General features: G+C 75.0%; 104 protein-coding genes and 1 riboswitch (2 of these 105 running past the window's edge). Of the genes, 42 read left to right on the top strand and 62 right to left on the bottom strand.

The genetic code is table 11. From position 1 onward, the window contains the following. From NHH00_RS10265 to NHH00_RS10230, 9 genes are all read left to right on the top strand, one after another. Positions 1-745, top strand: the 3' portion of a protein-coding gene (locus NHH00_RS10265) for an MFS transporter (RefSeq protein WP_253051762.1). Its footprint begins 491 nt before the window's first position; only the last 745 of its 1236 coding nucleotides appear in the window; the start codon falls outside the window, past its left edge; its stop codon occupies positions 743-745. Between the two features lie 67 nt (positions 746-812). Further along, complete coding sequence (locus NHH00_RS10260; RefSeq protein ID WP_253051760.1) at positions 813-1946, top strand: RDD family protein; 1134 nt, start codon at positions 813-815, stop codon at positions 1944-1946. 263 nt (positions 1947-2209) lie between these two features. Beyond that, on the top strand, positions 2210-2497 hold the full coding sequence (locus tag NHH00_RS10255; protein ID WP_253051759.1) for a hypothetical protein: 288 nt from the start codon (positions 2210-2212) through the stop codon (positions 2495-2497). A gap of 379 nt (positions 2498-2876) precedes the next feature. Then, positions 2877-2999: a hypothetical protein gene (locus tag NHH00_RS20635; protein WP_290445145.1), complete on the top strand. Its 123-nt coding sequence runs from the start codon at positions 2877-2879 to the stop codon at positions 2997-2999. A 507-nt stretch (positions 3000-3506) separates the two neighbouring features. Next, a complete protein-coding gene (locus NHH00_RS10250; protein ID WP_253051757.1) occupies positions 3507-4046 on the top strand; it encodes a hypothetical protein in 540 nt (179 codons plus the stop codon). After that, on the top strand, positions 4043-5140 hold the full coding sequence (locus tag NHH00_RS10245) for a peptidoglycan-binding domain-containing protein (RefSeq protein WP_253051756.1): 1098 nt from the start codon (positions 4043-4045) through the stop codon (positions 5138-5140). Before NHH00_RS10250 ends, NHH00_RS10245 begins: the two co-directional genes overlap by 4 nt. 4 nt (positions 5141-5144) lie before the next feature. Continuing rightward, the gene (locus NHH00_RS10240) at positions 5145-5780 is read left to right on the top strand and encodes an ATP-binding cassette domain-containing protein (RefSeq protein WP_253051754.1); all 636 of its coding nucleotides are present in this window, start codon (positions 5145-5147) and stop codon (positions 5778-5780) included. Continuing rightward, a complete protein-coding gene (locus NHH00_RS10235; protein WP_253051752.1) occupies positions 5773-6810 on the top strand; it encodes a hypothetical protein in 1038 nt (345 codons plus the stop codon). Before NHH00_RS10240 ends, NHH00_RS10235 begins: the two co-directional genes overlap by 8 nt. A gap of 48 nt (positions 6811-6858) precedes the next feature. Continuing rightward, positions 6859-7641: a deoxyribonuclease IV gene (locus tag NHH00_RS10230; RefSeq protein ID WP_253051750.1), complete on the top strand. Its 783-nt coding sequence runs from the start codon at positions 6859-6861 to the stop codon at positions 7639-7641. A gap of 105 nt (positions 7642-7746) precedes the next feature. Here the strand turns inward: NHH00_RS10230 and NHH00_RS10225 are convergent, their stop codons facing one another. Then, the gene (locus NHH00_RS10225; RefSeq protein ID WP_253051748.1) at positions 7747-8325 is read right to left on the bottom strand and encodes a COG4315 family predicted lipoprotein; all 579 of its coding nucleotides are present in this window, start codon (positions 8323-8325) and stop codon (positions 7747-7749) included. A gap of 173 nt (positions 8326-8498) precedes the next feature. Between NHH00_RS10225 and NHH00_RS10220 the strand changes: the two genes are divergently transcribed. Genes NHH00_RS10220 through NHH00_RS10210 form a run of 3 tightly spaced genes read left to right on the top strand, consistent with a single transcriptional unit; the run spans position 8499 to position 10440 of the window. Further along, positions 8499-9185: a YceI family protein gene (locus NHH00_RS10220; protein WP_253051746.1), complete on the top strand. Its 687-nt coding sequence runs from the start codon at positions 8499-8501 to the stop codon at positions 9183-9185. Between the two features lie 20 nt (positions 9186-9205). Further along, positions 9206-9712, top strand: a complete 507-nt coding sequence (locus NHH00_RS10215) for a sigma-70 family RNA polymerase sigma factor (RefSeq protein ID WP_269467723.1) — start codon at positions 9206-9208, stop codon at positions 9710-9712. Beyond that, positions 9709-10440, top strand: coding sequence for an anti-sigma factor family protein (locus NHH00_RS10210; RefSeq protein WP_253051744.1), 732 nt, complete (start codon positions 9709-9711; stop codon positions 10438-10440). Before NHH00_RS10215 ends, NHH00_RS10210 begins: the two co-directional genes overlap by 4 nt. A gap of 13 nt (positions 10441-10453) precedes the next feature. On the opposite strand, the gene NHH00_RS10205 is transcribed toward NHH00_RS10210, so the two are convergent. Continuing rightward, a complete protein-coding gene (locus NHH00_RS10205; RefSeq protein WP_253051742.1) occupies positions 10454-11254 on the bottom strand; it encodes a MerR family transcriptional regulator in 801 nt (266 codons plus the stop codon). Positions 11255-11318: 64 nt separating this feature from the next. Further along, entirely contained in the window at positions 11319-13178 is a 1860-nt protein-coding gene (locus NHH00_RS10200; protein WP_253051741.1) for a cation:proton antiporter, read from the bottom strand. 246 nt (positions 13179-13424) lie between these two features. Between NHH00_RS10200 and NHH00_RS10195 the strand changes: the two genes are divergently transcribed. Both NHH00_RS10195 and NHH00_RS10190 read left to right on the top strand, forming a co-directional pair. After that, positions 13425-14813 (top strand): sensor histidine kinase, encoded by a 1389-nt coding sequence (locus NHH00_RS10195; protein WP_253051740.1) that lies wholly within the window; start codon positions 13425-13427, stop codon positions 14811-14813. 86 nt (positions 14814-14899) lie between these two features. Next, positions 14900-15538 carry a response regulator gene (locus NHH00_RS10190; protein ID WP_253051738.1) on the top strand — a complete coding sequence of 213 codons (639 nt, stop codon included), beginning with the start codon at positions 14900-14902 and terminating at the stop codon, positions 15536-15538. On the opposite strand, the gene NHH00_RS10185 is transcribed toward NHH00_RS10190, so the two are convergent. Continuing rightward, complete coding sequence (locus NHH00_RS10185; RefSeq protein WP_253051736.1) at positions 15514-16275, bottom strand: DUF2306 domain-containing protein; 762 nt, start codon at positions 16273-16275, stop codon at positions 15514-15516. The genes NHH00_RS10190 and NHH00_RS10185 overlap by 25 nt on opposite strands. Before the next feature lie 255 nt (positions 16276-16530). On the opposite strand from NHH00_RS10185, the gene NHH00_RS10180 reads away from it, so the two are divergent. Then, entirely contained in the window at positions 16531-17046 is a 516-nt protein-coding gene (locus NHH00_RS10180; RefSeq protein WP_253051734.1) for a mycothiol transferase, read from the top strand. A gap of 39 nt (positions 17047-17085) precedes the next feature. Here NHH00_RS10180 and NHH00_RS10175 read toward each other — a convergent pair whose 3' ends face one another. The 8 genes from NHH00_RS10175 to NHH00_RS10140 form a co-directional block, all read right to left on the bottom strand. Next, a complete protein-coding gene (locus NHH00_RS10175; protein WP_253051732.1) occupies positions 17086-17613 on the bottom strand; it encodes a DUF1016 N-terminal domain-containing protein in 528 nt (175 codons plus the stop codon). 97 nt (positions 17614-17710) lie between these two features. After that, the gene (locus NHH00_RS10170; protein WP_253051731.1) at positions 17711-18427 is read right to left on the bottom strand and encodes an N-acetylmannosamine-6-phosphate 2-epimerase; all 717 of its coding nucleotides are present in this window, start codon (positions 18425-18427) and stop codon (positions 17711-17713) included. After that, positions 18424-19491, bottom strand: coding sequence for an ROK family protein (locus NHH00_RS10165; protein ID WP_253051730.1), 1068 nt, complete (start codon positions 19489-19491; stop codon positions 18424-18426). Before NHH00_RS10165 ends, NHH00_RS10170 begins: the two co-directional genes overlap by 4 nt. Further along, positions 19484-20410: a dihydrodipicolinate synthase family protein gene (locus tag NHH00_RS10160; RefSeq protein WP_253051729.1), complete on the bottom strand. Its 927-nt coding sequence runs from the start codon at positions 20408-20410 to the stop codon at positions 19484-19486. Before NHH00_RS10160 ends, NHH00_RS10165 begins: the two co-directional genes overlap by 8 nt. A gap of 71 nt (positions 20411-20481) precedes the next feature. Further along, a complete protein-coding gene (locus NHH00_RS10155; RefSeq protein WP_253051728.1) occupies positions 20482-21324 on the bottom strand; it encodes an ABC transporter ATP-binding protein in 843 nt (280 codons plus the stop codon). Next, positions 21321-23420 carry a dipeptide/oligopeptide/nickel ABC transporter permease/ATP-binding protein gene (locus NHH00_RS10150; RefSeq protein ID WP_253051727.1) on the bottom strand — a complete coding sequence of 700 codons (2100 nt, stop codon included), beginning with the start codon at positions 23418-23420 and terminating at the stop codon, positions 21321-21323. Before NHH00_RS10150 ends, NHH00_RS10155 begins: the two co-directional genes overlap by 4 nt. A gap of 1 nt (position 23421) precedes the next feature. Beyond that, positions 23422-24378, bottom strand: a complete 957-nt coding sequence (locus NHH00_RS10145; protein ID WP_064316380.1) for an ABC transporter permease — start codon at positions 24376-24378, stop codon at positions 23422-23424. Positions 24379-24528: 150 nt separating this feature from the next. After that, positions 24529-26130, bottom strand: coding sequence for an ABC transporter substrate-binding protein (locus NHH00_RS10140; protein ID WP_253051726.1), 1602 nt, complete (start codon positions 26128-26130; stop codon positions 24529-24531). 100 nt (positions 26131-26230) lie between these two features. Here NHH00_RS10140 and NHH00_RS10135 point away from each other — a divergent pair, with 100 nt between their 5' ends. From NHH00_RS10135 to NHH00_RS10110, 6 genes are all read left to right on the top strand, one after another. Continuing rightward, the gene (locus tag NHH00_RS10135) at positions 26231-26986 is read left to right on the top strand and encodes a FadR/GntR family transcriptional regulator (protein WP_253051725.1); all 756 of its coding nucleotides are present in this window, start codon (positions 26231-26233) and stop codon (positions 26984-26986) included. Then, a complete protein-coding gene (locus tag NHH00_RS10130) occupies positions 26983-28044 on the top strand; it encodes a Gfo/Idh/MocA family protein (protein ID WP_253051724.1) in 1062 nt (353 codons plus the stop codon). Before NHH00_RS10135 ends, NHH00_RS10130 begins: the two co-directional genes overlap by 4 nt. Further along, the gene (locus NHH00_RS10125) at positions 28041-29123 is read left to right on the top strand and encodes a Gfo/Idh/MocA family protein (protein ID WP_253051723.1); all 1083 of its coding nucleotides are present in this window, start codon (positions 28041-28043) and stop codon (positions 29121-29123) included. Before NHH00_RS10130 ends, NHH00_RS10125 begins: the two co-directional genes overlap by 4 nt. Beyond that, a complete protein-coding gene (gene nagB, locus NHH00_RS10120) occupies positions 29123-29905 on the top strand; it encodes a glucosamine-6-phosphate deaminase (RefSeq protein WP_253051722.1) in 783 nt (260 codons plus the stop codon). The genes NHH00_RS10125 and nagB overlap by 1 nt, the downstream gene beginning before the upstream one ends. Before the next feature lie 339 nt (positions 29906-30244). Continuing rightward, a complete protein-coding gene (locus tag NHH00_RS10115) occupies positions 30245-30916 on the top strand; it encodes a peptidase (RefSeq protein ID WP_253051721.1) in 672 nt (223 codons plus the stop codon). 216 nt (positions 30917-31132) lie between these two features. Then, positions 31133-33346 carry a sialidase family protein gene (locus NHH00_RS10110; protein ID WP_253051720.1) on the top strand — a complete coding sequence of 738 codons (2214 nt, stop codon included), beginning with the start codon at positions 31133-31135 and terminating at the stop codon, positions 33344-33346. A gap of 46 nt (positions 33347-33392) precedes the next feature. Here NHH00_RS10110 and NHH00_RS10105 read toward each other — a convergent pair whose 3' ends face one another. The 6 genes from NHH00_RS10105 to NHH00_RS10080 all read right to left on the bottom strand — a co-directional run bounded on the left by NHH00_RS10105 (position 33393) and on the right by NHH00_RS10080 (position 39203). Then, on the bottom strand, positions 33393-34046 hold the full coding sequence (locus NHH00_RS10105) for a YrhK family protein (protein ID WP_253051719.1): 654 nt from the start codon (positions 34044-34046) through the stop codon (positions 33393-33395). A gap of 5 nt (positions 34047-34051) precedes the next feature. Then, positions 34052-35422 carry a glutamate decarboxylase gene (locus NHH00_RS10100; protein WP_253051718.1) on the bottom strand — a complete coding sequence of 457 codons (1371 nt, stop codon included), beginning with the start codon at positions 35420-35422 and terminating at the stop codon, positions 34052-34054. Positions 35423-35480: 58 nt separating this feature from the next. Further along, on the bottom strand, positions 35481-35858 hold the full coding sequence (locus tag NHH00_RS10095) for an SHOCT domain-containing protein (RefSeq protein ID WP_253051717.1): 378 nt from the start codon (positions 35856-35858) through the stop codon (positions 35481-35483). A 32-nt stretch (positions 35859-35890) separates the two neighbouring features. Further along, positions 35891-36211 carry an SHOCT domain-containing protein gene (locus NHH00_RS10090; RefSeq protein WP_253051716.1) on the bottom strand — a complete coding sequence of 107 codons (321 nt, stop codon included), beginning with the start codon at positions 36209-36211 and terminating at the stop codon, positions 35891-35893. Between the two features lie 24 nt (positions 36212-36235). Continuing rightward, on the bottom strand, positions 36236-36712 hold the full coding sequence (locus NHH00_RS10085; RefSeq protein ID WP_253051715.1) for a DUF6325 family protein: 477 nt from the start codon (positions 36710-36712) through the stop codon (positions 36236-36238). 124 nt (positions 36713-36836) lie between these two features. Continuing rightward, a complete protein-coding gene (locus NHH00_RS10080; RefSeq protein WP_253051714.1) occupies positions 36837-39203 on the bottom strand; it encodes an arylsulfatase in 2367 nt (788 codons plus the stop codon). A gap of 129 nt (positions 39204-39332) precedes the next feature. Here NHH00_RS10080 and NHH00_RS10075 point away from each other — a divergent pair, with 129 nt between their 5' ends. Continuing rightward, positions 39333-40505 carry an epoxide hydrolase family protein gene (locus NHH00_RS10075; protein WP_253051713.1) on the top strand — a complete coding sequence of 391 codons (1173 nt, stop codon included), beginning with the start codon at positions 39333-39335 and terminating at the stop codon, positions 40503-40505. Positions 40506-40512: 7 nt separating this feature from the next. On the opposite strand, the gene NHH00_RS10070 is transcribed toward NHH00_RS10075, so the two are convergent. From NHH00_RS10070 to NHH00_RS10045, 6 genes are all read right to left on the bottom strand, one after another. Further along, positions 40513-42435: a heavy metal translocating P-type ATPase gene (locus NHH00_RS10070; protein WP_253051712.1), complete on the bottom strand. Its 1923-nt coding sequence runs from the start codon at positions 42433-42435 to the stop codon at positions 40513-40515. Positions 42436-42584: 149 nt separating this feature from the next. Further along, positions 42585-44819 carry an AAA family ATPase gene (locus NHH00_RS10065; protein ID WP_253051711.1) on the bottom strand — a complete coding sequence of 745 codons (2235 nt, stop codon included), beginning with the start codon at positions 44817-44819 and terminating at the stop codon, positions 42585-42587. Between the two features lie 50 nt (positions 44820-44869). Next, positions 44870-45241: a carboxymuconolactone decarboxylase family protein gene (locus NHH00_RS10060; RefSeq protein WP_253051710.1), complete on the bottom strand. Its 372-nt coding sequence runs from the start codon at positions 45239-45241 to the stop codon at positions 44870-44872. Positions 45242-45444: 203 nt separating this feature from the next. Further along, on the bottom strand, positions 45445-48036 hold the full coding sequence (locus NHH00_RS10055) for a glycoside hydrolase family 31 protein (RefSeq protein WP_253051709.1): 2592 nt from the start codon (positions 48034-48036) through the stop codon (positions 45445-45447). Positions 48037-48094: 58 nt separating this feature from the next. Then, entirely contained in the window at positions 48095-51103 is a 3009-nt protein-coding gene (locus tag NHH00_RS10050; protein WP_253051708.1) for a CBM35 domain-containing protein, read from the bottom strand. A 269-nt stretch (positions 51104-51372) separates the two neighbouring features. Then, on the bottom strand, positions 51373-52752 hold the full coding sequence (locus NHH00_RS10045; RefSeq protein ID WP_253051707.1) for an ABC transporter substrate-binding protein: 1380 nt from the start codon (positions 52750-52752) through the stop codon (positions 51373-51375). Between the two features lie 278 nt (positions 52753-53030). Between NHH00_RS10045 and NHH00_RS10040 the strand changes: the two genes are divergently transcribed. Next, the gene (locus NHH00_RS10040) at positions 53031-54182 is read left to right on the top strand and encodes a LacI family DNA-binding transcriptional regulator (protein ID WP_253051706.1); all 1152 of its coding nucleotides are present in this window, start codon (positions 53031-53033) and stop codon (positions 54180-54182) included. A gap of 352 nt (positions 54183-54534) precedes the next feature. Next, the gene (locus tag NHH00_RS10035; RefSeq protein ID WP_253051705.1) at positions 54535-55710 is read left to right on the top strand and encodes a YihY/virulence factor BrkB family protein; all 1176 of its coding nucleotides are present in this window, start codon (positions 54535-54537) and stop codon (positions 55708-55710) included. Between the two features lie 4 nt (positions 55711-55714). On the opposite strand, the gene NHH00_RS10030 is transcribed toward NHH00_RS10035, so the two are convergent. The 5 genes from NHH00_RS10030 to NHH00_RS10010 form a co-directional block, all read right to left on the bottom strand. Then, positions 55715-57355: an MFS transporter gene (locus tag NHH00_RS10030; RefSeq protein WP_253051704.1), complete on the bottom strand. Its 1641-nt coding sequence runs from the start codon at positions 57353-57355 to the stop codon at positions 55715-55717. Further along, positions 57352-58389, bottom strand: coding sequence for a glutaminase A (gene glsA, locus NHH00_RS10025; RefSeq protein ID WP_253051703.1), 1038 nt, complete (start codon positions 58387-58389; stop codon positions 57352-57354). The genes NHH00_RS10030 and glsA overlap by 4 nt, the downstream gene beginning before the upstream one ends. Positions 58390-58524: 135 nt before the next feature. Then, positions 58525-59025 (bottom strand): hypothetical protein, encoded by a 501-nt coding sequence (locus NHH00_RS10020; protein WP_253051702.1) that lies wholly within the window; start codon positions 59023-59025, stop codon positions 58525-58527. Between the two features lie 112 nt (positions 59026-59137). Then, positions 59138-60112, bottom strand: a complete 975-nt coding sequence (locus NHH00_RS10015) for a LacI family DNA-binding transcriptional regulator (protein ID WP_253051701.1) — start codon at positions 60110-60112, stop codon at positions 59138-59140. Between the two features lie 136 nt (positions 60113-60248). Next, a complete protein-coding gene (locus NHH00_RS10010) occupies positions 60249-60767 on the bottom strand; it encodes a VanZ family protein (RefSeq protein ID WP_253051700.1) in 519 nt (172 codons plus the stop codon). Positions 60768-60867: 100 nt separating this feature from the next. Here NHH00_RS10010 and NHH00_RS10005 point away from each other — a divergent pair, with 100 nt between their 5' ends. The 3 genes from NHH00_RS10005 (at position 60868) to NHH00_RS09995 (ending at position 63070) form a co-directional block, all read left to right on the top strand. After that, entirely contained in the window at positions 60868-61737 is an 870-nt protein-coding gene (locus NHH00_RS10005; protein ID WP_253051699.1) for an MBL fold metallo-hydrolase, read from the top strand. Between the two features lie 141 nt (positions 61738-61878). Next, positions 61879-62646, top strand: a complete 768-nt coding sequence (locus tag NHH00_RS10000) for a methyltransferase domain-containing protein (protein WP_253051698.1) — start codon at positions 61879-61881, stop codon at positions 62644-62646. Between the two features lie 43 nt (positions 62647-62689). Further along, on the top strand, positions 62690-63070 hold the full coding sequence (locus tag NHH00_RS09995) for a VOC family protein (protein ID WP_253051697.1): 381 nt from the start codon (positions 62690-62692) through the stop codon (positions 63068-63070). Between the two features lie 12 nt (positions 63071-63082). On the opposite strand, the gene NHH00_RS09990 is transcribed toward NHH00_RS09995, so the two are convergent. Next, complete coding sequence (locus NHH00_RS09990) at positions 63083-63742, bottom strand: LysE/ArgO family amino acid transporter (RefSeq protein ID WP_253051696.1); 660 nt, start codon at positions 63740-63742, stop codon at positions 63083-63085. A 70-nt stretch (positions 63743-63812) separates the two neighbouring features. Between NHH00_RS09990 and NHH00_RS09985 the strand changes: the two genes are divergently transcribed. Further along, complete coding sequence (locus NHH00_RS09985) at positions 63813-64766, top strand: ArgP/LysG family DNA-binding transcriptional regulator (protein WP_253051695.1); 954 nt, start codon at positions 63813-63815, stop codon at positions 64764-64766. A 23-nt stretch (positions 64767-64789) separates the two neighbouring features. Here NHH00_RS09985 and NHH00_RS09980 read toward each other — a convergent pair whose 3' ends face one another. Further along, positions 64790-65809, bottom strand: coding sequence for an NAD(P)H-dependent flavin oxidoreductase (locus tag NHH00_RS09980; protein WP_253051694.1), 1020 nt, complete (start codon positions 65807-65809; stop codon positions 64790-64792). Between the two features lie 162 nt (positions 65810-65971). On the opposite strand from NHH00_RS09980, the gene NHH00_RS09975 reads away from it, so the two are divergent. Then, the gene (locus NHH00_RS09975; protein WP_253051693.1) at positions 65972-66769 is read left to right on the top strand and encodes a thioesterase family protein; all 798 of its coding nucleotides are present in this window, start codon (positions 65972-65974) and stop codon (positions 66767-66769) included. Here the strand turns inward: NHH00_RS09975 and NHH00_RS09970 are convergent. The 14 genes from NHH00_RS09970 to NHH00_RS09905 all read right to left on the bottom strand — a co-directional run bounded on the left by NHH00_RS09970 (position 66756) and on the right by NHH00_RS09905 (position 82689). After that, positions 66756-68069, bottom strand: a complete 1314-nt coding sequence (locus NHH00_RS09970; RefSeq protein WP_253051692.1) for a condensation domain-containing protein — start codon at positions 68067-68069, stop codon at positions 66756-66758. The two genes, NHH00_RS09975 and NHH00_RS09970, sit on opposite strands and share 14 nt — an antisense overlap. Positions 68070-68089: 20 nt before the next feature. Beyond that, positions 68090-68857, bottom strand: coding sequence for a 4'-phosphopantetheinyl transferase family protein (locus NHH00_RS09965; RefSeq protein ID WP_253051691.1), 768 nt, complete (start codon positions 68855-68857; stop codon positions 68090-68092). Continuing rightward, positions 68854-69606, bottom strand: a complete 753-nt coding sequence (locus tag NHH00_RS09960; RefSeq protein WP_253051690.1) for an HAD-IA family hydrolase — start codon at positions 69604-69606, stop codon at positions 68854-68856. The genes NHH00_RS09965 and NHH00_RS09960 overlap by 4 nt, the downstream gene beginning before the upstream one ends. After that, positions 69603-71759, bottom strand: coding sequence for a hypothetical protein (locus NHH00_RS09955; RefSeq protein ID WP_253051689.1), 2157 nt, complete (start codon positions 71757-71759; stop codon positions 69603-69605). The genes NHH00_RS09960 and NHH00_RS09955 overlap by 4 nt, the downstream gene beginning before the upstream one ends. Then, positions 71756-73564, bottom strand: coding sequence for an MATE family efflux transporter (locus NHH00_RS09950; protein ID WP_253051688.1), 1809 nt, complete (start codon positions 73562-73564; stop codon positions 71756-71758). The genes NHH00_RS09955 and NHH00_RS09950 overlap by 4 nt, the downstream gene beginning before the upstream one ends. Then, positions 73548-74705, bottom strand: coding sequence for an acyl-CoA dehydrogenase family protein (locus NHH00_RS09945; protein WP_253051687.1), 1158 nt, complete (start codon positions 74703-74705; stop codon positions 73548-73550). Before NHH00_RS09945 ends, NHH00_RS09950 begins: the two co-directional genes overlap by 17 nt. Further along, positions 74702-75505: an acyl-CoA dehydrogenase family protein gene (locus NHH00_RS09940; RefSeq protein WP_253051686.1), complete on the bottom strand. Its 804-nt coding sequence runs from the start codon at positions 75503-75505 to the stop codon at positions 74702-74704. The genes NHH00_RS09945 and NHH00_RS09940 overlap by 4 nt, the downstream gene beginning before the upstream one ends. Beyond that, positions 75502-76467, bottom strand: coding sequence for a hypothetical protein (locus tag NHH00_RS09935; protein ID WP_253051685.1), 966 nt, complete (start codon positions 76465-76467; stop codon positions 75502-75504). Before NHH00_RS09935 ends, NHH00_RS09940 begins: the two co-directional genes overlap by 4 nt. Position 76468: 1 nt before the next feature. Then, entirely contained in the window at positions 76469-76759 is a 291-nt protein-coding gene (locus NHH00_RS09930; RefSeq protein ID WP_253051684.1) for an acyl carrier protein, read from the bottom strand. Between the two features lie 72 nt (positions 76760-76831). Continuing rightward, positions 76832-78151 carry a type III PLP-dependent enzyme gene (locus NHH00_RS09925; RefSeq protein ID WP_253051683.1) on the bottom strand — a complete coding sequence of 440 codons (1320 nt, stop codon included), beginning with the start codon at positions 78149-78151 and terminating at the stop codon, positions 76832-76834. Beyond that, complete coding sequence (locus NHH00_RS09920; RefSeq protein WP_253051682.1) at positions 78148-79632, bottom strand: preATP grasp domain-containing protein; 1485 nt, start codon at positions 79630-79632, stop codon at positions 78148-78150. The genes NHH00_RS09925 and NHH00_RS09920 overlap by 4 nt, the downstream gene beginning before the upstream one ends. Next, a complete protein-coding gene (locus NHH00_RS09915; protein ID WP_253051681.1) occupies positions 79629-80603 on the bottom strand; it encodes a 3-oxoacyl-[acyl-carrier-protein] synthase III C-terminal domain-containing protein in 975 nt (324 codons plus the stop codon). Before NHH00_RS09915 ends, NHH00_RS09920 begins: the two co-directional genes overlap by 4 nt. After that, a complete protein-coding gene (locus tag NHH00_RS09910; protein ID WP_253051680.1) occupies positions 80600-80866 on the bottom strand; it encodes an acyl carrier protein in 267 nt (88 codons plus the stop codon). The genes NHH00_RS09915 and NHH00_RS09910 overlap by 4 nt, the downstream gene beginning before the upstream one ends. After that, positions 80863-82689, bottom strand: coding sequence for a fatty acyl-AMP ligase (locus tag NHH00_RS09905; protein WP_253051679.1), 1827 nt, complete (start codon positions 82687-82689; stop codon positions 80863-80865). The genes NHH00_RS09910 and NHH00_RS09905 overlap by 4 nt, the downstream gene beginning before the upstream one ends. Before the next feature lie 231 nt (positions 82690-82920). Here NHH00_RS09905 and NHH00_RS09900 point away from each other — a divergent pair, with 231 nt between their 5' ends. Continuing rightward, positions 82921-83637, top strand: a complete 717-nt coding sequence (locus NHH00_RS09900; protein ID WP_253051678.1) for a helix-turn-helix transcriptional regulator — start codon at positions 82921-82923, stop codon at positions 83635-83637. Here NHH00_RS09900 and NHH00_RS09895 read toward each other — a convergent pair. Continuing rightward, positions 83634-84053, bottom strand: coding sequence for a VOC family protein (locus tag NHH00_RS09895; RefSeq protein ID WP_205201125.1), 420 nt, complete (start codon positions 84051-84053; stop codon positions 83634-83636). The genes NHH00_RS09900 and NHH00_RS09895 overlap by 4 nt on opposite strands. A 62-nt stretch (positions 84054-84115) precedes the next feature. Here NHH00_RS09895 and NHH00_RS09890 point away from each other — a divergent pair, with 62 nt between their 5' ends. Then, the gene (locus tag NHH00_RS09890) at positions 84116-84745 is read left to right on the top strand and encodes a putative glycolipid-binding domain-containing protein (RefSeq protein WP_253051677.1); all 630 of its coding nucleotides are present in this window, start codon (positions 84116-84118) and stop codon (positions 84743-84745) included. 95 nt (positions 84746-84840) lie between these two features. Here the strand turns inward: NHH00_RS09890 and arfB are convergent, their stop codons facing one another. Beyond that, complete coding sequence (arfB, locus tag NHH00_RS09885) at positions 84841-85278, bottom strand: alternative ribosome rescue aminoacyl-tRNA hydrolase ArfB (protein ID WP_253051676.1); 438 nt, start codon at positions 85276-85278, stop codon at positions 84841-84843. Positions 85279-85380: 102 nt separating this feature from the next. Further along, entirely contained in the window at positions 85381-85737 is a 357-nt protein-coding gene (locus NHH00_RS09880; protein ID WP_253051675.1) for an iron chaperone, read from the bottom strand. A 147-nt stretch (positions 85738-85884) separates the two neighbouring features. Here NHH00_RS09880 and NHH00_RS09875 point away from each other — a divergent pair, with 147 nt between their 5' ends. Next, on the top strand, positions 85885-86511 hold the full coding sequence (locus NHH00_RS09875; protein ID WP_053369073.1) for a superoxide dismutase: 627 nt from the start codon (positions 85885-85887) through the stop codon (positions 86509-86511). Positions 86512-86636: 125 nt separating this feature from the next. On the opposite strand, the gene NHH00_RS09870 is transcribed toward NHH00_RS09875, so the two are convergent. Further along, a complete protein-coding gene (locus NHH00_RS09870) occupies positions 86637-87347 on the bottom strand; it encodes a metal-dependent transcriptional regulator (RefSeq protein WP_253051674.1) in 711 nt (236 codons plus the stop codon). A 118-nt stretch (positions 87348-87465) separates the two neighbouring features. Between NHH00_RS09870 and NHH00_RS09865 the strand changes: the two genes are divergently transcribed. The 4 genes from NHH00_RS09865 (at position 87466) to clpX (ending at position 91422) form a co-directional block, all read left to right on the top strand. After that, positions 87466-87810 carry a PadR family transcriptional regulator gene (locus NHH00_RS09865; RefSeq protein WP_205201118.1) on the top strand — a complete coding sequence of 115 codons (345 nt, stop codon included), beginning with the start codon at positions 87466-87468 and terminating at the stop codon, positions 87808-87810. Then, positions 87807-88751, top strand: coding sequence for a permease prefix domain 1-containing protein (locus NHH00_RS09860; RefSeq protein ID WP_253051673.1), 945 nt, complete (start codon positions 87807-87809; stop codon positions 88749-88751). Before NHH00_RS09865 ends, NHH00_RS09860 begins: the two co-directional genes overlap by 4 nt. Positions 88752-88760: 9 nt before the next feature. Then, positions 88761-89984: a cell division protein ZapE gene (gene zapE, locus NHH00_RS09855; protein WP_253051672.1), complete on the top strand. Its 1224-nt coding sequence runs from the start codon at positions 88761-88763 to the stop codon at positions 89982-89984. 88 nt (positions 89985-90072) lie between these two features. After that, entirely contained in the window at positions 90073-91422 is a 1350-nt protein-coding gene (gene clpX, locus NHH00_RS09850; RefSeq protein ID WP_253051671.1) for an ATP-dependent Clp protease ATP-binding subunit ClpX, read from the top strand. A 78-nt stretch (positions 91423-91500) separates the two neighbouring features. Here clpX and NHH00_RS09845 read toward each other — a convergent pair whose 3' ends face one another. The 5 genes from NHH00_RS09845 to NHH00_RS09825 all read right to left on the bottom strand — a co-directional run bounded on the left by NHH00_RS09845 (position 91501) and on the right by NHH00_RS09825 (position 96735). Continuing rightward, positions 91501-92931 carry an MFS transporter gene (locus tag NHH00_RS09845; protein WP_253051670.1) on the bottom strand — a complete coding sequence of 477 codons (1431 nt, stop codon included), beginning with the start codon at positions 92929-92931 and terminating at the stop codon, positions 91501-91503. 154 nt (positions 92932-93085) lie between these two features. Continuing rightward, complete coding sequence (locus NHH00_RS09840; protein WP_253051669.1) at positions 93086-93508, bottom strand: VOC family protein; 423 nt, start codon at positions 93506-93508, stop codon at positions 93086-93088. Positions 93509-93566: 58 nt separating this feature from the next. Next, on the bottom strand, positions 93567-95459 hold the full coding sequence (locus NHH00_RS09835) for a hypothetical protein (RefSeq protein ID WP_253051668.1): 1893 nt from the start codon (positions 95457-95459) through the stop codon (positions 93567-93569). After that, complete coding sequence (locus tag NHH00_RS09830; protein WP_253051667.1) at positions 95456-96151, bottom strand: ABC transporter ATP-binding protein; 696 nt, start codon at positions 96149-96151, stop codon at positions 95456-95458. The genes NHH00_RS09835 and NHH00_RS09830 overlap by 4 nt, the downstream gene beginning before the upstream one ends. Further along, on the bottom strand, positions 96148-96735 hold the full coding sequence (locus NHH00_RS09825; RefSeq protein ID WP_253051666.1) for a PadR family transcriptional regulator: 588 nt from the start codon (positions 96733-96735) through the stop codon (positions 96148-96150). Before NHH00_RS09825 ends, NHH00_RS09830 begins: the two co-directional genes overlap by 4 nt. A gap of 137 nt (positions 96736-96872) precedes the next feature. On the opposite strand from NHH00_RS09825, the gene NHH00_RS09820 reads away from it, so the two are divergent. From NHH00_RS09820 to NHH00_RS09810, 3 genes are read left to right on the top strand one after another with little or no spacing between them, the layout of a single operon-like run. Next, a complete protein-coding gene (locus NHH00_RS09820; RefSeq protein WP_253051665.1) occupies positions 96873-97262 on the top strand; it encodes a hypothetical protein in 390 nt (129 codons plus the stop codon). Positions 97263-97282: 20 nt separating this feature from the next. Beyond that, positions 97283-98209, top strand: a complete 927-nt coding sequence (locus tag NHH00_RS09815; RefSeq protein ID WP_253051664.1) for an NAD-dependent epimerase/dehydratase family protein — start codon at positions 97283-97285, stop codon at positions 98207-98209. Then, positions 98206-99495: an enolase C-terminal domain-like protein gene (locus tag NHH00_RS09810; protein WP_253051663.1), complete on the top strand. Its 1290-nt coding sequence runs from the start codon at positions 98206-98208 to the stop codon at positions 99493-99495. The genes NHH00_RS09815 and NHH00_RS09810 overlap by 4 nt, the downstream gene beginning before the upstream one ends. A 7-nt stretch (positions 99496-99502) precedes the next feature. Here NHH00_RS09810 and NHH00_RS09805 read toward each other — a convergent pair whose 3' ends face one another. The 3 genes from NHH00_RS09805 to NHH00_RS09795 all read right to left on the bottom strand — a co-directional run bounded on the left by NHH00_RS09805 (position 99503) and on the right by NHH00_RS09795 (position 102118). Further along, the gene (locus NHH00_RS09805; protein WP_253051662.1) at positions 99503-101371 is read right to left on the bottom strand and encodes a lipase family protein; all 1869 of its coding nucleotides are present in this window, start codon (positions 101369-101371) and stop codon (positions 99503-99505) included. A 70-nt stretch (positions 101372-101441) separates the two neighbouring features. Continuing rightward, entirely contained in the window at positions 101442-101852 is a 411-nt protein-coding gene (locus NHH00_RS09800) for a type II toxin-antitoxin system VapC family toxin (RefSeq protein ID WP_253051661.1), read from the bottom strand. After that, positions 101849-102118 carry a type II toxin-antitoxin system VapB family antitoxin gene (locus NHH00_RS09795; protein ID WP_253051660.1) on the bottom strand — a complete coding sequence of 90 codons (270 nt, stop codon included), beginning with the start codon at positions 102116-102118 and terminating at the stop codon, positions 101849-101851. The genes NHH00_RS09800 and NHH00_RS09795 overlap by 4 nt, the downstream gene beginning before the upstream one ends. 284 nt (positions 102119-102402) lie before the next feature. Between NHH00_RS09795 and NHH00_RS09790 the strand changes: the two genes are divergently transcribed. Continuing rightward, entirely contained in the window at positions 102403-104493 is a 2091-nt protein-coding gene (locus NHH00_RS09790; RefSeq protein WP_253051659.1) for a glycosyl hydrolase family 28-related protein, read from the top strand. 133 nt (positions 104494-104626) lie between these two features. Here the strand turns inward: NHH00_RS09790 and NHH00_RS09785 are convergent, their stop codons facing one another. The 5 genes from NHH00_RS09785 to gcvPB all read right to left on the bottom strand — a co-directional run bounded on the left by NHH00_RS09785 (position 104627) and on the right by gcvPB (position 110460). Continuing rightward, positions 104627-105055 carry a (deoxy)nucleoside triphosphate pyrophosphohydrolase gene (locus NHH00_RS09785; protein WP_253051658.1) on the bottom strand — a complete coding sequence of 143 codons (429 nt, stop codon included), beginning with the start codon at positions 105053-105055 and terminating at the stop codon, positions 104627-104629. Positions 105056-105134: 79 nt separating this feature from the next. Further along, a complete protein-coding gene (locus tag NHH00_RS09780) occupies positions 105135-105344 on the bottom strand; it encodes a helix-turn-helix domain-containing protein (RefSeq protein ID WP_253052488.1) in 210 nt (69 codons plus the stop codon). A 331-nt stretch (positions 105345-105675) separates the two neighbouring features. Then, entirely contained in the window at positions 105676-106053 is a 378-nt protein-coding gene (gene gcvH, locus NHH00_RS09775) for a glycine cleavage system protein GcvH (RefSeq protein ID WP_253051657.1), read from the bottom strand. A gap of 37 nt (positions 106054-106090) precedes the next feature. Further along, on the bottom strand, positions 106091-107350 hold the full coding sequence (gene gcvT, locus NHH00_RS09770; RefSeq protein WP_253051656.1) for a glycine cleavage system aminomethyltransferase GcvT: 1260 nt from the start codon (positions 107348-107350) through the stop codon (positions 106091-106093). Then, complete coding sequence (gcvPB, locus tag NHH00_RS09765; RefSeq protein WP_253051655.1) at positions 107347-110460, bottom strand: aminomethyl-transferring glycine dehydrogenase subunit GcvPB; 3114 nt, start codon at positions 110458-110460, stop codon at positions 107347-107349. Before gcvPB ends, gcvT begins: the two co-directional genes overlap by 4 nt. 131 nt (positions 110461-110591) lie before the next feature. Further along, positions 110592-110699, bottom strand: a riboswitch (glycine riboswitch). Positions 110700-110867: 168 nt separating this feature from the next. Between gcvPB and NHH00_RS09760 the strand changes: the two genes are divergently transcribed. Beyond that, the gene (locus tag NHH00_RS09760; RefSeq protein ID WP_253051654.1) at positions 110868-112829 is read left to right on the top strand and encodes an ATP-binding cassette domain-containing protein; all 1962 of its coding nucleotides are present in this window, start codon (positions 110868-110870) and stop codon (positions 112827-112829) included. Then, a protein-coding gene (locus NHH00_RS09755) for an ABC transporter ATP-binding protein (RefSeq protein ID WP_253051653.1) crosses the window boundary here: on the top strand, positions 112826-113156 show its start. 1511 nt of this gene lie beyond the right edge of the window; only the first 331 of its 1842 coding nucleotides appear in the window; it begins with the start codon at positions 112826-112828; the stop codon falls past the right edge of the window. Before NHH00_RS09760 ends, NHH00_RS09755 begins: the two co-directional genes overlap by 4 nt.

The following is a 113156-nucleotide window of genomic DNA, read 5'->3' as shown; positions in this document are numbered from 1 at the left end:
GATCGCCATGGCCGGCGGCCCGCTCGCCCTCACGCTCGGCGTGCCCGCGGGCGCGGTGCTGGGCGCCGCCGTCGGATGGCGGTGGACCTTCGGCGTGCTGTCGGTCCTCGGCCTCGGCCTGCTCGCCTGGGTCCGGCTCGGCGTGCCCGACGCCGCGGGCACCCCGCGCGGCGCGCAGCTCGCGATCCGCGCGGTGCTCCCCCGCCCCGGCCTGCGGCCGGTGCTGCTGGTCACCGGGCTCAACGTGCTCGCCAACACGTCGCTGTACACGTACGTCGCGGTCCACCTCGCGCACCTCGGCCAGGGCCCTCGGACCAGCGCGCTGCTGCTCGTGCTCGGCGCCGCGTCCGCCGGCGCCCTCGTCCTCGTCGGGGCGCTCATCGACCGGCGGCTGCGCGCCCTCACCCTGGGGTCGGTCGTGGTCTTCGCACTCGCCATGCTCGTGCTCGGCCTCGCGCCGACGTCGACGGTCGTCGTGGTGCTCGCCGTCGCCGCGTGGGGCGCCGCGTTCGGCGGGGCCGGCACCCTCTACACGACCGCCGCCGCACGAGCCGCGGGCGACGGGGCCGACGTCGCGCAGTCCGCGCTCGTCACCGTGTGGAACACGTCCGTCGCGCTCGGCGGCGCGGTCGGCGGCGCGGCGCTCGCCGTCACCGGCCCGGCCGGGCTGCCCTGGGTCTCGCTCGCCCTCATGGTCCCGGTCCTGGCGACCGTCGTCGCAGGCCGGCGCCACTCCTTCCGCTGACCCGCAACCGCTGCTCGGCGGGAGGCTCGGGCTTCCCGCCCGGCGGGGGCTCTGCCAGGATCGGCGCGTGGCCATCGACGCCCCGACCGGCAGGGGGCCGACGCACGACGTCGGAGCCGGAGACCTCGAGCCCGCCCTTCCGGGACTCGGCCCGGAGCCGACGCGCGAAGAGTACGCGAGCTGGTCCCGCCGCGTCGTCGCGTCGCTGCTCGACACGGCGATCGTCGCGACGGTGCTGTTCCTCGCGGTCGGGCCCGCCTACGAGGTGGCCTGGCTCCCGGGGTTCAGCGTCGGCGTGACGACGAGCACCGTCGTCCCCGGCGGGACCTGGTGGGCTCTCGGCACCTCGGCCGCGCTCTTCGCCCTCCAGGGGTGGACCGGAGCGACGCCCGGCAAGCGGACGGTGGGGATCGTCGTCGTGCACGACACGACCGGCCGGCCCGCCGGGCTGATCCGCACTGCCCTGCGCCACCTGGCCCACCTCCTCGACGCGATCCTGTACATCGGCTTCCTGCGACCGCTGTGGCACGCGCAGCGCCGGACGTTCGCCGACTCGCTGTGCAGCACGGTCGTGCTGCGGCGGGTCCGCCCGCCCGTGCCGTTCCTCGGTCCGGGGACCGGGCTGGGCGGCCCGGCGCCGTCGCGCGCCGTCACCGCGGCGGCGACCGTCCTCTCGGTGGGGAGCGCCGTCTTCGTCCTCGGTCCGGCGTCGTACACCGGCGGCGACGTGTGGACGGCGAGGTGCACCCCGGAGGTGTCGGACGAGTCCCCGCTGACCGTCGGCGACGTGCAGGTCGTCAGCTGGTCGACCCCGGGCACCGAGAGCCGGTGGGGCGTGACCCGGACGAGCCCGCTCCCCGACGAGGCCGGCGACGAGACGGGCCTCGACGCGTCGTTCGCGGTCGACCTCGACCCGGACGCCACGCCCGACGGACCGTTGGACGCCGCCCTCGTCCTGCGCCTCGAGACGTGGCAGGGCGACCCTCTGGGCGAGTTCCGGTCGCCGTTCCGGGTCGAGCAGCGCGCCGACGGAAGCGGCGAGTGGGACGTCGTCCCGCCCACGGCCGCCGGCGCAGGGCTGTACACGGTCCACGTCCCGGCGGCGACGGTCGCAGCGCTCCCGACGGCGTGGAACTGGGAGGCCTCCGTCGTCGTCGAGGACGAGACGGTCGCCTCGTGCGGAGGCCGCGGCCCGTCCTGAGCGCCCCCGAGCACGACCTCACCCGCTGTCGAGCACGACATGGGGGTCGCTATCCGCCGGATAACGACCCCCATGTCGTGCTCGACGCCGGGGGCGGGCCGTCTCAGGGAGCGGCGGACTTGCTGCAACACTGCCGAAACGCCTCGGACGACCGGGTGAAACGTCGCGGTCGCACGATGGAGGTGCGCCGGGCCACGAGCCCGGCGCACCAGCATCCGTCCCGACCCGCGGCCGCCCTCGCGGCCGTCCCCGAGGAGGCTCCCGTGCCGGACAACCGCCCGCTCTTCTCCGCCCCGTCGATCCCCGGCCGCGCCGACGCTCCGTCGACGCGAGCGTCCGCCGGCGATCGTGCGACGGACCACCGGACCGCCGCACGCCGGACCACCGACCTCGGGATGTCGCTGGACCTGCGCCCCCGCGAGGAGCCGCAGCGTCGCGCCAACCCGGGCGACGAGCTCACCGTGGACCCGGCCGACCGCCGCCGCCGTGCCCGCGCGGCGCTGCTGGACCTGCGGCGCGACGTCATCCGCCGCAGCGCCACCGGCTGGTGAGGCGCGTCAGAGCCGGACGAGGTCGAACGTCTCCCACGGCCCGACGGCGGTCCGGTCCGCCACGAGCGGCTGCGCACCCCCGCCCTCGGCGCACACGTAGCGGCCGTTGACCTCGGCGCGCAGCCCGACCGCCCCGCCGCCGAGGTCCTCCAGCCGGAACGCCCACGCGCACGCTCGTCGCCGTGTGCGAGTTGTTCGGGGTGCGCTCCGCGCCGCACGGGCCGGGCGACGTCACGCCCGTCGGGATGGCGGCCAACATGGCGCTCACCATCTCCTCCCCCGCGTTCGGCGTCGCGAAAGGCCGCGACCTTTCGCGACGCGACGCTCGAGGTCTTCCCCGGCGCCCCCGTGCCGACCGACGGCCACCTGCTCGCCCCCGATGCCCCGGCCCGGCGTCGACTTCGACGAGGCCGCGGCCCGGAAGTACCCCGTCGGCGCCCCGCTCGAGCACGACCGCTGGGCGCTCCTGCGCGCCACCGACGGCAGCGCCCACCGCGCCTGACGGCACAGCAAAGGCCGCAGCCGCACGAGCCCTGGCCTGCAGATTCGCGCCCAGGGACGTCGATCCTGATAGTTTGTTTCGCGGGGTTGCGCAATAGCCTGCCGACCCCTACGTTAAGCACCACCGTTCGATGTTCGATGACGAAGATTGAGGGGAAACAGTGATGCGCAAGGGAACGAAGGGGGCCTCTGCGCTCCTTGCGGTGATGGTCTCGGTGGGGCTGATGGTGTCGACGGCGGCGCCCGCTTCAGCGGGGACCGCGTCACGGACATGCAGCACGGGCGCCATGGTCTACGGGGCGTCGAACTCCACCGCAGTGCAGTCTGTCGCAGCCGGAAACTGCGGCACTGTGGGCGTGCGGGGCTACTACACGCACGTCGGTGGGGCCTCTTGGACCATGTGGACCACGAAGACCGGATCCGACGTCACCGCCCGACGCACCGGCACCAACTTTACGCAGGCACAGCATTACGGGCAGGGCACCGGCACTTTCACGACGAACGTGTGATGAAACGTCTGTCACGCCGCCGCGGGGTACTCCTCGGGGTCTCGCTGGCGGCGCTGCTCGTGGCAGGGTGCTCGGGCGGGGGTGCAGGCTCGAGTGCGGACGGGCTTCCGCACTTCGACGCGATCAACGACGACGAGGACCTCTCTCTTGCTGGTCCGGAGCAGCGCGAGGCGCTGTCGGACGGTGAGGTGACCCAGGACGAGTACATGGCAGGGTTCGAGCGGTTTCGAGCGTGTCTGCGCGCTGAGGGCTACGAGCTGCGGGACGTCGAGCTCGTCGGGGTGGTGTGGCAGGGGGGCATCCCCGCGGAGGCTGTCGACTCCGGCGTCGAGAAGACCTGCTACGACCGCGACTTCAAGTTCGTCGACGTCGTCTGGCAGACCTCGAACCAGGACGAGTCGTCGTTGCTGGACGCGCTGAGGTACTGCCTGCAGGAGCGCGGGCTAGGCGTCCCGTCGACGCTCGCGGAGGCGCAGCGCGCCGTGGCCGGCGCCGGGCTGGACGAGGCGTCGTGCGTCGCGGAGTACGACGCCCTGTGAGGAGCGACCGGTCCCGTGGCTGGGTGCGCCTGGTGCCGTTGGTGGCGCTGTGGGCCGTGCCCGTGGTCGCGGTCGTCGTGGCGTTCCCGCTCGTCGACGCGGCGGAGGAGCGGAGCGTCGCGGTGCCGGCGCCGACGGTCGTCGAGGTCGGCGCCCGTTCCGACGACGGACGGACCGCGGTCGAGGTCGCGACGGTGCGCGCCGTGGCTCCCGAGGTCCGTGCTCCCGCGGGGGGAGTCGTCACCGCGCTCACCGAGGCGGGTCCCGTCGTGGCCGGGCAGGCGCTGTTCGCCGTCGACGGCGTCGACGTGCTCGCGTACCGCGGCGACCCGCTGTGGCGCGACCTGCGCCCGGGTGACCGTGGTGCGGACGTGCGCGCGCTCGGGGACTACCTCGTGTCGCTCGGGTACCTGGACGCGGTCGGCGTCGACGACCGGTTCGGCCCGGCGACGCGCGAGGCGGTCCGGGCGCTCCAGGAGCGCCTCGGGGTTCCCCGGGACGGGGAGTTCCGCCTCTCGTACGTCGTGCGGGTCGACGACGCCGTGCCGGCGGTCACCGGTCCCCTCGTCGGCCTGGGGGACCGGGTCGAGGCGGGCGACGCGGTGCTGGAGGGCTCGCAGCCCGTGGAGGCGCTGACCGTGGCCCCGATCGCCGAGGGCGGCGGTCTCGGCCGGCTCGCCCGAGAGCCGGTCGTGCTGCGCCTGGGCGAGGTCGAGGTACCGATGTCGAGCGCGGCGCCCCAGGGCGCCGAGCTGGACGGCGTCGTGGCGGCGCTCGAGGAGGCCGCGGCCGCGGGCACGCTCGAGCGGATCGCGGACGAGTCGACGTCGACGGTGCGCTACCGGGGCGCGATCCTCGCGCTCCAGGACCCGGCGGAGCGCGGTGCCGTCCCCTCGACGGCCGTGCGCGTGGATCACGACGGCACGACGTGCGTCCTGCTGAGCGACGGCTCCACGACCGCGGCGCAGCCCCGCCGGCTCGAGGTCGCGGAACCCGGGAACGAGCTCGCGACGGTGCTCGTCGACGCCGACCTCGTCGGCTCCCGCGTGCTGCGCGACGCGACGCAGGCCACCGGTACGTCAGGGTGCGGGTAGCGGCGTGCGCGTGGACGTGATCGACGCCGCCATCGCGTTCGGGCCCGTCCCGGTGTTCGCCGGGCTGACCGCGACGTTCGAGCCCGCGCGCGTCACCGCGCTCGTCGGACCGTCGGGGAGCGGCAAGTCGTCGCTCCTCGCCGCCGTCGCGGGGTACCAGCCGCTCGCGACCGGACGGATCGAGCTCCTCGGGATCGACGGAGCGCCCCGACCGCCCTCGCCCGGCGTCGTCGCCTGGGTCCCCCAGGGGTCCAACGCGCTGGGGCGCCGCTCCGTCCTCGACAACGTCCTCGTCGCGCCGCTCGCGGCGGGCCGCCCCGGACGAGAGGCCCGGGACACCGCGCGCGCCGCGCTCGACCAGGTCGGGCTCGCGGACCGGGCCGACGAGCAGGCCCGGCGCCTGTCCGGCGGCGAGCTCCAACGGGTCGCGCTCGCGCGCGCCCTCGCGTCGGGCAAGGAGCTCATCCTCGCCGACGAGCCGTCGGCGAACCTCGACGCCGCCAACACCGAGCTCGTCGCCCGGATCCTCGCCGGGCTCGTGTCGCACGCGACGATCGTCGTCGCGACCCACGACCCGGTGCTCGTCGCCGCAGCCGACGCGACCGTCCCGCTCCGGCGGGAGGCGGTCGTCCGTGCGTGACGGTTGGCGCGTCGCCGACCTCGCGCGCGAAGCCCTGCGCAACACCGTCGGCCGCTCCGCACGGCTGCTTCCCGCGGTTGCGCTCGCCGTCGTGCTCGGGTCGGGCACCGCCGCCTTCGTCGCGCTCGAGACCGCGTCGCTCCAGGACGAGCTGGACGACCTCGCCGAGCGCGGGCGCGGCGTCGTCAGCTACATGCAGGCGAACCCCGACCAGCCCGCCCTCATCTCACGTGCGTCGTGCGAGGCGCTCGCCGGAGCGCCGGGGGTCGAGGCCGCAGGCGCCGTCGTGCCGGGCGGCAGCACGGAGGTCGTACCGGTCGGCCCGGACGTCCCCGTGCAGCGTGCGTCGACCACCCTCGTCCCCGGGCTCGCCGACGTCGACGCGCTCGTCGACGCCGGCCTGCTCGACCGCGCCGGACCCTCGGACCAGCGCGTGCTCGTCGGCGCCGAGGCGCTCGGCTCGGCGCGGACCCCGGGCCTGCGCGAGGGTGTCGGGGCGGGGCGTTCTCTGACGGTGCCGCTCCGGCCCGACGACGCCCTGGTCGAGCGCTGCGTCGTCGTGCTCGATCCCCTGGTGGCCGTCGACGACGTCGCCGCGACCCAGATCGCCTCGCTGCACGTGAGCGGCAACGCCGTGGTCGGCACCGAGGCGCTGCGCGCGACGAGCGACCCGGTCCAGGCGTTCCTCGACCGGCCGAGCCGCTTCCTGCCCGTGCTCCTGGGGCTGCTGGGCGCCGTCACGACCGCCGTCACGTACCGGCTGCGGGCGAGCGAGCTCGCGGTGTACCGCCTCTCGGGCACCTCGGCACGCTCGTTGCTCGTCCTCGTCGCGCTCGAGACGCTCCTCGTCGCGGGGGTCGCCGCGACGGCGACGACGCTCGCCGTCGTCGCGCTCCACGCCCGGTACCTCGATCCGACGACGCCCGTCCTGTGGGGACTGGTCCTCGCCGGGACCTGGGCCGTCGTCGCGCTGGCCGCGACGGCGGACCTCGCGGTCCGGCGCCCGACGGACCTCGCGAAGGACCGCTGATCCGCGCGCGAGCCCCCGTCGTGGGCGGCGACGCGTAGGTTGGTCCCCATGCGGATCGGAGCCCACCTCGACCAGTCGGACGTCATCGCGCAGGCAGCGAGCATCGGCGCGGACGTCGCCCAGATCTTCCTCGGCGACCCCCAGTCTTGGAAGGGACCGGAGTTCACCTTTCCCGGCGGCGCGGAGGCGCTGAAGGCCACGGCCGCGGCGGCGGACCTCGAGCTCGTCGTGCACGCGCCGTACGTCATCAACGTCGCGAGCCCCAACAACCGCATCCGCATCCCGAGCCGCAAGCTGCTCCAGCAGATCGTCGACGGCGCCGCGGCGGTCGGCGCGACGGGCGTCGTGGTCCACGGCGGGCACGTCACCGCGAAGGAGGACCCGGAGAAGGGGTTCGACAACTGGCGCAAGGCGATCGACGCGCTCCAGACGGACGTCACCGTGTACATCGAGAACACCGCCGGGGGCGACTTCTCGATGGCCCGCCGCCTCGACCGGATCGAGGGCCTGTGGGCGGCCGTGCAGCAGGCCGACGGCGCCGAGAACGTCGGGTTCTGCCTCGACACGTGCCACGCGTGGGCAGGCGGCATCGACCTCACGACGGCGGTCGCCGACGTGCGCGCGATCACCGGCCGCGTCGACCTCGTGCACCTCAACAACAGCCGCGACACCGCCGGGTCGGGCGCCGACCGCCACGCCGGCCTCACGGCGGGCACGATCGACCCGGAGCTCCTGCTCGGCGTCGTCCGGGCGGCCGGGACGTCGGTCGTCTGCGAGACGCACGCCGACGTCCCGACCGACGTCGCGTGGCTGCGCGAGCAGGTCGGCTGACCACGGCGGACCCGGACGGCCACCCGTTCTGCCTGAGCTCGCCGCCGCTCGACCACGCGTGACCGGGCCGGCGCGGGGCCCGTCCGGGCCGGGACCGGGCGTCGGTCAGTAGCCCGACCCCGCTGCGGGGGCCGCGTCCATGATCTCGGTGCCGTCCGGCGCGACGACGTGCCAGACGCCGTTGACCCCCTGACCCGACACGTCTCCCGCGGCGTGGTCGGCCGCGTACGTGTAGACGGGGCGGCCGTCGACCGTGACCTGGAGCTCGCCGTCGACGCCGGTGATCGTGCCGACCTCCGCCGTGACGCCCTCGACCTCGGGCTCCGCGCTCGCCGCGTGGACCGCGGGCCACGCGGCGGCGCACTCGCCCTCGCACGCGCTCGTCCCGGAGCCCTTCGTGTCCTTGTCGTAGTAGTAGACGGTCATCCCCTGTCCGTCGACCACGATGGTGCCGAGCGAGGAGTCTGCCGTCCCGAGGGCCGGCCCGGACCCCGTGCCGTCGCCGGTCGCGCCGTCGCTCGTCGTGCCGGAGTCCGTGGACGGGCTGCTCCCGCCTCCGCCGTAGAGGCCGCCTCCCCCGCCGGAGCACCCACCGAGCACGCCGACCAGCGCGGCGACGAGCACGACGGCGGGGGCGGCGCGGGCGGTCCGGGCCGGGGCGGTGATGGTCAGGGTGCGTCGCATGTCGACTCCTCGAGAGGACGGTCGGGGTCGCGAGCACGGCCCCTACTGTCACGACGACGCGGCTCGCCGTGCGGTTCATCCGATCGCACGGCGAGACTCGACTGAACCGATCGGGCGGCTGCCTCGTCTCCCTGGGTGACGGGGTCGACGGAGGATGATCGGGAGGAGCGGACGTGCGCAGGAGGACGAAGGTGCTCGTGGGGGTCGGGGTCGGTGTCGTGGTGCTGGGCGGTGCCGCGGTCGTGGTCGGCCCCGGCCTGTACGCGGACTGGTCCAACCGGGCCGCGGCCGAGGAGCCGACGCTCGACGCGCCGTCGGGCGACGCGGGCGCGCTCGACCCGGCGAGCCTCGCGGGCGACTGGACCGTGGCCGACGGCTCCTACGCCGGGTACCGCGTCCACGAGGTGCTCCAGGGCGAGGACGTCACGGTCACCGGCAGGACCGACGAGGTCACGGGGTCGTTCACCGTCGCCGACGGCGCGCTCACCGCGGCGACGGTCGAGGTCGACATGGCGAGCGTCGCGACGGACGAGCCGCCGCGGGACGCCTACTTCCGCGGCTCCGCGCTCGACGTCGGGACGTTCCCCACCGCGACGTTCGCCCTGACCGAGCCCGCCGACCTCCCCACGGGCACCGCCGACGTCGAGCTCACGGGCGACCTGACGATCCACGGCGTGACGCGGCCCGTCACGGTCGAGGCCCAGGTCGGCACCACCGCCGACGGCGTCCAGGTGGTCGGGAGCGTGCCGATCACGTTCTCCGACTTCGACGTCCAGGCACCGAGCCTCGGGTTCGTCACGGTCGACGACGCGGGCAGCGTCGAGTTCGGCCTCGACCTCGTGCGGTCGGCCGGGTCGTGACGGACGGGGAGGTGCCGCGCGTGCGCGCCGACGCCGACGACCTGCTGCGGGCGGTCCACGCCGCGCACGGTCCCGCGCTGGAGCGCTACGTCGCGCGCCTCACCGACGACCCGGCGCAGGCGCAGGACGTGGTCCAGGAGACGCTGCTGCGCGCGTGGCGCCACCCCGAGGTGCTCGAACGGCCGGAGGGATCGGTGCGCGCGTGGCTCTTCACGGTCGCACGCAACCTCGTCGTGGACGAGCTGCGCAGCGCGCACCACCGCCGCGAGCTCGCGAGCGCCGACGTGCCCGACCGCGGCGAGGCGGACGCGACGCAGGCCGTCCTCGACGCGTGGCTCGTCGCGGACGCGCTCGTGTCGCTCTCCCCCGAGCACCGGGCCGTCGTCGTCGACGCGTACTACCACGGGCGTTCCGTGGCCGAGATGGCGTCGGCGCACGGCGTCCCGCCCGGGACCGTCAAGTCCCGCATGCACTACGCGCTCCGCGCGCTGAGGCTCGCGCTGCAGGAGAAGGGAGTCTCGTCATGACCGCCACCCCTCCCCCGGACCCGTACCGCGAGTGGGACGCGGCCTACGTGCTGGGCGCGCTGAGCCCGCACGACCGCCGCGCGTTCGAGCAGCACCTGTCCACGTGCGCCGCGTGCCGCGAGGCCGTCGGCGAGCTCGCCGGCATGCCCGGGATCCTCGGCATGCTCACCGCGGAGCACGCCGACGCGCTCGTGGACGGCACGGGCGACGCGGGCGTCCGGAGCGGCACGGGGAACGGGTCCGACGACGGCGTCGTCGTCCCGCTCGCCGTCGTCGCGGCCGGTGCGCGGCGTCGTCAGGTCCGACGCCGGGCGCTGCTCGGGGCGGCCGCCGTCGGGCTGGTCGTGGCGGGCGTCGCGGGCGGCGTGGCCGTCACCCGCCCGGACGACGCACCGCCGCCGGTCGCGGCCGGGACGACGGAGGTCGCGCTGGAGCCGGTCGGCGCGGCGGACGTGCACGCCGACCTCACGCTCACCCCGGCCGCGTGGGGGACCCGCCTCGACTGGTCGTGCTCGTACCCCGTCGGGGAGTGGGAGGACGGCGCGACGTACCAGCTCGTCCTCGTGGACGACGCCGGCACCCGGGAGGTCGTCGCCACGTGGTCGTCCACGGAGGCGGGGAGCTCCGACGGGCTCGGGGCGTCGTCCGCCGTCCCGGTCGACGGGATCGCGCGCCTCGAGCTCGGCGTCGTGGGGGTCGACGGCGCGCTGGCCGCCGCCGACGTCTGAACCCGAGACCGGGTCAGGCCACGGGCACCGCAACCTCGACGACAGGGCCGGGACCGCGCGTCGCCCACGTGGGCAGGTAGATCTCGCGGTTGTCGCCCGCGGGTGCGCCGTCGGCGAGGGCGCGCCCCGACGACAGGTGGTCGTGGACCAGGACGAGCCCGGCCTGGTCTTCCACCTCCGCGGCGGTCAGCGCGACGTACGCCTCGTCGTGGGGGCCGTCCGTGGTGAGGACGAACCCCTGCGGTGGCCGCACGGCCTCGGCCACGGGGACCTGCACGGTGACGCGCGCGGCGAACCCCTCGGTCGCGCGCTCGTGGTACTCGACGTACGGGTGCCCGGCGAGCGGCACGCCGGCCGTGCGCAGGACGTCGAACACGGCCGCGGTCGCCTCCGGGAGCACGCGCGGGAGCTCCTCAAGGGTCGCGCGGCGCACGGTCCCGAGCACGAGCCGTTCCGCCACCGCGCGCCGGCGCACCTCCACGTCGAGGCGTGGCGCCCCGGCGAGCACGGACCGGACGTACTCCCCGGCCGCGAGCGACCCCGGGAGCGAGGACCGCCGCGCGCCCCACACCGTGTCGAAGGCCGCGACGGCGTCCGGTGCGCCGAGCACCTCCCCGACGTCGGCGAGCGACAGCTCGACGCCCCGCAGGAGCCGCACCAGCCGCGCCCGCGCCACCTGGCCGTCGTCGAACAGGCGCGGCCCGTCGTCGGTGGCCCGCCGGGCGGCGAGCAGCCCCCGGTCCGCGTACAGGCGGACCGCCTTCTCGCTCAGCCCCGTCGCCCGGGCCACCTGCCCCGTCGTGTGCTCGTCCATGCCCGCGACGCTAGGTCCTTCCCCTGGGGAAGGCGCAAGCACCGGGCGGCCGCGGCCCGGCCGGTCAGTCGTCGTCGCCCGGGACGTAGGGTCCGCGGCGCAGCTCGAGGTCGATCTGCTCGGCGTCCAGCAGGTCGAGCGCGTGCCGCAGGGCCTGCGAGCTGTACGCGCCGGAGGTCCGTGCGTCGAGCAGCGCCACCCGCTGCGCGGCGATGGCGCGCAGGCGCAGCTCCTTGTACTGGGCGAAGAGGTCGGCCGACGTCGCGGCGTCGGTGTCGCGGTTCTCCAGCTCCCGCACGACGTCGCGCCGCACGCGGGCGACGACGTCGCCGTCGTACGTGGTGCCGTCGTCGCGGCGCAGGTCGGGCGCGTCGATGACGGCCACGGCGGCGGCGTCGAGCTCGGCGCGGACGGCGCCGCGGTCCTCGTCGGCGCGGGTCGACCCGCCCGCCAGCCCCAAGCGGCGCACGACCCACGGCAGCGTCCCGCCCTGGACGACGAGCGTGCCCGCGGCGACGCCGAACGCGACGAGCACGAGGAACGAGCGCTGCGGCGTGTCGGTGGGCAGGGTCTGTGCCGCGGCCAGCGTCACCACGCCGCGCATGCCGGCCCAGACGAGGAGCGTGCCCTCGCGCCACCCGAGCGGCTCGGCCGTGAGGTAGTCGATGTCGGCCGCGCGGCGGCGCAACGACGTGCGGATGCGCCCGACGCGCGCCTGCGGGACCTCCTTCGGTCCACCCGTCCGGGGGGCGCCGCCGCGGTGGCGCCCCGAGGGCTCGTACGTCTCGACGGGCGACTCGGCCGGACCGAACCGTGCGTCGATCTTCTCCTGCATGCCCTGGATCACGCCGCGCAGCGACTCTCCTCGGCGTGCCCTGCGCGCGAGGGACCGCAGGAGCGTCGCGACGTACGCCGACCGCACGACGAGGATGACGACCGCCGCGAGCGCCGCGATGCCGACGGCCCGCCACAGGCTCCCGTGCGCCTCCTGCACGTCGGTGACGAGGGCGAACAGCTCCAGGCCCATGAGGAGGAAGACCGTGCCCTCGAGGAGCAGCTCGACGGTGCGCCAGTTCGACTCCTCGGCGAGGCGGTGCTGCGGCCGCAGGTACTTGGCGGCGCCGTTGCCCGTGACGAGCCCGGCCGTCACGACCGCGACGAGGCCCGACGCGCCGAGCTCCTCGGTGGGCAGGTAGGCGATGAACGGCACGACGAACGAGACGGCCGTGCTCAGCGCCGGGTTGGCGAGCCGGCGCCGGACGGTGAGGCCGAGGAAGCCGACGAGGAACCCCACGATCACGGCGACGACGACGGCGAACACGAAGTCGCCCGCGACCGCCCACAGCGAGAACGCGGGGGCGACCCCGTCGCTGGCCACCGTGAGCGCGATGGCGGCGATCGCCGACCGCAGGAGCACGAGCGCGGAGGCGTCGTTGAGCAGGCTCTCGCCCTCGAGCAGCGTGACGACGCGTGGCGACGCCCCGAGCCGTTTGACGATCGACGTCGCGACGGCGTCCGTCGGGCTCACGATCGCGCCGAGCGCGAACCCGGCGGCGAGCGGGATGCCGGGGATCAGCCAGGTGAAGAGGTACCCGAGCAGCACCGTGCTGAGCAGGACGAGGACCACGGAGAGCCCGCTGATCGCCGTGAAGTCCCGCCGGAAGTCCATCGTCGGCAGCCCGACCGCCGCGGAGTACAGGAGCGGCGGCAGGATGCCCGCGAGGATCCACTCGGGCTCGAACTCGATCTCCGGCACCGCGGGGACGAAGCTCACCGCGACGCCCACCGCGACGAGCACCAGCGGCGCCGCCACCCCCGCCTTGGGCGCGAGGATGTTCACGCCGACGATCGCGACGACCGCGAGCGTGCCCACGACGATGAGCGAGAGGATCTGCTCCTCGGTGAGGCTGAACGGGAACTCCATCGGCACCTCCGGCTACCACGGCGCCACGCCCGGGTCGGCGCGCGCGGGGGACGGGACAACGCTAACCGCCGGACCGCCGTCGGGCCGTGCGCCCGACGTCACCCCACTCCGTCGAACCCGGGGTCGCTCCTCACGGCGGGCCGATCGTGGGGAGGGATCCAGGGTTCGGCACCCTGCGTATGGTCGACGGCGGGTCCTTCTCAGGACGGTGGCCGCCGCCGGGTCGGGCGCGCGAGGATCGGCGGCATGAACGTCGTCGCCGCTCGGCCGCAGGACGCTCCCGCCACGGCCGCCACGCCCGCCCCGTCGGACCGGTGGGTCCGGCTCCAGCCCTGGGCGCTGCCGGGGTTCCTCGCGCTCGTCGTGGGGCTGTTCCTCCTCGCGACGCCCACGTGGGGCCGGTCCGGGGCTGCCGGGCTGTGGGAGTCCCCGGTCCTCACGGAGGACCTCCTGCTCGGCGCCGGCCTCGTGCTGCCGCTGCTCGACCTGTGCGTCGTCGCCGGGGTGCTCGTCGCTCGCCGCTCCCCCGTCCTCGGCACCGCCCTCACGGCGCTCCCGTTCGTCACCGTCGTGGTCACGGGCGCGTTCGTGTGGGGCTGGTGGCTCGGGCTCCTGGCCGTCGCGGTCGTGGCCGCTGTCGACGGGTGGCACCGGGCCGTCGTCCCCGGCCTCGTCGCGATCGTGCTCGCGGGGCTGTACGCGTGGCTGCCGATCGTCGCCCTGCTGCCGATCGGGCCGGTGTGGGCGGTGTCGAGCAATGACCCACGATGGACCGAGATCACAGAGTCCGGCACGACGAGCGAGATCTCCTCCGCGCCCGGCGAGCACCTGGTCATCTGGGCGCTGTACTGCTTCTGGGTCGTCGCCGTGATCGCCGTCGCCGCGTCGCTCGGCGCGGTCGCGCGCTCCCGGTCGGCCGCACGCGCGGCCGCTGCGGCGACGCGGCGCGCCGCCGAGGCGCAGGCGGTCACCGCGGAGCGGGCGCGCGTGGCGCACGACCTGCACGACGTCGTCGCGCACCACGTCTCGCTCGTCGCCGTGCGCGCGGAGTCGGCGCCGTACGTGCACCCGGACCTCGACGACACCGCGCGCGCCGTGCTCGCCGACATCGCGACGGACGCGCGCGAGGCGCTCGGCGAGCTGCGCCAGGTGCTCGCGGTGCTCCAGCGCAGCGAGGACGCCGCGCCCGACCTGGCGCCCCAGCCGGGGGCGGGGGACGTCGTCGGGCTGGTCGAGGCGGCGCGGGCGGCAGGCCAGGACGTGACGCTCACGGGCGGGTTCGAGGCCGTGCCCGCCGCCCCGGGCTACGCGCTCTACCGCGCGGCGCAGGAGGCGCTGACCAACGCGCGACGCCACGCGCCGGGGAAGCCGGTCGTGGTCGACGCGCGCGTCGTCGGCCGGGACGGGCACCGGACGGCGGTGCTGCGGGTGAGCAACCCGGTCGAGGGCGCGGCGCCGGGCGGGGTGGGCGGCACGGGGCGCGGCCTCGCCGGGATGCGCGAGCGGGTCGAGGCCCTGGGCGGGACGCTCTCGACCGGCGTGGGCGACGACGGTGCGACGTTCGTGGTCGAGGCCCGCATCCTGCTCGTCGGGGTCGCGAGCCCCGCGGCGTCCGCGCCGGTGGCGAGCGCGTGAGCCCGCATGCGGGCCGGGCGGCCGGCGCAGGGTCCGCAGACGCCGCAGACGCCGCGGCCCCTGCGTCCCGACCGCTCCACGCCCCGGTGCGCGTCGTCGTCGCGGACGACCAGCCCGTCGTCCGGCACGGGTTCGCCGCGATCCTCGACGCGGCGGACGGGCTGGAGGTCGTCGGGTCCGCGGGCGACGGGTACGAGCTCCTCGAGGTCGTCGCGCGGGTCGAGCCCCACGTCGCCGTCGTGGACGTGCGCATGCCCCGGCTCGACGGTCTCGGCGCGACGCGGGAGCTCGTGGCGCGGCACCCGGGCACGCGCGTCCTCGTGCTCACGACGTTCGACCTCGACGAGTACGTCTACGACGCGTTGCGCGCCGGGGCGAGCGGGTTCCTGCTCAAGGACGTGCCGGCGCCGCGCCTCGTGGAGGGGGTGCGGCTCGTCGCCGACGGCTCGATGCTGCTCGGACCGAACGTCACGCGCCGCCTCGTCGGTGACTTCGCGGCACGCGCCGCGACCCGCCCGTTCCCCGGCGTGGACGACCTCACGGCGCGCGAGCGGGAGGTCGTGCTCGCCGTGGCGCGGGGGCTGTCCAACGCCGAGATCGGGGCGGAGCTGTTCATCTCCGAGACGACGGTGAAGTCCCACGTCTCGGAGTCGCTGCGCAAGACCGGCTGCCGGGACCGCGTCCAGCTCGTCGTCGCGGCCTACGAGTCGGGGCTCGTGCGCTGAGCGGCCCGGACCGCCGACCTGACCGCCGTCGGGCCCCGGCGGGCGCGTCGCCGTCGGACGAGCAGCTCGGCGACGACGAGGTTGGGCACCCAGGAGAGGAACGGTGCGAGCGCGTACGCGCGATCGAACGCGACGTCGGGGTCGACCGCGTCGCCGAGGGCGAGCGTCTGGACGACGACGAGCGCCGTCGTCCACAGCCGCAGCGTCACGCCGGCGTAGGTGAGCGCGAAGCTGCGCGTCATCCAGTCCTGGTGCGCGGCGACGTCGCCGCTGCGGACGGCGCGGAGGCCGCGCCACGTCGTCCACAGCCACAGGACGGCGAGCGCCCCGAAGCCGAGCGTCCCGACGACCCCGGCCTGGTTGACGGGCACGAGGACGAGCCCGGCCACACCGCCGACCGCGACGGCCGCGACGTAGACCCGACCCGTCCAGCGGTGCGCGCCCGGGTGCCGGCGACGCAGCCCGGCCCAGAGCTGGAACGGGGCGCACACGAGCGCGACCCCGCCCGCGACGACGTGGGCGTAGAACGCGCCGAGCACGAACCCGGGTGCCCCGGCGTACGCGGCGGCGAGCCCGACGTCGTCGCGGGCCAGCGCGGGGAGGGAGGCCGTGAGGTACGGCAGGACGGCGAAGGCGGCGATCGCGAGCGACGTGAGCGTCAGCGTCGCGACGGCGGTGCGCGCGCCCCGGGCGCGGGGGGCGACGGTCGCGGGGCGGACGAGCCGGGTGGCGGTCATGACGGCACCGAACCACGTCGGCCCGCCCCGGCGGATCCGGGAACGCCCTGGTCGTGGCCCTGACCCCTCCCTGAGCGGCACGCCGGAGCACCGCGGGCCCCGCCCGACCGGATCACGGACGCGCGCCGGCACGTCGAGCAGGGCGTACGGCGGGGACGGTCGTCGGCACCTCGATCGAGGTGCCGTTCGGGTCGCGACCGGACGCGGGTCGTCGGAGGCTGCTGGGGACGGTGCCCGGCGAGGAGAGGGAGAGACGTGGACGCGCGCACGGTGCTGGAGGACCTGTTCGGCCGGATCGGACCGACGACGACCCGCGCCGTCGACGGGCTCGGGGAGGACGCGCTGACCGCGCGCGTCGACCCCGGCGCGAACACGGTCGCCTGGCTGGCGTGGCACCTCGCCCGCGGCCAGGACGCGCAGGTCGCCGCCGCCGTCGGGCGGGAGCAGGTGTGGACGCGCGACGGCTGGGCACTCCGGTTCGACCTGCCGTTCGACGACCGCGCGACGGGGTACGGGCAGTCCGCCGCCGACGTCGGCCATGTGCGGGCGAGCGACGACCTCCTGCTCGGCTACGTGCACGCCGTCCAGGTCGAGTCCCACGACGTGCTCGCCGCGCTGACCGACGACGACCTCGACCGCGTCGTCGACGAGGCGTGGGACCCGCCCGTCACGCTCGGCGTCCGGCTCGTGAGCATCGCCGTGGACAGCCTCCAGCACGCGGGCCAGGCCGCGTATGTGCGCGGCGTCCTCGAGCGCACGGGTCGCGCCTGACGACACGCCCTGGTCCGCGCACGCCCGCGCGGGTCCCGTTCACGAGCGCTCCGAGTCCGCCGCGTCGAGCGCACCCGCGAAGTTCGTCGGCGCGGCGCCGAGAGCACGGCGCAGGTCCAGCTTGATGTGGTACTCGAGCATCCCGCGCGACCAGCCCTCGACCGCGGAGCGCTCGGCGTACCAGTCGCGGTCGTCGGTGGTCTTCAGACGACTCAGGAGCACCGTGACGTGGCCCCACGGAAGTTGTGCAACAGGCTGTTGCACAAATCCCGCGTCCGGCCACGTGAGCGCGAAAGTACGCATGTAGAGCAGGTTGCGACGCGACCAGCCGCGCTGGTCAGGGAACTCGCGCTGCAGGTCTGAAGCAAGTCGGTCGACGACCTTCGACCCCCAGCCCGCGGTGCGCTGGCGTTCGAGGATGTCGTGGCCGATCGACCAGTACAGCCGTAGCACCTCGGTGTTCGCGGCACGTGCGGCGCGGAACTGCGTCGCGCGCACGCGCGCCTTGAGGTCGGTCAGCAGCTCGGCGTACCCCGCCGGCTCGAGGTCGTCGTGCGGTGATGCCATGTCGTGTCCCCCTGACGGCTCGGCGCGCCCGCCCGGCGCGTCGCGCCCGAACGTAGGGCATCGCGACTTTGCGCTGTCAAGGGGTCGTGCGGACGACTCAGTGGCGCGTCGGGATCGCCTCCGCGAACCAGGACGTGATCGTCGTGGGGTGGGTGATCGCCGTGCCGACGCACACGCTGAACGCACCCCGCGCCATCGCCTCGGCGGCCTGCGCAGGGCTGTGGACACGACCCTCGACGACGACGGGCAGCGAGCACGCCGCGACCACCTCGTCGACGAGCTCGAGGTCCGGTCCGGAGGTCTTCGGCCGCTCGCCGGTGTACCCGGCGAGCGTCGTGCCGAGCAGGTCCACGCCTGCGTCCTGCGCGGCGAGCGCGTCGTCGAGCGATCCGCAGTCCGCCATGACGAGCACGTCGGCCGTCTCCCGCAGGCCCGCCACGGTCTCGGCGAGCGTGAGCCCGTCGGGCCGGGGCCGGCGCGTGCCGTCGAGCGCGACGACGTGCGCCCCCGCGTCGGCCACGGCGCGGGCGTGCCGCAGCGTCGGGGTGATGAAGACGCCGCCGTCGCCGTCCTTCCACAGCCCGACGACGGGCACGTCCACCGCGGCGACGACCGCCGCGACGTCGTCCAGACCCTGCGCGCGCACCGCGGCCGCTCCCCCGGCGACGACGGCGCGCGCCATCTGGGCGGTCGTGCGCGGGTCGCGCAGAGGTTCGCCGGGGTAGGCCTGGCACGAGACGGTGAGTCGTCCACGCATCGCGCCGAGGACGCGCTCGCGCGTCCAGCGCGTCCGCGCCTCGTGGGGTCCGGTCATGCCGTCGTCCTCTCTCGGTGGATCGTCTCGGGCAGCCCGCCGGGTCCCGCCCCGTGCTCGTCGTCGGACGGGCCGACGAGGCTCCACGCTCCGCGCGCCGCCCCGACGATCGCCGCCGCGTTGCCGAGCGTCGCGGGCCGCAACGGGAGGTCGGCGAGCACGTCGACGACCTCGGCGCGCAGCGCGTCCTCCAGCGCCGACCACCACAGGTCGCCCGCGCCCGCCAGACCGCCGCCGACCACGACGACCTCCGGGTCGAGCACGGTCACGACCCCGGCGACCGCACGGCCCACGGCCCGCGCCGCGTCCCGCACCACCGACGCGGCGAGCTCGTCGCCGGCCTCCGCGCGCGCGACGACGTCGCGCGTGTCCGGGCTCGCCGTGTCGCCGCCGAGCGCGAGGTAGCGGCGGTGGATCGCCGGTCCCGCGCCGATCGCCTCGAGGTGGCCGGCCCGGCCGCACGGGCAGCGCAGGAGCTCCGCGCCGGGGACCGGCACGTGGCCCAGCTCCCCGGCGACGTGGTGCGCCCCGCGCAGGGGACGCCCGTCGAGCACGACGGCGCCCCCGACGCCCGTCCCGACCGCGACGAGCAGCGCGCTGCGCGCCCCGGCCGCCGCGCCGAGCCAGACCTCGCCGGCCGCGTGCGCGTCGACGTCGTTCTCGACGAACACCGGTACCACGGGCGCGGACGGCCCGTCGGGCGTGACCCCTGCGAGGTCGGCGAGCCGACGGCGCAGGCCGCCCGCGACGTCGGTCCCGGGCCACCCGGGCAGGGTGTCGGTGGCCGAGACGATCACACCGCGACCGACGTCCACCACTCCGGCCGTGCCGACCCCGAGCGCGCGGAGGCGCGCCGCGCCCGGCAGCGCGGCGACGACCTCGCGCACGACCCCGGCGACGGCGTCGAGCACCGCGTCGGGGCCGGCCGCGGCCGGGGTCGGCACGGCGAGCACGGGACCGAGGGTCCCGTCGGCCGCGACGGTCGCCGCGGCCGTCTTGGTGCCGCCGAGGTCGACGCCGACGACGACCGTCGGCGCTGCGGCGTCCGGGGAGGCGTCAGCCACGCAGGAGCCCCGCGGCGCGCGTGATCTCCTCGACGCGGTCGGCGACCTCGCCGTCCAGCGCCTCGACCGGGAACGCCATGGTGGCGGTGTCGATGAGGCCCTGGCGCTGCGCGGCGACCTTGAACGCCCCGACGCCCGCGGCGTCGCCCGAGCGGCCGCGCGCCTGGAACACGATCTCGAACAGCGCGGCGATACGGTCCTGCTCCACCCGGGCATCGTCCCACTTCCCGGCCTGGGCGAGGTCCCACAGGCGCACGTAGCCGCCCGCGTCGACGTTCGCGAGACCGGGGACCACGCCGTCGGCGCCGAGGAGCAGCATCCCGTCGACGACGACCTCGTGCCCCGTGAACAGGGCGAGGGGCGAGCCGGCCGCCGCGTTGGCGGCGACGAGCCGGCGGAACGCGACGTCGTCCCCGGACGAGTCCTTCACGCCCGCGAGGACGCCCTCGGAGCCGAGGCGCACGAGCAGGTCGGCCGGGAGCTTGGTGCGCACGCGCACGGGGATGTCGTAGGCGAACACGGGGACGTCCACGGCGGCCGCGACGGCCCGCAGGTGGCGCTCGATCTCGTCGAGGTCGTTGAGCGCGTAGACGGGCGCGGTCGCGACGACCGCGTCCGCCCCGGCGGCCGCGAGCGCCTTCGCCTGCTCGACGACGCGCGGCGTCGTGAGGTCGATCGCGCCGCCCATGACGGGGACCCGGCCGGCGGCGGCGCGGACCACCGTGCGGACCGCGAGGTCGCGCTGCGCGTCGGTGAGGTAGGCGACCTCGCCGGTCGACCCGAGCACGAAGACGCCGTGCACGCCCTCGGTGACGAGGTGGTCCACGAGACGCTCGAGCGACGCGACGTCGACCTCCCCGTCGGTCGTGAGGGGGGTGAGGACGGGCGGGACGATCCCGTGGAAGGTGGGGGTGGTCACGAGGAGCTCCGGTTCTGGGTTCAGCGGTGTTGCGGTCTGGGTGGTGCCCGGCGCGGGGCGCTCGGCAGCGCTCACAGGAGCGCCGGCGCCGCGGCGAGCAGGGTGCGGGTGTAGTCGTCCTGGGGGTCGTCGAGCACGCGTGCGGCGGGGCCGGACTCGACGATGCGGCCGCCCTGCATGACGACGATCTCGTCGGAGACGTGGCGCACCGTCTGGATGTCGTGCGAGATGAAGACCATCCCCAGGTCGAGCTCGGCCTTGAGGTCGGCGAGCAGGTTGAGGATCTGGGCACGCACGGACACGTCGAGCGCGGAGGTGGGCTCGTCGGCGACGATCACGTCCGGCGCGAGCGCGAGGGCGCGCGCGATGGCGACGCGCTGGCGCTGCCCGCCCGAGAGCTGGCCGGGCAGCGCGTCGAGCGCCGACTCGGGCAGCCCGACGAGGTGCACGAGCTCGCGGACGCGCGCCTCGCGCGACGCCGCGTCGCCCACGCGGTGCACGTCGAGCGGGTCGCGCAGCGCGTCCCGCACGCGCATGCGGGCGTTGAGCGCGGTGGCCGGGTCCTGGAAGACGACGGACACGACCCGGCCGACGTCGCGCCGCACGCTCGTCGTGTACGTGTCGACCGGCTGCCCGCGGAAGCGGATCTCGCCGGACGTCGGCGCCTGCAGCCCGACGAGCACCTTCGCCATGGTCGACTTGCCCGAGCCGGACTCGCCCACGATCCCGAGCGTGCTGCCGCGGCGGACCGCGACGCTGACGTCGTTCACGGCGTGCACCCGGTGGGCCTGGAAGAGCGTGCCCGTACGGGCCTTGAAGACGACGTGCACGCCGCGCAGCTCGACGACGGGGGTGTCGTGGTCGGTCGCGGACCCCCGCTCCGCGGCGGTCGGGGTCTGGTCGGTGGCGCTCATCGCGTCCCTCCGGTGGTGATCGGGGCGGGGCCACCGCCCGCGACGGCGCCGACCGGCTCGTCCGGCGGCGTCGCGACGAGGTGCTGCCCGTCGGCGTCCACGGCGCGCAGCACGGGCCGCACGTCGAGACCGCGGTCGGGACGCGACGAGCGCGGTGCGAACCGGTCACCCGTCGGGAAGTCGCGCGGCGACGGGACGGTGCCGGGGATCTGGTGCAGGCGCGTGGAGCGCTGCTCGATCGAGAGCACCGCGCCGAGCAAGCCCTGCGTGTACTCGTGGCGGGGGTCGGTGAGCAGCTCGCTCGTCGGCGCCTGCTCGACGACCTGGCCCGCGTACATGACCGTGATGCGGTGCGCGATCTGCGCGACGAGCGCGAGGTCGTGGCTGACGAACACCATCGCGAACCCGAGCTTGTGGCGCAGCTCGTCGAGCAGCGCGACGACCTGGGCCTGGACGGTGACGTCGAGCGCCGTCGTCGGCTCGTCCGCGATGACCAGCTTCGGGTCGCGCGTGAGCGCCATGGCGATGAGCACGCGCTGGCGCTGCCCGCCGGAGAGCTCGTGCGGGTAGCTCTTGAGCGTGCGCTGCGGGTCGAGGCCCACGAGCTCGAGGAGCTCCTCGGCCGTGCGCGTGCCACCGCGGCGCGTGAGCTGCTTCATCTGCGACCGGATGAGCATCGACGGGTTGAGCGAGCTCAGCGCGTCCTGGTAGATCATCGCGATCTCGGTGCCGCGCAGCGACGCACGCTCGCGGTTGCCCATCGCGAGCAGGTCCTTGCCCCCGTAGCGGATCTCGCCGCTGACCTGCGCCGACGGGTCCAGCAGGCCCATGACGGCGAGCGACGTGATCGACTTGCCGCAGCCGGACTCGCCGACCAGCGCCATCGTCTCGCCGGGCCGCACGGAGAACGACACGTCGTCGACGACCGCGACGTCCCCGTGGCGCGGGAAGCGGATGGACAGGTTGCGCACCTCGAGCAGGGGCTCGGCGTCGCCGTCGTACACGGGGCGGTCGGTCCGCGCCACCTCGGCCGCGCGGAGCGTCGCGAGGCGTGCGGCGAGCGGGACCTCGCGGCCGACGTGCCGGACCTCCGGCTCGACGTCCTGCACGACCGGCTCCGACTCGGCGAGGCGGTCCTCGTCCGCGGTCTCGACCGGCTCGTCGGCGTCCATGGCCGTGAGCTCCGCGGCCACCGCGGCGTCGTCCGAGTCGGTCGCGACGGCCTTCGCCGGGGTGGCGCGGGTCGCGCGGGGGGCGGCGACCATCGCGTCGGTCATGCCCTCGGACAGGATGTTGAGGCACAGGACGGTGAGCATGATCGCCAGGCCGGGGAAGAACGTCGCCCACCAGTACCCGCCCATGACGAGGTCGCGCCCGGCGGCGATGATGTTGCCCCACGACGGCTCCGGGTCGGGCACGCCCGCCTGGATGAAGGACAACGACGCCTCGAAGACGATCGCGTCGGCGACGAGCACGGTGGTGAACACGAGCACGGGCGCCGCGCAGTTGCGCGCGACGTGCTTGGCGAGGATCCAGGCCGTACGCGCGCCCATGACCCGGGTCGCCGCGACGTAGTCCTCGCCGTACTGGTCGAGGATGTTGGCCCGGACGACGCGCGTGAGCTGCGGCGTGTAGAGGAACGCGATCGTCAGCACGAGCACGGGCAGCGACCGGCCGAAGACGGAGACGAACACGGCCGCGAGCGCGATGCCGGGGAACGACATGATGATGTCGAGGACGCGCATGAGGGTCTCGGAGACGCTCTTGCGCGCGGTCGCCGCGACCGAGCCGAGCACGGCCGCCGCGGCGAGCGCGATGGCCGTCGCCCCGAGGCCGATGACGAGCGAGTACCGCGCGCCGTAGACGACGCGGGAGAAGATGTCGCGGCCCTGGCGGTCGGTGCCGAACCAGTTCTCCGCGCTGGGCGGCTGGACGGGCGTGCCGGTGGCGAGCGGGTCGTGGCTCGTGACGAGCGGCGCGAGGACGGCCGCGAGCGCCACGAGGAGCACGAACGCGAGGGAGATCGTGGACCCGAGGGGCAGCGCGCGCAGGCGCATCCCGGGGGTCGAGAGCCGTTCGGTGAGCTGTCGGCGCACGTCACACCGTCCTGATCCGCGGGTTGACGAGCACGTAGAGCATGTCGACCACGATGTTGATGAGCACGAAGGCGAGCGCCACGGTGAGGGTCACGCCCTGCACGAGGTTGGGCTCGTTGTTGGTGACGCCGTTGAGGATGAGCGTGCCCATGCCGGGCAGCGCGAAGATGATCTCGATGACGACGGCGCCGCCGATGAGGTAGCCGACGCGCAGGCCGAGCACCGTGATCGGCGTGATGAGCGCGTTGCGCAGCACGTTGCGCCCGACGACGACGTGCCGCGGGATGCCCGCGCCGATCGCGGTGCGGACGTAGTCCTTGTCGAGCTCCTCCACGACCGACGTGCGCACGACGCGCGTGAGCTGGCCGACGACGGGGATCGCGAGCGCGATCGCGGGCAGAGCCATGCGGGCGAGGTAGCCGCCGAGGTCCTCGGACGGGTCCGGCAACGGTCCGCTCGCGGGGAGCCACCCGGCCCCGAGCGTGACGACCTGGATGAGCAGCACGGCGAGCCAGAACGACGGCGTCGCGAGCGACGCGACGGACACGACGCGGATCGCCTTGTCCGGCCAGCGGTCGCGGTAGAGCGCCGCGAGGATGCCCATGACGAGGGCGAGCACCACGGCGATGACGAGGCCCATGAGCGTGAGCTGGAGCGTGATGGGCAGGGCGCGCGCGACCTCGTCGGCGACGGGCACCTGGCGTGCGCTGAACGTGCCGAGGTCGCCGTGCAGCAGGCCGCCGAGGAACGCGACGTACCGGACGAGGAGCGGGTCGTTCAGGCCGTTGGCCTCGCGGTACGCCTCGCGCGCCTCGACGGACGCGCCCTCGCCGAGGGCCTGGATCGCCGGGTCGACCTGCGAGAACGACATCACGAGGAACACGAGGAACGTGATGCCGAGGATCATGATCGGCAGCTGCAGGAGGCGGCGTCCGACGAGTCGCAGCAGTGCGCTCACGGTCGGCCTCCCGGTGCGTCGGGGGTGCGGTGCATGGTCTGTCCGTTCTGGGTGCCGGGCGGGTACCGGTCCCCTCGCCCCGAGGGGGACGGGCGAGGGGACCGGCGAGACGGCCGGAGCCGGTCGGCGCCGAGGGCTACGGGCCCGCGGCTACTTGACGAGGCCGGCGTCGAGGAACGACAGGCCGGTGATCGGCAGGGGCGAGAACCCGGAGAGCGTGGAGCCGTCCCACGCGGTCGGGAGCTGGCGGTGCAGCAGCGGGTAGAGCGGCACCTCGTCGGAGATCAGGTCGAACGCCTGGTTCCACAGCTCCTGCTGCTCGTCGCCGGACGTGCGCACGGCGGCGTCGAGGATCGACTGGAGCTCGGCGAACTTCGGGTCGTCGTTCCAGCGGTAGCGCGACTGCGACCACACGTTGTCGCCGTACCACCAGCGCATGAGCAGGTCGGGGTCGTTGCCGAACACCGACGGGTCGCCCGGCGCGACCATGACCTGCAGGTCGCCGTTGTCGACCTTGGTGTACTGGCCGCCGGACTGGCCGATGTCGAGCGTCGTGTCGACGCCGATCGCGTCGAGGTTCTCCTTGATGAGCGGGGCGATGTCCGCGACCCAGCCGGTGTCGGTCGTCATGAGGGTGATCGACAGGTCGCTCACCCCGGCCTCGGCGAGCAGCGCCTTGGCCTTGTCCGGGTCGTAGGAGTAGACCGTGGACGCCTCGTGGAAGTTGGGGTGGCTCTGCGGGAGGAAGCTCGTGGCCGCCGCGCCGTTGCCGAGCAGGCCGTTGTCGATGATCTTGTCCATGTCGAGCGCGTAGAAGAACGCCTGGCGCACGCGGACGTCGTCGAACGGGGGCAGGTCCGTGTTGAACATCATGAAGAGCGTGCCGAACGACTGGACGGACTCGACGTCCACGGTGCCCTCGAGCGTCGGGACGTCGATGTAGGGGACGTCCTCGATCGCGCTGACGGTGCCGGAGCTCATCGCGGTGACGCGTGCGGCGGGGTCGGAGAGCAGGTTCCACACGAGGCCGGCCGCCAGCGCGGGGCGGGTGCCCGTGTAGCCGTCGAAGCGCTCGAACGTGATCTTGTCGTCGGGCGTGGCCTGGGTCATCTTGAACGGTCCGGTGCCGACGGGCAGCGCGTTGAACGCCTCGTAGTCGGACTCGACGAGGGCCTTCGGGACGATCTTGACGACCGAGAGGCGCTCGGGCACGAGGCTGAAGGGGTACTTGAGGTTGATCGAGACCGTGTCGTCGTCGACGGGGGTGACGGACTCGAGGAAGTCGATGAAGCCGGCGTAGAGCGACTCGTTGGCCGGGTCGAGCACGCGGTCGAAGCTGTAGACGACGTCGTCGACGGTGACGGGCGTGCCGTCGTGGAAGACCGCGCCCTCGCGGAGGTCCACCTCGTAGTGCGTCTCGTCGACCGGGGCGGGGAGGTCGGTGCCGAGCGCGGGGTAGACCTCGCGCGTCGCGGGGTCGAGCTCGGTGAGTCCCTCGAACACGTGCCAGTTGGCCGCTACTGTCACGGCACCGGTGGTGATCATCGGGTCGAAGCCACCGGAGAGGGAGTACGAGATGCCCGCCTCGATCACGGCGTCGGGGTCGATCTCGCCCTGGGCGGCGCTGCCCTCGGTCGGGTCGTCCTGCGCAGCGCCCCCACCGGAGCACGCCGCGAGGCCGAGCGCGAGCACGACGCCCGCGGCGACCGCAGCGACTCCCCTGCGGGGAGGTGAGCTGACGTGAAGCTTCATTGGTTCTCCTGACATGAGACCGACATCGTTCCGGAGAGAAGATGTCTGATGTCTGACGTTGTGTAGCATGACACTAGGACCAGAAACCGAAGGGGTCAAGATGGCGACACCACGGCGCAGGAGCTTCAGCACGCTCGACGCGTCCCGCGACGGCGGACCCGGCGCGACCGCTCCCCGGCGCACCACCACCGCCGACCGGATCAAGGACTTCATCCTCGGCGAGGGGCTGCGCCCCGGGGACCCGCTGCCGACCGAGGCGGAGCTCTGCGAGCACCTGGGCGTGTCCCGGTCGAGCGTGCGCGAGGCGATCCGCACCCTGTCGACGCTCGACATCGTCGAGGTCCGGCACGGGCACGGCACGTTCGTCGGCAACATGTCCCTGGACGCGCTCGTCGAGGCGCTCGTGTTCCGCGGGGTGCTCTCCCCCGGCGACGACCTGCGGGCGCTGCGCGACGTCGTCGAGATCCGCCAGGCGCTCGACCTCGCCATGGCGGACGTCATCGTCGCCAGCCTGGCCGGGACCTCGAACCCCGAGCTGCACGCCCTCGTGGACGAGATGGTGGCCGCCGCGGCCGACGGGCTGAGCTTCCCCAAACAGGACCGCGCGTTCCACACGGGCCTGCTCGCGCGCCTCGACAACTCGCTCGTCGGCCAGCTCGTCGCCGCGTTCTGGGACGTCCACACCGCCGTGGTGCCCAAGCTCGGCATCTCCGTCGCGGCCGACCTCGACCAGACCGCCCGCGCGCACGGCGAGATGCTCGACGCCGCCGAGGCCGGCGACGTCGAGGCGTTCCGCGCCGCGGTCGTCTCGCACTACGAGCCGATCGACCGCGCGCTCGGGGTGACCACGGCGTGAGACCCGCACCCGCCCGTGCCCAGGCGCCCGCACGCCCGCCCGTCGGCGTCGCCGTCGTCGGCATCGGCGCGTTCGCGCGCGAGCACGTCGCCGCGCTCGCCGGGCTGCCCCGCGCGGACGTGCGGTGGGTCGTGGGGCACGACCTCGCGCGGGCCCGGGCGCTCGCCGCGCTCGTGCCCGGCGCCCGCGCCACGACGTCCCTCGACGAGGCGCTCGACGACGACGCCGTCCACGCGGTCGACGTCGTCACCGCGACACCCGCCCACGCGCGCGACACGGTCGCGGCCGGCGAGGCGGGCAAGCACGTCCAGGTCGAGAAGCCGGCGGCGCTGTCGCTGCCCGACCTCGACGCCATGGTCGCGGCGACCGAGGGCCGGGGCACGACGCTCGTCGTCGGGCAGACCGTGCGCTTCCAGCCTGCCGTGACGGCGCTCGCCGCCGCGGCCCACCGGGGCGAGATCGGCACCCCGCGGCTCGCGCACGTCTCCTGGTACACGGGGCACGCGTGGCCCGCCGGGTGGCGCGGCTGGCAGCTCGACCCCGAGCTGTCGGGCGGTCACCCCGTGCACAACGGCACCCACATCATGGACCTCGCGACGTGGCTGCTCGACGACGAGCCGGTCGAGGTCTTCGCGCGCGGCTTCCGCACGTTCTCGCCCGAGATGGAGTCGCCCGACTCGTTCCACGTGCAGCTCCGCACGGCGTCGGGCGCGCTCGCCACGCTCGAGCTCTGCTACGCGCTGCGCCGCCGCGGCGAGCTCGTGCGCCGGGTCGTGCTCGTGGGGACCGAGGGGACGCTCGCGCACTCGACCACCGAAGAGGACGGCCTGCACTCCGACGCCACGACCGCCCCGCCCGTCTCCGTCGAGGGCGCGCTGGGGATCCAGCTCGCGCACTGGCTCGACGTGGTGCACGGCGACGCGGCGCCCGTCGTCACGACGCCGCAGGTGCGGGCCGCGCTCGCGACCGCGCTCGCCGCGCAGCGCTCGCTCGTCTCCGGGCGGCGCGAGCGCGTCGCCGACGTGCCCGGCTACGCGACCACGGGGGTGGCCGCATGAGCACGACCCTGCGCGTCGCGTTCGCGTCGGCCGTGCGCCACGCGGCCGACTACCTGCGCATCCTCGCCGCCGACGACCGCGTCGAGATCGTCGGCGTCGTCGAGGAGGCGGACGCGCCCGGCTGGGTGCGCGACGACTCGCGCGCCGTCGCCGAGCGCGCCGGGGTGCCGTACGCCGAGGTCGCCGACGTGGCGGCGGTCGCGGAGGCCCTGGGCAGCGCGGTCGACCTCGTCGTCGTGTGCGCCGAGCCGACCCGGCACGCGCGCCTCGCCGCCGCGCTGCTGGAGGCGGGCCTCGACGTGCTCGTCGACAAGCCCGTCGCGACGACGCTCGCCGACGCCGACCGCCTCGTCGCCGTCGCCGCCCGCACGGGGCGCACGTGCGCCGTCGTGAACCGCACGCACGCGCCCGCGCTGCGCCGTCTGCGCGCGTGGGTCGACGCCGGCCACGTGGGCCTGCCGCGCCACCTGGACCTCGAGTTCCTCGCCTCCGGCGCGCACTTCGCGACGTCGGTCGAGCGCCCGGGCCTCGTCGTGGACCGCGCGCTGTCCGGGGGCGGCGAGCTGCTGAACTTCCTCGGCTACTGCGCCGACGCGGCGCACCACCTCACCGGGCTCCGCACGGTCGAGGTGCACGCCTTCGCGGGGTCGCTCTTCCTGGAGCCGCACCGCGAGGCCGGGGTCGAGGACACGGCGGTCGTCACGCTCGAGCTGGAGCGCGGCGTGACCGCGACGATCACCCTCGGGCGCGTCCCGTTCGCGCCCGGCGGGACGCCCACCACGTCGTCGGTGCGGCTGCTCGGGTCGCACGGCCACGCCGTCGCGGACGACGACGCCCCCGCCGTCGCGCGGTTCGGCGCGGACGGGCGCACGACGGTCGCCGCCGACGCGGGCCAGGTCGCCGCGGCGGCGTACCTGCGGCACGTGGTCGGCGCGGTCCTCGCCGGGGAGCGGCCCGACTACGGGATCGAGGAGGCGCGCGCGTCGCTCGCCGTGATCGACGCGGCGTACCGCTCGGTCGAGACGGGCGACGTGGTCGCGGTGGAGCACCGGACGGTGCCCGAGGAGGCGAGGGTCTGATGGAGGTCGTGATCGCTCCGGCGGAGCGGTTGGCGGTGCTGGCTGCGGACGCGATCGAGAAGGTGGTGCGGTCGCGGCCGGAGTCGGTGCTGGGGCTGGCGACGGGTTCGTCGCCGCTGAAGGTGTACGACGAGCTGGCGCGGCGCCATCGTGAGGGCGGGTTGTCGTTCGCGGGTGTCAAGGCGTTCATGCTGGACGAGTACGTGGGCCTGCCGGTGGAGCATCCGGAGCGGTACCGGAACGTGATCGAGACGGAGATCGCCTCGCGGGTGGACTTCGCCCCGGGCGCGGTCCAGGGTCCGGACGGCAACGCCGAGGACCTGGTCGCGGCGTGCGCGGCGTACGAGGAGGCGATCGCGGGGGCCGGGGGCGTGGACCTGCAGATCCTGGGGATCGGGACGGACGGGCACATCGCGTTCAACGAGCCGGGGTCGTCGCTGGCGTCGCGGACGCGGATCAAGACGTTGACGGCGCAGACGCGCGAGGACAACGCGCGGTTCTTCGGGGACGACGTGGAGCGGGTGCCGCGGCACTGTCTGACGCAGGGGCTGGCGACGATCATGTCGGCGCGGCACCTGGTGCTGCTGGCGTCGGGCAAGGGCAAGGCGGAGGCGGTGCACCAGCTCGTGGAGGGCCCGATCTCGGCGTTGTGGCCCGCGACGATCATGCAGATGCACCCGCACGCGACGGTCCTGGTCGACGACGCGGCGGCCTCGCGCCTGCAGCTCGGGGACTACTACCGCCAGACGTACGCGTCCAAGCCGGACTGGCAGGGCCTGTAGACCCTCCGCCGGGCGCCGAGAACGACGCCGCTCGCCGTCGAGCACGACGTTGCTGTCGCTTTCGCCCTGATAACGACACCAGTGTCGTTCTCGGCACCGGACATTCACCCGGCATCGAACTGGACGTCTGTCCAGTTGCCTGTCTAGCGTGGGGGACAGCCGGTGCCCGTACGCTCAGCCCCCTGCCAGTGCGGGCACCGGCGATCACGGCGGTGCCGCCTCACGCGTCCGACACGCCCGCGCCCTTGCCACCCCGAACCGCCGGTCCGGCGGTGGCACGGTCGCGCCCCAGGACGGTACCCGTCGCGCTCGACCGACCACGACCCGACGGGAACCACCATGAGCACCACGACCGGACGCCGCACCCTGGTGCGGGCCACCACCGCCGCCCTCGCCGCCTCCGCCGCGCTCCTCGCCGGCCCGGCCGCCCACGCCGCGGAGGGCGACACCTACGTGCCGTCCCAGCCGTCGATGCGCCTCACGACCCTCGTCTCGGCGTGCGAGGACGACGCCGCGTACCTCGACTACGCGATCGAGGTCGAGGGCACCGACCACGACACCGTCACGGTCACCTGGATCAACCCCGACGGCGAGAGCGTCGTCACGTCCGGGCTGCCGCTCCAGGGCCGCCTGCTGTGGCCGGGCTCCGTCGTCGATGACCAGGGCAAGGGCGTCGACTGGCCGGGGTGGCGCCTCGAGGACGGCGAGTGGGTCGAGGGCGACGAGTACGACTGGGTGCGCCCCGCCGTCGACGTGAGCTTCGAGGTCAACCCGCACGTCCTGGTGACCACGGTCTACCCGCCCTCGTCGCCCGACTGCGCGACGAACCCGCCCGGGCACGACGACCCGGTCGAGGTCGTCCCCGTCTCGAACGAGGTGAGCGCGTCCGCGTCGAACCCGAGCCTGGCGGAGACCGGCGCGACGGTGGGGCTGTACGCGGCCCTCGCCGCCGGCCTCGCCGCGGTGGGCGCCGCCATCGTGCTCCTGTCGCGCCGCGCGCGCCGAGGCTGAGACCCCCGCACCACCACCCCGCGACGCCCGCCGGACGCAGACCCCTGCGACCGGCGGGCGTCGTGCTGCGTCACGACCCCTCCCCTTGACCCGCGCGCCCCCTCGGGCTACCTTCCTGACGTCAGACATCTGACGTCATCTGTTCAAGCGTCCTCGGCAGCGTCGCCGCGTTCCACGTCGTCCCCGTCGCGCCGAGCACCGACCGGAAGGAACGGCATGATCGGACACCTCCGCAGACCCGCGCGCCGCGCGCTGACCCTCGCCACCGCGCTCGCGCTGGGCGTGGGCGGTGCCGTCGTCCCCGTCACGACGGCGGCCGCGCACCACGCCACCCTCGCGCCGGACCACGACCTCGCTCCCGCGACGGGCGGCCCGGGCACGTACACCGAGCAGCAGCTCGCGACGAACGGCCAGGGCGGCTTCCCCAACTACCGGATCCCGGCGCTCACCGTCGCACCCAACGGCGACGTCCTCGCCTCCTACGACGGCCGCCCCACCGCGGCCGACTCCCCCGGGCCGAACTCGATCCTCCAGCGCCGGTCCACCGACGCGGGCGTCACGTGGGGCCCGCAGGAGGTCGTCGCGGCCGGGAAGACCACCGCGCCGATCGAGGGCTACTCGGACCCGAGCTACGTCGTCGACCGCGAGACCGGGACCGTCTTCAACTTCCACGTGAAGTCGTACGACCAGGGCTTCGGCGGCTCCCAGCCGGGGGTCGACCCGAGCGCCCGCGACGTCATCCACGCGAACGTGTCCGCCTCGACCGACGACGGTCGCACGTGGACCCACCGCACCATCACGGCCGACGTCACGGCCGACCTGGGCTGGCGCTCGCGCTTCGCCGCCTCGGGCCAGGGCATCCAGCTCCGCTACGGCGAGCACGCGGGGCGCCTGCTCCAGCAGTACACGATCATCAACGGCTCGGGGCAGTTCCAGGCCGTGTCCGTGTACTCCGACGACCACGGCGCGACGTGGCAGGTCGGGACCCCCGTCGGCACCGGCATGGACGAGAACAAGACGGTCGAGCTCTCGGACGGGCGCGTCATGCTCAACTCGCGCGACTCGGCGCGCTCGGGCTTCCGCAAGGTGGCCTACTCGACCGACGGCGGCGTGACCTACGGCGCGGTGACCCTCGACCGCGAGCTGCCCGACCCGACGAACAACGCGGCGATCGTGCGGGCGTACCCGAACGCGCCGCAGGGCTCCGCCGAGGCCAAGGTGCTCCTCTTCTCCAACGCCGCCTCGCAGTCCGGTCGCGTCAACGGCACGGTCCGCGTCAGCTACGACGACGGCGAGACCTGGCCCGTCGCACGGGTCTTCCAGCCGGGAGGCATGGCGTACTCCACCCTCGCGACGCTTCCCGACGGCACGGTCGGCCTGCTCTACGAGCCCGACGGCGGCGGCGGGGGCATCCGGTTCGCCAAGCTCGACCACGACTGGCTCCTCGCCGCGCCGAGCAGCACGCCGGGCGACATCGAGGTGACGCGAGCGAGCGTGACGAGCACGGCTCCCGCGGGCGGGTACGGCGTCGGCGACGTCGTCACGTACTCGTTCACGGTCACGAACCTGTCCGACGCCGTCACGACGGTCTCCCCGACCGGGGACCTCGAGCGGTTCGACCCGGCCCAGGGCGCGCCGAACTGCCGCTTCCGCGACCTCGCCGCGCGCGCCGCGTACACGTGCACGTCCGCGCGGCACACGGTCACGCGGGCCGACCTCGACGCCGGGTTCTTCGCGCCGCGCACGACCTGGACGTCGACCTCCGGCGCGACCGTCACCACGGTCGAGCACGACGGCCCGGCCGTCTACTTCGGGGCGCCCGGGAACATCTCGGTCCAGGGGGTGCACGCGAACCCGCAGGAGACGTACGCCGTCGGCGACGTCCTGCGGTTCACGTACACGGTCCGCAACCTCTCCACGACGGCGACCTCGGTGGTCCCCACGGGCAACCTCGCCGGTCTCGACCCCGCTACCGCGGCCCAGAACTGCCGCTACCGCACCCTGCCGGCCGAGGGGTCGTACACGTGCACGTTCGCGCACCACGTGGTGACCCAGGGCGACCTCGACCGCGGGTCGTTCACGCCCGACACGACGTGGACGTCGACGGCGGGGTCGAGCGTGACCGTCGTCGAGCTCGACGGTCCGACGGTCGAGCTCGGCAGCGCGGTCCCGCTCGACGTCCGGGCGACGAGCCGGTGCCTCGCGGGCCGGGCGTACGTCGCCGTCACCGCGCGCAACACCGGGGACGCCCCCGCCGACGTCACCCTGCGCACGCCGTACGGCGAGCGCACGGTCGCGGGCGTGGCCCCGGGCGGCTCGGCGTACCAGTCGTTCGCGGTGCGCACGGCCTCGGTCGACGCGGGGACCGCGAGCGCCGCGACCGGGCCCGGTTCGGTCGAGGCCGCCTACGCGGCGACGACCTGCGCCTGACCCGCGAGCGCTGCGCACCCGGTCGAGCGACGCACCCCGACGTGCGTCACACGACCGGGTGCGCGGCGCTCGGCGCCGGCACGTCGACCGTCCGCCGCGACAGCAGCGCCGCGACGAGGAAGCACACCGCCCCGACGAGCGTGCCCGCGTCGTCCCACCACTCGCTCACGTAGGTGCCCGTGGCCGGGGAGACGTACGCCCCGACCGCCGACGCGCCGAACGCGACGGACCCGACCAGGTTGAGCCACGTGCCGTGCCAGGTGCGGGCGTCGCGGTCCCACAGGTGCCCGCGGTCGCGCGTCGCGACGACGGCGAACGCCGAGGAGACGAGGAACGCGACGGACCCGTAGGCGTCGGGCTTCCAGCCCACGCCCAGCCGCGTCGGGTCGTGGACCGCCGCCACGAGCGCCGCGGTCGTGCTCACGTTGAAGCAGAGCGTGCCGACGAGCTGGACGGCCGCCGCCCACCAGTCCCACCGGTCGGCCGGGTGGGTCCCGGCACGCGGCGGACGCCGCCCGCTCAGGCCGAGCTGCACGAACGCGGCGGCGGTGAAGAACACCGCGCCGACGACGAACGTGACGTTCGTGGCCACCGCGCCGACGGCGTCGGCGTAGGGCGGGAGCGCCCCGACGAGGAAGCACAGCGAGCCGACCGCGAACCCCCACGCCTCGCGCCGCAGACGACGCTCCCGCCGGTCCACGACCGTCAGTGGTGGAAGCCCGAGCGTCGGCCCTCGGCGGGCATGGGCGACGTGAGCCCGTCGAGCCACGCCGTCTCGACCCGGATGTCCTCCAGCAGGTCGTCCGCGAGGTCGCGGCTCACGCCGTTGCGCACGACGATCCGCTGCACGGTGAGGTCGGCGAGGTCGTCGGGCATCGGGTAGGCGGGAACGAGCCATCCCTTCATGCGCAGCCGGTCCGAGAGGTGGTAGAGGTCCCAGTTCTCCGTGTGGCCCGGCCTGAGACGCCAGGCGAACACGGGGATGTCGGACCCGTCGTTCCACAGGTCGAACGCGCCGATGCCCTCGATCCCGTGCGCGAGGTACTTCGCGACGTCCTGGCACTCCTGCTGGATCGCGGTGTACCCCTCCCGCCCGAGCCGCAGGAACTGGTAGTACTGCAGTAGGACCTGGGCGCCGGGCCGGGAGAAGTTGAGCGCGAGGGTCGGCATGTCCCCGCCGAGGTAGCTCACGCGGAAGACCAGCTCCTCGGGCAGGGCGTCGAGCGTGCGCCACACGACCCAGCCGACGCCGGGGTACACGAGGCCGTACTTGTGGCCCGACGTGCTGATCGAGTGCACGCGCTCCAGGCGGAAGTCCCACACGACGTCCGGCTGCAGGAACGGCGCGATCATGGCGCCCGACGCCCCGTCCACGTGGATCGGGACGTCGAGACCGGTCCGCTCCTGGAGCGCGTCGAGCGCCGCCGCGATCTCCTGCACGGGCTCGTACATGCCCGTGTAGGTGACGCCCATGATCGCGACGACGCCGATCGTGTTCTCGTCGACGTACTGCTCGAGAGCGCTGCCGTCGAGGCACGGGTGCTCCTCGGTGATGGGCACGTAGCGCGCCTCGACCTCGAAGTAGTTGCAGAACTTCTCCCAGCACACCTGCACGGCCGAGCTCATGACGAGGTTCGGCCGGTCCGCCGGCTTCCCCGCGGCCCGTCGCGCGAGCTGCCACCGCCGCTTGAGCGCGAGGCCTCCGAGCATGCACGCCTCGGACGACCCGATGGTCGACGTGCCGATGCAGTCCCGCACGTCCGGCACGTTCCACAGCGACCCGAGGATGCGCCAGCAGTTCTCCTCGACCGCAGCCGTGCGCGGGTACTCGTCCTTGTCGACCATGTTCTTGTCGTAGACCTCGGCGTAGAGGCGGTCCGCCTCGTCGCCCATCCACGTCGCGACGAACGTCGCGAGGTTGAGGCGCGAGTTGCCGTCCAGCATCACCTCGTCGTGGACCACCTGGTAGGCGGACGTCGGCTCCATCTCGGCGTCCGGCAGGGTGAAGCGTGGCGCCACCGCCCGCACGCCGGGTCGCGTGTAGGTCGGGCGCAGGACGTGCTGCTCGTCGGTCATGCTGGTTCCTCCCGACACGCCGGGTTCCGGCTCGTTCGATGGTCCTGGCGAGGTCGCGTCAGGCGAGGGCCTTGGCCTTGAGAGCGGAGAACTCCCGCTCGTCGATCGCACCCGCGTCGAGCAGCGCCTTCGCGTCCGCGATCTGCGACGACGGGGACGAGCCCGCGACGCCGCGGATGTACGCGTCGGTCGCCGCCTGGGCGCTCGCGACGCTCTGCGCGTGCCGCTCGCCCATGCCCTTGCCGCGCGCGATCAGGTAGACGAGCGCCGACAGGAACGGCACGACGATCAGCGCGAGCAGCCACACCGCCTTCCACCACCCGCTCAGGTGCCGGTCGCGGAACAGGTCCGCGACGATCTGGAAGAGGATCACCAGATACATGACGAAGAAGAACCACCACACCATGAGCCAGAACCAGTCCCAGAACGTGTCCATGTCCGTGCCTTTCGTGTCGGGGTCGTCCTCGCTCAGTCCGCGAGGATGCGTGCTTTCTGCGCCTCGAACTCCGCGGGGCTGAGCACCCCCTGGTCCCGCAGCGCGGCGAGCTGCGTGAGCTGCGCGATGCGCGCGTCCATGTCCGGCGCCGCCGCGGGCTCGGGGGCAGGCGGCGGCGCGTAGGCCGGCTGCGGGGCCGCGTACTGCTGCGGGGGCGGCGCGTACTGCGGCTCCTGCGCGGCCTCCTGCGCGGCCCAGCGCCCCGCCTGGCGACGGGAGACACGGTTGGAGACGGCGGTCGCGGTTCCGGCGACGACGGCGGTGCGCGCGACACCGCGGATCAGTCCAGGCACGGGGTCCTCCTTCGGGCGGCCGGATCAGGCGTCCGGCTCGGTGGCGTCCAGCGACGCGATGAGCGCCTGGACCGGGATGCGCCCGCTCGCGACGAGCTGGGCGCCGTTGCGGCGCAGGGCGGTCGCGAAGGGCGCCGCCCAGACGTTCTCGTAGACCAGCACGACGGCCGTCATGCCGGGCTCGACGGCGCTCGCGGCCTCGTCGAGGTCGTCGTCGCCGAGCAGGCCCGACCGAGCGCCCTCGAACACCGCGAGCTCGGTCGACCCGTCGTCGAGCTCCTCGAGGCCGAGGCCGACGACGCTCCCGTCGTCCTCCCGGCGCACGACCACGAGGTCGAGCACCCGGATGATCCCGCGGTCCACGAGGTCGACGAGGTGCGGGAAGGCGGCGTCGCCCGTCGCGCGGTCCGTCGGCAGCTCGATGACCAGGAAGTCGATCGGCCCGCTCTCCTCGAGGTCGCCGAGCTCGCTCCCGACCCCGTCGCTGAGTTCCTGCGTCATCGTCGCGTCCTCTCCGCGTCCGTCCCGCGCGCCGTGCGCGGGTGTGTCCTCAGGCTCGTCGTCGCCGTCGGCCGCGTCCTCACCCAGAACGAGTGAACTCCCGACCGGCCGCGCCGCCCGGCGCCTACCGGTCCGTCCCGTCGGTCGCGGGCAGCAGGTACTCCACGTGCACGGCGTCGATGCGTCCGTCGAGCGCGAACGGCATGCGGTCCGCGTACGCTCGTGACACCGCGCCGCCGTACGCGCGCCCGACGTCGAGGCAGTCGTTCGCGGAGAACAGCAGCGGCGCGCTCACGGGCACCGTGCCCGAGCCGACGTCGGCGCCGTCGACGCGGAGGACGACCTCGAGCGGACCGCCGGGCCGCGGCTCGACGTACGTCGTCACGACCTCCACCGTGTGGTCGCCGGCCGCGAGCGGTGCGCTCGACCGGACGACGGTCCGCTGGATGAGGAACAGGTTGTACTCGTACGTGAGGACGCCGTCGAGGAGGAAGCACGTGAGCCCGCCGCCCGCTCCCCCGAGCTTGTAGAGGACGCCGTTCGCGGCGTCGGGCACGGAGAGCCGGATCTCGACCCGGTTGGGGCGGTTGCCCAGCGCGGGCGCGCAGAACTCCGGGACGCGCACCGTGTCCCCGGACAGGTCCCACTCCGTGTACGGCGGGCTGATCCGGTCCTCGGGGTGCATCGCCGGGACCCACAGGCCGCCGCCCACGGGCAGGACGTCGTTGCGTGCGGCCTCGATCGCGAACAGCTCCTTGAGCTGGGCGAGCTTCTCGGGGTGCTGCGCGGCGAGGTCGTGCGCCTGGCTCCAGTCCTCGTCGAGGTGGTAGAGCTCCCAGGGGTCGTCGTCCGGGGTCCAGGTCCGGATCCCGGCCGGCATCCCCTGCACCCACGGCAGGCGCGGACCGGTCGCCGAGGCCATCCAGCCGTCGGCGTAGATCGACCGGCTGCCCATGATCTCGAAGTACTGCGTCCGACGACGGCCCTCGGCACCGGCGTCGTCGATCGAGTACGCGAAGCTCGTCCCGTCGATCGGGTCCTGCGGGACGCCGTTCACCGTCTCGGGGTGGGAGATGCCGAGGATCTCGTAGATCGTCGGCACGAGGTCGACGACGTGGTGGAACTGCGTGCGCGGCACGGGGTCCGGCTCGATGCGACCGGGCCAGCTCACGAACATCGGGTTGCGCGTGCCGCCCAGGTGGGACGCGAGGAGCTTCATGCCCTGGTACGGCGACGACCCGGCCCACGCCCACGCGGCGTGGTACTGGTTGTCCGTCGCCGGGGTGCCGAGGGCGTCGAGCCCGCCGAGCTCCTCGAGCGCGGCGAGGTGCTGCTCGACCGTCGAGGGGATGCCGTTCTGGGCCAGCAGCTCGCTGATCGTCCCGTTCTGCCCCTCGCCCGACGACCCGTTGTCGCCCCAGATGTAGACGACGATCGTGTCGTCCGCGTACCCCAGCCGCTCGACCTCGTCGAGCAGCCGGCCGGCCTGCACGTCCGCGTGCTCGCCGAACCCGGCCGCGACCTCCATGAGCCGCGCCTGGAACGCCTTCTGGTCGTCGGGGATGTCGTCCCACCCGGCGAGACCGTCCGGACGCGGCGTGAGCTCGGCGTCCTCGGGCACCCAGCCCGCCGCCTTCGCGCCCGCGAGCGCCCGCTCCCGGTAGACGTCCCAGCCGTCGTCGAACGCCCCGGCGTACCGGTCCGCCCACTCCTTCATGATGTGGTGCGGCCCGTGCAGCGCGCCGGTCGCCCAGTAGACGAAGAACGGCTTGTCCGGCGCGTTCGCCTTGTGGTCGCGGAGCCAGCGCATCGCGTCGTCGGCGATGTCCTCGCTGAGGTGGTACCCCTCCTCCGGGGTCTTCGGCGGGAGCGTCGGGGTCGTGTTGCGCACCAGGTGCGGCTCGTACTGCGACGCCTCGCCCGCGAGGAAGCCGTAGAAGTACTCGAACCCGTACCCGGTGGGCCAGCGGTCGAACGGGCCGGCCGCCGTCGTCTCCTCCGCCGGGGTGTTGTGCCACTTGCCCCACGCTCCGGTCGCGTAGCCGTACTGGCGCAGCACCTCGGCGATCGTCGCGCTGCTCTTCGGGATGTGCCCGGAGTAGCCGTCCCAGTCGTTCGCGAGCTCCGCGATCTGCCCGTTGCCGACCCGGTGGTGGTTGCGCCCGGTGAGCAGGGACGCGCGCGTCGGGGAGCACATCGCGGTGGTGTGGAACCGGTTGTACCCGATGCCGTTCGCGCGGACCCGGTCGAGCGTCGGGGTGCGCACGGCGCCGCCCAGCGTCGTCGGGAGCGCGGGCCCGGCGTCGTCGATGAGGATCACGACGACGTTCGGGGCGTCCGCGGGCAGGTGCCGCTCGGGCGGGCGCGGAGAGTACGTGGACTCCTGGATCGTGCGTCCGGCGACGCTGCCGGACCGACGGGGCGGGAACGGCAGCGATCGCTCGGCGGGCAGCGGCGGTCCGACGACCGTACGGCGGGGCTCGTCACTCATCGACTTCTCCTGTCTGTCCAGGACCTCACGGACGGCGCTCTCGACCGTAGGTCCGCCACCACGGGCAGGGCATCACGCAGATCGCGCGAACGACGCTCCCGCGCTCCGGGCCCGGCTAACCTCGGTCGCATGGCGCACCTCGTGACCGACCTGGAGGACTACACCCCGCGGATCTCCGAGGCGGTGGTCGCGGACCTCCGGTCCCGCCTCCGCGCGACCCGGTGGGTCGACGCCCCGGACGGGCTCGGGTGGGACGCCGGCACCGACGTCGCGTACCTGCGCGACCTCGTCGCGTACTGGGCCGACGGCTTCGACTTCGCCGCGCACCAGGCACGGCTCTCCGCGCTCCCGAGCCGGCGCGCCTCGATCGACGGCACCCGCGTCCACCTCCTCCACGCGCTCGCGAGCCCGCGTCCTGGCGACCCGTCCCCGCTCCCGCTCCTGCTCGCGCACGGCTGGCCCGACTCGGCGTGGCGGTACCGCAAGGTCGTGCCGCTCCTGACCGACGCGGGCGAACCCGCGGCCCCGGGTGAGGCGGGTCGACGCACCTTCGACCTCGTCGTCCCCGACATGCCCGGCTTCGGGTTCTCCGACGTCCCCTCCGGCCCGGCCCCGGACAACCGGACGGTCGCCGCCCTGTGGGCGGAGCTCATGACCGCCCTCGGCTACGACCGGTTCCTCGTCGCGGGCGGAGACATGGGCAGCCACGTCGCCCGGTTCCTCGCGCTCGACTTCCCCGACCGGGTGATCGCGGTGCACCGCACCGACGCCGGGCTGCCCGTGTTCACGGGCGACCCCGCGTCCCTCACGCCCCAGGAGCGCGACTGGCTGGAGGAGAGCGCGCGGTGGCGCACGGCCGAGGGCGGCTACGCCGCCGTGCAGGCCACCAAGCCGCAGTCGCTCACGGTCGGCCTCACCGACTCCCCCGCCGGTCTCGCGGCGTGGGTCGTCGAGAAGCTGCGGTCGTGGAGCGACTGCGGGGGCGACCTCGAGTCGGTGTACACGCGGGACGAGGTCCTCGACCTCCTCACCGAGCACTGGGCGGCCGCGAACGTCGGGTCCGGCGTCCGCGCCTACCGGGCGAACGCCGCGATCCCCCGCGAGCAGCTCGCCCGCTACGTCGACGTGCCGTCCGGGTTCTCCGTGTTCGCGGGCGACGTCGTCCGGCCCCCGCGTGCGTGGCTCGACCGCGTCGCGCACACCGTGTACGCGACCGAGCCGTCGCGCGGCGGGCACTTCGCCCCGTTCGAGCAGCCCGAGGTCTACGCCCACGAGCTGCGGGCGTTCTTCGGCCGGTTCTAGCCGCCCGTCAGGCTGCCGTGCGCGCTCTCGTCGCTGGTCGTGGGCTCGGTGCCGGGGCTGCCTCTGCTGCCGCGGACCGGCTCCGGCGCAGGCGAGGGAGCCGGACGGTACGGCCGGCCGCACGCAGCGCCCAGGCGATCGCGAGGACGTCGACGGCCTCCTGGAGCCACGCGCCCACCACCGCCGGCAGAGCACCCGTGGTCGCGACGAGCATGAGGGCGACGCTCACGGCGATCCCGATCCAGATGCTCTGGCGGGCGACGTCGACGGTGCGGCGCCCGATCTCCAGCGTCTCGGCCACGCGCCCGACCTCGTCGGGAAGGATGACGACGTCGGCGGACTCGGTCGCGGCGCTCGAGCCGCGGGCGGCCATGGCGATGCCGACGTCGGCCGCGGCGAGCACCGGGGCGTCGTTGACGCCGTCCCCGACCATGACCACGGGCCGCTCGGGCACGCCGCGCACGGCCGCGACCTTGTCCGCGGGCAGGCACCCGGCACGGACGTCGTCGATGCCGACCTGGTCGGCGACGGCGCGGGCCGTCGCCTCCTCGTCGCCCGTGACCATGAGGACGTGGCCGATGCCGCGCGCACGCAGGCCGGCCACCGTCTCGGCGGCGTCGGCGCGCACCTCGTCGCGCAGGACGAGGCACCCGGCGTAGGCACCGTCGACCGCGACGTGGACCGCGAGCTCGCCCGGAGCGAGCCCGGGCGCGGGCACGTCCACCCCGCCCTGCTCGGCCACGAACGTCCGCTTGCCGACGACGACGCGGACGCCGTCGACGGTCGCGGTCACACCACCGGCCGTCGTCTCGGTGACGTCCTGCGGCACCGGCAGCGCGACGCCGCGGGCGGTCGCGCCCCGCACGATCGCGTCGGCGAGCACGTGGACGGAGGCCTGCTCGGCCCCGGCGGTCAGGCGCACCAGCGTGCCCGCGTCGAGGTCCCCCGCGGGTCGCACGTCGGTCAGCGCGGGCGTGCCTCGGGTGAGGGTGCCGGTCTTGTCGAAGGCGAAGGCCGCCGCCCGGTGCAGCTTCTCCAGCGTCGCGCTGGACCGGATGATCGCGCCCCGGCGGGCCGCACGGCTCATGCCCGCCATGAACGCCACCGGCGCGCCGATGATCAGGGGGCAGGGCGTCGCCACGACGAGCACCTGGGCGAACCGGAGCGGGTCGCCCGAGACCCACCAGGCGATCCCCGCGATCGCGAGCGCGAGCGCCGTGAACGGGAGCGCGTAGCGGTCGGCGAGGCGCACCATCGGGGCGCGGCTCGCCGCGGCCTCCTCGACGAGCGCGACGATCCGCTGGTACTGCGAGTCCGCGGCGCGCCGGGCGACCCGGATCGTCACGGCGCCCGCGCCGTTGATCGCCCCCGAGTACACGGTGTCCCCCGCGACGCGCTCCTGCGGCAGCGACTCCCCGGTGAGCGACGCGTCGTCGAAGACCCCCGCGTCGGACACGAGGACGCCGTCGAGCGGCACGATCTCGTGCGCGCGGACCAGGACCCGCTCGCCCACCTCGACGTCGGCGACGTCGACGTCGCGCACGGTCTCGTCGGCGGTGAGGAGGTGCGCGGTGCGCGGGGCGTTGGACACGAGCGAGGTCAGGTCCTTGCGCGCCCGGCCCGACGCGTACTCCTCCAGGGCCTCGCCGCCGGTGAGCATGAGCACGATGACGGCGGCCGCCCAGAACTCCCCCACCGCGATCGTCGACCCGATCGCCGTCACCGCGAGGATGTCGACGCCGAAGGTCCCCGAGCGCAGCTCCGCGACCATCGCGACCGCGGCCCGCAGCGCCATCGCGCCCGCGTAGACGCCCAGCACCCACGGCACGGCCTCGGGCCGCACCGCCGACAGCACGCCCGCGACGGCGATCACGGCGAGGGTCGCGGTCACGTACGGAAAGGCGCGCGCAGCAGAGAAAATGCGGCTCATGCCAAACATGTTTATCGATGATTCGCATTGATTCAAGCAAGCAGAGCCTTGCCGAACACCATTGATGGAAAGGCAAGAAAGGAAAGCCTCACCATAATGTGGGGGCCCGGGAATCGGGCGCCGGGGGCACGCGCTTCCTCCTCGGCGACCTAGCTCCCGAGGAGGCCGAGGGTCACGGCACGCTCCACGGCGGCGCCGCGCGTCGTGGCGCCGAGCTTGCGGTAGATCGCGCCGACCTGCGTGCTCACGGTGTTGCGGGAGACGAAGAGCCGACGGCCGATCTCGGCCATCGTGAGGTGGGTCTGGAGGTACGGCAGGAGGCGGAGCTCGGCCGGGGTGAGCGGCGGGGCTCCGCGCGTCGCGGCGACGGTCTCGAGCCGGGCCCGGAACGCGGCGACCTCGCCCACCAGGAGCCCCACACGGGGGCGGCGGCGCAGCAGCTCGGCCGCCTCGGCGGCGAGGTGGGTCGCCGTCGTGCGGTCCCCGAGGGCGAGGCACGCGTAGCCGAGCTGGAGCCGGACGCGCAGCGCGAGGTACGGCATGACGTACGTGCACGGCACGCGCGCCCGCATCCCGCGGGCGACGAACCGCTCCGCCGCGGTGCGCTCGCCCCGGTGCGCGGCGACGCGGGCACGCACGGCGAAGGCGATGGCCGTGGTCGAGTAGCCCTCCATGTGGTGGTCGTCGACCGTGGCGACCGCGACACGCGCGTGCCGTTCGGCGTCGTCCCACCGACCGTCGTCGATCGCGAGGATCCCCAGCTCCGCCTCGCTGAGCAGCACGGAGTCCGGGTTCCCCGCCTCGGTCCCGCACGCCACGGCCTCGACGAACGCCTCGCGCGCCGCGTCCCGGTCGCCCACGAGCAGGTGCGCGGAGCCGAGGAGGTGCAGCGCCTGGTCGCGCCACGGGCTCCACGCGGGCTCGTGCTCGACGGCGTAGGCCGCGCACGCGAGGGACGCCTCCGGCCCGTCGGCGCACATGGCGGCCCGCACCTGGCACCGGGCGGACTCGAGCGCGACCCGGTCCTCGTCGGGGAGGAGGTCGGCGTCGAAGCCCTCCAGCACGGCGGCCCACCGCTCGGCCGCCGGGGACTCGCCGAGCAGCAGCGCGCGCCACGCGGCGACCACCGTGAGCTCGGGGAAGGCCTCGACCACGGCGTCGCCGAGCGTGTCGAGCCAGCGCGTCACGACGGCCACCCCACCGTCCTGGTACGTCGGCAGCGCGAGGCGCCCGACGAGGACGGCCGCCTCCTCGACGTCGCCCGCCGCGAGGAGGTGCTCGACCGCGCGGGCCTCCAGCCCCTCCTCGACGTGCCACGCGGCGGCGCGCCGGTGGAGCGGCGCGACGGCGTCGGGCTCGACCCGGTCGAGCTCCGCGAGCAGGAACTCGCGGAACAGCGCGTGGTAGCGGAACCAGCCGCGGTGGTGGTCGAGCGGGACCAGGAACAGGCTCGCGTCCTCCAGCTCGCGCAGCCGCTCCGCGGCGTCCGTGGTGCCGAGCAGTGCGTCGCACGTCGCCGCCGAGAGCTGGTCGAGGACGGCCGTGGCCCGCAGGAAGTGCTGGGTCCGCGCGGGGAGGAGGGTCATGCACTCGCGGTACAGGTAGTCGGCGACGAACCGGTCGGTCCCCGTGAGGGACGACGGGTCCTCGCCCTCGCGCACGAGCAGCGCGCAGAGGAAGACGCCCGTCGGCCAGCCCTCGCACCGCTCGACCACACGGTCCAGCGCCTCGTCCGAGACGACCCCGGCCGCGCGGAAGATCTCGCGCGCGCCGTCGGCGTCGACCCGCAGGTCGTCGGGGCCGACCTCGACGAGGTCGCCCTCCACGCGGCGTCGCGCGTCGTACCCCGGGGCACGACGGCTCGCGACGACGACCTGCGACCCCCGCGGGACGCCGCCGAGCACGATCTCGAGCGCGTCCCGGCAGGATGCCGAGCCCGCCTCGTGGAGGTCGTCGACGAACAGGACGAACGGCGTGCCCGTGCGCGCGAGCGCCGACGCGAGCAGCGGGGCCGACCGGCCGAGCATCGCCGCGCCCGTGCCGCGCATCTCGGCCGCGACCGCGGCGACCTCGGGCGACACGCGCGCGCACGCGAGCGCGAGGAGCGTGAGCAGGGCGCCGGGGTCGTCGTCGAGCCGGTCGAGGCTGGCCCACGCGACCGCGCGGTCCTCGACGCTCGCCCACTCCGCGAGCATGGTCGTCTTGCCGTACCCCGGGGGAGCCGTCACCACGACGACCCGGGCGCCGTCGCGCCGCGCGCGCTCGACGAGCCCGCGCCGGGAGACCGCACCCCGGCGCGGCACCGGAGGCTCGACCTTGCCCGCGAGCAGCGCGGTGCTGAGATCCGGTCGCGCGGTGACCGCCTGACGGCTCCCGTCGGACACGCGAGCAGCCTAGGAGCGGCCCCTCAGGCCCTCAACCGGAGCGGGGGAAATCACCCGGGGCGCCGGGGCGCGCCCTCCGCCGACGCGTCGTCCGCGGCGGCGTCGGCGTCGTCCCACCCCTCGACGGGTTCCAGGCCCAGGGCGAGCGCGACCCGCGGCGCGGCCGCCACGACCGTCGGCAGCCCGACGACCGGCACGACCGCCGCGAGGACGCCCACCACCTCCGCCGGGTCGATCCCGGCCTCGACCGCGGCGTCGATCTCGGCGCCGTACGTGGGGACCGACGCGCCGACGGCGACCGCGGCCGCGATCCGCACCAGGGCACGGTCGCGCCCGGACAGCGCGTCGTCCCCGAGCGCCGCGCCGTCGGCGACGCGCTCGTCGTTGATCGTGAGCCGCCGGAGCACCTCCGCATGGTCCACGCCGACCACCCACCCTTCCGACCCGGGCCCGGCCGGGGTCCCATCGCGCCTGTCCCCTGCCCGATCACCCCTCCCCGCCAGCATGACGACGCCACGGCGCGGGGTCGTCACGCAGAACGCATGACGACCACGACGGGGCGCGGCGGCGCTCGTCCGGGTGCCGCGCCGCCCCAGCACGAACGGCGCGGCACCCCGATGGACCCTCAGGCCGGTCGGACGGCTTCCGACAGACCGATGAGGACGTCCCCGCCGGCGACGTGCTGCCCTGGCGCGCGGGCCAGGAGGATCTCGGTGAGCGCGGACTCGAGCGCGCGCGGCAGTCCGAGCGCGTGCAGGTGCGACACGCGCACCGACAGGGGCCGGTCCGCCGTGAGCACGCGGTGGGCGCGCTCCTTGTCGTCGTAGGGGACGCGAGCGCGGTCGAGCGCGGTGAACACGCGGGCCGCGACGTCGTTGTCCGCGAGGCGGGGGTCGTGACCGAGGTCGACGACGAGGCGGGACGTCGGTGCGACTGCCTCGACCGTGACGTGCAGCCCGTGGTCGTCGCGCTCGACGAGAGCGTCGGCAGGCGTGCCGTCGACCGTGACGACGGGCGCGACGTCGGCGGGGGCACGCAGGCCCCCGAGCGCCGGGAACGTCAGCGTCCAGCGCCGCGCCGCGGGGACCACGCGGACGTCGCCCTGGACGGGCCCGACGGCGGCGCGGCCCGCCGCCTGGTCGAACGTCATCGGCGTGCGCGCCTCGTGGGCGGGGTCCCCCGGGGTCTCCCGGAGCAGCCCGCCGGGGAGGCCACCCGACGGGAGGCCCTCCGCGTCCTCGACGAGGTCGAGCGCGCCGTCGGACCCGACGACGACGAGCACCTCGACGTGCTCGGGGTGCACGACGCCGTTGCCCGGGACGGTCGCGCCGTCGAGCGGCACGACCGCGCCGGTGCGCGCGAGGACGGGGATGCTCGCGAGGTCGCGATGCAGCCAGACCTCCCGGCCGCCGTCGTAGACGAGCCCGCCGAGCAGGTCGACCCACGTGCCCTCCGGGAGCCACGCGCGCACCGCGGCGGTTCCGGAGGCGCGATCCGCCGGGGCGGTGATCGGCGCGACGACGAGCTCGGAACCGAAGAGGTACTGGTTGCGTGCCCTGTAGGCCTCGGGAGCCTCGGGCCACTCGTGGTAGAGCGGCTGGACGAGGGGGACGCCAGCGCGCGCGGCGCGGACGTTCATCGTGTGCAGGTACGGCAGCAAGCGGTGGCGCAGGCGCAGCGCCGCGACCTGCGCGTCGCGGGCCTCGGGGCCGAACGTCCACGGCTCCTTGCGCGTGAACGGGTTCCCCGCCGAGTGCAGGCGCAGGATCGGCGAGAAGACGCCGAGCTGCACCCACCGCGTCGCGAGCTCGTCGTCCTTGGTGCCGTGCATATGGCCGCCGACGTCGTGGCTCCACCACCCGTACCCGATGTTGCTCGCGGTCGCGGTGAAGTACGGCTGGAAGTCGAGCGTCTCCCACGAGATGACCGAGTCCCCCGAGAAACCGACCGGGTAGCGGTGGCTCCCCGGACCGGCGTACCGGGAGAAGGTCAGGGCCCGCGTCGCCCGGCTCGCGGCGGCGCGCGACGCTTCACCCGCGTTGTCGAGGTAGTGCACGTGGTTGAGCATCCACAGCGGATCGATCCCGGGTACGCGCGAGACGGCGCCCTGCTGCCAGTCGACCCACCAGAAGTCGACGCCGTCGCGCTCGAGCCCGCGGTGCAGCACCTCGACGTAGGCGCGCAGGAAGTCGCGGTCGGTCGCGTCGAACGCGACCGGCTCGCCGCTCTCCGGGTCGAGCCCGAGCGCCTCCGCCATCGCCGGGTAGGCGTCCTCGAACGCCCGGACCCCGTCGGCAGGGTGCACGTTGAGCGTGACGCGCAGGCCGTCGTCGTGCAGCGACCGCAGGAACGCCGCCGGGTCGGGGAAGAGGTCGCGGTTCCAGGAGTACCCGGTCCAGCCGCTCCCGTGCCGGGGGTCGACGTCGGTCACGTGCCAGTCCATGTCGAGCACCGCGACCGACAGCGGGACGCCCTCGCGACGGAAGCGCCGCACGAGCTCGGCGTAGGAGTCGGCCGAGTACCGGTGGAACCTGCTCCACCACGTGCCGAGCGCGTACCGGGGCAGCACCGGCTGCGGCCCGGACAGCGCGTACAGCGCCCGGAGCGCGGCCCGGTAGTCGTGCCCGTACGCGAAGATGTAGAGGTCCTGGCGCGACCCGTCGCGCGGAGCGACCCAGCCGTCGTCGTCCAGGACGAGGCCGGCCGAGTCGTCGATCACGGCCCAGCCGTCGCGCGAGACGACCCCGGGGCCCAGCGGGACCGGGCCGTCCGCCTCGTCGAGCGTGCGCGCCGTCCCGCCGAGGTTGCCCGGCCCGTTCCCGACGGCGTCGGGCTCCACGGGGACGGCCGTCGCCGGGACGCCCGGCCCGCGCTGCCCGTACCGCCACACCCCGTGGTAGGCCGAGTGCGCGCCGAGCACCTCGACGCTGAGCCCGCTCGCGCTGAACGGCCCCCCGTCGTACCGCAGGCGCAGCCGGTCCGTGACGATCTCGACCCCGTCCGCGGGCCCGGTGCCGGGCCGGGTCACCCGAAAGTCCGGCACCGGCAGGTCGCGGTGCAGCGCGAACGCCGAGGCGCGGTCCTCGAACACGCCGTCCTCCGCGCGCTCGAGGCGCACCAACCCGTCGGCGAGCACCGTGATCCGGTACTGGTCGCCGAGGATCGTCGCCCCGGGGCGGGCGACGGGGCTGGTGGCGAGGCGGGGCGGGAAGGTCATGTGCGGCAGTTCCTGTCGGTGCGGGTTCGGGGGTGGTCGTGGCGGGGCGGGGCTCAGGTCACGGGCGGGTCACCCCGCACGCGAGGCCGTCGAGCGTGGCGGCGTCGAACGCCGGGCCGGCTCCCAGGCCGGGGACGTGCGTGGTGCCGAGCACGACGAACGTCGTGCTGCGCCCCGGGCGCAGCGCGGTCCGTCCCGAGGCCGTGACCCGCGTGCCGTCCTGCGCGACGGTGACGCCGATCCCCGTGGCCACGACGTCGTCCGGCCTCGCGTACCACGCGAGCTCCCAGCCATCCAGCGGCTCGGTGCCGGTGTTGGTGACGCGCACGGTCGTGAGCGTCGTGCCCCCGACGGTGAGCGTCCCTGCCCCGACCGAGCACGTTGCGGGCGCGTTCTCGAGGAGGCCGTAGTTGCCGCCCTCGTCGTGGACGGTGCCCCACAGGTGGTGGTCGCCGTCGGGCTGCGAGGTGACGCCCGAGACGCGGACGTCGGAGAACCGATGGTCACCGCCGAGGCGCGCGGCGACGCCGTACGAGCCGGTCCGCTCGATCCTGGTGTCACTGACCCGCAGGTCGTTCACCCAGTGGCTGCCGCTCACCAGGAGCCCCTCGTACGTCGAGTCGAGGATCTGGGTGCCGCGGATCACGACGGGCGTCGTGATGTGGCTCGTGTCCGCGAACACCCAGATGCCCCCGAACGACGTGCTCCAGTTGGGCTCCCACCCGCCGGTGCGGATCAGCGTGCTGTCCTCGACGACCGTGGTCCCCGAGAAGGGCACGGGGTTGAAGCGCGTGCTCACCGCGACACCCGCGGCGGCGGTGAGCGTGTCGCGCACGACGAGCCCCGAGACGCTGTTCGAGTCGCCGCCGTAGATCGCGGCGCCGTTGCCGAGCAGCGGGCTCGTGACCGTGCTGCGCACGAACGACGAGCGCGTCACCGCGCCGCCCGAGGACCACATCGCCATCGCGTCGTCGCCGGTGTTGCGCACCGTCGTGTGCTCGACGCGCGTGTCCGTGACCCGACCGTGCAGGTGGACGCCGTCGGCGAACGTGTCCCGCACGCGGAGCCCGAGCGCGTACAGCCCGTCGGTGCCGGTGTCGGCCCAGAGGCCGACCTTCGTGTGCCTGACCCACACGTTCTGGACGAACGAGCCCTGCCCGAAGCTGCCCTCGAGCGCCGCGTCGAACCGGGCGTCGTCGCGGTACCGGACGTCGCCGTCGACCATGAGATCCGCGACCGTCACGCCGGACCCCTGCGCGTAGAACCCTCCCTTGCCGTCGCGGCCCGCGACCACGGAGTACCAGGGCCCTGCGCCGCGGACCGTGACGTCGTGCACGCGCACGCGGTCGGTCAGCGTGAAGCGGCCCGGTGGGACCCACACCCCCGTCCCGGCCTCGCGCGCCGCGGCGACCGCAGCGACGAACGCGGCGGTGTCGTCGGTCGGGGTGGCTGTGGACGAGTCCGTGGAGGAGTCGTCCGTGGCGCCGTGGTCGCGCACGTCCACGAAACCGAGAGGTGCCGTGAGCGGCGCGGGCGCGACCTCGGTCTCGACGAGGTCGACGGTGTACGGGAGGTCGGCGGAGGCGCTGTCGCGCTGGAGGCGCAGCGTCGTTCCGACCTTCAGCTCGCGCGGGAGGACGACGCGCGTCTCGTCGAAGAACCGCTGCGTCCCGCCCTGCGTCGGGTCGTTGCCGTACGGGTAGCCGCCGTAGACGTGGGAGTAGCGCGAGGTGACGTCGACGTCGGCGACCTTGCGCCCGCCCGCGTAGACGCCGAGCGAGCCGTCCTGGCCGGTCCCGTCGGCCGAGTCCGGGACCGACGCGCGCAGCACGATCGCGTTCGCCGGCTCCGTGAGGGTCCACTCGACCCGCTCGCCGGTGCGGTCGAGCGTGACGGCCTGTCGGCCGGACGCCTCGGCCGCGACCGTGCGGAACGCGCGGCTCGGCGCGAGCACCTCGCCGGTCGTGCGGCCGTGCTCGGCCTCGTACGTCGTCGCGGGCGTGGACGCGCCGCGGTCCGCGAACGGTTCGCCGCGCTGCAGCGTCACGCGGTCGATCTCCAGGCCCGACGGCGCCGGCGCACCCTGAGCGGACGCGTCCCCCTGGGCGCCCGTGCGGCGCAGCTCGACGCTGCCCAGCCTGGCGCGGAGCGGGAGGGTCACCGCGACGTCGCCCCAGCGCTCGCGCGAGGCCAGGACGAGACGCCCGACGGGCTGCCCGTCCACCGCGAGGACCACGTCCTGGTCGGCGCCGGTGCTGTTGCGGTACCGGAACGTCACGGTCTGGTCGCCGGCCTTCGCCGCGTCCACCGCGACGACGAGGCGCGCACGGGGTGCGGCCAGATCGACGCCCTCCACCCCGGCGGTTGCGCCGTTCGCGGTGAACGCGCTCTCGGCCTCGTACTGCTGCCCCGCACGTGGAGCGGTGGTGCGAAGGACGTCCGCGACGTCGTCGTACCGCGTGTCCGGGCCGGAGCCCGGCTCCGTGCCGGGCTGGGTCGCGCCGCCGCCGGGTACTGAGAGGTCGCCGACCGACGTCAGCGCGATCGCGTCGAGGTTGACGTTGCCCGTGTCGTCGGCGTCGAAGCGGTAGACGACGGTCTGCTCGCCCGCGTCGAGCGACACGACCTCCTGGTGCACGAACCACGTGCTCCACGACGCCCCCACCGCGGAGGGCAGGGTGACCTGCCGGTCCTCGACCGCGTCGTCGTGCACGACGACCTGCGAGAGCGTCATGTCGGAACCGAGCCCGTTCGCGTACCGGAGGTTGAGGCCGTACTCGCCGGCCTCCGGGACGTCGAGCGTGAACGTCACGCTCGCGGTCCCGGTGTGGTCGATGACGAACCCGTCGACGAACCCGGTCCCGGAGAACCCGAGGTGGTTGTCGTTGACGCCCGCGCCCCCGACGAGCACCGCATCCTCCGCCTCGAGCTCGATCGGCAGCGTGGCGGTGACTGCCGGGGCGACCTCGGTCGGCAGGGCGGGAGCGACGGCGGGCTCCGCCGCCGCGGGCCCGGCGACCAGCGCGGCCCCGACGAGCGCGGCGACCACAGCCCCCGCTGTGGGCATGGAATGGGCCCTGTCGGAACGACGCGAGCGTGCCCATTTCATGCCCTCAGCGAGGGTGGAGGTGGGCCAGGTTCGGTGCACGACGATCTCCTTCGACCGCAGGGCGGACGGGCGGGCTGGTGGTGGTCTGTCGGGGCGCTCACCCGAGGGGGCCGTCGGGCGAAAAGCCGAACCCGGGGTTCTGGACCGGGGAGCGGCCGAACCCGGGGATACGGGCGGGTTCGGCACCGGGGGGTGCAGTGCAGCAACCCCGGGTTCGGCGGTGGGCGTCAGCCCTGAGCGGCGTCGAGGAGCGCCTGGGCCTGCTCTTGCACCTGGGCGACGAGCGCGTCGATGTCCGCGTCCTCGTCGGTGAGCACGGCCTGGACCACCGGGTCGAGCAGCGCGTAGATCTCCTGCGTCGAGCGTGCGGGCTCGGGGACGACCGGCTGGTCGAAGATGTTCTCCGTGTAGGAGCTCATCTGGTCCACCGGCACGTTGACGTACTCCTCGGTCCAGGCGCGCGACTCGAGGTACGTCTGCTCGTCGAAGACCGGGAGCTCCGGGGCGCCGACCGGCTGGTCGTTCGCGACGGCGGTCTCCGCGTCGAGCTTCGCCGCCGCCTCGTCGGTGAGCTTCTCCATGTAGTAGAAGTCGATCCACTCGACGCCGGCCGCCTGCTCCTCGGGCGAGGCCTTCGCGCTCACCGCGGCGAGCGTGCCGCCGCCGAGGACGCCGCCGTCGCCGACCAGCGGGATGACGGTGAGCCCGTAGTCGTCCGGGTTCATCGCGTTCTGCGTGAAGAGGTTGCCGTAGTTGCCGCCGCCCGAGACGTACATCCCGATCTGGCCCGCGGCGAAGTCCTGGTTGATGCTCCCCCAGTCGTAGAGGAAGTTCGCGCCCATCGAGTCGTCCTCCCACCGCAGCGCGTGCAGGTACTCGAGCACCTCGGTGAGCTCGGGCGTGTCGATCGTCGACGTCGCGGTCTCGCCGTCGAACTCCTGGACGGAGCCGCCGAACGCGTTGGTGAGCGTCGTGAGGATCCAGCCCCCGGTGTTGCCCGACGTCATGGTCGCGTAGCCCGCGACGCCGGTGGCGTCCGCGATGGTCTTCGCGTCCTCGCGGACCTCCTCCCACGTGGTCGGAGGGTCGTCGGGGTCGAGCCCCGCCTGCTCGAACAGCGTGCGGTTGTAGTGCAGGCCCTGGCTGTAGGCGGCGATGGGCACGGCCCACATCGAGCCGTCGGCGGCCTGGCCGGCCTGCGCGACGTTCGGGTTGAAGTCCTCCGCGTACGGGAGCTCGGCGACGAGGTCGCTGATGTCGGCGATCTGCTCGCGCTCGATGAGCCCGCGGCCGTCGGTGAACGGGATCGTGAAGACGTCGGGGAGCGTGCCGCCCGCGAGCTCGGTGGCGAAGGTCGTGCCCTCCCACGTGTACTCGCGCGCCGTGACGGTGATGTCCGGGTGCTCTTCCTCGAACTGCGCGACGCGCTCGTCGAACTTGGCTCGTGCGTCGTCGTCCAGGCCGGCGTCGATCGAGACCTCGATCTCGACCGCGCCGGAGGTGGCGGCGCCGTCACCCTCGGCGTCGTCGCCGGTGCCGCACGCGGTCAGGGTGAGGACCAGGGCGCCGGTGAGCGCAGCCGCGCCCACCGTGGTTGCTGACTTCATCGTCTCTCCTCGCTGAGGACTCCGGGCCATGATGCCCGCGTCTGCTGGGTGTCGGGAACGCGCTGCCCCTCGACGCCGCCGGTACGTCCCGTCGGTCGCCGTCCCCACCGTGAGCAGTGCAGGTTTAGCGGTATACGTTTAACGCTAAACGCGCTTAGGATCGGCGTCAAGCGACCGACGGGTCACGAGTTGGTCACGGTGCCCGGACGCCGTCGCCGCTACCGTCGACCCTCGGGCCGACCCGCGCCCCGCCCACGACCGAAGGAGCCGCGCCGACGATGGCCCGCGTCACGCTCAAGGACATCGCCCGCGAGGCGGGCGTGTCCGTCATGACCGTCTCCAACGTGGTGAACGGCAACCTCGGCCGCGTCTCCCCCGCGACGGCCCGCGAGGTCGAGCGCATCGTCGCCGCGCGGGGCTACGTGCCCAACGGTCCGGCGCAGAGCCTCGCCGCGCGGCGCACCCGCCTCGTCGGCCTGCTGCTACCCGACCGCGCCGACGGCGGCAGCCTGCTCGGCAGCCCGCACGACGTCGCCGTCGCCGGGGCCGTCGAGGCGCGCCTGCGCGAGCGCGACCACCACCTCATGCTGCGGGGCGTCACGCACCACCGCGACGTGCTCGACTCCGTCCAGCGCTGGAACCTCGACGGGATCGTCGTCATGGGGTTCACCGACGACGAGCTCGCGACGCTCGACCTGCCGCGGGGCGTGCCCGCGGTCGTCGTCGACACCTACGTGGACGCCCCCGGTGCCGCGACCGTGCGCGCCGACGACTTCGAGGGCGGGCGGCTCGCGGGCGAGCACCTGCGCGCCCTGGGTCACCGCGAGGTCGTGCTGTGCGGGCCCGTGGGCACGACGAGCCAGGTCGTCCGCGAGCGCCTCGCCGGCTTCCGCGCGGGGCTCGGGCTCGACCCGGCCGACGCGGCCGAGCCGAGCGCGCCCGACCGTCACACCCGGGAGGAGCGAGCGGCGCAGGACGTGGTCCGTGGCGAGGCGGGGGACGGCGTCGTGCTGCATGTCGTACCGGCGAACACGACGTACGACGACGGCCTCGACGCGGCCGCGCGCGTCGCGGCCAGTCATCCCGGCGCGACGGCGGTGTTCGCCACGGCGGACGTCCTCGCCGCCGGGATCTCGCGCGGGCTGACCCAGGCCGGGGTCCGTGTGCCGGGCGAGGTGTCGGTCGTCGGGTTCGACGACGCGGAGATCGCGCGCTACGTCGACCCGCCGCTCACGACGGTCGCGCAGGACACCGCGCTCAAGGGGCGCACCGCGGCGGACCTGCTCCTGGACGCGCTCGACGACGGTGCGTCGCGACCGCGGCGGCCCGCCCAGGACGCAGCCCGCGACGAGCTGGCCGACCGACCCACCGGCGTTACCCGCATCGACGTCGCGCTGGTCGAGCGGCGGTCGACCGCGGCCGCGCCGTAGCCGCGGCTGCCTGCTCGCGCATCGGGGCCACGGTCGACAGGACGCACCCGTCGCGAGGACCTCATGACCGCGACGACCGCACCGCTCGTCACGACCCTCGCCGTCCCGGCCCGCCGGAGCGCGCGGTCGGCGTCTTCACCGCCGAGCGGGCCGCGTCACGCGCTAGGACCCGCCCCACGCCGTCGCCTTCACCTGGCACAGCGGGGAGCGTGCGGGCACTTCGCACTGACCGTCCCCGGCTTGCGGGTGCAGCCGGGCGCCCCGAGCGTGGTGAGGGTCCGGGACGGGCCGCGAGGCCGGTCCGCCGACGCGAGCGTCGTGCGCCGAGGCGACGCCCACCGAGGAGGCCGCCATGACCGAGAGCAGCAGCGGACGCCGCGCGTCCGAAACCGCGGCGGACGCCGAGGCCGGGCCTGCCCCCGACGCCGAGCGCAAGCCGGGCTCCCCCACCGACCTGCACAAGCCGTCGTGGGGGTTCGCGCTCAAGGGCGCGGTGCGCGAGTTCCTGGACGACCAGTGCACCGACCTCGCCGCGGCCCTCACGTACTACGCCGTGCTCGCCTCCGCGCCCGCGCTCCTGGCGCTCGTGTCGATCCTCGGGCTCGTGGGCGACGGCGAGAAGGCGGTCGACTCGGTCCTGACGAGCGTCGAGGGGGTCGTGCCGTCCACCACGCTGAGCATGATCGAGCCGCTCGTCGAGCAGGCCGCCGACACCGACAAGGCCGGGTGGGCGCTGGTCATCGGTGTCGTGCTGGCCCTGTGGTCCGCGTCGGGCTACGTCGGGGCGTTCAGCCGGTCGATGAACCGCATCTACGAGGTCGAGGAGGGGCGCCCGATCTGGAAGCTGCGGCCCGTCATGCTCGGCGTGACGGTCGTCGTGGTGGTTCTCGCGGCGCTCGTCGTCGCGAGCCTCGTGCTCTCCGGACCGATCGCGCGCCAGGTGGGCGAGCTCGTGGGCCTCGGGGACACCGCGATCGCCGTGTGGCAGGTCGTGAAGTGGCCGGTCGCGCTCCTGCTCGTGGTGGTCCTCGTCGCGCTGCTGTACCACCTCACGCCGAACGTGAAGCAGCCGCGCTTCCGGTGGGTCAGCCCCGGGGCGCTCCTCGCGATCCTCGTGTGGGCGCTGGCGTCCGCCGCGTTCGGGCTCTACCTGGGCAGCGGCCTCAGCAGCTACGGCGCGACGTACGGGACTCTCGCCGGCGTCATCATCTTCCTGCTCTGGCTGTGGATCACGAACCTCGCCCTCCTGCTCGGCGCCGAGCTCGACGCGGAGGTCGAGCGCAGCCGCGAGCTCCAGGGCGGGCTCGAGGCCGAGGAGCGCCTCCAGCTCCCGCCGCGGGACACGCGCGCGAGCGACAAGAAGGCGGCCAAGCGCGACGAGGCGGTCGAGCAGGCCCGTGCGCTGCGCCGGAGCGGCGGGCGCTCCGCGGGCGCCGAGACCCGGGACGGCGGCCCCGGTCAGGAGTCGGGTCGCGGTGCCCACCGCTCCACCGACGGGCCTGACGGCGCCGGAGGCCGCGAGGCGTAGCGGGCTACCGGGCGGGCGCGGGGTCGGGGATCTCGTCGGGCCGGTAGCGCGGCAGGCGGCTCGCGGGGAGGATCGCCGTCGCGCTGACCGCGGCCAGGACGAGGAGGCCGATCTTCAGCGTCCCGAGGCGCGCGTCCTCGTTGAGCGCGACGGCGGCGTCCACCTGGGCGGGCGTCGCGTCGGTGCCCGCGAGGACCGTGCGCAGGTCGTCGTTGCTCACGAAGTTGACGGTGTCGAGGTCGACCTGGGCGACGAGCGACGGCGGCAGCTCGGGGTGCTCGACGACGGCGCGCCCGACGCTGAACGACAGGATCGTCACGAGCAGCGCGCCCGCGAGCGCCGTGCCGACCGCCGAGGCGAGGTTCTGCGTCGTGCCGCGGATCGAGCCGACGTCGCCCGCGAGGGTCTTGGGCGCCGCCGTGACGAGCACGTTGAACACGAGCGTCACGAGCGCACCCTGGCCGATCCCGAAGACGACGAGGCCGAGGATCGTGGGCAGCGTCTCCCAGTTGTTCGTCACGACGAACGACAGCCAGAGCAGCGCGGCGGTCGTCAGCGTGAAGCCGACGACCCCGATCGTGCGCGGCGGGTAGCGCCGGTAGAAGCGCACGACGAGCGTCGCGGTGACGAACACGGTGAGGTTGAACGGCATCATCGCGAGCGCCGTGTCGAACGGCGTGCGGCCCTGCACGATCTGGATGTAGAGCGGCACGGTGAAGTTCAGCGCGGCCTCGAGGGCGACCACGACGAACATCGCGTAGACCGCCGCTCGTTCGCTGGGCCGTGCGAGGACGGACAGGTCGACGAGCGGGACCTTGCCGGCGGCGGTCCGGCGCCGCGTCCACCAGAAGAACGCCTGCCCGAGCACGATGCCGAGCAGGACGAGCACGGGTGCGGGCGAGACGCCGACCAGGTCGAACGGGGCGCCCGGCGCGGCGAAGAACAGTCCCCAGGCGTTGAGGTTGTTGAAGCCGAGGGTGAGCGCCACGACGGCCGCGCCGATGAGCACCGCGGCCACGAGGTCGATGCGGATGCCGGGGTCGCCCGCGTCGGACCGGAGCCGGAAGCTGAGCACGAAGACGACGACGGCGAGCGCGAGGACGATGCCGAAGGTGGGTCGCCAGCCGATGAGCGTCCCGAGCGCGCCGCCGATGAAGAACGCGCTCATGCCGGACACCGCACGCGCCGAGCCGAGCGAGCCGATCGCCGTCGCCTGCTGGGGTCCGCGGTAGTTCTCCGCGATGAGGGCGACGAGCGCGGGCACGATGATCGCGGCCGAGGCGCCCGCGACGGCCTGGCCCGTGATGGCCCACGCGACGGTCGGCGAGAGGATCATGAGCAGCGCCGAGCCGGCGAACGTCGCCACGACGACCCGGAAGATCGCGACCCACCCGATCCGCTGCCCCAGCTTCGCCCCGGTCATGACGAGCGCGGCGACCGCGAGGCCGTAGACGACGATCGTCGTGCTCGCGACGGTCGGCGGGACGCCGAAGTCCTCCACCATCCCGCCCAGCGACACGGGCAGCGCCGCGACGTTGAACGACATGAGGACCTGGGCGAGGAACAGGCCGACCATCGGCACCCACGACCGACGGTCCTCGGTCGCCGGTGCGGCGGTGGCGTCGACGGCGTCTCGGGTGCTCACAGGACGGCGTCCCTTCTCTCGGTCGGGCGGGTGGTCGTCACGGGGACGTGCGGGGAGGACGCGAAGAGGTTGAGGCCGAGCGTCCGCGAGAGGTACGCGGTCGCACGCTGGCCGCGCACGCTGTTCCCGGCCGGGTCGAGCGGCGGTGAGAACGTGCCGATCGCCCCCTTGCCGGGGGCGACCGCGACGATGCCCCCTGCCACGCCGGACTTGGCCGGCAGGCCGATCTCGAACAGCCACTCCCCGGACCGCTCGTACATGCCCGTCGCGGCGAGCACCGCGAGCGTGTCCCGGCACACCTGCGCGGAGACCACGCGCTCGCCCGTGACCGGGTTGACCCCGCCGTCCGCGAGGGTCGCGCCCATGACGGCGAGGTCGCGCGCGCTCACGCGCAGCGCGCACTGCTTGGTGTAGACGTCGACGACCTCCAGCGGGTCGACCTCGATCCGTCCGTAGCTCTCCAGGAGCCGCGCGATCGCCTTGTTGCGCATGTTCGTCGCCGACTCCGACCGGTACACGACCCCGTCGAGCTCGAGCGGCCGACCGGCGAACCGGGACAGGCCGGTCCGCACGTTCTCCCACTGCTCGGCGAAGGACGAGCCGGGCATGAGCGCCGTGGTCGCGAGCGCGCCCGCGTTGACCATGGGGTTGCGCGGGTGGCCGTCGTGGAGCTCGACCGCCATGACCGAGTTGAAGGCGAGGCCCGTGTTGTCCACCCCGACCCGTTCGAGCACCCCCTCGTGGCCGTAGGCCTCGCAGACGAGCGCGTAGACGAACGCCTTGGAGATCGACTGGACGGAGAACTCGACGTCGGCGTCGCCCACGGCGTGGACCGCCCCGCCCGACTCGGCGACGCACACCCCGAACAGAGCCGGGTCCGCCTCGGCGAGGACGGGGATGTAGTCGGCGACAGCACCGTCGTCGTGCGCGCGGTACCGCGCGTGGGCCGCGCGCACGTGCTCCTCGACGCGGTCCCACCCCGGGAGGGACCCGGTCGCGACCTCCTGCTCGACCCCGTCGACGTCCAGTCCCATCCCGTCCCCTCCGTCCGGATCGTCCGCAGCGACCACGCGCGATGCTGCCACGTCCGCCCCGCGGGCGCAGGAGGAGGCACGGGGCGGTGGGCGTCGCGGCCGGGGAGATCGGCTCCCGGCGCTGGGCCGCGGCCCTCAGTCGCCGTAGGCGGGCGCCTGCCAGTCGTGGTACAGCGACACGTGGGTGTCCCCGTCACCCTGGAGGCGCAGCACCATGTACACGTCCCACCGGAGCTCCTCCGTGTCGAACCCGCTGCCCGGCTCCTGGAGCCGGGAGAGGTGCTCGGCCGGCATCCCGAGCGCGTCGCCCACGCACTCGACGTCGTCCCAGGTCGTGCCCAACCCGCCGGGCCCCGTCGCCGCCTCCACCGCGCCGAAGTCGATCGACCCGTTGTCCCGGTCGAGGGTCGCGCCCGTGAAGTCGAGATCGCAGGCCTCGAACGCCGTCGCCACGTCCTCGATGTTCGCCTCGCGGGCGAGGCGCGGGCGGACGGTGAGGTAGACGACGAGCGCGGCGGCGACGACGAGGACGAGGACGAGCGAGACGACGAGGACCAGGCGCCCTCGACGCCGGGTCGGGCTCGGGACCGGCGGGACCGGCGTACCGGCGGTGGGCAGGTCGGGCTGCAGCGTCATGGTTCCCCCCGGGTGCTCGTGAGGCCGCCCGTCGGCGGCGCGAGCCGACCCTACTGCGCGCGCCGCGGGCTCCGCGCCGACGACCGGATCCGACGTCTGCCCGCGGTTCCGCTCAGGCGCTCGTGCGGCGGACGACGACGGACGGGAACGTGCGCTCGTCGTCGCGCCGGCGGCGGTCCAGCAGGGCTGCCGTCGCCGCGGCCGCGATCCGCTCGACGGGATGGGTCGCGGTCGTCAGGCCCGGGCCGGCCTGCGCCGCGAAGGGCTGGTCGTCGAACCCGGTGACGGCGACGTCGTCGGGCACGCGGACGCCGTCCTCCGCGAGCGCGCGCATCGCGCCGACGGCGAGCGTGTCGCTCATCGCGACGAGCGCGTCGACGGCGGGCCAGCGCCGGCGGGCCTCGCGCGCCGCCTCCGCGCCCGCGAGGGACGTGAGGTCGGCGGCCACGACGCGGTGCGGGAGCCCGGCCGCGCGCACGACGGCGTCGTACGCCTCGACCGCGCGCCGTGCGCCGGGGAGCCAGCCGGGGCCGGTGAGCATGACGACGTCGCGCCGACCCTCGGCGAGCACGTGCTCGACCAGCGCGGCGATCCCCGCGGCGGCGTCGACGTCGTACGAGGGCACGCGCCCGTCGGCGGGGCCGATCGCCGCCACGCGGGAGAGCAGCGTGCGCGGCACGCTCGCGAGCACCTCGGCCGAGTAGTCGACGAGCAGCACGCCGCCCACGCCGGGGTCGCGCGCGAGGCGGGCCAGCTCGTCGCGCGGGTCGCGCCCGAGCCAGCGCAGCGCCACGCCGACGCCCTGGGTGTCGGCCGCGCGGCTGGCCGCCGCGACGACGCGCGCGACGTAGGGGTCGCCCAGCAGGTCGGCGGACGGCGACCCGACCGCGACCACGACGCGCTCGCCGCGCCCGCTCGCGAGCGACCGCGCACCGGGGTGCGGGACGTACCCGAGCTCCTCGACGGCGGCGAGGACGGCACGGCGCGCCGCGTCGGAGACGGGGCCCGTGCCGCGCACGACGCGCGAGGCCGTGGACCGCGAGACGCGGGCCGCCGCGGCGACGTCGTCGAGCGTGGTGGGCGGCATGGCGAGCTCCTGAGCGGTCCGGTCGGCGATGACGGGCGGCGCCCGGAGCACCACGCTAACCCGCGGAGGGCCGTCGGTGGAAGCGTTCCCACGGTCGTGTCGGAGCCCGGTCCGTCGTCGATCCCGGGATCGCTCCTCAGGACCGGCGCGCGGTGGGGACCGAGCCCGGGTTCGTCGCGCGCTCCCGGCGGGCCGCGAGCCGGAGCGCGACCACGGCGAGGACCGCGCCGAGCAGCGCCCCGATCGAGTTGGAGAGCCAGTCGTTCGTGTCGCACGACCGCCCGAGCGCCGGGACGAGCGCCTGGACCACCTCGACGAGCGCGGAGGCGACGACGCCGCCGAGGAGCGCGGCGAGGGGCCTGCCCAGCGCGACCGCGGCGAGCAGCACCGGCGGCACGAACAGCACCACGTTCGCGAGGAGCTCGACCCGACCCGGGGTCGGCAGCGACCAGCTCACGGTGCACACCGCGAAGAGCTCGCGGTCGACCGGCACGAGGGTCAGCAGGAGCACCGGGAGCAGCGAGACGCCGAACAGCACCCACGCGAGCGGTCGGCGGCCCGCCAGCCACGCGCCCACGAGCGGACCCGCCACGACGAGGACGAGGAGGGCGAGCGGCGACAGCCAGGGGTGCGCGACGAGGACGGTGGCGATCATGGCCGGCCAGTCTCGCAGGTGCCGGATGCCCTGGTGCGTCGGCGCCCGGGTGCCGGGTGACGGGCGACGCGTGTCGGCGGGTCACGGTAGACCTGTGCCCATGACGACGACGCCGTCCCCCGAGCCCCTCGCGCCCGACGCTCCAGCATCCCGCGAGGAGTGGTGGATCTGCCGCACGTGCGCGGTCGAGCACGCCGAGCGACCCGACGTGTGCGCCATCTGCGCGGACGAGCGCCAGTGGGTCCCCGCGACCGGGCAGGCGTGGACCACGCTCGCCGAGCTCGCCGCGGCCGGCGAGCGCCTCGTGCTGGAGGAGCTCGAGCCCGACCTGTTCGGCCTGTCGAGCGAGCCGAGCGTCGGCATCGGCCAGCAGGCCAAGATCGTGCGCACCCCGGCGGGCAACCTCCTGTGGGACCCGCCCGGCTACGTGGACGACGACGCCGTCGAGCAGGTGCGCGCGCTCGGCCCGGTCGTCGCGATCGCGGCGAGCCACCCCCACATGTTCGGCGTCCAGGTCGCGTGGAGCCGCGCCCTCGGTGGCGTCCCGGTGCTCGTCGCCGAGGCGGACGCGCACTGGGTCGCCCGCCCCGACCCGGTCATCGAGACCTGGACCGGCGAGCGTGAGCTGCTGCCCGGCGTCGTCCTGTCGCAGCCGGGCGGCCACTTCCCCGGGAGCGCCGTCGTGCACTGGGCGGCCGGCGCGGAGGGCCGGGGCGTGCTGCTGTCCGGCGACACGATCTTCGCCAACCCGGACCGGACGTCCGTCAGCTTCATGCGGTCCTACCCCAACCGCATCCCGCTGTCCGCCGCCGTCGTGCTGCGCGTCGCCGAGCACGTAGCGCGACGCCCGTTCGAGCGGCTGTACAACAACTTCGAGGGCGTCGTCCCCGCCGACGCGCGGCAGGTCGTGCTCCGCTCCGCGCAGCGGCACGCCGCCTGGGTCCGCGGCGACTTCGACCACCTCACCTGACCGGTCGCCGCCCGCGGGTCCGTCGACCAGGGTCATGGATCCGTGACCCCTTCGGCGACGGTTCGGCCCCTTCACGGTCTCCGTCCCGGATCCTGCCGTTCTGTCCCGCCGACGCCGCCGACGAGAGCCGAGAATCGTCGGATGACGGACATCTTCGAGGCCACCCGACCGGACGACTACCTGATGCGCCTGGCGGCGTCCGACCTCGGGCGCGACTACAAGGCGATGGTGACCGCGGGGCTCGCCCTGGCGGACGGCCACACCGTGGTCGACGTCGGGTGCGGCCCCGGTGCCGACCTCCTCGCCTTCAGCGCGGCGGTCGGCGCCGACGGGCTGGTCGTGGGGATCGACCACGACGTCGAAGCGGTCGAGGCGGCGCGCGAGCGCGTGGCGGGGACCCGCAACGTCACGGTACGGACGGGCGACGCCCACGAGCTCGACCTCGACACCGGGAGCGTCGACCGCGCCCACACGGACCGCGTGCTCCAGCACGTCGCGGACCCCGGCCGCGCCGTCGACGAGATCGCTCGCGTGCTCCGCCCGGGCGGGCGGGCCGTGCTCGCGGAGCCGGACTGGGGAACCCTCGCGATCGACGGGCCGGACCGCGCGACGACGCACGCGTACCAGGCGTACGTGGTCGAGGAGGTGGTACGCAACGCGTGGACGGGCCGGCAGCTCCCCGCGCTCGCCGCGCGTTCGGGGCTCTCGGTCCGCCGGGTCGTCCCGGTCACGGCCGTCTTCCGGGACGTCGGCGAGGCCGACGCCGTGCTGGGTCTCGGGCGCGTCGCCCGGCGCGCGCGGGAGGCCGGGTACCTCGACCCGGACGCGTACGAGCGCTGGGTCGCGCACCTCACGACCGCGGCGTTCTTCGCGTCGGTCACCCTGTTCGTCGTGGTCGCCGACCGCTGACCGAGGCCGCGTCCCTGTGGGTGGCCCGCGCGACGATGCCCGGATGAGCACCCACGCGCACGGCATCCACCACTCGATCGACTACGTCGAGCTCCCCGTGACCGACCTCGCGGCGGCGCAGGCGTTCTACGGCGCGGCCTTCGGCTGGGAGTTCGTCCCCTACGGCCCCGGGTACGCGGGGATCCGCACCGCCGCGGAGTCGGGTGCGGACGAGGCGGGCGGGCTGCGCCTGGCGGAGGCGGCCGACGTCTCGCGGGGCGGGCCGCTCGTGCTGCTGTTCTCCGCGGACCTCGACGCGACGCTCGCCGCCGTGCAGGGCGCGGGCGGCCAGGTGGTCGAGGGCCCGTACGCGTTCCCCGGCGGCCGACGGTTCCACTTCCTCGACCCGAGCGGCAACGAGCTGGGGGCCTGGGCGACGTCCTGAGGACGCGCCGCCTCAGCCACCGAGCAGGAGCGACACCCCGATCGTCGCCATGACGACGGCGATCGCGCCGTCGAGCACGCGCCACGCGCCGGGCCTGGCGAACACGGGTGCGAGCAGGCGTGCGCCGAAGCCGAGCGCGGTGAACCAGGCGATGCTCGCGACCATCGCGCCTGCCCCGAAGAGCCAGCGGGCGGCGTCGGGGTCGCCCGCTCCCCCGGCGTGCGCGGCGGCGTAGCCCGCTGCGAGCGACCCGAGGAGCAGCACGGTGTCGAGGTAGACGTGCGGGTTGAGCCACGTGAGGGCGAGCGACGTCCCGACGGCGGAGCGGGCGCTCGTCGCGCCGGCGCCCGACACCTCGCCGGACGCTGCGTCGAGACCGCCGGGTCGCAGGGCGCGGCGGGCGGCGAGGACCGCGAGCGTGAGGAGGAACGCGCCACCGCCCCACCGCACCGCGGTGAGCAGCGCGGGCGCGCCGGTCACGAGCGCGCCGAGCCCGGCCGTCCCGGCGGCGATGAGGACGAGGTCGGAGAGCGCACAGACGAGCACGACGGGCAGGACGTGCTCGCGGCGCAGGCCTTGGCGCAGGACGAACGCGTTCTGCGCCCCGATCGCGACGATGAGGGACAGCCCGGCGGCCAGACCGGCGGCGAGGGGCGAGAGAGCGGCGAGCACGCCCTCGACGGTAGGTACGCGGACCGATGAAGTACAGCGAAAGATTCTGCACTTCCCTAAGATCTGCTTCATGGTGGACCTCCAGCCCGACCAGCTCCGGACGCTCGACGCGATCGCCGCCGCCGGGACGTTCGAGGCCGCCGCCCAGCGGCTCGGGGTCACCCCGTCCGCCGTGAGCCAGCGCGTGCGCGCGCTCGAGTCGGCGGTGGGCCAGGTGCTCGTGCGGCGCGGGAAGCCCGCCGAGCTCACACCGCCGGGCCAGGTTCTCGTCCGGCACGCGCGCCACCTCGCGCTGCAGCAGGCGGACGTGCTCGCGGAGCTGGGGATCGGGTCCGCGGGGCGGCCGGACGACCCGGCCGACACCGACGATGCCGCCGTGCCGCTGCCCGAGGTCACGCTCGTCGTCTCCGGTGACGCCCTGACCACCTGGGCGCTGCCGGCGCTCGTCGAGGCGTCGGGGTGGGCCCGGCTCGAGGTGCTGCGCGAGGACGAGGAGCACTCGATCGGCCTGCTGCGCGACGGCACGGCCGTCGCGGCGGTGACGTCGGTCGCCGAGGCCGTCCCCGGCTGCCGCTCGACCCTGCTGGGCCGGATGCGCTACCGCCCCATGGCGAGCCCCGCGTTCGCCGCGCGCTGGTTCCCCGAGGGCCCGACCGCCGTCGCGCTCTCCCGCGCGCCCGTCCTCGCGTTCGACCGCAAGGACGACCTCCAGGAGCGCTACCTGCGGCTGCGCGCCCAGGAGGCGGTCGGGACAGCGGCGGGGGCAGTGATCGACCCGCCCCGCCACCACGTCCCCGCGTCGAACGAGTTCCGCCGCGCGATCGAGCTCGGCATGGGGTGGGGCATGCTCCCCGACCTCCAGAGCGCCCGGGCCGAGCGCGCGGGACGCCTCGTGGGCTTCGACGACGCCCGGGCGATGGACGTGCCGCAGCACTGGCAGCAGTGGCGGCTGCACTCCACGTCTCTCGACCGCCTGGCGACCGCCGTCGCGCGCGCGGCCCGCGCCGCGCTCGGCGACCCCTGAGGTCCGGCCGCCGACCCGTCCGCTCAGACGCCCGCGAGCGCCCGCACGACGTCGGCCGCCCGCCCGTCCGACGCGTTCCGGTAGCCGGTCCCCGCCCACAGGTGCAGGCGGTCGGCGTCGCCCGCCGCCGCGGCCGCCTGCCGCAGCCCCCGGGTCAGGTGGTGCACCGCGGGGTAGGCGACGGGTGCGCTCCCCCGGTGGCGCTCGACGAAGCCGTTGCGCAGCGCCCGGGCCGGCCGGCCGGTGAACGCCCGGGTCAGGACCGTCTCGGTGAAGGCGGGGTCGGCGAGGGCGCGACGGTAGGTGGGCGACGTGCCCGCCTCGTCGGTCCGCAGCAGCAGCGTGCCCACGGCCACGGCCTGCGCCCCGGCGTCGAGGAGCGCACGCGCCGCCCCGGGTCCGTCGACGCCACCGGCGGCCACGACCGGCAGGTCCACCTCGCGCCGCACCCGCCGGACGAGCTCGGTCGTCGCGACGGGCTCCGGGTCCCGGCCGGGGTCGTGGACGGCGCTGTGGCCGCCCGCGTCGGAGCCCTGGACCACGAGCCCGTCGACTCCGACGTCGCGCGCGAGCCTCGCCTCGGAGGGAGCGGTGACGCTGGCGAGCACCCGGGTCCCGACGGCGCGGAGGGCGGCGACCGCGGCCCGGTCGGGCAGCCCGAACGTCAGGGACACCACCGGCACCGGCCGCGCGAGCAGGAGCGCGAGCTTCTCCTCCCAGCGGTCGTCGTCGGCGACGGGCGTCGGGTCGAGCACGACCCCGAGCGCGTCCGCCTCCGGCGCGAGCTCGGCGGCGTAGGCGGCGAGCGCGTCCGGGTCGACGACGTCGCGCGACGGCACGAACAGGTTGACCCCGAAGGCGTGCCCCGTGGCGCGGAGCGGCTCGATCTGGGCCGCCAGCGCCTCGGGCGTCGTGTAGCCACCGGCGAGGAACGGGAACCCTCCGGCGGACGCGACGGCGGTCGACAGCGCCACCGTCGTCGGGCCGCCGGCCATCGGCGCGGCGACGATCGGGAGCGGGGAGTCGAGGATCGGCGCGCTCATGGTCGGATCCTCTCAGGTCGACGGAACGGCTCGACCTCGCCCCCGTGGTCGCCTCTCGGACGTGTCGGTGCCGCCGACGGGCACCGGCCACCGTCGCACCGGGGCACACTCGTGGGGTCACCCGCTCGCAGAGCCGAGCGACCACCCCCACCGAGGAGCACGATGGCGTACTTCTTCCGCACCGGCCCGACGACGTTCCGCGCGAGCCCGCACGTCGGCGGGGCGTGGCGCACCGACGAGCAGCACGTGGCGCCCGCGCTCGGGCTGCTCGCGCACGTCGTCGAGACCGACCGCGTCGCCCGGGGGCGCGACGACCTCGCGGCGTCTCGCCTCGCCTACGACATCTGGGGCGTGTTCCCGATCGGCGACGTGGAGACTCGGGTCCGCGTGGTGCGCCCAGGGCGGGGCGTGGAGCTCGTCGAGGCGACGCTCTGGTGCGCGGGGCGCTGCGCCGTCTCGCTCCGGGCGTGGCTCGTGCGGACGGGCGACACCGCCGACCTCGCCGGCGGGGCGCCGGACCCGGTACCCGGCCCGGACGAGACGGCGGAGTGGGACCCCGCGACCGTCTGGCCCGGCGGCTTCATCGACTCCGTCGAGGTCCGCCGCACCGCGGTCGAGCCGGGCCGCGCGACGGTCTGGGTGCGCACCGACGTCCCGCTCGTCGCCGACGAGGAGGTGGGGCCGCTCGCGCGCACCGCAGCGCTGCTCGACGCCGCCAACGGCATGGCCGTGCGCGCGGACCCGCGGGAGGTCGCCTTCCCCAACGTCGACCTCACGGCCCACCTCTTCCGCGCGCCGCTGGGCGGCTGGGTCGGCCTGGACACCTCGGTCGTCTTCGGCCCCACAGGTTCCGGTGTCACGCACAGCACGCTCCACGACGTGGACGGGCCGTTCGGGACGCTCGCGCAGGCCCTCGTCGTCCGCGCGCTCGCCGCGCCGGGCGGCGCTACCGGCGCGTGACCGTCCCGCCGGGGCTCCCCGCGCGCGACGCATCGAGCACGCAGCGCTCGACGTCGCGCACGACCTGCTCCGCCGTCGCGTCGTCCACGCGCGTCGTGTCGGCGGTGAGGACGACGTCGATGCCCCCGCCCGGGGCGTCGACGAGGTGCAGCGTGAGGGTGACGCCGCCCTGCTCGTCGGACGTGTCGGCGCGCGCGAGCCGCCGCGACGGCGTGGGGCGGGCGCGCAGGGTCCGGTCGGGTCCGGTGCCGCGGCGGTCGTTGTACCAGCAGGTGCCGTCGTGGGCGGTCGACGGGTCGGCCGCGGCCTCTGCCTGGAGCCGGTCCTTGTCGTAGTACGCCGACCGGTACGCCGTCATCGCCGCGCGCCAGACCCGCGCGCCCACCTCGTCGAACGGCGCGTCGAGACGGTCGACGTGCACCAGGCCCTCCATCGCCGTCGTCACGACGGCCGTCGCGAGCTCCCGGCGGAAGCGGTTGCTCACCATGACCTGCAGCGCAAGGTCGTCCCGGCCCGCGGCGGCGGCGAGCGCCTGGCACGACGCCGCGAGCAGGACGCCGGACGCGCTCGTGCGCCAGCGCGCCGCCACCCGCTCGGCCGCAGGCCCCAGGCGTCGCGACCGCAGGACCGTCTGCCGGTACCGCGGCCCCCCGTCGAGGGCCTCGGCGGGGCGCGGCGCGAAGACCTGCGTCGGGGCCGCGCGCATGGTGCGCAGGGTGCGTGCGCGCGCGGCGGCGTCGTGCCGCCGACCCTCGTCCGAGGTCTGCCAGGCCGCCTCGTCGAGCGGCGTCCACGCCGCGACGTCCGGCAGCGTGGCCCCCGCCGCGAGCGCCGTGAGGTCGCCGTCGAGCACGGGCAGCCCCCAGCCGTCGAGCGCGGTGTGCGCGACGACGAGCACGGTGTGGTGCACCGCGCCGTCCACCGTCACGAGACCGACCCGCACGGGCAGCTCGGCCGGGTAGTCGAACGCGCGGCCCCAGAGCTCGTCGCGCAGCCGCGCGCCGTGCGCGGCGACGTCCGCCACGTCGGGCACGCGCTCCTCGACGACCTCGACCGTCCCGACCCCGCACAGCTCCTGGACGTAACCGTCCCCGCTCGGGTGGATCCGCGTGCGCAGCGAGTCGTGCCGCTCCACGAGCCCGCGCACGACGGCGGTCGCGGCCTCGGTCGGCACGGGCGCGTCGAGCGGGCCGCCCCACACGAGGTTGAACTGGTGGTCCAGCGGCTCCAGGGCGGCGAGCGCCCGCCGGATCGCCGTCTGGCCCCACGTCGCGGGTCCCGCGCCCGCTCGCCCGTTCACCTCGACACGGTGCACGACCCTCACCCCGCACCTCCCACGCCCGGACGCAGCGGGGGCGACGGATGCTCCGCGCCCCGGACCCGGGTACGGAGGGCGTGCGGCCGCGGCCCCGGCGTCGCGCACGCCGCGACGGCGTCCCCGGGTGCCGCCACGTCGCTCACCCACCACTCCTGCCCGCGCCACGGGCCGCGGTCGGCCCGGACGAGACCGGGGGCGCGGACGTCGAGCCCGAGCACGTCGAGCAGTCGCCCGCCGACCGCCTTGGCGCACGCCTCCAGCCGGGAGAACCGGCGCCACGGGTCCCCGTCCGCGTCCGACCGCGCGTCCCCCGGCACCAGGAACCGCGCGGCGAGGCGGTGGACGTCGACGCGCGGGTCGCGCACCTGCACGTCGACGCCCACGTCCGTCCCGGCGAGCGCCACGAGCGCGTGGTCGCCGCTGCGGCTGAGGTTCCAGCGCTGCCCGACGACGGGGCCCGGCTTCCCGTGCGGCCCCACCTCCCAGCGCACGTCCGCGGGCGACAGGCCCGTACGCGCCGCAAGGATCTCGCGCGCGGCGACGTGCGCGCGCACGTACCGCGCGGCGTCGGCGGGCGAGGCGAGGCGACGAGCACGGTCACGCTCCACCACGTCCAGCACCCAGGCGTCGAGCACGACGTCACCCGCCGTCGAGCACGACCTGGCGGTCGGAATGGAGCCCAGAACGACACTCGTGTCGTGCTCGGCGGGGGGCGGGGTCGTGGTGACGAACCACAGCTCGACCTCCGGCTCGGGATCGACCGCGCTCATGCGACGAACTCCGGCAGGCCGTCGTCGAGCGCTCCCTCGGCCGCGCTCCCGAACGCGCCCGTGCCGCGCGTCGTCACGACGACCTCCACCCGGCGGTCGACCGCGCGCGCGACGACCGGGCGTAGGTCCGCGACGCCGTGGTGCGCGCCGGGGACGTCGTCCGGGCCGACGGCGAGCACCGTCGCCGTCGCGCCCCGGCCGGCGGCGACCCCCGCGGCGGAGTCCTCGAGGACGAGACAGCGCCGCGGGTCGACGCCGAGCAGCCGCGCCCCCGCGAGGAAGCCCTCCGGGTCGGGCTTGCCCCGCTCCACGTCCTCCGCGCACACGAACCGCGCCGGCACGGGCAGCCCGGCGGCGGTCAGGCGCGCGAGCGCGACCTCGCGCGCCGCCGACGTCACGACCGTCCAGGCGCGCGGGTCCAGGCCGTCCAGCAGGTCCGCCGCGCCGGGCACCGCGACGACCCCCTCGGTGTCGTCGCACGAGATGCGGTGCAGCCACTCGACCTCGCGCGCGACGTCGGCACCCGGCGCCACGAGGCGGACCACCTCGACGTCGCGGCGGCCGTGCGACGCCGCGACCACCGCGTCGCCGTCGAGCCCGAGCCGGGCCGCCCACGCGAGCGTGTGCCGCTCGATCGCGGCCGAGGAGTCGACGAGCGTCCCGTCGAGGTCGAGCAGCAGGGCAGCGCCGCGCCACGCCCACACGCCGGTCGACGCGGGCGCCGACGCACCGGTCGGGGCCGCGTTCACAGCAGCTCCACCGCGCGCGCGAGCCGCGCCTCCGCATGGAGGTCGGCGTACCGCTGCGCGAGCCCGGGCATGTGCTGCAGCCCCAGCGTGGCCGGGCTCGGCCGGCCCGGTGCGTCACCGTCCGCGCGCGCGACGACCGGCAGCACGTGCGCGGCGTCGGCGTCGACGAGCGCCACCAGGACGTCCGCCACGGTGAGGTGCGCCGCATCGGCATCGGTGAGCGTCACCAGTGCCTCCGCCACGGTGCCGTGCGCGGCGGGGGACAGGGGCGCCGTCGTGCGGTGCGGCTCGCGCGTCGTCGCGCCCGGCGGTGCGAGGACCGCCCTGCGCGCCACCCACAGCCCGCGCGAGACGTGACGCCCGCCGGGTTCGACGCCGAGGAGCCCGCGCGGCTCGACGTGCTCGCACGCGAGGATCTCGACGACGGCCCGGCCGCCCGGGCCGTCCGCGCCGTCGGGCGCCTCGCGTGCCTCGCGTGCGTCAGGCGCATCAGACGCCTCGGGTGCCAGGGGTGGCGCGGGACGGTCGGACGGGCCGGAGGGCGTCCCGCCCCCGCCCGCGGCGCCGTCGGCCCCGGCGGCACGGTCCTCGCCGGTCCCGGCGACACGGTCCTCGCCGGTCCCGGCGACCCGGTGCTCGGCGGCGCCGTCGAGGTCGACCTGCGCGGTCAGGCGCCGCACCGCGTCCTCGGCGCGCGCGCCGCACGCCGCGCAGTCGTGCACGACGACGCGCACCGGCACCGCCGGACCCGCCGCCCGGCACACGACCTCGGCGTCGCGCTCCCCGAGGAGCCGAGCGGCGGCAAGCACGGCCCGGTCGACCGCGACCCCCACCGCGCCGTCGCGCACCCCCACCCCGCCAGCGGGTGCCGAACCCGGGGTTGTGGGCGACCCCGGCGCCGAACCCGCCCGTAACCCCGGGTTCGACGGGGTGCCGGTCCATGACGAGCCCGTGAGCAGCGCGTCGAGGGCGAAGGCGACGAGCTCGTCGACCAGGTGTTCCGGGCGGTCGGCGGGGAGGAGGCCGGAGAGCACCCACGTCCGGACCGCGGCGGCCCGGTGCGCCGAGGCGTCGGGACCGGCCGGCGGCGGCCAGTCCGTGCGGGCGACGTCGTGGCCCAGCAGCCAGCACGCCGCGCCGAGCTCGACGAGCGCGTCGCGCGAGACCCGGCCGAGCGCCGGGGAGGCGCCCGCGACGAGCGCCGTCACGTCGTGCGCGACGGCCGCCGGGTCGACGCCGAGCCACCACGACCACGCGTCCCAGCCCCAGCCGAACGGGTGCTCGAGCGGTTCGCCGGTGCCCGGACGGAGCACGCGCAGCGTGCAGCGGGAGCGTTCGAGCGTGACCGCGACCGGCCGGAGGGTCGCCGGTGAGCGCGACGGCTCGCGGTCGAGGCCGGGCCGGTCCCACGCGTCCGGGTCGACGGCGTCGCCCGCCGGGACGGTCGCGTGCCGGGCCCCGTGCGCGTCGTTGCCCGCGAGGCTCGGGCCGTCGCCGTGCTCCAGCAGGTGCGGCAGCGTCGCGACGACGGGGTAGCCCTCGCGCGCGCAGAAGGTCACGACGGCCTCGTCGTCGTCGCGCTCGTCGTCGGGCAGCGTCGCGAGGTGCGCGGCGAGGCGCAGCGCGCCGTCCGCGGGGAGGACGAGTCCGAGCGTGGGCACCCACTCGTCGTGCCCGAGCGGCGCCCACGCCTGCCCGGCGACGGCCGCGGCGCGCACGAGGTAGGCGTTGCGCGGGCTGTTCCAGTTCGAGTAGAGCGCGACGGCGTGCCGGTCCCGCGCGCGCACGGCCCGCAGCACGAGCTCGGCGAACCCGGGGACCGGGGCGACGTCGTCCTGGAGCACGAGGTGGTGCGTCGCACCGGGCGCCACGGCGGCCCACGCGCGCTTCGCGGTGCGCAGCGGGCTGGGCGGGCCGTCCGGCTCGGGGTCCTCGACGACCCGCACGTCGAGCGGCGCGCACGCCGCGACCAGGTCCGACACGTCGCCCCGCGCCGGGTGGTGCATGACGACGACGCTGAGCACGGGCTCCGGTGCCTCCGAGCCCGGACCGGCCGCCGCACGCGGGGCCGCGCCCGTTCCCGGCACGTCGCGGACCGGTGCGGTGCGGTCCGGCGCGTCCTGGACAGGCGGCGTCGTCCCCCGCGCGGTCACGACGCGACCTCCACGGCCGCGCCGGCCTGCTCGGCCGGCTCGGCCGTCGCGCGCCGCCGGACCAGGCGCACCGCGACGGGAAGCATGACGACGAGGCCGACGACGTTCGTCACCGCGATCGTCGCGTACAGCGCGGCCGGTCCCCCGCCCGCGCGCGCGAGGACGCCGCCGACGCCGAGCGAGACGGCGTGGTAGAGCACGTTGAGGGTCACGGCGACGCGCCCGTACCCGAGCTGTTCGAGCAGGGTCAGGAGGAAGAGCACGAGCCCGACGCCCGCGTACGACGGGCCGACGACCCGCAGGTAGAGCGCCGCCTGCGCGGCGACGTCCGGGTCCGCGGAGAGCCGGCCCGCGACGAACGGCGCGGTCAGGAGGACGAGCGCCCCCACGACCACGTACACGCCCGCGACGACGACCGTGCCCGCGCGCAGCGTGCGCGGCAGCAGCCGGAGCTCGCCCGCGCCCCACTGCTGGTTCATGACGATGCTCACCGCCGCGGCGAGCCCGATCGCCGGCACGATCACGAGCGTCTGGACCGTCGCGGCACCGCCGAACCCCGCGACGACGTCCGTGCCCGACGGCCCGAGGACCCACACCATGACGAGGTTCGTCACCGTGAGGAGCAGGTAGGACAGGCCGACCGGCAGGCCGACGCCGAGGAGCAGCCCGCGCACGTCGACCCGCTCGTCTCCCGCTCCCTCAGGAGGAACGGCCGGCATCGTCGGCTCGGCGGCCGGCGGGATGGAGAGCGGGTCGGACGGCGCAGCGCCCGGCGGGGCGGACGGCACAGCGTCCACCGGGGCGGACGGTGCCGCGACCGAGGCCGGCGCCGCGGAGGACTGGGTCGGAGGCGGAGGTGGGGTCGGCGTCGTCCACGAGCCGGCGGGCAGCGCCCGGAGCACCCGTCGCCACCACGCGGCCACCCGCTGCGGCGCCGGGTGGTGGCGCAGGGCGAGCACGCGGCGCAGGCCGGGGACGTGACCCGGCCGCGGGAGGAGGCGGGCGCGCACGAGGAGCGCCCAGGCGACGCAGGCGCCGACGAGCGTGGAGCCCGTGATCGCGACCGGGACCGCGAGCACGCCGAACCCGCCCACGAGCCCGACGAGCCACACGACGAGCACCTGGAGCCCCGCGACGAGCAGCGCCACGGTCGCCGACGCCCCGGTGCGCGCCCACCCGCGCAGCGCGGCGGCCGCGACCGCCGTCGGGACGGACAGCACGCTCGCGACCACGGTCCAGCGGGCGAACGCGACGAACTCGGCGACGAGCGGCGCGGGCACGGACAGCACGTCGGCGAGCGCCGGCGCGGCCAGGACCACCAGCAGGGCGACCCCGCCGAGCACGGCCGCACCCGCCGCCACGAACCGCCCCAGCAGCGCCGCGGTGGCCGACGTCGGGACGACGGCCGCGCCGCCGTCCTCTCCCGCGCCGGCCCCGCCGCCGTCCTCGGCGTCGGACCCCTCGCCCCGGCCCCGGGACCCGTGCAGGCGCGCGAAGCCGACCTGGGTCGAGACGTCGAGGCCCTCCTGGACGGCGAGGACGAGGAACGTCACGGGGATGAAGAGCGACCGGACGTAGAGCGCGTCGTCGCCCATGTGCCCCAGCAGCGCGGCGATGACGAGCTGTGCGAGCGCCCCCACGACCAGGGCCGCGCAGATCGGGGCGGCGAGGCGGACGACGCGACGGCGCAGTGCCCCGACCGTCGGCCCCGCGGACGGTGGCGGCGCCACGGGCGGCAGCGCCTCCGGTCGCGGCGAGGCGGTCGCGACCGGGGTCGCGGCCGCCTCCCTAGACGAGCTCGGCATGCCGTGCCCTGCCCTGCAACCAGCCCTGCGCGAGGGTGAGCCGCTGCACGGTCCGCGTGCCCTCCATCATCTCCAGGCCGGGCACGTCGCGGACCAGCTTGTCGAGGTACGGGTGCTCCCACCGCGCACCCGGGCCGAGCAGCGGCGGCACCGCGTGCGTGACCTCCTCGGCGAGGTCGAGGGCGGTGGCCTTGGCCGCCGCCGGCAGCGTCCCGTCCGCGGGGTCGGCGTCGGCGGCACGCGCGGCCTGGAGCACGAGAGCGCGCGCGGCGTGGAGCCGGTCGTCGAAGGTCTCCAGGCGCCACCGCTCGTCGGCGGTGAACGACGACCGCTCGGCGCGCACGTGGTCGAGCGCCGCCTGCGTGACGCCCACGGCGAGCGACGCGACGACGGGGCGCAGCCGGTTGAAGGTGCGCACGGCCCCGAGGAGACCGCGGCGCGACGGCGACAGGTGCCGCCCGAGCGTGTCCTGGGCGAGCAGCGGCACGTCGTGCAGCCGCACCTCGCCGAGCTGCACGGCGCGCATCCCGGTCGTCACGAGCGGCGCGGCGTCGAAGCCCGGCCGGTCGGTGTCGACCAGGTAGACGCCGACGCCCAGCGGGCCCGGGCGGTGCCGGGCGAACACGACGCCGAGGCTCGCGCGCGCCACGTTGCCCACGTACTTCTTGTGGCCCCGCAGCACGGGAGCGCCGTCGGCCTCGGCGACCGCGGTCTCCAGCGCCGCCGCGTCCGAGCCGCGTTCGGGCTCGGTGAGGCCGAAGAACGTCCACGTGCCCGGCTGCGCCACGCGACGGTAGAAGCGGTCGCGCTGCTCGTCGTCCGCGAGATCGTCCACGACGACCCCGGACATGGACGGCCCCGGCGCCCCGACGACGACGGACGCGTCGCCCCACGCGAGCGCCTCGGCCACGACCACGCGCTCCACGCACGTGCGCACGTGCACCGGCACGCCCCGCACACGCAGCGGGTCGTCGAGGTAGCCGGGCGGGAACCCGCCGAGCTGCCGGTACGGCAGGGCGCCGGAGTCCAGGAGCACCTGGAGCGCGGCGGGGTCGGCGTCGATCGCGAGGGCGTGCTCGCGGAGCGCGGCGCCCACGGGCCGCAGGTGGTCGCGCAGCGCGACGAGGTCGACGGTGCTCATGCGTCCTGGCCCTCCCGGCCGTGAGGTGTCTCGGTGTCGCGGCCCGGCAGCGTCCCGCTCGCGTGGCCGAGCAGGTCGATCGTGCGCGCGAGCCGCGCGGCGTCGCCGTCGACGTACCCCGCCGCGCCGAACAGGTTGTGGACGGCGCGCGACGAGCGGTCGAGGACCGCGGTGACGCGCGCGAGCGACGTCCCGGAGACCGCGGGCCCGCGGTCGGGCGACCCGGCGGCGGCGTCCCCCGCCGCGACCCCGCCCAGGAGCGCCTGCGCCTCGAGGTGCGCGAGCGCCGCGTCCGCGAGCACGAGGCGGACGGGCGGCAGGTTCACCGTCGCCGTACCGCCGACCGTGCGGCCCCGCAGCCGCTCCACGGCCCGGTCCGTCAGGCGCTCGCACAGCCCGGTCCGAACCCACGCGACCCCGACCCGCCAGGCGGCGTCGGCCGCGCGGGCCGCGGCGCCCCCGTCGGTGGCGGGTGCGGCAGGTCCGGGTTCCCTGGCTGCGGGCGCGGCCGACCCGGGTGCCACGGCGGCGCGGGGCGCCCGCCACACGCGCAGCGTGCCGACGTCCGACGCCACCTCGCCGACCCGCGCCCACCCGTCCGGCGGCGGGACGTCGTCGGGCAGCAGGACGCACTCGCCCGGCAGCGCCGCGACGGGCAGCAGACCCCCGAGCGCGGTGAGCGCCGCGACCGCGCCACGTTCGCGCGCGACGGCGCGGAGGTCGGCGGGGCCGTCCACGGTGCCCTCCTCGGGCAGCACGCCCGCCCCGACAGGGGCGGGGGCGACGACGTCCGTGCTCATGCGAGCACCGCCTCTCGGGACAGGTCGTCGACGTCCGGGGACGCCTCGACGGGACGCGGGCCGAGGACGAGGGAGCAGCGGTACCCCAGCTCGAGGCACCGCTCGTGCAGCGCGACCGGCGCGTCAGAGACGTCGTCGCACGCGGCGAGGACCTCCCAGACGCCCGTCGCCGCCGCGCCCGGGTCGGCGCGCAGCACGACGCCGTCGAGATCGGGTACGTCGCCCGGGTCCATGTCGACGCCGAGCACGACGCGCCGGGCGCCCGGTGCCGGGGCGCTCTCCCCGGCCGACGCGGGAGCACCGTCGCGGGGCGACTCCGCCGCGTCCGGCCGGGGGCCGCGCGGTGCCCGCGCGACCGACAGCGCCTCGACCGGCCGGCCCGCGCCGCCGTGGCCCACGACGAGCGCGACGACCCGGTCGCGCGCGGGGACACGCGTCGCCGTCGGGGGCAGCGTGCACTGCTCCAGGACGAGGACCAGGGCGTCGCCCCCGAGCCCGGTGCCCGTGGGGCCGCCGTGCGCGAGCTCCTCGTGCGCGAGGCGCAGGGCCGTGAACGGTCCGGCCAGCCCTTGCTCGGTCACGCAGAACGTGTACGGCCGGTCGTCGAACAGGTCGGCGACGAACCCGCCGAGCAGGCGCTCGTGCTGCAGGTCCGGGGTGGTGACGACGAGGACGACGAGGCGCACGTCCTCGAGCAGGCCCCGGTCGCCCAGCGCGGCGCGCGCCGCGCGGATCATCGTCGGGTAGTCCCGCCCCGGGCCGCTCTCGAGCCAGTCGGTCGGCTGGTCCTCGCCGTACACGTACCGCAGGTCCTCGGCGACCGACCGGCGCGTCCCGTCCCCGACCGGGACGAGGTCGTCGACCGGGACGTCCACGACGCCGCGCACGCGCAGGGCGGCGCCGCCGGGTCCCGTCCAGGACGCCGGGCCGGACGACGACCCGCTGCTGCCCCCGAGCGACACGTCAGTTCCGGGTCGAGTGCTCGACGACGAAGTCCGTCAGCGAGCCCACGGTCTCGAGGTGGTGCTGCTCGAGCGACTCCGGGTCGACCTCCATGTCGAGCGAGTCCTCGAGGGCCATGAGCAGGCCGAGGACGCTCGTCGAGTCGAGGTCGAGGTCGTCGAACAGGCGGGTCGCGTCCGTGACGTCGGGCAGCGGCCGCCCGAGGACGCTCGACAGCGCCTCGACGACCGCGCCGACGACGCGCTCGCGGCCGAGGGCCTCCTGGGACTCGGTGTTCGTGCTGGTGCTCACGATGTTCCTCCGGGGTGGTGGGTCGGGCGCCCGCGGGAGCGGGTGGCGGGTCGCGGCCGGTCGGCCGGCGGGTCAGGGGGCGGCGACGGCCTCGGCGGGGGCGACGCGCGCGCCGAGGTCGTGGAAGACCTGGCGGGACAGGAGGTCGTCGGGCGTGTCCGCGTGCCGCACGAGGAACGACTCGTCGCCGAGCGTCAGCACCTCCGCGGGGTAGCCGTGGCTGAGGAAGTGCACGGGCGACGCCGTCGCGCCGTACGCGCCGGAGCGGTCGACGGCCACGAGGTCGCCGGCCGCGAGGTCCGCCGGGAGCGGGACGGCCTTGCCGATCGTGTCGTTGGGCGTGCACAGCGGACCCGTGACGTTCCACGGCACGTCCTCCGCGCCGGTCGCCGGGCCCACCTTGCGCATCGGGAAGTTGCGCTTGACGAACGAGCCGATGCCGACCGCCGCCATGTGGTGGTTGGTCCCGCCGTCGGCGACGGCGAACCGCTCGCCCATCGACTCCTTCACGTAGCGCACGCGCGCGACGTACGTGCCGCACAGCGCCACGAGGTAGCGCCCCAGCTCCATGACGAGGTCGGTCGCGGGGTGCCGCTGCACGAACGCCTCGACCACGGGGTTGAGCGCCGCGGTGAGGACGTCGACGTCGAGGTCGCGCTCGCGCTCGAAGTACGCGACGCCCAGGCCCCCGCCGACGTCGACGAGCTCGAGCGGGAAGCCGAGCCGGTCCGCGAGGCGCTCCGCGAGCTCGAAGATGCGCGTCGTGTTCTCGACGATCGTGCCCTCGTCGAGGATGCGCGTGCCCATGTACACCTGGACCCCGACGACGCGGGCCGTCGTGAGCCCGGCGCACAGGTCCGGCGCGTCGAGGAGCTGCTGCTCGTCGATGCCGAACTGGCGCGGCTTGCCGCCCATCGTGAGCCCGGAGCCCTTGACGGAGAACGACGGGTTGACGCGCAGCACCACGCGGGCGGGGCGTCCCGTCGCGCGCGCGAGCTCGTCCACCAGCGCGAGCTCCGGCAGCGACTCGACGATGATCGCGCGCACGCCCGAGTTGAGGCACGCGACGAGCTCGTCCCGGCTCTTGCCCGGCCCGAGGAACAGGACGTCCTGCGGCTCGACGCCGGCCGCGAGCGCCGTGCGCAGCTCGGTGAGCGAGGACACCTCGGCGTTCGCGCCGAGCGAGTGCAGCAGCCCGCAGATGCTGACGTTCGGGTTCGCCTTGAGCGAGTAGAAGATCCCGAGAGCGGGGTGCAGCCGCTCGCGCAGCGCGCGGTAGTTCGCGGCGAGCACGTCGCCGTCGTACACGTACACGGGCGTGCCGAACTCCTCCGCGACCGCGGCGAGGTCCGCGCTCCCGGGCGTCGTCGGCCGGCTCGGGGTCGTGGTCATCGGGGGTCTCCTTCGGTCGGGGTCGCGGCCGTCGGCGCCGGGCGCCGGGCGGTCCGTTCCGTCAGCCGCTCCGTCACGGCGCGGTCGAGGCGGGTGAGGGCGTCCTCGTCGGGCGCGACGAGGAGGCCGTGCAGCCGGCCGGCGAACGTGCCGCCCGAGGCCGCGGCGGGCGCGCCGGCGTTGACCGTGCCCGTCCCCTGGACGACGAGCCCCGCCTGCCCGGCCGCGCCCGGGAGCAGGTCGCCGAGGGCGTCGTGGAGCGCCGCGAACGACAGCGGGGCGTCGAGCACGAGCGGGTACTGGCGCGCGAGCGCGACCCACCCGTCCGGCTGGAACCGCTCCTGGAGCGGCACGGTGTACGTGGACATGTTGCTGCGCGCGTTGATCTCCAGGACCGGCAGCAGCGACCCGTCCGTGCGCACGAGCGCGTCGACCCCGACGAGACCGTGGAACCCGTCGGCGGCGAGGCGCGCCCCGAGCCGGGACGACAGCTCGGCCAGCGCGTCGACCTGCGCCGCGGGCAGGCGCGACGGGATGCGGTGGCCCTTGTGGACCCCGCCCTCGGTGATCGCCTCCTTGACGAAGTCGAACGCGACCGAGCCGTCCTGCGCGACGGTGAAGTGGTAGTTGAGGTCGGTCGCCTTGTCCGCCCAGACCTCCACGACGACGGCGAGGCGGTCGTCGCCCGAGCGCGCGGCCCGGCGCGTGACCATGCGCACGAGCTGGTCGAGGCGACGCGGGTCGTCGACGACGAGGATCCCCTTGCCGGAGACGCCGTACGCGTCCTTGACGCCCACGGTCGCGCCGTCCGCGACGAGCCGCGCCGCCTCGGCGCACGCGCGCTCGAAGTCCTCGACGGTCCGGCACGCCCAGCCGCGCGCCTGCTCGATCCCGAGCTCGTCGCACAGCCCGCGGCTGTAGACCTTGCTGTTGACGGCCTTGGTGGTGGCGGCGTCGGTGAGCACCGAGCGCAGGCCGGTGGCGGCCGCGAGGTCCTCCTCCGCCGACGACGTCCCGTGCGCGAGGAGGCGCACGCCGTCCGCCGCGAGGTCGCCCAGGCGAGCGAGCAGGGCGGGCGAGTCGAGCGCGTCGAGCGTGACGGTGCGCAGCGGGTCGCTCGACTCGGCGACGTGCACGGTCGGGAGCCCGACGCCGAGCGCGTCCAGGTGGGCGAGGTGGTCCGGGTCGGGCTCGGCCTTGAGCACGACGTGGTCGTCCGGCCCGGCGAGGAGCAGCGCGAGCTCGTCCATGCGGTTGACGAGCGCGGCCGTCGCCGACGCGCCCCCGACCGAGGGCAGGCCGACCTCCCCGACCGCCCACGCGTCCTCGACCTCGAAGTTCCCGAGCAGCACGAGCGGCGCGTCGGGCGCGCCTGCGAGCGCGCGCTTGGTCCGCGCGAGGAACGGCTCGCGAGGGGCCCCCGTCAGGGCGTCCGGGGCAGCGTCCTGGGCGGCGGCCTCCGCCACCTGCTCGACCGTCATGCGGGCTCCTCCGTCTCGTGGGGCGCGTAGCGCAGGACCATGGCGGAGAACGTCGCGCCCAGCCCGACCGCCACCATGAGAAACGGGTCGCCGGGGCGCAGTCGGCCTTCGGCGCGCGCGGCGGCGTAGCCGATGAACGAGTCGGCGCCGAAGCAGTGGCCCGTCACCGGCACGTCGTCGAGCCGGACGCGCGCGATCGGCAGCCCGAGGCGCGAGCACAGGCGCCGCCACGACACGCGGTTCACGTTGTGCGGCAGGACGAGCGCGAGGTCGTCCAGCGTCAGGCCCGCGCGCTCGACGGCCTCGACCACGACCTCCGCGAGCACCTCGGTGTACGCGACGCCGAACGGCGCGGCCAGGTCCTCCGGGAGCGGGACCTGGTGGTACTCGCCCAGGGTGCGCGTCGCGTAGGAGAGGACGGGGCTGCCCGCGCGCGCCGAGACCCCGGTCGGGTCGGCCCCGACGAGGACGGCCGCGGTGCCCTCGCCCATGATGGTCGTGCCCTCGATGAGCCGGGAGCCGGGGCTGAACGCCTTCTCCCCGGTGAGGACGAGCGCGAGCGCGCCCGGGTCGCCGTCGGCCGCGAGCAGGCGCCCCGCGACGCCGACCGCGAGCAGCGCGGACGCGCACGCGTGCTGGGTGAGGGTCCACACGACCGCGTGGTCGAGCCCGAGGCGGTCCGCGGCGTCGTGCAGCGGGTTGACCCCGACCGGGGCGACGGTCGCGATGGTCCGCGCGCCCAGCACGTACCGGACGCGGTGCTCGTTCCCCGCGAGGCCGGGCACGGCGCGCGCCGCGGCGACGAGCAGGTCGGTGAGGCTCTCGTCCGGCGCCGTGCACACCTCGCGCAGCCCGAAGAACCGCTCGAACACGCCCAGCTCGAGATGGTCGAGCCCCAGCTCGTCCGCCAGGTCGCGGATGGGCACGCGCGTCGCGGGGACGTGCGCGCCGACATCGACGAGGGTCGTCATGCCGCCGTCCCGGGAACGTCCACGACGCTGCGCAGGTGCTCGGCGAGCGCCCGGGGCGTCGGGTTGTCGACGACGGCCTCCGGGTCCAGGTCGACGCCCAGCGCGTCCTCCAGGTCGCCCAGCAGCGCCAGGACCTGGACCGAGCCGAGCCCGAGCCCGGCGAGGTCGCCCGCCGGGTCGACGTCTGCGGGCGCGACGCCCAGGGCGGTGGCGACGTGGCGGAGCACGAGGTCGTCGAGAGCGTCGGGCAGCGGTGCGGTCATGAGCGGGTCCCTGCGAGCTCGGTGCGCGCGCGGTCGCGGGACGCGCGCAGGGAGTGGAGCGCGGCGAGGTCGCCCGCGCCGTGCAGGTCGCGCGCCCGACCGCGCTGGATCTTGCCGCTCGTGGTCCGCGGCACCTGGCCGGGACGGACGAGGACGACGTCGTGCACGGCGGCGCCCGAGACGGACGCCAGGTGGGAGGCCATCTGGCGCACCACGGCGTCGAGCTCGTCCTCGGCGCTCGCGCCGTCGAGCCGCGCGCCCGGCGTGGGGCGGAACTCCTGGACCGCGCACAGCGTGCCCGGCAGGCCCTCCGCCTCGAACACCGCGCCCGGACGGCCCTCGGCCCCGGGGTGCAGACGGCGCAGCTCGCGCTCGAGGTCGTAGGGGTACAGGTTGCGCCCCGCGACGATGAGGAGCTCCTTGATCCGGCCCGTGACGACGAGTTGGCCGCGGTGCAGCGCGCCGAGGTCGCCGGTCCGCAGCCACGGGCCGGTGCCGTCGGCCGCGACCGCGCCGAACGTCTCGGCCGTCGCGCCCGCCGCCGCGTCGCCCCAGTACCCGGCTGCGACGGTCCCGCCGCGCAGCCAGACCTCCCCGACCGCGCCGTCGGGCACCTCGACGCCCTGGTCGTCGACGAGGCGCAGCTCCACGCCGCTCGGCAGGCCGCAGCACACGAGCCGCGCGCCCGGGACGCTGCCCCGGCCCTGCGCCGCGGCGTCCGGGAGCGCGGAGAGGAACGACGCCTCCTCGAGCACGACCAGGCGGCCGTCGGCGAGCGCCGCCTCGTCCGCGGTGATGACGAGCGGGAGCCGGCGGTCCGGGTACGTCGCCGTCAGCGTCGCCTCCGCGAGGCCGTACCCCGGGCCGTGCGCCGAGCCGCGGAAGCCCACGGGCTCGAACCGGCGCGTGAAGGCGTCCAGGACGGCGGGATCCACCGGCTCGGCCCCGCCGAGCGCCCAGCGCAGGCGGGTGAGGTCGAGCTCGGCGAGCTGGTCGTCGCGCACGCGCCGCGCGCACTGGTCGTAGCCGAAGTTCGGCGAGGCCGTGACGGTCGCGCCGGTCTCGGTGATCGCGGAGAGCCAGCGGACGGGGCGCTTGAGGAAGGCCGTGGAGGGGACGATGACGGCCGTCGCGCCGAGGCCCAGGGGGACGAGCAGCATCCCGACGAGGCCGAAGTCGTGGTACCCCGGCAGCCAGCTGCAGAAGACGTCCTCCGGGACGAGGCCGAGGGTCGTCGAGAAGGCGTCGTGGTGGTGCAGGACGTTCGCGTGCGTGACGACGACGCCCTTGGGGCTGCTCGTGGACCCGGAGGTGTACTGCAGGAACGCGACGTCCTGCGGGCCCGGGCGGCCGCGCCGGGACGGGCCGCCCGTGGCGCCGTCGACCACGGTCACGACGACGGGGCCGCCGTCGGCGCGCCGCAGCGGCTCGGCCCACTCGGTGGTCTCGCTCGCGGCGGTCGGGTCGACGAGCACGACGGCGGCGTCGCAGTCGACGAGCATGCCGCGCACGCGCTCGCGCTGGTACGCCTGCCCGCCCGGGAGCGGTGACGGGACGGGGATCAGGCCCGCGTAGAAGCAGGCCACGATCCCGACGACGAAGGACGCGGTCGCCGAGTAGAGCACGAGGGCGCGGTCGCCCTGCTCGTGCCGGTCCGCGAGGTCGGCCGCGAGCGCCGCCGCCTGCGCGTCGAGCTCGGCGTAGGTCAGGGTGCGCCGCTCGCCCACCTCCGGCACGACCACGACCGCCGCGTGGTCCGGCCGCTCGCGTGCGTGCTCGTGGACGAGGTCCACGAGGGTCAGGTCGTCCGGCTGCGCGCCCATGTGGCCCCCTCCGTCACCGGCGCCGGGACCGTCCCGGCACGTAGGACGCCGGGCAGCACGAAGCCCGACCCGGCGGTCCGGGGGAAGCCTGGCAGCGGAAGGCCGCGGTGTAAACAAATCCGACGTGTCCGGAAGAGGACAAATGCCCGCTGACCTCCCCGTTCGTCACACAGGTCCGACCGCCGGGACGGCCCTCTGCACGCCGAGGGAGGTCGACTAGAGTCCCACCGTGTGACGTCGACGGAGCGAGACCCGGCCCTCGGCGCCAGGCACTCCGCGCGGGCCGTCGCGCTGCGCCGCGCCCGCGACGTCCTCGTGCTCGACTCCGGCGTCGGAGCGGCCCCGGAGCCCTTGTGGACACGGGTGCGCGAGCGGGCGCGCCGCGACGCCCGCGTCCGTGTCATGACGGTCGAGCCACCCGAGCCGCCGAGAGACGGGGCGCTCGACGACACCGCCCCGGACGGCGGCGCCGTCCCCGACGGACCGCTCGTCGGCACGCCGCCCGCTGCGGACCACCCGGGCCCGGACGCCCCCGAGGCCGAGCGCGACGACGAGTTCGACGACGGCCCCGGCGTCGAGCACCGCGTGGCACCGGCGCTGCCCCTGACCCTCGTCGCCCTCGACGACACGGTCGTGCTCGTCGCCCGCCCGGACCGCACGCGCGCCGTGACCGACCGGGACGCCGTCCGCGCGCTCCGGGCCCTCGCCGAGGCCGAGTGGGACCGGGCGCGGGCGGCCGACGACGCGCTGGCCCCGAGCGAGGACACGCTCCTGCGGCTCCTCGCCGAGGGCAAGACGGACACCGCCGTCGCCGCGCGGCTCGGGGTGTCCCCGCGGACGGTCCGCCGTCACGCCGCCGGGCTCATGGGGCGCCTCGGCGCGACGAGCCGGTTCGAGGCCGGCGCCCGGGCCGCCCAGCGCGGCTGGATCCGGATCACCGACCGCTAACGGGCAGCCGCCGCCGCGAGCTCCGCGTCGCTGCGCAGGATGCAGAACTCGTTGCCCTCCGGGTCGGCGAGCACGACCCAGCCCCCGCCGTCGGGCGTGCGCCGGTCCGCGACCTGCGTCGCCCCGAGCGCGAGCACGCGCTCGACCTCCTCCTCGCGCGTGCGGTCCGTGGGCCGCAGGTCGAGGTGGACGCGGTTCTTCAGCTCCTTGTCGTCGGGCACCTCGACGAACAGGACGTGCCCGCGGCTCTCGGCGGGCGTCGTCGCGTCGGCGGGAGGGATGATCATGCACTCCTCGTGGCCGGGGAGGTTGGGGTCGCCGGGTACGTCGGTGTACCCGAGGACCTGGGCCCAGAAGACGGACTGCGCGTAGGAGTCGCGTGCGTCGAACGTGGTGTGGGAGATGCGAGAGGTCATGGGCGCGACCCTGCCACGCCCTCGCCGCGCGGGCACCGCCTTTTCGCCCGAGACTGGCGCGCGTGAGCGCATCGACGAGGCACGTCGCGTGGACCGGGTGGGACGACGACCCGGACCGCCTGGAGGCCGCGACCGTCACCGTGCGCGACGACCGGCTGGCGGCGCTCGGCACGTCGCGCGCGGCGGCGTACGCGACCGCGTGGGCGCTGCGCACCGGTCCCGGGTGGGTGACCGAGCACCTCGACGTCTCCGTGCGCGGGCTCGGGTGGTCGCGCCACCTCGACCTCCTCCGGACGCCCGACGGCGCGTGGCGCGCCGACGTGCGCGAGTCGGGGACGCCGCCGTCGGGCCTCGCCGCGCCGGGGATCGCCGACCCGGCCTCGCTCGACGGCGCGTTCGACTGCGACATCGCGCTGTGCCCCGTCACCAACACGATGCCGATCCTGCGCCTCGGGCTGCTCGGCGACCGCCCGCCGGCGGGCGAGACGCGCCTGGTCATGGCGTGGGTCGACCTGCCGTCCCTGGCGGTCCTGCGCAGTGACCAGGTCTACGCCGCGCGCGAGCCGCTCGACCCCATGACCGGTCAGGGCGTCGTCACGTACACGAGCGCCACGCGCGACTTCACGGCAGACCTCACCGTCGACGCCGACGGCCTGGTGCTGGAATACCCGCACCTGGCCCGCCGCCTCTAGCCCTCCGGCCTCCCGCCGAACACGACACGGGGGTCGTTCTCCGGCCCTTTCCGTCCGTCAGGTCGTGCTCGACGGCGGGTGACGTCGTGCTCAGCTCAGTCCTGCGGCGGGCGACGCAGGCGCTTGACCTCGGTCCGCCGCTTCTTGGCGCCGATCCGGCGCTCCACCGAACCGCGCGTGGGCCGCGTCGCGCGGCGCGGCGGCCCGGGCGGGGCGACGGCGTCGGCCAGCAGGGCGGCGAGGCGCACCCGGGCGGCCTCGCGGTTGCGCCGCTGCTCGCGGTGCTCCGACGCGGCGACGGTGACGACGCCGCCGACCACCCGCCTGCCGAGACGGTCCAGCACCCGGGCGCGCTGGGACTCCGTGAGCACCGCCGACCGCGCGACGTCCCACGACAGCTCGACGCGCGAGTCGGTCGTGTTGACGCCCTGCCCGCCGGGCCCGGACGACCGCGAGAACCGCCACGACAGCTCCGCCTCGGGGACGACCAGGGTGGTCGTCACGCGCAGGCCGGCACGGGCGTCGTCGGGCATCCGTCCATCGTGCCCGACGGCGGCCGTGCGGCCCAGGGGATTCGGTCGCGACCCGCGCGCGGAGGCGGGCGACGACGGCGACGGCGGGCGACTGCCCGGCGCTCAGCGGTCGAGCTGCGCGTCGATCTCCGCGACGCGGGCCGCGACGAGGTCGCGGACGACGTCGTCGGGGAGCGGATGGTCGCTGGAGAACCGGACCGTCCCCTTCGCGTGCGAGTACCCGTCCAGCCGCGCGTCGACGGCTGTCACCGCGGCCGGGCTGAACGGGTAGACCGCGAGGTGTTTCGCCGAGGCCATGGCGCTGAGCAGCGCCTTGCCGCGGTAGAGCAGGGCGGGCATGCCGTAGCTCGTGCCCTCGGTGGCGTCCGGGACGACGCCGCGCGCGACCTCGACGACGCGCGTGAGCGTCGCGCGGTCCGGCTCGTCCACGCCCCCCAGGTAGTCGGTGACGGTCCCCATCCGGCCATCGTCCCGCCGTCGGCGCTGGGCCGCTCGGCGAGCGGGACCGCACGTCCGACCTGCAAGATCACAGTGCGCCCACCTTGACCTCAACCGTGGTCGAGGTCCTAGCGTGGCTGCATACCGACGGAAGGAACCTGAGGAACCATGCCTGTCTACACTCTCCCCGAGCTGTCCTACGACTACGGTGCGCTCGAGCCGCACATCTCCGGGCGGATCATGGAGCTGCACCACTCCAAGCACCACCAGGCCTACGTCACCGGCGCGAACACCGCCCTGGAGAAGCTCGCCGAGGCCCGCGAGACCGGCGACTTCGCCGCGATCAACCTGCACGAGAAGAACCTCGCGTTCAACCTCGGCGGCCACGTCAACCACTCCGCGTTCTGGACCAACCTCTCCCCCGAGGGCGGCGGCGAGCCCACCGGCGAGATCGGCGCCGCGATCGACGAGCACTTCGGCTCCTTCGACGCCTTCAAGAAGCAGTTCGCCGCCGTCGCCGCCGGCGTCCAGGGCTCGGGCTGGGCCATCCTCGCCTGGGACTCCATCGGCTCCAAGCTCGTCACCGTCCAGCTCTACGACCAGCAGGGCAACCTCACCCTCGGCCTCACCCCGATCGTCCTGCTCGACGTCTGGGAGCACGCCTACTACCTCGACTACCAGAACGTGCGCGCCGACTACGTCACCGCCTGGTGGAACCTCGTCAACTGGTCCGACGCCGAGGCCCGCCTCCAGCGCGCCAAGACCCAGACCGCCGGGCTCATCGTCCCCGCCTGACGCCCCGCCAGACGACACCCGGCGGGCGAACACGACACCGCCCGCCGGCGAACACGACATGAGGGTCGTTATCCGATGGATAACGACCCTCATGTCGTGTTCGACAGCCTGACGGGGGCGGCGGCTCAGTCAGCCGTCACGAAGAGGTGGCGTGCGACGTCGTCCGGGAGGTCCAGGACCGTGTCGGCGCCGTCGCCCGAGACCGTGACGGCGCCGTCGTGCACGGCGACGACGAGGGTCTGGCGCGGGAACACGCCCGCCTCGGCGAAGCGCGCGAGGAGCTCGACGTCGACCTGGACCGGCTCGGCGATGCGCTGGAGCACGACGCGGACCTCGCCCCCGTCGGCCGTGCCGCTCGCGGCGAGGTGGGCCGGCAGCGACACGACGCCGTCGAGGTACTCGACCTCCGGCAGGTCCTCGCCCAGCTCGCGCAGGCCCGGGATCGGGTTGCCGTACGGGTCGTGCGCGGGGTGGTCGAGGAGCGCGACGAGGCGCTGCTCGACGAGGTCGCTCATCACGTGCTCCCAGCGGCAGGCCTCGGTGTGCACCTGCTCCCAGTCGAGCTTGATGACGTCGGTGAGAAGCCGCTCGGCGAGGCGGTGCTTGCGCATGACGCGCACCGCCGTCTGCTGCCCGAGCGTCGTGAGCTCGAGCTGGCGGTCGCCGCCGACGACGACGAGGCCGTCCCGCTCCATGCGGGCGACGGTCTGGGAGACGGTCGGCCCGGAGTGCCCGAGGCGCTCGGCGATCCGCGCGCGCAGCGGAGGGATGCCCTCCTCCTGCAGCTCGTAGATCGACTTCAGGTACATCTCGGTGGTGTCGATCAGGTCGGTCACTCGGCCTCCCGCGGCAGGTACGCACTCTTCTCTGGAACCGTTCCAGTCTAGCGCTCCAGCGCCGACACGATGATGTGCCTCTTGTGCATACTGTGCGTCACACACTATGGTGTGAGACATGACCGATCCCGAGATCTTCGCCGGGCACAGCCAGGAGGTGCGCCGCGGCTCCGTCGTCGTCGCGAGCCTGCTGCTGCTGCGCACGCCCGGCTACGGCTACGGGCTCCTCGAGGCGCTCGCCGCGGCGGGCGTCCCCGTCGACGCCAACACGCTCTACCCGCTCCTGCGCCGGCTCGAGAAGCAGGGCCTCCTCGTGAGCGAGTGGAACACCGACGAGGCGCGGCCGCGCAAGTTCTACCGCACCTCCCCCGCGGGTGAGCGCTTCGCCCGCGACCTGCTCGACGAGTGGCTCGCGATCGCGCGCAGCCTCCAGACCATCGACTCCCAGGAAGGCACGTCATGACGCTCACCGACCGCTACGTCGCCGCCACGCTGCGCCGCGTCCCCGCGGACCAGCACGCCGACCTCGAGCAGGAGCTGCGCGCGTCCGTCGCCGACGCCGTCGAGGCCAAGGTCGAGGCCGGCACCGACCCGGCACGGGCCGAGACCGACGTCCTCAACGACCTCGGCGACCCCGACCGCCTCGCCGCCGACCTCGCCGGTCGACCTCTCTACCTCATCGGCCCGACGCTCTACCTCGACTGGCTGCGGCTCCTCAAGGTGCTGCTCTGGGTCAGCCTCATCCCGGGGGCGATCGTGCTCGCGACGGACCTCGTCGACGGCGACGCCGTCGGGTCGGCCATCTGGAGCGGCATCTGGACGACCGCCTCCGTCGCCCTCCAGATCGCGTTCTGGACGACGCTCGTCTTCGTCCTGCTCGAACGCTACGGCTCCCCGCGGAGCCAGGACGAGCTCACCGGCCCCTGGACGGTCGACCGCCTCCCGACCGAGCGCGCGCCCCGCGAGGTCACGCTCGTCGACACGGTCGTGTCGGTCGGCCTGCTCGTGCTGGTCGCCGCCGTGCTGCTCCTGCAGAACGTCGCGACGTACCGGGGTCCCGACGGCACCGCGGTCCCCGTGCTCCAGCCCGACCTGTGGCCGGTCTGGACCGGCGTGCTCGTCGCGCTCGTCGCGGTCGAGATCGTGCTCACGATCCTCGTGTACGCGCGCGGCCGGTGGACCGTCGGCCTCGCGGTCGCCAACACGGTCGTCGGGGTGCTGTTCGCCGCCGCCGTCGTCTGGCTCGCCAGCGCCGACCGCCTCGTCAACCCGGCGTTCCTCGAGGTCACGGGCGGCGACTCGGTCACCTGGCTCTCGAACGCGATCGTCGCGGGCACCCTGGTCATCACCGGCTGGGACGTCGTCAGCGTCTGGGTGAAGGCCCTGCGCAGCCCCCGTGCCTAGGCTGGCCCGGTGACCCGCTCCCGCCTCGACCGCACCCGGCGTGCGGTCGAGGCGGCGGCGTCGCGCGAGGGGTTCGCGCTCGACCCGGACCAGTCCGCGCTCCTCGACCGGCTCGCCCGGCTCGGCGACGAGCTCGCCGGGGCCCGACGGCGGCCCGTCCGCGGGCTGTACGTGTGGGGCCCCGCGGGGCGCGGGAAGTCGTGGCTGGCCGGGGCGTTCTTCGCGGCCGTCGCGGGCGGGCTCCCGGCCGGCGCGGCCCGGCGGGTGCATGTGTACGACCTGTTCCGCGCGCTGCACGCGGCGATCCACGCCCAGCGGGCGAGCGCCCTCGCCGGGCCGCGGCCCGCCGTCGGGCAGGGCGGCCCGACGCGCGGGTGGCGCACCCGCGCGGCCGCCCCGGCCGCGGAGCCGCCGCCCGGGCCGCCGGAGGAGTCGGCGGAGCCACGCCCCGGCACCGTCGACGCCGCGATCGACGACCTCCTGCGCGGGAGCACGCTGCTCTACCTCGACGAGCTCCACCTGCACGACACCGGCGACGCGACCCTGCTCACCCGGCTCCTGCGCCGCGCGTTCGAGGCGGGCGTCGTCGTGCTCGCGACGTCCAACTACGAGCCCGGCACGCTGCTCCCGAACCCGCTGTGGCACCACGTCGCCGAGCCGGGCATCGCGCTCCTGCGCGCGCACCTCGACGTGGTCGAGCTCGCCGGGGCGACGGACTACCGGGCGCTCGGGGGGCGCGGTCGCGCAGGCTTCGCCGCGGGCGCGTGGCTCTCCCCCGGCACGACGGCGCAGCTCGCCGCCCACGGGCTCGTCGCCCCCGCCCCGGGTTCCCGGGCGGTCGTCCGCACCGGGACCAGGTCGTTCGAGGTGACGGCCGCACGGGTGGACGGCCCGGCCCGCGAGAGCGAGCCCGAGCTGTGGGTGACGTTCGCGGACCTGGCGGGGCGGCCGACGTCCACCCTCGAGTACCTCGACTGGGCCGCGCGTTTCCGTCGCTGGGTCGTCACCGACGTCCCCCTCCTCACGGACGCGGACCGGGAGGCCCAGCAGCGGTTCATCGCCGTCGTGGACGTGCTCGTGGACGCCGACGTCGAGCTCGTGGTCACGTCGGCCCACGCGCTCGGCGCCTTCCGCACAGCGATGCCGGACCGACCCGACGCCTTCCGGGCCGCGAGCCGCCTCCAGCTCCTGACGGAGCGGTCGGCGGGCCTCGGGCCTGCCGAGGGTCGCTGACCCGACGCGCCTCCTGGGAGCGGAACCTGTCGGCGTGTCGTGGGCGGCGGCTACGATCGGCCGCAACCGACTGGACTGGAGGCACCCGGTGGCACGCTCCGACGGCACCGACGACACGCGCGGGCAGCGCGGTCCGCGCGCGGCGGACGCGCTCACGTGCTCCTTCTGCGGCAAGTCCCAGCGCCAGGTGAAGCGACTCATCGCCGGGCCCGCGGGCGTGTTCATCTGCGACGAGTGCGTGGCCCTGTGCCTCGAGATGGTCGAGGAGGACCGCGAGGCCGAGAGCGCGGCGCAGGACGTCGTGACCGGCGACGGCCCCCTCCCCACGCCTCACGAGATCTTCGCGCACCTGAGCCGCTACGTCGTCGGGCAGGACGGCGCCAAGCGGGCGCTGGCCGTCGCGGTGCACAACCACTACAAGCGCGTCCGCGCCGCCGCCGCGGCCGAGGAGGCCGGCGACTCCCCCGCGGCCGACGACCCGGACTACGTGGAGCTGGCGAAGTCGAACATTCTGTTGATCGGTCCGACGGGGACGGGCAAGACGTATCTGGCGCAGACGTTGGCGCGGATGTTGAACGTGCCGTTCGCGATCGCGGATGCGACGGCGCTCACCGAGGCGGGGTATGTCGGTGAGGACGTGGAGAACATTCTGTTGAAGCTGGTGCAGGCGGCGGACTTCGACGTGAAGAAGGCTGAGACGGGGATCATCTATATCGATGAGATCGACAAGGTGGCGCGCAAGGCGGAGAACCCGTCGATCACGCGTGATGTGTCGGGTGAGGGTGTGCAGCAGGCGTTGTTGAAGATCATCGAGGGTACGAGCGCGTCGGTGCCGCCGCAGGGTGGTCGTAAGCATCCGCATCAGGAGTTCATCCAGGTGGACACGTCGAACGTGTTGTTCATCGTGGCGGGGGCGTTTGCGGGGTTGGACGACATCGTGGCGGCGCGGGCGCGCAAGCGGGGGGTGGGGTTTGGTGCGTCGATCGAGACGGGTGCGGGGGAGGATCTGTTCGCGCAGGTGCGTCCGGAGGATCTGCATCGGTTCGGGTTGATCCCGGAGTTCATCGGGCGTCTTCCGGTGATCGCGTCGGTGTCGGCGTTGGACTCCGAGGCGTTGGTGCGGATCTTGACGCAGCCGCGCAATGCGTTGGTGAAGCAGTATCAGCGGATGTTCGCGATCGACGGGGTGGAGCTGGAGTTCACCGAGGGTGCGGTGGAGGCGGTCGCGGAGCAGGCGTTGTTGCGGGGGACGGGGGCGCGGGGGTTGCGGGCGATCATGGAGGAGGTGTTGCAGCAGGTGATGTTCGACGTGCCGTCGCGTGATGACGTGGAGCGGGTCGTGATCACGCGGGAGGTCGTGCTGGACAACGTGAACCCCACGATCGTGCCGCGCACCTCCACCGCGCGCAGCCGTACCCCGCGGGAGAAGTCCGCCTGACCTGTTCGCTCGGCGCCGGGCACGCCGCGGGCGGTCGCGCGCGTCGCCCGCGACCGCCCGCGGCGTGTCGTGCGCGGCTCACGCGCCGACGGTCTCGCTCTCGCGCGCCGGCTCGCCGGCCCCGGTGCGGGGCGGCGTGCGGAGCAGCACCGCGCTGAGGAGCGCCGCGACGAGCGCGACGACCCCGGCCCCGAGGAACACCGCTGAGTACCCGTCGGTGAGCGCGACGAGGTCGTCGCTCGCGGTCGCCCCGAACGCCGCGCCGACGGCCGTCATCGCGGCGAGGCCGAGGGCGGACCCCACCTGGTAGCTCGTGTTGACGATCCCGGACGCGAGGCCGCCGTCCTGGGGCGGGGCGCTGGAGATCGCGGTCCCGAGCGACGGGATGAAGGCGAGCGACATCCCGAGCGCCGCGACGAGCGTCGCGGGCAGGACGTCGACGGCGTACGCGCCGTCGGGCCGGACGAACGAGAGCCACCCGAGACCGACCGCGAGGACCAGCAGACCGGCGACGACCAGGGCCTTGCTCCCCCAGCGGGCGATGAGGCGCGGCGCGAGCGCGACCATCCCGACCATGACGAGCGCGGTCATCGGCACGAGGGCGGCGCCGGAGGCGAAGGCGCCCAGCCCGAGGACCTGCTGCAGGTACAGGTTGAGGTAGAACCACATCGCGACCCAGGCCGCGCCGAGCAGCGCCTGGGCGAGGTTCGCCGCCCCGAGGTTCGGGGTCCGGAAGATCCGCAGCGGGACGAGCGGCTGGCTGCGCCGGGCCTGGCTGACGACGAAGCCGACGAGCAGCAGGAGCGCGGCGCCGAGCACGACCCACGTCTGCGCCGCGCCCCACCCGACCTCGGGCGCCCGCACCACCGCGAAGACGAGGGCACCGAGGCCCACGGTGACCGTGAGCGCGCCCACGACGTCGACGGACCCCCGCGTGGTCGTGCCGGCGGGGAGCAGGACCCGGGTGACGGCGAGCACGAGCACGGCGATCGGCACGTTGATCCAGAACACCCACGGCCAGCTCGCGTACTCGGTGATGAGCCCACCGAGGAAGACGCCGGCCGTACCGCCCGCGGGTGCGGCGGCACCGTAGACCGCGAGCGCCCGCGTGAGCTCCCGAGGGCTGGACCCGAAGATCGACATGAGCAGCGTGAGCGCGGCGGGGGCGACGAGCGCGGCGCCGGCACCCTGGACCACGCGCCCGGTGAGCTCGACCGCGACGGTCTCGGCCGCCCCGGCGACGACGGAGCCGACGAGCAGCACCGCCCAGCCGATCGCGAAGATGCGCCGGGCGCCGAAGAGGTCGGCGAGCCGGCCCCCGAGGAGCAGGAGCCCGGCGAACGCGACGACGTACGCGTTGAAGACCCACGACAGGTTCCCCGGCGTGAAGCCCAGGTCCTCCTGGATGCGTGGGAGGGCCACCCCGATGATCGAGGTGTCCATGATGACCATGAACTGCGCGGTGGCGATGAGCCCGAGGGCCCACCCCCGCCTCGATGCGTCCGACATCGAGCGTCCTCCTCCGGGCCTCGACGGCCCTGTCCGGCCGCCGGGGACGGCGGCACGCGAGGCGACGGCAACCCGTCGCCAGATACCCCATGGGGGTATCTGGCGGTGAAGGTACTATACGGGTGGGGGGTATGCAAGGGTCGATCTCCGGCGGTCAGCCGACGAAGACGCAGAAGGGGTGGCCCGCCGGGTCGGCGTAGACACGCAGCGGCTCCTCCGGGTCGTCCGAGCGGTCGTGGAGCAGGCGCGCCCCGAGCGCGAGGGCGCGCTCGTGCTGCCGGTCGAGCTCCGCGACGTCCGGCACGGTGCAGTCGAGGTGGAGCTGCTGCGGCACGCCCTCGTCCGGCCACGTCGACGGCGCCAGGGCGTCGACCTGCTGGAACGCGATCTGGACCCCGCCCGGCGCGGCGCGCAGCACGAGCCAGTCCGCACCCGCCGGATCCGGTTCGCCGGCCGGCGGCGGCTCGTCGCCCGCGCGGTACGCGAGCCCGAACAGCGCGCGGTAGAACTCGGCGAGCGCGCGCGCGTCGGTCGTGTCGAGCACGACCTGGGCGATCCGGGGGAACACGTCGGCCACGGCGACCACCTCCGCTCGCCACCGTCGCGCGCCGCGCGAGCACTCGCAACGCGCCGCGTCACTCCTGCCGGAGGTCCTCCGCCGTGACCGTGCTCCGTGTGAGAGGCAGGGTCGCGAGCGAGACGGCCAGCGCTCCCACGAGCACGGTGGCGATCATGAGCGCGAGGACGGTCGGCTCGATCGCGAACACGGCTCCGGCGACGTGGGAGTACGCCGCCGTCGCCACGACGCCGAGACCGGTCCCGACCACGACCGCGACGACGAGCGGCAGGGCGCCGGCGAGCGCCTGCGCGCGGCGCAGCACCCGGGCGGGGACGCCGACGGCCACGAGCCGCGCGCGTCCGCGGCGCCGCTCCCGCGCGCGGTCGATCGTCGTCAGTCCGTACGTCAGGAGCGACACCGCGACGGCGATCCCGACGACGCTCCACACCGTGGTGCGCACGGTGACGACCTGGCGGTAGTCGTGCAGCTCGGGCACGTCTCCCCAGGCACCGTGCGCGTCGACGACGGCCAGCAGCCGCTCCCGCACGTCCGGCCCGCCGAGGGCCGTGAGCTCGGCGCCCGAGACCCGCACGCCCCAGCCGTCCGCGAGCCCTTGCGGCACGAACACGTCGTACGACGCTCCACCCAGGGGACGTTGCGACGTCACGGCGTCGTCGTCCTGCGTCATCTCGCCGGGCAGCGGGACGGTGTACGTGGTGCCGGAGTCCCGGTCGGCGAGGAGCAGCGTGTCGACCCGTTCGGGCGCCCACGCCGGGGACGCGTCGCCGACGCCGTCGTGCACGATCCACGCCGCCTGGTCGTCACGGCAGCCGGCCACGACGATCGCGCGCTCGAGCCGCTCGCACGTGCCCACGTAGACGGACGGGCAGTCCGACCCGTCGCCCTCGGCGCACGTCACGGGGTCGACGGCGTAGGAGAGCTCGGCGTCGAGCACGCCGTCGACCCGCTCCATGGCGGGGAGCACCTCGTCGCGCAGGTCCTCCTGCGAGTCGCCCACCGTGACGAACATCCGCTGCGGGCCCTCCTCGATGCTGTGGATCGCGTACGCCAGGTGCGGCGTGGACTCGTAGACGCCGAGGTACCCCGCGGCGGCGAAAGCGACGAAGACCGTCAGGCCGAGAGCGACGACGCGGCGGCCGGTCGCCGCGGGCTGGGTCTGGACCGCCCTGCCGGCGAGCAGCGCGGGCACGCTCCCCGTGCGGGTGAGCGTCCCGGAGACCCGCGAGGAGACCAGGGGCGTGACCAGGACGACGGCGACCCCGGAGGCGGCGAGACCGACGAGCAGCGCCACGACCGTCGCGTCGTCCACCTCGTCGGGCGGGGTCGTCAGCAGGATCCCGAAGCAGGCGAGGGCGACGGGCACAGGGGCGAGCCGCCAGAGCGAGAGCCGGGGCCGGGCGGACTCGCTCGTCGCGGCGCGCGGGTCGTCGAGCCGCCGGAACGACGCGAGGGCGAGGACGACGGACAGCACGACGACGCCGAGCACGACCGTGGCGAGGCGCCATCCGCCCGTGATCGGCGCCCGCAGCACCGGGTCGAGCAGGTGCTCCAGCACACCCCGGACCACGACGAACCCCACGGCACCGAGTCCCGCACCCAGCAGCGCGGGGATCCCGTTCTCGACCGCGGCGACGAGAGCGAGCCGCGCCCGGCTCACGCCGAGGAGGTGCAGGGCCGCGAGCCGCCGGTCGCGGACCGTCGAGGACAGCCGCCCCACGGCGAGCAGGAGCGCCGCGACCGGGACGACGACGAGCGCGAGCAGCGAGACGAGCACACCGCGCTGCGGGTTCACGTCTCCGGGCCGCACGACCGGGTACAGCGCGTCCGGAAGGGCCCACGCGGCTGCGAGGAGCGCGACGGCGACGGCGCACCCGGTCACGAGCGAGACGGCGCGCAGCGGTCCGCCGGCCCGGACGAGACGCGCGCCGAGGAGGACGAGAGGGCTCACGCGAGGACCGCCGTCGGGCGCACGCGGCCGTCGCGGATCTGCACGTCGCGGTCGGCCCAGGCCGCGACGCCGACCTCGTGCGTGACGAGCAGGACCGCGGTCCGCGTGTCGCGCGCGGCGCCGACGAGCGCCTCGAGCACCAGCTCGCCCGCCACGGTGTCGAGCGCGCCGGTGGGCTCGTCGGCCAGCACGACGGCGGGCCGGTGGACGAGCGCACGGGCGACCGCGGCGCGCTGCGCCTGCCCGCCCGAGACCTCGACGAGGCGTCGGTCGGCGAGGTCGGCGATGCCGAGGAGGTCGAGCTGCCCGAGCGCGACCGACCGCGCCTCGCGCCGCCGGGTGCCGAGCAGCCGCAGGGGCAGCTCGACGTTCTCCACGACCGTCAGCTCGGGCACGAGGTCGCCGAACTGGAACACGAAGCCCAGGTCACGCAGGCGCACCTGCGCGCGGGCGCGCTCCCCCAGGGTGTCGAGCCTCCGGCCGAGCAGCCGCACCTGGCCGGCGTCCGGCACGAGCAGGCCGGCGAGGAGGTGGAGCAGCGTCGACTTTCCGGAGCCGGAAGGCCCCATGAGCGCGACGACCTCGCCCGCGACGACGTCGAGGTCGACCCCGCGCAGCACGGGGTCGGCGCCGTACGCGTGCTCGATCCGGCGCGCCGACAGCACCACGTCCCGCGCCGCCCCGTCGCTCACCGGGCACCGCCGTCGTCGCCGGCCGGGGCCTCCGGGTGCGCGCCCGCCGCTGGCGCGCCCAGCGCCTCCGCGACGTCACGGCGCAGGTCCCCCAGCCGCGCCCCAGCGACCTCGATCCAGCGCAGGTCCGCCTCGAGGTGCGCCGTCTCGTAGTCGCCCGCGAGCCGGTCGACGGCGTCGCCCGCCCGGCGCGCGGTCGTGAGCTCGCGCATCCGGACGAGGTACACGTCGCGCTGGGCGTCGAGGATCCCCGTGACCTCCCGCCCGCTCGCGAGCGCCAGCACGACCCGTGTGAACAGCTCGCTCGGGCGTCCGCCCGGGAGGTTCGGGGTCGTGAGCCAGCGGTCGAGCTCGGCGACGCCGCCGGGCGTGATGGCGTACACCTTGCGGTCAGCCCCCGCTCCGGGCTCGACCCCGACGCCCGCCGCGAGCCCGTCGCGTTCGAGCCGGGAGAGGGTCGCGTAGACCTGCCCGTACCGCAGCTCGCGCTCGTGGCCGAGCAGTCCGTCGTACCTCCGCTTGAGCACGAACCCGTGCGCAGGACCGGTGTCGAGCAGCGCGAGCATCGCCATGGGGACCGTCATGGGGCGAGTGAACCACAGGTGCACACTCGGTGTATACCCTCGGTGTGCACCCGCCTCCCGGAGGGCTGTCGTCCGGTGGCGACGATCGGCCGGGACTAGGCTCGCGCGCAGCAGGAACGAGCGCCCGAGGAGACCGCATGACCGAGCAGGACGCGCGGCTCGCGCGGCACGTCGCCGAGGCGGCGGACGCGTGGCTCCGCGACCCGCTCGACGCGGGCGTGTACCGCCGCCTCGTCGACGCGACGCTCGCGTGGCGAGCCGGGGGCGGCCGCGTGGTGCCGGGAGCGACGACGGCGACCGCCGTCCCGGCCGACGCCCCGCCGCCCTGGACCGGTGCCGACGCGCTGCGGGGCGACATCGACGACGGGGACGACGACGCCCGCTACCTCCGCCCCGAGCGCGCGCCGCGCGCGGTGGGCAGCACGCTCGCGGACGTCGCGAGCATGCTGCGCGCGCGGGCGATCGCCGCCACCCCGGAGAGCAAGACGACGACAGACAGCCCGCAAGAACGCGACGACAAGGCCTGACCGGGACGTAGGGTGAGGGCATGACGCGCGTCCTCGTCACCGGCGCCGACGGCGGTATCGGCCGCGCGACCGTGCAGCATCTCCTCGACCGCGGGTACGTCGTCACGGCCCTGTCCACCGCGTTCGAGCACCCCTGCCCCGCCGACCGGCTCGTCGTCGGCGACGCCCGCTCCCCCGAGGACGTGGGCCGCGGGCTCGAGGGCGCGGACGCCGTCGTCCACCTCGCGGCGATCCCGCACCCGAACCTGGGCACCCCGCTCGAGGTGTACGCGACCAACACGACGGCGACCTGGGCCGTGCTCTCGCTCGCGGGCGAGCAGGGCGTGCGGCGCGCGGTGCTCGCGAGCAGCATCAACGCGTTCGGGGTCCCCATGAACCCCCACGACGTGCACCCCGCCTACTACCCGCTCGACGAGGACGTGCCGGCCGACGTCGCCGACGCCTACTCGCTCTCGAAGCAGGCGGACGAGGCTGCTGCCCGGGCCGCGTGGCGCCGGTGGGGTCTCGACGTCGTCGCGCTGCGCTTCCCGCACGTGCGCGACGCCGCCGGGCTCCGGGAGACCGCGGCCGCCGTCGCCCGCGACCCGCGCGTCATGGCACGCGAGGGCTGGGCCTACCTGGACCTGCGCGACGCGGTCGCGGCGATCGAGGCCGGGCTGACGGCCGACCTCACGGGCGCGCACGTCGTCGGGCTCGCCGCCGACGACACGCTCCTGGACGCCCCGACCCCGGAGCTCCTCGCCCGCTACGCGCCCGAGGTACCCCTCACCCGCGCGATCGGGCCGCGCGACGGCCTCGTCGACACGCGCCGCGCGCGCGAGCTGCTCGGCTTCCGGCCGCGGCACTCGCTCCACCGCCCGGACGACGCGCCCGCCCCACCCGACGGCGGGACTGCCGCCCGGCCCCGCACCCAGCCCGACGCCCGACCCACCCCGGAGACCCCGTGACCGACGCCCCGCTCAGCACCGTCCACCCCGTCGACCCGGCGTTCGCGAACCCGTGGCCCGCGCGCGACGGCACGCGCATCACGGGCGTGCGCGCGATCGTCACGGCGCCGGACGGCATCCCGCTCGTCGTGGTGCGCGTCGACACGAACGTGCCCGGCCTCTACGGGCTCGGGTGCGCGACGTACACGCAGCGCTGGCACGCGGTGGCCGCGTACGTGGAGCAGCACCTCGAGCGGATCGTCGTCGGTCGCTACCCCGGCGACGTCGGCGACCTGGTGCGCCTCGTGCGCCTCGCGCCGTACTGGCGCGAGGGGCCAGTGGGGAACAACGCGATCAGCGGGCTCGACATGGCGCTGTGGGACATCGCCGGCAAGCGCGCGGGCATGCCGGTGCACGAGCTGCTGGGCGGCAAGGTGCGCGACGCCGCCGACACGTACCTCCACGCGAGCGGGCGCACCGTCGAGGAGACGATCGACGACGCGCACCGGATCGTCGACGCCGGGTGGCGGCACGTGCGCATCCAGACCGGCCAGCCGGGCATCGGCCACTACGGCACGGCCGCCGACCCCGAGCCGGGCTACCCCGCCGCGCCCAACCCGCGCGGGTGGAGCGTCGAGGAGTACCTGCGCCGCACGCCCCGGCTCTTCGCCGCCGCCCGCGAGGCGCTCGGCGAGCAGGTCGAGCTGCTGCACGACGTCCACTCGCGCCTCACCCCCAAGCAGGCCGTGATGCTCGCGCGAGCCCTCGAGCCGTACCGCCCGTTCTTCCTCGAGGACGTCCTCGCGCCGGAGCACTGGGACCGCCTGCCCGAGGTGCGCGCGGCGTCACCGGTGCCGATCGCGGTCGGCGAGCTCGCGACGTCGTTCCCCGACGCCGCCCGGCTCGTCCTCGGTGGCGGCGTCGACCTGATCCGGTGCCACATCAGCGCGATCGGGGGGCTCAGCGCGGGCCGGGCGCTCGCGACCGCCGCCGAGCTGGTCGGGGTGCGCACGGCCTGGCACGCGCCGGGCGACACCTCCCCGGTGGGCGCGGCGGCGAACGTCGCGCTCGACGTCACGTCGACCGCGTTCGGCATCCAGGAGGGCCACGTGTACTCCGACGCCGTGCACGAGGTCTTCCCCGGCACGCTGCGGATCGTGGACGGCTGGCTGCGCCCGCACGACGCGCCCGGGTTCGGCGTCGACCTCGACGAGCGCGCCGCGGCCCGCTACCCCGCGGACCTCGCGGGCCACGACGCGTGGGCCGCGGGCGTACGCGCGCCCGACGGCGGTCTGGTCGCTCCCTGAGGACCGGTCACCCGGCGGCGCACGTCGGGGTCGGCGGCTCGCCCGCGAGCCGCGCCTCGGTCCACCGCACGAGGTCCGTCGCCGCGGGCGAGTCCGCCTGCACGAGCCCGACGTGGTCCCGGCCCTGGTAGGTGCGGTAGTCGACCGGCTGCCCGGCCGCGCACCGCGCGCCGACGTACGCCTCCTGCGCCGTCGGGAGGATCAGCGTGTCGGAAGCCCCCTGGGCGACGAGCAGCGGCGCGGCGACCGGACCCGTCGGCACGTTCTCGGCCAGGCGCTCGCCGAGCGGGCCGGTCGTCGGGTCGGTCGTCCACAGCGGCTGGTCCATCGACAGGGCCTCCGCGACCGAGACGAGCGCGCTCGGCTCCGACAGGCAGCGCGACGCCATCTCCCGCACGACGAACCGCGCACCGGGCCGGACGTACCCCGCCGCGTCGCTGTCCGGGTAGATCGCGTCGTACGCCTCCACGACGAACGACGCGAAGACGCTGCCGCCCGCGACGTTCTCCAGGTGGGGCACGAGGCCGGTGAGGTCGCTCGCGGGCGCGAGCGCGGCGACGCCCGCGAGGGGGACGTCGGGCGCGTACTCCGGGGCGACGGCCCCGGTCCACAGCGCGGCGTGGCCGCCCTGCGAGTGTCCCCAGACGACGGTCTGCTCGCCGAGCGTCGCGCCGTCCAGCTCCCGCGCGGCGCGGACGGCGTCGAGCACGGACCGCGCCTCGCCCTGCCCGACGAGGTACGGGTGCGGGCCGTCGGTACCCAGGCCCACGTAGTCCGTGGCGACGAGCGCCCAGCCGTGCGCGAGGACGTCGTCGAGCAGGAAGAACGCGCCGGACTCGAACGGCTCGGCGAGGACCGACGGCGCACAGCCGCGGGCGAAGCCCGTCGTGCCGTGGGCCCACGCGATCACGGGCGGCGCGGCGTCGTCCCGGAGGGCGTCCGGCACGACGACGATCCCGCTCGCCACCGCGGGCTCGCCCTCGTCGCGGGTGGTCGTGTAGAGGATGCGCCACGCCGTCGCACCGTCGGGGATCTCGCGCGTGAACGGCTCCGCGCGCAGGAGCCGACCGGGCTCGCCCGGGACGGACGCGGGCGGGTCGTAGAACGCGTCGACCTGCGGCGCCGCACGGTGCAGCCCGACGCTGACGGCCGCGAGCGCGCCGGCCGCGACCACCGCGAGGACCGCGCCGACGAGCGCCACCCGGCCGTGGCGGCGAGGCTCGGACGTGCCGGGCGCCGCGGGCGCGCCTCCCCCGCCGCCGGGCACGGCACCGTCGGTGGCGCCGGACGGTCCCGCCGGCCCGCGAGCGCGGCGGACCCCGGCGACGACGAGGCGGACGCCGAGGACCACGACGCGCGCGCCGAAGACCACCGCGACGACGAGCACCGTGACGTCCGGCCACGCGAGGGCCAGGACGCCCAGCACCACCGAGGCCATGCCGAGCGCGACGCGCGTCCAGCGGTCGACGCCGGCCGACCGGGCCCCCTCGAACCCGTCCAGGACGCCCGCGACGACGAGCCCGACGCCGACGAGGACCGCCACGACGACGATCGACGGCGCCGGCCACACGACGACCGCCACCGCGAGCGCGAGGAACAGCAGGCCGCGCGCGACGTGCGGCCACCGCGGAGACTGCGGCGCACCGGGGTCGTCGGGCCGCTCGGGTGACCGGCCCCCGACGAGCTCCGTGACGCCGAGGACGACGGCTCCGACGACGACCGCGACCACCAGCAACGCGAGCGACGCGAACGGCCGCAGGACGAGGACCGCGCCGACGACCGCGCACACGACGCCGAGCGTGACGGAGACCCACGGCGGGACCCTCTCCCCCGCGGCGGCGGCGGAGGCACGCGTCCTGGCTCCGAGGCGGCTCACGCGGCGACCGTACCGGGCGCGGTGCAGGTCCGCGCGTCGTCCGGGGTCGAGCGCGGCGCGCGGACCCGGCTCAGGCCGGCGGTGCGGCCTCGTGCGCGGGGCGCAGGTCGGTGCGCGAGAAACCGTCGCCGACGAAGAGGAGCCGGTCGCGCGTCGCCGCGGCCAGCGCGTACGCGAAGCAGTCGCCGAGGTTCAGGCGCGCCGGATGGCCGCTGCCCCGGCCGAACTCGCGGTACGCCTCGCGGGCGATCTCGGCGTGCTCGGCCGTGAAGGGCTCGACCTCGATCCCGTACAGCTCGAGGAGGGCGTCGAGCCGGCGGCGCTGCGCCGGGGACGATCGGCTGTCCAGGACGGCGTAGAGCTCGACGAGGGTCGGGGCGGCCATGCGCGGACGGCTGGCCGCGAGCAGGATCTCGGAGAGCGTGTCGGCGCCCGGCTCGTCCAGGACGATGGCGACGAGCGCGGACGTGTCGACGATCACCGAGGGAGACCGCTCTCGTCGTAGAGCGTCGCCTCGGCTGCGCGCACGTCATCGACGTCGAGGTCGACGCGGATCTCGTCGAGAAGCCGGGCGATCTCGGCGCGTCGGGCGGCGACGGCCTCGTCGCCCCTCGACCGGGACTCGAGCACCTCGTCGAGACGGTGCTGGACGGCCTCCTCGATCGCGCTCGTCTGCGACTGGCCCGTGGTCTCCGCGAGCCGGCGCACCAGCGCGTGCGTGCGCTCGTTCTTGATGTTGAGGCTCATGGGCACCTTTCTACCGTGGCAGAACCGCTCGTCTACCCAGGGTAGACACGTGGCCCGCCGATGTCCACGGCTCGCGCTCCGCCGACCGACGGGCAGGACTCCGACGCAAGAAGTAGACGAATGACCGCAATATCGCTACATAGTCTTGTGCTCGCATCGACGTCGCTCTAGTGTTCGGCACGAACGACCCTGCGCGGAGGTGCGGCTGCGCAGCGGCCCGGAGGTCAGCACACCCTCCGGTGAGCACGGAGGCCGACCGCCTCCCGAGAGAAGACGGGTCAACGATGATTCGCAGCACATATCACCCCGTGGCGCGGCGACGCGCCCGGGTCGCAGCCGCCACGGCCGTCGCCCTCACGCTCGTGGCGGGCACCGCGTCGTCGGCCCTCGCCCACGGCAAGCCCCGCCCGCCGGCGCCCGCCGTGGTGACCCGGGCCGCTGTCGACCCGGCGCTCGTCGAGGGACGCGGCGCGGCCGTCCCGTTCCTCGAGCAGGAGGCGGAGAACGCCGTGACGACCGGGACGGTCATCGGCCCGGGACGCGACGCGTACACGATCGAGGCCGAGGCGTCGGGTCGCTCGGCCGTCCGGCTCACGGCGGGGCAGAACGTGGAGTTCACGCTCCCCGCGGACGCGAACGCGATCACGGTCCGGTACTCGATCCCCGACTCCCCCACGGGCGGGGGGATCACGTCGCCGCTCGACGTGTCGGTCCTGCGCCAGGGCAAGAAGGTCGGGCTCGACCGGCGCATGACGCTCACCTCGGCGTACTCCTACCAGTACAACCAGTACCCGTTCACCAACGACCCCACGGCGGACCTCCTCCAGCCCGGCTGGTGGGTCACCGAGTGCGCGTGCGTCCCCGCCCAGACGTCGCCGTCGCCGACGTTCGAGAAGCCGTTCCGGCCCATGAAGTTCTACGACGAGCAGCGCCTCCTGCTCGGCCAGACCTACAAGAAGGGCGACGTCGTCCGACTCACGGTGCCCGCGAGCGGAGCCGCGGAGTGGACCGTGATCGACCTGCTGGACTCCGAGAAGGTCGCTCCCCCGAAGGTGCGCCTGCTCGCGGCGAACGTGCTGCTCTTCGGCGCCGACCCCACGGGCCGCCGCGACTCCGCCGACGCGCTCGACAAGGCGATCGCGTTCGCCAGGAAGCACCGGCTCGAGGTGTACGTGCCGCCGGGCGTCTACCAGGTGAACCGGCACGTGCTCGTCGACGACGTGACCATCCAGGGCGCGGGGAGCTGGTACACCGTGTTCCGGGGCAAGGAGGTCGCGCTCGACACGCCCGCACCCGACGGGTCCGTGCACACCGGCGTCGGGTTCTACGGGAGGTACGCCGACGAGGGCGGCAGCACGAACGTGCACCTGCGCGACTTCGCGATCGTCGGGGACGTGCGCGAGCGCGTCGACACCGACCAGGTCAACGGCGTCGGCGGCGCGCTGAGCAGCTCGTCAATCTCCGGCCTGTACATCCAGCACACCAAGGTGGGGCTGTGGTTCGACGGCCCGATGGACGACCTGCGCGTGGAGAACACCGTCGTCGTGGACCAGATCGCCGACGCGCTGAACTTCCACGGGGGCGTGACGAACTCGGTCGTGCGGAACGTCTTCGTCCGGAACTCCGGCGACGACGGCCTCGCGATGTGGTCGGAGAAGCTGGCGAACGCGGGCAACGTGTTCGAGAACAACACGATCCAGTCCAACACCCTGGCCAACGGCATCGCGGTCTACGGCGGCACGGACAACACGGTCCGCGCGAACCTCGTCGCCGATCCGGTGCGCGAGGGCAGCGGGCTGCACGTCGGGTCGCGGTTCGGCGCCGAGCCGTTCGCGGGGCGCCTCGACCTCACCGACAACACCGCCGTTCGGGCGGGCACGCTCGAGCTCAACTGGAACATCGGGCTCGGCGCGATCTGGTTCTACGCGCTCGACCGCGACATCGACGCCGACGTCCGCGTCACCGGCGACCACTACCTCGACAGCACGTACAACGCGATCATGCTCGTCTCCGACTGGGGCGTGAAGGACCAGGTCGCGATCGAGGGCGTCGCCTTCAAGGACGTGCGGGTCGACGGCACCGGGACGTCCGTCGTGAGCGCGCGCGTGCGCGGCGGAGCGACGTTCGAGAACGTCGACGCGCGCAACGTCGGCTGGGCAGGCGTCAACAACTGCGGGGCGTTCACCTTCCCCGACGGCGGCACCGAGTTCACGCTCACGGACCTCGGCGGCAACGACGGCACGTCGCTCAGCCCGTGGGAGCCGGGCACCGTGAACTGGCTCGGCCGGTTCGTGCCCAACGCGCCGAGCTGCAACGACCGCCCGCCGGTCGTCGCTCCCCCGGCGCCGTCCCCCTGGGTCCAGCCGGTCGGCTGACCCCACCCCCGCTGAGTGCTGGGTATCTGTCGTGTCACCGCGCTCCTGACGACACCTACCCAGCACTCACGGCGGGCGGGCCGGTAGGGTCGGCGCGGGTTCCTCTCGGGCACGGGGTGCCGCGTCAGACGGCTCAGACCGCCTCGGCCGCCACCTGGCGTGCGAGCGCCTCGACGATCCGGACGTCGGCGTCGAGCCACGGGACGGTCAGCCAGGACCCGGCGTCGAGCCAGGTCAGCGCGTCGTGCTCCACGAGCGGCTGGGGCTCCCCGGCGGTGATCCGGGCGAACCACAGGCGCATGACGTGCCGGTCCGTGATGATCCACGTCCCGTGGTCGGGCCCCACGAGCTCGTCACCGAGCTCGACGGCGACGCCCAGCTCCTCGCGCAGCTCGCGGTGCAGCGCCTGCGTCGGGGTCTCACCGGGGTCGACCTTGCCCCCGGGGAACTCCCAGCGACCTGCGAGGTGCGACGGCCGTGACCGGCGCGCGCTGAGCAGGAGCCGCGGAGCGACGAGATCGTCGACGATCGCCGCGGCCACCACCAGTCTGCGCAGAGTCATACGCGGAGTGTCGCACGGCGTCGTGTCGTGCGGGTGACGCGGTCACGCCGACGGCCCGCCGGCGTGGACGGGCCGTCGGTCAGCGCAGGCCGGCCGCCCGCGCCCAGGCGACGGCCTCGGCGCGGGTCGAGACCCCGAGCTTGCGGTAGAGGCTGCGGACCTGCGACTTGACCGTGTTGCGCGTGACGAAGAGCTTGGTGGCGATCTGCTCGAGCGTGACGTCCTCAGACAGGTTGGACAGGACGACCCGCTCGCGGCGGGTCAGCGGAGCGATCGGCGTGGCGATCATCTCCGACGGGGCCGCCACGGGGCGGACCAGCTCGATCGTGCTCATGTTCTCCTCCAGGTGCTCTCCGGTCACGTCATCCCCACGTGGCGAGTTCCGGTGTGTTGCTACAAGAAGAGATGGACGAAGGTCCCGTTCATGACGCGACTTTTCACCCCGAGATCTGACCGAACGTCAGAAGCCGGTCGGCCGAGTCGCGCGTGGCCGGGTCTTCGCAGGTCAGAGGGCTTTTCCGGACAGACGGAACCGGCGCCGGACGGCGCGGTGGAAGGTCTCCACAGGCCGTCTGACGCCGGTTCAGCGGTGTGATCTACGTCACACTTCGTCCAGGAGATCAGCTCCCGACGTGCGCCGCGTACTGGTCCGGGGTGAGCAGGTCCCCCGTCTCCACCACGTCGACCTTGAAGAGCCAGCCGTCGGTGTACGGGTCGGAGTTGACGACCGCCGGGTCGTCGATCGCGGCCTGGTTCACCTCGACGACGGTGCCCGTGACGGGCGAGAAGAGCTCCGACACGGACTTGGTGGACTCCACCTCGCCGATGACGCTCCCCGCGGTCACCTCGGCACCCACCTCCGGCAGCTCCAGGTAGACGATGTCGCCGAGCGCCTCGGCCGCCGTCGCGGTGATGCCGACGACGGCCGGGTTCGAGCCGTCGATCCACTCGTGCTCCGCCGTGTACTGCAGGTGGGCCGGGAACTGGGCCTCGGTCATGGGGTTCTCCTTCGAGCTCTTCGGGACGACTGCGGGGTCAGGACTGCTGGGGACGACGGTAGAACGGGAGCGGCACGACCACCACGGGCTCGGCCCGGCCGCGCACGTCGACGGCGAGCTCGGTGCCCTCCGCCGAGAGCTCGGGCGTCACGTACGCCAGCGCGATCGGGTACCCCAGCGTCGGCGACGGCGCCCCCGAGGTCACGGTGCCCACGCGACGCGCCGACTCCCCCACCGCTCCCCCGGGCAGCACGACGGCGTAGCCCGCCCGGGCAGGACGGCGCCCCAGCCCCTTCAGGCCGACGAGCACCCGCGCGGGCGCGGACTCCCGGCGCGCGGCGAGCGCGGTCCGACCGACGAACTCGAGCGGCGTGCCGTCGGCGGCGACCTTGTCGAGCTTGACCACGCGACCGAGACCCGCCTCGTACGGCGTGGTCGTCGTGTCGAGCTCGTGCCCGTACAGCGGCATGCCCGCCTCCAGGCGCAGGGAGTCGCGCGCGGACAGGCCGGCCGGCACGAGGCCCAGCGGCGCACCGGCCGCGAGCACCGCGTGCCACAGGTCGGCCGCACGGTCCGCGGGCACGAACAGCTCGAAGCCGTCCTCCCCCGTGTACCCGGTGCGCGCGACGAGCGCGTCGACCGGACCGGCGTCCGTCCGCAGTGCGAGCGGGGCGGCCGCGTAGTACTTCAGCCCGCGCACGGTCTCGGCAGCGTCCGAGCCGGCGTCCGCGCCAGCGACGTCCGTCAGCCCGACGACGATCTCCTCCGCGCGGGGGCCCTGGACCGCGACGAGCGCCGTGCCCGCACCCTGGTCCGTGACCGTGGCGTCGAAGCCGGCGGCGCGCTCGACCAGCTCGCGCGCGACCAGGTCCGCGTTCCCCGCGTTCGCGACGACGAGGAAGCGCTCGTCGTCGAGCCGGTACACGACGAGGTCGTCGAGGACCGCCCCGTCCTCCTGGCAGATCATCGTGTACCGAGCCCGACCCGGCGTGACCGCCGTGAGGTTGCCGACGAGCGCGTGGTCCAGCGCGGCCGCGGCCTGCGGTCCCGCGACCTCGATCTCCCCCATGTGCGAGAGGTCGAACAGGCCCGCGGCCTCACGGACCGCGCGGTGCTCCGCGAGGTCGGACGTGTAGCGCAGCGGCATCTGCCAGCCGCCGAAGCTCGTGAGGTTCGCGCCCAGCGCGACGTGCTCGTCGTGCAGCGGGCTGTGCTTGTCCGTCGGCTTGTCCGTCGGCTCGTCGGCCGGCCGGCCCGTCGGGTCTCCGGTCGGCTGGTCGGTCTGCTGGTCGGTCATGCGAGGTCTCCCGTCACGTAGGACTCCACCGGCGGGCACGAGCACACCAGGTTGCGGTCGCCCCGCGCGCCGTCGATGCGGCGCACCGGCGGCCAGTACTTCCCGGCGCGCAGGCTCGCGACCGGGTACGCCGCGAGCTCGCGCGAGTACGGCTTGTCCCACGCCTCGGCGACGAGCGCCGCCGCGGTGTGCGGGGCGCCGCGCAGGGGCGACTCCTCCACGCTCCAGCGGCCCGAGGAGACGGCGTCGATCTCGCCGCAGATCGCGATCAGCGCGTCGACGAACCGGTCGAGCTCGGCCAGGTCCTCGCTCTCGGTCGGCTCGACCATGAGCGTGCCCGCGACCGGGAACGACAGCGTCGGCGCGTGGAACCCGTAGTCCATGAGGCGCTTCGCGACGTCCTCCGCCGTCACGCCCGTCTCCGCCGTGATCCCGCGCAGGTCGAGGATGCACTCGTGCGCGACGAGCCCGGCCGGCCCCGTGTAGAGCACCGGGTAGTGGTCCGCAAGGCGGCTCGCGACGTAGTTCGCCGTGAGCACCGCCGTCTTCGTCGCCTCGGTCAGCCCGTCGGGGCCCATGAGCGCGACGTACGCGTACGAGATCGGCAGGATCCCCGCCGAGCCGTACCGCGTCGCGGAGACCGGCGTGGCCTGGGGTACCGCTCCTGCTCCTCCCGCGTCCGCCGTCGGCGCGAGCGGGTCGCCCGGGAGGAACGGCACGAGGTGCTCGGCGACCGCGACCGGGCCGACGCCGGGGCCGCCCCCGCCGTGCGGGATGCAGAACGTCTTGTGCAGGTTCAGGTGCGAGACGTCGCCGCCGAACTCGCCCGGGCGCGCGAGGCCCACGAGCGCGTTGAGGTTCGCGCCGTCGATGTACACCTGGCCGCCAGCCTCGTGTACGAGGTCGCACACCTCGCGCACGTGCTCCTCGTAGACGCCGTGCGTCGAGGGGTACGTGATCATGATCGCCGCGACCCGGGGGCCGTGGTCGGCGAGCTTCGCCCGCAGGTCGTCGAGGTCCACTTCGCCGCTCTCCGCGGTCCTCACCACGTCGACCTTCAGGCCCGCCAGGGCCGCCGACGCCGCGTTCGTCCCGTGCGCCGACGCCGGGATGAGGCACACGTCGCGCTCCGTGTCGCCGCGCGACACGTGGTAGTCACGGATCGCCAGCAGGCCCGCGAACTCGCCCTGCGAGCCCGCGTTGGGCTGCACCGAGACGCCCGCGTAGCCCGTGATCTCGGCGAGCGCCGACTCCAGGCCGTCGATGAGCTCCGCGTAGCCGAGCGCCTGGTCGGCGGGCACGTACGGGTGCAGGTCCGCGAACCCCGGCCAGGAGATCGCCTCCATCTCGGCCGTCGCGTTGAGCTTCATGGTGCACGAGCCCAGCGGGATCATCGTGCGGTCCAGCGCGAGGTCCTTGTCCGAGAGCCGCCGCAGGTAGCGGAGCATCGAGGTCTCCGAGCGGTGCAGGTGGAAGATCGGGTGCTGGAGGTAGCTCGTCTCGCGCCGGAGCGCCGCGGGCAGGGCGTCCGAGACGCCGCCGGTGGGGACGGCGGCCTCGCCGTCCGCCTCACCACCGCTCGTGACCACGCCTCCACCTCGCGAGGTAGAGGCCTGGTCCGGCGAGGTAGAGGCCTGGTCTGGCGAGGTAGAGGCCTGGTCTGTGAGGCCGAAGGCCGCCAGTACCGTGGCGAGGGTAGCGGCGGTGGTGGTCTCGTCGCAGGCGATCTGTACATGATGAGCGTCGGGGTTGTACAGGTTCACGCCAGCAGCTGCGGCTGCAGCGACGACGGCCTCCGCGCGGCCAGGGACGACGGTGCGGACGGTGTCGAAGAACGTGTCGTGCTCGACGGTGACCCCGCCCGCGCGCAGGGCGTCGGCGAGGGTCGTGGCGTGGGCGTGGGTGCGCTCGGCGATCGCGCGGAGGCCGTCGGGGCCGTGGTAGACGGCGTACATCGACGCCACGATGGCGAGGAGCGCCTGCGCGGTGCAGATGTTGCTCGTCGCCTTCTCGCGGCGGATGTGCTGTTCACGGGTCTGGAGCGCGAGCCGGTAGGCGGTGTCGCCGTCGGCGTCGATCGAGACGCCCACGAGCCGGCCGGGGAGGGACCGTTCCAGACCCTTGCGGACCGCCATGAACGCGGCGTGCGGACCGCCGTAGAACAGCGGGACGCCGAACCGCTGAGCCGAGCCCACCGACACGTCGGCGCCGAGCTCGCCGGGAGAGACCAGCAGCGTCAGGGCGAGCAGGTCGCTCGCCACGGTGACGAGCGCGCCCGCGTCCTTGGCCTCCGCCACCACGGGACGCCAGTCCACGACACGGCCCGACGCCCCGGACTGCTGGACGACGACGCCCACGAGCTGCGCGGCGTCGTCCACCTCGGCGGGGAAGCCCCCCGCCGCGCGGGCGGCGGCGAGGCCGACGTCCAGGCCGCCCGAGAGGTCCGCGACCACCACGGGAAGGCCGACGGCGTGCGCGCGACCGAGCGTCACGGCGAGCGTCTGCGGGAAGAGGTCGGCGTCCAGGGCCACGTAGCCGCTCTTCGCGCGCGAGGCACGCCACATGAGCGCGACGGCCTCCGCGACCGCGGTGGCCTCGTCGAGGAGCGACGCGTTCGCGACGTCCAGGCCCGTGAGGTCCTCGACGACCTGCTGGAAGTTGAGCAGCGCCTCGAGGCGGCCCTGCGAGATCTCCGGCTGGTACGGCGTGTACGCGGTGTACCAGGCGGGGGACTCGAGGACGTTGCGGCGGATCACCGGGGGAGTGACGGTGCCGTAGTAGCCGAGCCCGATCATCTGCGTCTTGACGACGTTCTTGCCGGCCAGCGCGCGCAGGTGGTCCAGCACCTCGGTCTCGGTGCGCGCGGCGGGCAGGTCGAGCGCGCGCTCGGTGCGGATCGACGCCGGGACGGCCGCGTCGACGAGCGCGTCGAGCGAGGCGTAGCCGAGCTGGTCGAGCATCACGCCGACCTCTCGCCCGCGCGGGCCGAGGTGGCGCGGCGCGAACGCACCGGTCGCGGCGTTGTGCCGTGAGCTGGGGTCGAAGGACGGCTGGGTCACGAGGGACTCCCGGTGGAGGGGACGACGGCGGGTCCCTCCCCGCTCTGTCATCGGACGCACGCGTCGACCTGAGAGTTTTGCCGGTCCGCCGTGCCGCGAGGGCCGGGGCGCGCCGACTTGCACCGTCGGTGGGCCGCGACCGCCGGGGGTCCGACGAGCGCACGGCCGCTTTCCAGAGTTGCCTCGCCACGACGGTACGGGGGCCTGAGAGATTCCCGGGGAGGGTTTGCTCCTTCGGCGCCGGCGGCGGCCCGCTGGACCGTGGCGCCGAGCTCTCCCGTCGTGGTTCGGGCGGCTGTACTGCAGTTGTGGGCTCGATCATACCGGTCGGGCCCCGGCGCGTGCCGCGCCGCGGGCACCACGGCCGTCTCATCGAACGGGTAATAACTACGGACCCCGAACGATCCGCGCTAGCGTCGCGGCGGACGAGGCGACGGAGCGACGCGGGTGGGGGAGCCATGACGACCGAAGGTGCGGCCTCGCAGCCGCCGCTGGGGGAGCGGGTCCGACGCTGGACGACCATGTGGGGGCTGCTGCGGCACGCAGGCGTCCCCATCGTCGCGGCGGGCCTCGCGCTGACCGTCCTCCTCGCCCTCCTGCCGCTCGTGTCCATCGTCGCCCTGGGCCGCGTGCTCTTCCTCCTGCCGAGCATGACCGACGGCGCGGCGAGCGCCGGGTGGAGCGACCTCCTCGCGGTGTTCGGCGTCGCGGTCGGGGCGCTCGTCGTGCAGCAGCTCCTCGCGCCGTTCCAGGCGGGGATCGTCGAGACGATCGGTCGGCGGGTCGACCAGCGCTGCATCGACCGGCTCCTCGGCGCGGCGCTGTCCGACGCCCCGCTCGCGCTGCTGGACGACTCCGAGGTGCTCGACGTCGTCGCCGACGCGCGCGCGGCGTTCGCGCGCCAGAGCATGAGCCCCGGCGACGCGGCCGGGGCGCTCGTCCCGCTCGTCGGCCGCTACGTGCAGGTCGTCGGCGCGGCGGTGCTCGTCGCGGCCGTCGTCTCGCCCGTCGCGGGTGCCGTGATCCTCGCGACGGCGCTCGCCATGCGCGCGGGGGTACGGGGCACGTTCAGCAAGCTCACCCCGATCTGGAAGACTCTCCACCCCCAGCGGCGCCGGATGTACTACCTGCGGGAGCTCGCGACCACGCCCGGGGTCACCAAGGAGGTCCGCCTCCTCGGCGTCCTCGGGTGGCTGCGCGACCGTCTGCGTCGGGAGACGATGGCCTACCTCGAGCCGCAGTGGGCGGTCAACCGTCGGCTCCAGCTCTGGCCGTTCGTCGGGTTCTCGGCGATCGGCCTGGTCGGCGGCACGATCGTCCTGGTCCTGGTCGCCGTCGACGACACGCTCGACCTCTTCGCGCTCGGCGTCGCGATCCAGGCGGTGCTCATCCCCCTGCGGTTCGGCGTGTACTTCCCCGAGTGCGACGTGCGCACGCAGTTCGGCCTGCTGTCGTTCGACGCGCTCGAGCGGTTCGAGCAGCGCCTGCGGTCGGCCACGCCCGAGCGCACCGGGGAGGACGACGACGTCCCCGTCCCGCACGGCGTGATCCGCTTCGAGGACGTGTGGTTCCGGTACTCGGACGACGGCGCGTGGGTCCTGCGGGGCCTCGACCTCACGCTCGTCCCGGGCACGTCGACGGCGATCGTCGGGCTCAACGGCGCCGGCAAGACCACGACCACCAAGCTCCTCGCGCGCCTCTACGAGCCGACGCGGGGGCGCATCACCGTCGACGGCGTGGACGTGCGCGACCTCCCGCTCCAGGCGTGGCGGCGCCGTCTCGCCCTGATCTTCCAGGACTACGTCCGCCTCGAGCTCTCCGTCACCGACAACGTCGGGCTCGGCGCGCCCGAGCTGCGCGACGACTCCGACCTGCTGCGCGAGGCGATCGTCGCGGCCGGCGCGGACGGCGTCGTGGACGGCCTCGCCGACGGTGCCGACACGGTGCTCTCCGGCGGGTACGCGGGGGGCCGCGACCTCTCGGGCGGGCAGTGGCAGCGGGTCGCCCTGGCACGCGCCCTCCTCGCGGTCGCGGGCGGCGCCGACGTCCTCGTCCTGGACGAGCCGACGGCGCAGCTCGACGTGCGCGCCGAGGCCGAGTTCTTCGAGCGCTTCCTCGCCCACGGCGCGGTCGCCTCGGTGGCGGGCGAGCGCGCCGTGACGTCCGTCGTCATCTCGCACCGCTTCTCGACGGTCCGCCCGGCCGACCAGATCGTCGTCGTCGCGGAGGGCCGCGTCGTCGAGCAGGGCACGCACGACGAGCTGCTCGACGCCGACGGCCGCTACGCCGAGCTCTTCACCCTCCAGGCCCGCCGGTTCCGCGACGGCTCACCCGACGGCCCCGACCCCGACCTCGGTCCCGACCGTGATGCCCGAGCCACCGGCGCCCCGACCGCCGTGACCTCCGGAGGTGCCCGATGAAGCGCGTCGCGCTCGCCGCCCGGTTCATGCTCGCCCACGCCTGGCGGACCGACCGGCGCCGCCTGCTGGTCGCGTGCGTGCTGCTGACGATCGGGTTCCTCGCCGGCCCCCTCGTCGGCGTCGGGCTGGGCCTCTTCACCGACGCGCTGGTCGACACCGAGGTCGCGCGCGCCGTCGGGCTCGCGTGCGCGGTGGCGGCCCTCGTCGTCGCGGAGCTCATGCTGGGCCACTTCGCCCACCTGTCGTACTTCGAGGTCGCGGACCTCCAGCAGCTTCACCTGCTGGACGAGGTCGCCCAGCTCACGCACGGCTCGTCCGACCTCGCGG

Origin of the sequence: Cellulosimicrobium cellulans (genome assembly GCF_024124905.1) — a bacterium.
GTDB lineage: Bacteria > Actinomycetota > Actinomycetes > Actinomycetales > Cellulomonadaceae > Cellulosimicrobium > Cellulosimicrobium cellulans_G.
This window is presented reverse-complemented; position numbering and strand designations above follow the sequence as displayed.

Excerpts from the sequence above, each read along its gene's own strand:
- NHH00_RS09905 (WP_253051679.1), bottom strand. The coding sequence starts at position 82,689 with ATGGGCGCGCAGCCGGACGACCTGACCCTCGTGGACCTCGTCCACGAG.
- NHH00_RS09860 (WP_253051673.1), top strand. The coding sequence starts at position 87,807 with ATGACGCTCACCGACCGCTACGTCGCCGCCACGCTGCGCCGCGTCCCC.
- NHH00_RS10050 (WP_253051708.1), bottom strand. The coding sequence starts at position 51,103 with ATGCCCACAGCGGGGGCTGTGGTCGCCGCGCTCGTCGGGGCCGCGCTG.
- nagB (WP_253051722.1), top strand. The coding sequence starts at position 29,123 with ATGGAGGTCGTGATCGCTCCGGCGGAGCGGTTGGCGGTGCTGGCTGCG.
- NHH00_RS10195 (WP_253051740.1), top strand. The coding sequence starts at position 13,425 with ATGAACGTCGTCGCCGCTCGGCCGCAGGACGCTCCCGCCACGGCCGCC.
- NHH00_RS10250 (WP_253051757.1), top strand. The coding sequence starts at position 3,507 with ATGAAACGTCTGTCACGCCGCCGCGGGGTACTCCTCGGGGTCTCGCTG.
- NHH00_RS09915 (WP_253051681.1), bottom strand. The coding sequence starts at position 80,603 with ATGACGACCCTCGTCGATGTCGGCGCGCACGTCCCCGCGACGCGCGTG.
- NHH00_RS09980 (WP_253051694.1), bottom strand. The coding sequence starts at position 65,809 with ATGAGCGCGCCGATCCTCGACTCCCCGCTCCCGATCGTCGCCGCGCCG.
- NHH00_RS09880 (WP_253051675.1), bottom strand. The coding sequence starts at position 85,737 with ATGGGGACCGTCACCGACTACCTGGGGGGCGTGGACGAGCCGGACCGC.
- NHH00_RS10045 (WP_253051707.1), bottom strand. The coding sequence starts at position 52,752 with ATGAAGTCAGCAACCACGGTGGGCGCGGCTGCGCTCACCGGCGCCCTG.
- NHH00_RS10055 (WP_253051709.1), bottom strand. The coding sequence starts at position 48,036 with ATGACCTTCCCGCCCCGCCTCGCCACCAGCCCCGTCGCCCGCCCCGGG.
- NHH00_RS10110 (WP_253051720.1), top strand. The coding sequence starts at position 31,133 with ATGATCGGACACCTCCGCAGACCCGCGCGCCGCGCGCTGACCCTCGCC.
- NHH00_RS09820 (WP_253051665.1), top strand. The coding sequence starts at position 96,873 with ATGACCGAGCAGGACGCGCGGCTCGCGCGGCACGTCGCCGAGGCGGCG.
- NHH00_RS10200 (WP_253051741.1), bottom strand. The coding sequence starts at position 13,178 with ATGGAGTTCCCGTTCAGCCTCACCGAGGAGCAGATCCTCTCGCTCATC.
- gcvT (WP_253051656.1), bottom strand. The coding sequence starts at position 107,350 with ATGACCGACCAGCAGACCGACCAGCCGACCGGAGACCCGACGGGCCGG.
- NHH00_RS10210 (WP_253051744.1), top strand. The coding sequence starts at position 9,709 with ATGACCGCCACCCCTCCCCCGGACCCGTACCGCGAGTGGGACGCGGCC.
- NHH00_RS09895 (WP_205201125.1), bottom strand. The coding sequence starts at position 84,053 with ATGACCTCTCGCATCTCCCACACCACGTTCGACGCACGCGACTCCTAC.
- NHH00_RS09815 (WP_253051664.1), top strand. The coding sequence starts at position 97,283 with ATGACGCGCGTCCTCGTCACCGGCGCCGACGGCGGTATCGGCCGCGCG.
- NHH00_RS10225 (WP_253051748.1), bottom strand. The coding sequence starts at position 8,325 with ATGCGACGCACCCTGACCATCACCGCCCCGGCCCGGACCGCCCGCGCC.
- arfB (WP_253051676.1), bottom strand. The coding sequence starts at position 85,278 with ATGCCCGACGACGCCCGTGCCGGCCTGCGCGTGACGACCACCCTGGTC.
- NHH00_RS10005 (WP_253051699.1), top strand. The coding sequence starts at position 60,868 with ATGACGACGACGCCGTCCCCCGAGCCCCTCGCGCCCGACGCTCCAGCA.
- NHH00_RS10100 (WP_253051718.1), bottom strand. The coding sequence starts at position 35,422 with ATGACCGACGAGCAGCACGTCCTGCGCCCGACCTACACGCGACCCGGC.
- NHH00_RS10080 (WP_253051714.1), bottom strand. The coding sequence starts at position 39,203 with ATGAGTGACGAGCCCCGCCGTACGGTCGTCGGACCGCCGCTGCCCGCC.
- NHH00_RS09795 (WP_253051660.1), bottom strand. The coding sequence starts at position 102,118 with ATGAGCCTCAACATCAAGAACGAGCGCACGCACGCGCTGGTGCGCCGG.
- gcvPB (WP_253051655.1), bottom strand. The coding sequence starts at position 110,460 with ATGACAGAGCGGGGAGGGACCCGCCGTCGTCCCCTCCACCGGGAGTCC.
- NHH00_RS09875 (WP_053369073.1), top strand. The coding sequence starts at position 85,885 with ATGCCTGTCTACACTCTCCCCGAGCTGTCCTACGACTACGGTGCGCTC.
- NHH00_RS09865 (WP_205201118.1), top strand. The coding sequence starts at position 87,466 with ATGACCGATCCCGAGATCTTCGCCGGGCACAGCCAGGAGGTGCGCCGC.
- NHH00_RS10175 (WP_253051732.1), bottom strand. The coding sequence starts at position 17,613 with ATGGCATCACCGCACGACGACCTCGAGCCGGCGGGGTACGCCGAGCTG.
- NHH00_RS20635 (WP_290445145.1), top strand. The coding sequence starts at position 2,877 with ATGCCCCGGCCCGGCGTCGACTTCGACGAGGCCGCGGCCCGGAAGTAC.
- NHH00_RS10140 (WP_253051726.1), bottom strand. The coding sequence starts at position 26,130 with ATGAAGCTTCACGTCAGCTCACCTCCCCGCAGGGGAGTCGCTGCGGTC.
- NHH00_RS09760 (WP_253051654.1), top strand. The coding sequence starts at position 110,868 with ATGACGACCGAAGGTGCGGCCTCGCAGCCGCCGCTGGGGGAGCGGGTC.
- NHH00_RS09950 (WP_253051688.1), bottom strand. The coding sequence starts at position 73,564 with ATGCCGAGCTCGTCTAGGGAGGCGGCCGCGACCCCGGTCGCGACCGCC.
- NHH00_RS09910 (WP_253051680.1), bottom strand. The coding sequence starts at position 80,866 with ATGACCGCACCGCTGCCCGACGCTCTCGACGACCTCGTGCTCCGCCAC.
- NHH00_RS10115 (WP_253051721.1), top strand. The coding sequence starts at position 30,245 with ATGAGCACCACGACCGGACGCCGCACCCTGGTGCGGGCCACCACCGCC.
- NHH00_RS10170 (WP_253051731.1), bottom strand. The coding sequence starts at position 18,427 with ATGACCGGACCCCACGAGGCGCGGACGCGCTGGACGCGCGAGCGCGTC.
- NHH00_RS09920 (WP_253051682.1), bottom strand. The coding sequence starts at position 79,632 with ATGACGGTCGAGCAGGTGGCGGAGGCCGCCGCCCAGGACGCTGCCCCG.
- NHH00_RS10230 (WP_253051750.1), top strand. The coding sequence starts at position 6,859 with ATGCGGATCGGAGCCCACCTCGACCAGTCGGACGTCATCGCGCAGGCA.
- NHH00_RS09940 (WP_253051686.1), bottom strand. The coding sequence starts at position 75,505 with ATGAGCACGGACGTCGTCGCCCCCGCCCCTGTCGGGGCGGGCGTGCTG.
- NHH00_RS10075 (WP_253051713.1), top strand. The coding sequence starts at position 39,333 with ATGGCGCACCTCGTGACCGACCTGGAGGACTACACCCCGCGGATCTCC.
- NHH00_RS10035 (WP_253051705.1), top strand. The coding sequence starts at position 54,535 with ATGACCGAGAGCAGCAGCGGACGCCGCGCGTCCGAAACCGCGGCGGAC.
- NHH00_RS10095 (WP_253051717.1), bottom strand. The coding sequence starts at position 35,858 with ATGGACACGTTCTGGGACTGGTTCTGGCTCATGGTGTGGTGGTTCTTC.
- NHH00_RS09785 (WP_253051658.1), bottom strand. The coding sequence starts at position 105,055 with ATGACTCTGCGCAGACTGGTGGTGGCCGCGGCGATCGTCGACGATCTC.
- NHH00_RS10205 (WP_253051742.1), bottom strand. The coding sequence starts at position 11,254 with ATGGACGAGCACACGACGGGGCAGGTGGCCCGGGCGACGGGGCTGAGC.
- NHH00_RS10085 (WP_253051715.1), bottom strand. The coding sequence starts at position 36,712 with ATGACGCAGGAACTCAGCGACGGGGTCGGGAGCGAGCTCGGCGACCTC.
- NHH00_RS10020 (WP_253051702.1), bottom strand. The coding sequence starts at position 59,025 with ATGACGCTGCAGCCCGACCTGCCCACCGCCGGTACGCCGGTCCCGCCG.
- NHH00_RS09985 (WP_253051695.1), top strand. The coding sequence starts at position 63,813 with ATGGTGGACCTCCAGCCCGACCAGCTCCGGACGCTCGACGCGATCGCC.
- NHH00_RS10015 (WP_253051701.1), bottom strand. The coding sequence starts at position 60,112 with ATGCCGCCCACCACGCTCGACGACGTCGCCGCGGCGGCCCGCGTCTCG.
- gcvH (WP_253051657.1), bottom strand. The coding sequence starts at position 106,053 with ATGACCGAGGCCCAGTTCCCGGCCCACCTGCAGTACACGGCGGAGCAC.
- NHH00_RS09975 (WP_253051693.1), top strand. The coding sequence starts at position 65,972 with ATGGCGTACTTCTTCCGCACCGGCCCGACGACGTTCCGCGCGAGCCCG.
- NHH00_RS10135 (WP_253051725.1), top strand. The coding sequence starts at position 26,231 with ATGGCGACACCACGGCGCAGGAGCTTCAGCACGCTCGACGCGTCCCGC.
- NHH00_RS10010 (WP_253051700.1), bottom strand. The coding sequence starts at position 60,767 with ATGATCGCCACCGTCCTCGTCGCGCACCCCTGGCTGTCGCCGCTCGCC.
- NHH00_RS10040 (WP_253051706.1), top strand. The coding sequence starts at position 53,031 with ATGGCCCGCGTCACGCTCAAGGACATCGCCCGCGAGGCGGGCGTGTCC.
- NHH00_RS09790 (WP_253051659.1), top strand. The coding sequence starts at position 102,403 with ATGATTCGCAGCACATATCACCCCGTGGCGCGGCGACGCGCCCGGGTC.
- NHH00_RS10155 (WP_253051728.1), bottom strand. The coding sequence starts at position 21,324 with ATGAGCGCCACCGACCAGACCCCGACCGCCGCGGAGCGGGGGTCCGCG.
- NHH00_RS10125 (WP_253051723.1), top strand. The coding sequence starts at position 28,041 with ATGAGCACGACCCTGCGCGTCGCGTTCGCGTCGGCCGTGCGCCACGCG.
- NHH00_RS10185 (WP_253051736.1), bottom strand. The coding sequence starts at position 16,275 with ATGACCGCCACCCGGCTCGTCCGCCCCGCGACCGTCGCCCCCCGCGCC.
- NHH00_RS09780 (WP_253052488.1), bottom strand. The coding sequence starts at position 105,344 with ATGATCGCCACGCCGATCGCTCCGCTGACCCGCCGCGAGCGGGTCGTC.
- NHH00_RS10070 (WP_253051712.1), bottom strand. The coding sequence starts at position 42,435 with ATGAGCCGCATTTTCTCTGCTGCGCGCGCCTTTCCGTACGTGACCGCG.
- NHH00_RS09825 (WP_253051666.1), bottom strand. The coding sequence starts at position 96,735 with ATGACGGTCCCCATGGCGATGCTCGCGCTGCTCGACACCGGTCCTGCG.
- NHH00_RS09945 (WP_253051687.1), bottom strand. The coding sequence starts at position 74,705 with ATGAGCACCGTCGACCTCGTCGCGCTGCGCGACCACCTGCGGCCCGTG.
- NHH00_RS09995 (WP_253051697.1), top strand. The coding sequence starts at position 62,690 with ATGAGCACCCACGCGCACGGCATCCACCACTCGATCGACTACGTCGAG.
- NHH00_RS10000 (WP_253051698.1), top strand. The coding sequence starts at position 61,879 with ATGACGGACATCTTCGAGGCCACCCGACCGGACGACTACCTGATGCGC.
- NHH00_RS09845 (WP_253051670.1), bottom strand. The coding sequence starts at position 92,931 with ATGTCGGACGCATCGAGGCGGGGGTGGGCCCTCGGGCTCATCGCCACC.
- glsA (WP_253051703.1), bottom strand. The coding sequence starts at position 58,389 with ATGGGACTGGACGTCGACGGGGTCGAGCAGGAGGTCGCGACCGGGTCC.
- NHH00_RS09925 (WP_253051683.1), bottom strand. The coding sequence starts at position 78,151 with ATGACCACGACCCCGAGCCGGCCGACGACGCCCGGGAGCGCGGACCTC.
- NHH00_RS09965 (WP_253051691.1), bottom strand. The coding sequence starts at position 68,857 with ATGAGCGCGGTCGATCCCGAGCCGGAGGTCGAGCTGTGGTTCGTCACC.